Annotated in this window: 92 protein-coding genes, 1 CRISPR repeat array and 1 riboswitch (1 of these 94 running past the window's edge); of the genes, 82 read left to right on the top strand and 10 right to left on the bottom strand. The window is 45.8% G+C overall.

The features are described from left to right. From AC1DE7_RS21595 to AC1DE7_RS21565, 7 genes are all read right to left on the bottom strand, one after another. Positions 1-2,672, bottom strand: the 5' portion of a protein-coding gene (locus AC1DE7_RS21595; RefSeq protein WP_339284507.1) for an efflux RND transporter permease subunit. It extends 553 nt beyond the left edge of the window; the window shows 2,672 of its 3,225 coding nt (coding positions 1-2,672); its start codon is at positions 2,670-2,672; the stop codon falls past the left edge of the window. A 33-nt stretch (positions 2,673-2,705) separates the two neighbouring features. After that, positions 2,706-3,635 (bottom strand): TetR/AcrR family transcriptional regulator, encoded by a 930-nt coding sequence (locus AC1DE7_RS21590; protein WP_164783302.1) that lies wholly within the window; start codon positions 3,633-3,635, stop codon positions 2,706-2,708. Positions 3,636-3,866: 231 nt separating this feature from the next. Beyond that, positions 3,867-3,998 (bottom strand): hypothetical protein, encoded by a 132-nt coding sequence (locus AC1DE7_RS21585; protein WP_280523080.1) that lies wholly within the window; start codon positions 3,996-3,998, stop codon positions 3,867-3,869. A 271-nt stretch (positions 3,999-4,269) separates the two neighbouring features. Further along, the gene (locus AC1DE7_RS21580) at positions 4,270-4,584 is read right to left on the bottom strand and encodes a DMT family transporter (RefSeq protein WP_017691901.1); all 315 of its coding nucleotides are present in this window, start codon (positions 4,582-4,584) and stop codon (positions 4,270-4,272) included. Further along, the gene (locus AC1DE7_RS21575; protein WP_017691902.1) at positions 4,584-4,925 is read right to left on the bottom strand and encodes a DMT family transporter; all 342 of its coding nucleotides are present in this window, start codon (positions 4,923-4,925) and stop codon (positions 4,584-4,586) included. The genes AC1DE7_RS21580 and AC1DE7_RS21575 overlap by 1 nt, the downstream gene beginning before the upstream one ends. Further along, entirely contained in the window at positions 4,922-5,545 is a 624-nt protein-coding gene (locus AC1DE7_RS21570) for a TetR/AcrR family transcriptional regulator (protein ID WP_047840721.1), read from the bottom strand. Before AC1DE7_RS21570 ends, AC1DE7_RS21575 begins: the two co-directional genes overlap by 4 nt. Positions 5,546-5,671: 126 nt before the next feature. After that, on the bottom strand, positions 5,672-7,147 hold the full coding sequence (locus tag AC1DE7_RS21565; RefSeq protein WP_315370810.1) for a phospholipase D family protein: 1,476 nt from the start codon (positions 7,145-7,147) through the stop codon (positions 5,672-5,674). Positions 7,148-7,374: 227 nt separating this feature from the next. Here AC1DE7_RS21565 and AC1DE7_RS21560 point away from each other — a divergent pair, with 227 nt between their 5' ends. From AC1DE7_RS21560 to fni, 9 genes are all read left to right on the top strand, one after another. Beyond that, a complete protein-coding gene (locus AC1DE7_RS21560) occupies positions 7,375-8,358 on the top strand; it encodes a MerR family transcriptional regulator (RefSeq protein ID WP_280530841.1) in 984 nt (327 codons plus the stop codon). A 265-nt stretch (positions 8,359-8,623) separates the two neighbouring features. Then, a complete protein-coding gene (locus AC1DE7_RS21555; RefSeq protein WP_036612615.1) occupies positions 8,624-10,174 on the top strand; it encodes a phytoene desaturase family protein in 1,551 nt (516 codons plus the stop codon). Next, positions 10,171-11,634, top strand: coding sequence for a phytoene desaturase family protein (locus AC1DE7_RS21550; protein WP_315370812.1), 1,464 nt, complete (start codon positions 10,171-10,173; stop codon positions 11,632-11,634). Before AC1DE7_RS21555 ends, AC1DE7_RS21550 begins: the two co-directional genes overlap by 4 nt. Beyond that, positions 11,631-12,503, top strand: a complete 873-nt coding sequence (locus AC1DE7_RS21545; protein WP_127549019.1) for a phytoene/squalene synthase family protein — start codon at positions 11,631-11,633, stop codon at positions 12,501-12,503. Before AC1DE7_RS21550 ends, AC1DE7_RS21545 begins: the two co-directional genes overlap by 4 nt. Then, positions 12,503-13,270, top strand: coding sequence for a carotenoid biosynthesis protein (locus AC1DE7_RS21540; protein WP_127549021.1), 768 nt, complete (start codon positions 12,503-12,505; stop codon positions 13,268-13,270). Before AC1DE7_RS21545 ends, AC1DE7_RS21540 begins: the two co-directional genes overlap by 1 nt. Then, a complete protein-coding gene (locus AC1DE7_RS21535) occupies positions 13,239-14,000 on the top strand; it encodes a lysophospholipid acyltransferase family protein (RefSeq protein ID WP_036612609.1) in 762 nt (253 codons plus the stop codon). The genes AC1DE7_RS21540 and AC1DE7_RS21535 overlap by 32 nt, the downstream gene beginning before the upstream one ends. A gap of 1 nt (position 14,001) precedes the next feature. Continuing rightward, entirely contained in the window at positions 14,002-15,150 is a 1,149-nt protein-coding gene (locus AC1DE7_RS21530) for a glycosyltransferase family 2 protein (RefSeq protein ID WP_076253627.1), read from the top strand. Further along, on the top strand, positions 15,147-16,628 hold the full coding sequence (locus AC1DE7_RS21525) for a phytoene desaturase family protein (RefSeq protein ID WP_076253626.1): 1,482 nt from the start codon (positions 15,147-15,149) through the stop codon (positions 16,626-16,628). Before AC1DE7_RS21530 ends, AC1DE7_RS21525 begins: the two co-directional genes overlap by 4 nt. A gap of 334 nt (positions 16,629-16,962) precedes the next feature. Next, the gene (gene fni / locus AC1DE7_RS21520) at positions 16,963-18,030 is read left to right on the top strand and encodes a type 2 isopentenyl-diphosphate Delta-isomerase (protein WP_127549023.1); all 1,068 of its coding nucleotides are present in this window, start codon (positions 16,963-16,965) and stop codon (positions 18,028-18,030) included. Positions 18,031-18,250: 220 nt separating this feature from the next. Next, positions 18,251-19,497: a CRISPR direct-repeat array (repeat unit 33 nt; unit sequence GTCGCACTCCGTATGGAGTGCGTGGATTGAAAT). 228 nt (positions 19,498-19,725) lie between these two features. On the opposite strand, the gene AC1DE7_RS21515 is transcribed toward fni, so the two are convergent. Continuing rightward, positions 19,726-19,962, bottom strand: coding sequence for a helix-turn-helix domain-containing protein (locus AC1DE7_RS21515; protein ID WP_127549025.1), 237 nt, complete (start codon positions 19,960-19,962; stop codon positions 19,726-19,728). 385 nt (positions 19,963-20,347) lie between these two features. On the opposite strand from AC1DE7_RS21515, the gene AC1DE7_RS21510 reads away from it, so the two are divergent. Together AC1DE7_RS21510 and AC1DE7_RS21505 are read left to right on the top strand one after the other, a co-directional pair. Beyond that, positions 20,348-21,685: a transcriptional regulator gene (locus tag AC1DE7_RS21510; RefSeq protein WP_282320067.1), complete on the top strand. Its 1,338-nt coding sequence runs from the start codon at positions 20,348-20,350 to the stop codon at positions 21,683-21,685. A 291-nt stretch (positions 21,686-21,976) separates the two neighbouring features. Further along, on the top strand, positions 21,977-22,147 hold the full coding sequence (locus AC1DE7_RS21505; protein WP_076209783.1) for an aspartyl-phosphate phosphatase Spo0E family protein: 171 nt from the start codon (positions 21,977-21,979) through the stop codon (positions 22,145-22,147). Positions 22,148-22,229: 82 nt separating this feature from the next. Here AC1DE7_RS21505 and AC1DE7_RS21500 read toward each other — a convergent pair whose 3' ends face one another. Then, positions 22,230-22,664: a hypothetical protein gene (locus AC1DE7_RS21500; protein ID WP_127549027.1), complete on the bottom strand. Its 435-nt coding sequence runs from the start codon at positions 22,662-22,664 to the stop codon at positions 22,230-22,232. 214 nt (positions 22,665-22,878) lie between these two features. Between AC1DE7_RS21500 and AC1DE7_RS21495 the strand changes: the two genes are divergently transcribed. The 69 genes from AC1DE7_RS21495 (at position 22,879) to AC1DE7_RS21155 (ending at position 111,822) form a co-directional block, all read left to right on the top strand. After that, positions 22,879-23,349 (top strand): GNAT family N-acetyltransferase, encoded by a 471-nt coding sequence (locus AC1DE7_RS21495; RefSeq protein ID WP_255319856.1) that lies wholly within the window; start codon positions 22,879-22,881, stop codon positions 23,347-23,349. Between the two features lie 192 nt (positions 23,350-23,541). Next, entirely contained in the window at positions 23,542-24,642 is a 1,101-nt protein-coding gene (gene ychF, locus AC1DE7_RS21490; RefSeq protein ID WP_127549029.1) for a redox-regulated ATPase YchF, read from the top strand. A gap of 639 nt (positions 24,643-25,281) precedes the next feature. Continuing rightward, positions 25,282-26,349, top strand: a complete 1,068-nt coding sequence (prfA, locus tag AC1DE7_RS21485) for a peptide chain release factor 1 (protein WP_017691918.1) — start codon at positions 25,282-25,284, stop codon at positions 26,347-26,349. A gap of 24 nt (positions 26,350-26,373) precedes the next feature. Beyond that, the gene (gene prmC / locus AC1DE7_RS21480; protein ID WP_477535152.1) at positions 26,374-27,258 is read left to right on the top strand and encodes a peptide chain release factor N(5)-glutamine methyltransferase; all 885 of its coding nucleotides are present in this window, start codon (positions 26,374-26,376) and stop codon (positions 27,256-27,258) included. An 85-nt stretch (positions 27,259-27,343) separates the two neighbouring features. Next, complete coding sequence (locus AC1DE7_RS21475; RefSeq protein WP_076254008.1) at positions 27,344-28,564, top strand: FtsW/RodA/SpoVE family cell cycle protein; 1,221 nt, start codon at positions 27,344-27,346, stop codon at positions 28,562-28,564. Between the two features lie 270 nt (positions 28,565-28,834). Further along, positions 28,835-30,055, top strand: coding sequence for an FtsW/RodA/SpoVE family cell cycle protein (locus AC1DE7_RS21470; RefSeq protein WP_036667775.1), 1,221 nt, complete (start codon positions 28,835-28,837; stop codon positions 30,053-30,055). Between the two features lie 924 nt (positions 30,056-30,979). Further along, positions 30,980-31,639, top strand: a complete 660-nt coding sequence (spoIIR, locus tag AC1DE7_RS21465; RefSeq protein ID WP_315370764.1) for a stage II sporulation protein R — start codon at positions 30,980-30,982, stop codon at positions 31,637-31,639. Positions 31,640-31,886: 247 nt separating this feature from the next. Next, positions 31,887-33,059: an L-threonylcarbamoyladenylate synthase gene (locus AC1DE7_RS21460; RefSeq protein ID WP_315370765.1), complete on the top strand. Its 1,173-nt coding sequence runs from the start codon at positions 31,887-31,889 to the stop codon at positions 33,057-33,059. Between the two features lie 175 nt (positions 33,060-33,234). Further along, positions 33,235-33,795: a manganese efflux pump MntP gene (locus AC1DE7_RS21455; protein ID WP_036667772.1), complete on the top strand. Its 561-nt coding sequence runs from the start codon at positions 33,235-33,237 to the stop codon at positions 33,793-33,795. A 58-nt stretch (positions 33,796-33,853) separates the two neighbouring features. Beyond that, the gene (locus AC1DE7_RS21450; RefSeq protein WP_036612575.1) at positions 33,854-34,426 is read left to right on the top strand and encodes a low molecular weight protein arginine phosphatase; all 573 of its coding nucleotides are present in this window, start codon (positions 33,854-33,856) and stop codon (positions 34,424-34,426) included. A 96-nt stretch (positions 34,427-34,522) separates the two neighbouring features. Beyond that, positions 34,523-34,604, top strand: a riboswitch (ZMP/ZTP riboswitch). 141 nt (positions 34,605-34,745) lie between these two features. Further along, positions 34,746-35,339, top strand: coding sequence for a TIGR01440 family protein (locus AC1DE7_RS21445; protein WP_076254013.1), 594 nt, complete (start codon positions 34,746-34,748; stop codon positions 35,337-35,339). Positions 35,340-35,558: 219 nt separating this feature from the next. Continuing rightward, positions 35,559-36,806, top strand: a complete 1,248-nt coding sequence (locus AC1DE7_RS21440; RefSeq protein ID WP_164783303.1) for a serine hydroxymethyltransferase — start codon at positions 35,559-35,561, stop codon at positions 36,804-36,806. Positions 36,807-37,232: 426 nt separating this feature from the next. Then, positions 37,233-37,862, top strand: coding sequence for a uracil phosphoribosyltransferase (upp, locus tag AC1DE7_RS21435; protein ID WP_017691929.1), 630 nt, complete (start codon positions 37,233-37,235; stop codon positions 37,860-37,862). A 38-nt stretch (positions 37,863-37,900) separates the two neighbouring features. Next, positions 37,901-39,058 (top strand): non-hydrolyzing UDP-N-acetylglucosamine 2-epimerase, encoded by a 1,158-nt coding sequence (gene wecB / locus AC1DE7_RS21430; protein WP_036667768.1) that lies wholly within the window; start codon positions 37,901-37,903, stop codon positions 39,056-39,058. A 185-nt stretch (positions 39,059-39,243) separates the two neighbouring features. Then, positions 39,244-39,498 (top strand): AtpZ/AtpI family protein, encoded by a 255-nt coding sequence (locus AC1DE7_RS21425; RefSeq protein ID WP_017691931.1) that lies wholly within the window; start codon positions 39,244-39,246, stop codon positions 39,496-39,498. Continuing rightward, positions 39,491-39,868 carry an ATP synthase subunit I gene (locus tag AC1DE7_RS21420; RefSeq protein ID WP_017691932.1) on the top strand — a complete coding sequence of 126 codons (378 nt, stop codon included), beginning with the start codon at positions 39,491-39,493 and terminating at the stop codon, positions 39,866-39,868. Before AC1DE7_RS21425 ends, AC1DE7_RS21420 begins: the two co-directional genes overlap by 8 nt. A gap of 45 nt (positions 39,869-39,913) precedes the next feature. Beyond that, complete coding sequence (atpB, locus tag AC1DE7_RS21415) at positions 39,914-40,732, top strand: F0F1 ATP synthase subunit A (RefSeq protein ID WP_017691933.1); 819 nt, start codon at positions 39,914-39,916, stop codon at positions 40,730-40,732. 78 nt (positions 40,733-40,810) lie between these two features. Continuing rightward, positions 40,811-41,035 (top strand): F0F1 ATP synthase subunit C, encoded by a 225-nt coding sequence (atpE, locus tag AC1DE7_RS21410; protein ID WP_017691934.1) that lies wholly within the window; start codon positions 40,811-40,813, stop codon positions 41,033-41,035. Between the two features lie 113 nt (positions 41,036-41,148). Continuing rightward, entirely contained in the window at positions 41,149-41,637 is a 489-nt protein-coding gene (atpF, locus tag AC1DE7_RS21405) for a F0F1 ATP synthase subunit B (protein WP_036612568.1), read from the top strand. After that, on the top strand, positions 41,634-42,182 hold the full coding sequence (locus AC1DE7_RS21400; protein ID WP_036612565.1) for a F0F1 ATP synthase subunit delta: 549 nt from the start codon (positions 41,634-41,636) through the stop codon (positions 42,180-42,182). The genes atpF and AC1DE7_RS21400 overlap by 4 nt, the downstream gene beginning before the upstream one ends. A 16-nt stretch (positions 42,183-42,198) precedes the next feature. Then, positions 42,199-43,713 carry a F0F1 ATP synthase subunit alpha gene (atpA, locus tag AC1DE7_RS21395; protein ID WP_047840700.1) on the top strand — a complete coding sequence of 505 codons (1,515 nt, stop codon included), beginning with the start codon at positions 42,199-42,201 and terminating at the stop codon, positions 43,711-43,713. 130 nt (positions 43,714-43,843) lie between these two features. Continuing rightward, on the top strand, positions 43,844-44,716 hold the full coding sequence (atpG, locus tag AC1DE7_RS21390; RefSeq protein WP_036612560.1) for an ATP synthase F1 subunit gamma: 873 nt from the start codon (positions 43,844-43,846) through the stop codon (positions 44,714-44,716). Between the two features lie 95 nt (positions 44,717-44,811). Continuing rightward, entirely contained in the window at positions 44,812-46,215 is a 1,404-nt protein-coding gene (gene atpD / locus AC1DE7_RS21385; protein ID WP_047840699.1) for a F0F1 ATP synthase subunit beta, read from the top strand. Between the two features lie 62 nt (positions 46,216-46,277). Next, entirely contained in the window at positions 46,278-46,682 is a 405-nt protein-coding gene (locus AC1DE7_RS21380) for a F0F1 ATP synthase subunit epsilon (protein ID WP_036612555.1), read from the top strand. A gap of 606 nt (positions 46,683-47,288) precedes the next feature. Next, positions 47,289-47,546: a DUF1146 family protein gene (locus AC1DE7_RS21375; protein WP_017691941.1), complete on the top strand. Its 258-nt coding sequence runs from the start codon at positions 47,289-47,291 to the stop codon at positions 47,544-47,546. Between the two features lie 522 nt (positions 47,547-48,068). After that, positions 48,069-49,415 carry a UDP-N-acetylglucosamine 1-carboxyvinyltransferase gene (gene murA, locus AC1DE7_RS21370; protein WP_017691942.1) on the top strand — a complete coding sequence of 449 codons (1,347 nt, stop codon included), beginning with the start codon at positions 48,069-48,071 and terminating at the stop codon, positions 49,413-49,415. Between the two features lie 467 nt (positions 49,416-49,882). Beyond that, positions 49,883-51,223 carry a stage II sporulation protein D gene (gene spoIID, locus AC1DE7_RS21365; protein WP_405158030.1) on the top strand — a complete coding sequence of 447 codons (1,341 nt, stop codon included), beginning with the start codon at positions 49,883-49,885 and terminating at the stop codon, positions 51,221-51,223. 1,144 nt (positions 51,224-52,367) lie between these two features. Beyond that, positions 52,368-53,108 carry a M23 family metallopeptidase gene (locus AC1DE7_RS21360; protein WP_036667765.1) on the top strand — a complete coding sequence of 247 codons (741 nt, stop codon included), beginning with the start codon at positions 52,368-52,370 and terminating at the stop codon, positions 53,106-53,108. 170 nt (positions 53,109-53,278) lie between these two features. Beyond that, entirely contained in the window at positions 53,279-53,566 is a 288-nt protein-coding gene (spoIIID, locus tag AC1DE7_RS21355; RefSeq protein WP_024632710.1) for a sporulation transcriptional regulator SpoIIID, read from the top strand. Positions 53,567-53,785: 219 nt separating this feature from the next. Continuing rightward, a complete protein-coding gene (gene mreB, locus AC1DE7_RS21350) occupies positions 53,786-54,784 on the top strand; it encodes a rod shape-determining protein (protein ID WP_036612542.1) in 999 nt (332 codons plus the stop codon). A gap of 100 nt (positions 54,785-54,884) precedes the next feature. Then, complete coding sequence (locus AC1DE7_RS21345; protein ID WP_076209801.1) at positions 54,885-55,769, top strand: flagellar hook-basal body protein; 885 nt, start codon at positions 54,885-54,887, stop codon at positions 55,767-55,769. 533 nt (positions 55,770-56,302) lie between these two features. Further along, the gene (locus AC1DE7_RS21340; RefSeq protein WP_076319216.1) at positions 56,303-57,142 is read left to right on the top strand and encodes a flagellar hook-basal body protein; all 840 of its coding nucleotides are present in this window, start codon (positions 56,303-56,305) and stop codon (positions 57,140-57,142) included. A 12-nt stretch (positions 57,143-57,154) separates the two neighbouring features. Further along, complete coding sequence (locus AC1DE7_RS21335; RefSeq protein WP_017691949.1) at positions 57,155-57,379, top strand: DNA-directed RNA polymerase subunit beta; 225 nt, start codon at positions 57,155-57,157, stop codon at positions 57,377-57,379. Positions 57,380-57,866: 487 nt separating this feature from the next. After that, complete coding sequence (gene fabZ / locus AC1DE7_RS21330; RefSeq protein WP_062836974.1) at positions 57,867-58,298, top strand: 3-hydroxyacyl-ACP dehydratase FabZ; 432 nt, start codon at positions 57,867-57,869, stop codon at positions 58,296-58,298. Between the two features lie 111 nt (positions 58,299-58,409). Continuing rightward, positions 58,410-60,131 carry a phospho-sugar mutase gene (locus AC1DE7_RS21325; protein WP_477535127.1) on the top strand — a complete coding sequence of 574 codons (1,722 nt, stop codon included), beginning with the start codon at positions 58,410-58,412 and terminating at the stop codon, positions 60,129-60,131. A 217-nt stretch (positions 60,132-60,348) separates the two neighbouring features. Then, the gene (locus tag AC1DE7_RS21320; RefSeq protein ID WP_339179885.1) at positions 60,349-62,370 is read left to right on the top strand and encodes a DUF5693 family protein; all 2,022 of its coding nucleotides are present in this window, start codon (positions 60,349-60,351) and stop codon (positions 62,368-62,370) included. Next, positions 62,346-63,527 (top strand): polysaccharide pyruvyl transferase CsaB, encoded by a 1,182-nt coding sequence (gene csaB, locus AC1DE7_RS21315; RefSeq protein WP_477535126.1) that lies wholly within the window; start codon positions 62,346-62,348, stop codon positions 63,525-63,527. Before AC1DE7_RS21320 ends, csaB begins: the two co-directional genes overlap by 25 nt. Positions 63,528-63,534: 7 nt before the next feature. Further along, positions 63,535-64,296 (top strand): WecB/TagA/CpsF family glycosyltransferase, encoded by a 762-nt coding sequence (locus AC1DE7_RS21310; RefSeq protein ID WP_477535125.1) that lies wholly within the window; start codon positions 63,535-63,537, stop codon positions 64,294-64,296. A gap of 374 nt (positions 64,297-64,670) precedes the next feature. Beyond that, positions 64,671-65,798 (top strand): glycosyltransferase family 4 protein, encoded by a 1,128-nt coding sequence (locus AC1DE7_RS21305; RefSeq protein WP_036667762.1) that lies wholly within the window; start codon positions 64,671-64,673, stop codon positions 65,796-65,798. A 164-nt stretch (positions 65,799-65,962) separates the two neighbouring features. Then, complete coding sequence (locus AC1DE7_RS21300) at positions 65,963-69,925, top strand: S-layer homology domain-containing protein (RefSeq protein ID WP_477535124.1); 3,963 nt, start codon at positions 65,963-65,965, stop codon at positions 69,923-69,925. 206 nt (positions 69,926-70,131) lie between these two features. Beyond that, a complete protein-coding gene (locus tag AC1DE7_RS21295; RefSeq protein WP_036612519.1) occupies positions 70,132-70,473 on the top strand; it encodes a hypothetical protein in 342 nt (113 codons plus the stop codon). Between the two features lie 518 nt (positions 70,474-70,991). Continuing rightward, complete coding sequence (locus AC1DE7_RS21290; protein ID WP_477535123.1) at positions 70,992-74,534, top strand: S-layer homology domain-containing protein; 3,543 nt, start codon at positions 70,992-70,994, stop codon at positions 74,532-74,534. A 216-nt stretch (positions 74,535-74,750) separates the two neighbouring features. Further along, positions 74,751-77,399 (top strand): hypothetical protein, encoded by a 2,649-nt coding sequence (locus tag AC1DE7_RS21285; RefSeq protein ID WP_477535122.1) that lies wholly within the window; start codon positions 74,751-74,753, stop codon positions 77,397-77,399. 135 nt (positions 77,400-77,534) lie between these two features. Next, a complete protein-coding gene (locus tag AC1DE7_RS21280) occupies positions 77,535-78,125 on the top strand; it encodes a hypothetical protein (protein ID WP_477535121.1) in 591 nt (196 codons plus the stop codon). A 148-nt stretch (positions 78,126-78,273) separates the two neighbouring features. Continuing rightward, the gene (locus AC1DE7_RS21275; RefSeq protein ID WP_017691962.1) at positions 78,274-78,546 is read left to right on the top strand and encodes an alpha/beta-type small acid-soluble spore protein; all 273 of its coding nucleotides are present in this window, start codon (positions 78,274-78,276) and stop codon (positions 78,544-78,546) included. Between the two features lie 255 nt (positions 78,547-78,801). After that, complete coding sequence (gene metK, locus AC1DE7_RS21270; protein WP_036612510.1) at positions 78,802-80,004, top strand: methionine adenosyltransferase; 1,203 nt, start codon at positions 78,802-78,804, stop codon at positions 80,002-80,004. Between the two features lie 209 nt (positions 80,005-80,213). Further along, on the top strand, positions 80,214-83,996 hold the full coding sequence (locus AC1DE7_RS21265) for an S-layer homology domain-containing protein (RefSeq protein ID WP_477535120.1): 3,783 nt from the start codon (positions 80,214-80,216) through the stop codon (positions 83,994-83,996). A gap of 116 nt (positions 83,997-84,112) precedes the next feature. Continuing rightward, positions 84,113-85,339 (top strand): stalk domain-containing protein, encoded by a 1,227-nt coding sequence (locus tag AC1DE7_RS21260; RefSeq protein ID WP_477535119.1) that lies wholly within the window; start codon positions 84,113-84,115, stop codon positions 85,337-85,339. A 231-nt stretch (positions 85,340-85,570) separates the two neighbouring features. Continuing rightward, a complete protein-coding gene (locus AC1DE7_RS21255) occupies positions 85,571-88,294 on the top strand; it encodes a stalk domain-containing protein (RefSeq protein ID WP_477535118.1) in 2,724 nt (907 codons plus the stop codon). A gap of 47 nt (positions 88,295-88,341) precedes the next feature. Further along, on the top strand, positions 88,342-89,502 hold the full coding sequence (locus AC1DE7_RS21250) for a sensor histidine kinase (RefSeq protein ID WP_017691966.1): 1,161 nt from the start codon (positions 88,342-88,344) through the stop codon (positions 89,500-89,502). Between the two features lie 7 nt (positions 89,503-89,509). Continuing rightward, a complete protein-coding gene (locus tag AC1DE7_RS21245; RefSeq protein ID WP_026081439.1) occupies positions 89,510-90,232 on the top strand; it encodes a response regulator transcription factor in 723 nt (240 codons plus the stop codon). Positions 90,233-90,589: 357 nt separating this feature from the next. Then, positions 90,590-90,967 (top strand): hypothetical protein, encoded by a 378-nt coding sequence (locus tag AC1DE7_RS21240; protein WP_036612497.1) that lies wholly within the window; start codon positions 90,590-90,592, stop codon positions 90,965-90,967. Positions 90,968-91,423: 456 nt separating this feature from the next. Then, on the top strand, positions 91,424-93,313 hold the full coding sequence (locus tag AC1DE7_RS21235) for a helicase-related protein (protein ID WP_477535117.1): 1,890 nt from the start codon (positions 91,424-91,426) through the stop codon (positions 93,311-93,313). A 299-nt stretch (positions 93,314-93,612) separates the two neighbouring features. Then, on the top strand, positions 93,613-94,275 hold the full coding sequence (locus AC1DE7_RS21230; protein WP_477535116.1) for a ComF family protein: 663 nt from the start codon (positions 93,613-93,615) through the stop codon (positions 94,273-94,275). 168 nt (positions 94,276-94,443) lie between these two features. Further along, entirely contained in the window at positions 94,444-99,987 is a 5,544-nt protein-coding gene (locus AC1DE7_RS21225) for a fibronectin type III domain-containing protein (RefSeq protein WP_477535115.1), read from the top strand. 149 nt (positions 99,988-100,136) lie between these two features. Further along, positions 100,137-100,544 carry a TIGR03826 family flagellar region protein gene (locus AC1DE7_RS21220; RefSeq protein WP_076328744.1) on the top strand — a complete coding sequence of 136 codons (408 nt, stop codon included), beginning with the start codon at positions 100,137-100,139 and terminating at the stop codon, positions 100,542-100,544. A 172-nt stretch (positions 100,545-100,716) separates the two neighbouring features. Further along, positions 100,717-101,001, top strand: coding sequence for a flagellar biosynthesis anti-sigma factor FlgM (gene flgM, locus AC1DE7_RS21215; protein ID WP_036612484.1), 285 nt, complete (start codon positions 100,717-100,719; stop codon positions 100,999-101,001). Between the two features lie 11 nt (positions 101,002-101,012). Next, positions 101,013-101,516, top strand: coding sequence for a flagellar protein FlgN (locus tag AC1DE7_RS21210; RefSeq protein ID WP_076333996.1), 504 nt, complete (start codon positions 101,013-101,015; stop codon positions 101,514-101,516). Between the two features lie 19 nt (positions 101,517-101,535). Next, complete coding sequence (gene flgK, locus AC1DE7_RS21205) at positions 101,536-103,101, top strand: flagellar hook-associated protein FlgK (protein WP_477535114.1); 1,566 nt, start codon at positions 101,536-101,538, stop codon at positions 103,099-103,101. Positions 103,102-103,125: 24 nt separating this feature from the next. Then, positions 103,126-104,046, top strand: a complete 921-nt coding sequence (gene flgL, locus AC1DE7_RS21200; RefSeq protein ID WP_405158015.1) for a flagellar hook-associated protein FlgL — start codon at positions 103,126-103,128, stop codon at positions 104,044-104,046. Between the two features lie 13 nt (positions 104,047-104,059). Beyond that, positions 104,060-104,629, top strand: a complete 570-nt coding sequence (locus tag AC1DE7_RS21195; protein ID WP_405130894.1) for a DUF6470 family protein — start codon at positions 104,060-104,062, stop codon at positions 104,627-104,629. 88 nt (positions 104,630-104,717) lie between these two features. Beyond that, a complete protein-coding gene (locus AC1DE7_RS21190) occupies positions 104,718-105,164 on the top strand; it encodes a flagellar assembly protein FliW (protein WP_127549077.1) in 447 nt (148 codons plus the stop codon). Position 105,165: 1 nt separating this feature from the next. Next, complete coding sequence (csrA, locus tag AC1DE7_RS21185) at positions 105,166-105,411, top strand: carbon storage regulator CsrA (protein ID WP_477535113.1); 246 nt, start codon at positions 105,166-105,168, stop codon at positions 105,409-105,411. 144 nt (positions 105,412-105,555) lie between these two features. After that, a complete protein-coding gene (locus AC1DE7_RS21180; protein WP_405158013.1) occupies positions 105,556-107,271 on the top strand; it encodes a flagellin N-terminal helical domain-containing protein in 1,716 nt (571 codons plus the stop codon). A 130-nt stretch (positions 107,272-107,401) separates the two neighbouring features. Next, positions 107,402-108,640 (top strand): flagellin lysine-N-methylase, encoded by a 1,239-nt coding sequence (fliB, locus tag AC1DE7_RS21175; protein ID WP_477535112.1) that lies wholly within the window; start codon positions 107,402-107,404, stop codon positions 108,638-108,640. Positions 108,641-108,769: 129 nt separating this feature from the next. Further along, the gene (locus tag AC1DE7_RS21170) at positions 108,770-109,156 is read left to right on the top strand and encodes a flagellar protein FlaG (protein WP_405130891.1); all 387 of its coding nucleotides are present in this window, start codon (positions 108,770-108,772) and stop codon (positions 109,154-109,156) included. A 20-nt stretch (positions 109,157-109,176) separates the two neighbouring features. Further along, positions 109,177-111,063, top strand: coding sequence for a flagellar filament capping protein FliD (gene fliD, locus AC1DE7_RS21165; protein ID WP_477535111.1), 1,887 nt, complete (start codon positions 109,177-109,179; stop codon positions 111,061-111,063). Positions 111,064-111,086: 23 nt separating this feature from the next. After that, positions 111,087-111,488 carry a flagellar export chaperone FliS gene (gene fliS, locus AC1DE7_RS21160; RefSeq protein ID WP_405130889.1) on the top strand — a complete coding sequence of 134 codons (402 nt, stop codon included), beginning with the start codon at positions 111,087-111,089 and terminating at the stop codon, positions 111,486-111,488. Next, positions 111,481-111,822 (top strand): flagellar protein FliT, encoded by a 342-nt coding sequence (locus AC1DE7_RS21155; RefSeq protein ID WP_477535110.1) that lies wholly within the window; start codon positions 111,481-111,483, stop codon positions 111,820-111,822. The genes fliS and AC1DE7_RS21155 overlap by 8 nt, the downstream gene beginning before the upstream one ends. A gap of 172 nt (positions 111,823-111,994) precedes the next feature. Here the strand turns inward: AC1DE7_RS21155 and AC1DE7_RS21150 are convergent, their stop codons facing one another. Further along, positions 111,995-112,348: a hypothetical protein gene (locus tag AC1DE7_RS21150; RefSeq protein ID WP_477535109.1), complete on the bottom strand. Its 354-nt coding sequence runs from the start codon at positions 112,346-112,348 to the stop codon at positions 111,995-111,997. 346 nt (positions 112,349-112,694) lie between these two features. Between AC1DE7_RS21150 and AC1DE7_RS21145 the strand changes: the two genes are divergently transcribed. Further along, positions 112,695-112,892, top strand: coding sequence for a cold shock domain-containing protein (locus AC1DE7_RS21145; RefSeq protein ID WP_024631599.1), 198 nt, complete (start codon positions 112,695-112,697; stop codon positions 112,890-112,892). A gap of 508 nt (positions 112,893-113,400) precedes the next feature. Further along, positions 113,401-115,343, top strand: a 1,943-nt coding sequence (locus tag AC1DE7_RS21140) for an S-layer homology domain-containing protein (RefSeq protein WP_477535108.1), incomplete at its 3' end; no start/stop codon positions are given.

The raw sequence follows: 115,343 nt of genomic DNA, 5'->3' as shown, positions 1-115,343 counted from the left end.
TCAACGCCATCAGGCAGATCCAGCTTGTCGATCTCAGCCTGTAGGTTACTCGAAGCTTTCGTTACATCCGAAGCCAGGATGTTGGCTGTAACTTGTACAACAACTTTACCATCAATTTGCATAATGGAGTTCGGGGACGTACCTTCTTCCACTTTGGCAACATCTTTGATTGGTACTTCAATGCCAAGCGGTGAAGTGACGGTTTCATCCTCAATCTCTTTAATGCTGCTGAATGATTTGTTGTCTGTCTCTACATATACTTTGTACGTTTTGTTATCAATATCGACTTCCGTAAGCACAGGACGTTCCCGTGCCGGGCTCAGCGTCATCGCCAGTTGGCCTGCAGTCAGGCCCAGGGAACTTAATTTCTCCTGATCCGCCACGAGCGTATACTGCCCGTAGGTGTCAGCAAGTGTTGTATCTGCTTTTTCAAAATTATCCTTATCCGCTTCAACCAGTTTCAGAATTTCATCCGATACAGGTTTGAGTTGCTCTACATTATCGCCATAGATGGAGAGACTCAGGCCGCTACCACCCAGACCGCCGGACATGTCGAGCTCATTCCAGGTACCTACGGTAACTTCTTTCTTCAGACCTTCTACAAGCTGTTCCTTCACTTTGGTAAAGTCTTTCGTGTCTTCGTTATATTCAATATAGAATAGAGCCGAGTTGGAACCACCGCCACCCATGCTGCTCAGTGGATTACTTCCGCCGATGGAATATTGCATTTTCTCCAGACCCGGTTGTTCCAGCAACCACTTCTCGGCAACAAGTGCTTCTTTTTCTACATCTTCACGCAAAGCTCCTGTTTGTGGGCTGTACGTAATGGTCACATATTTATCTTGTTGTTCAGGCAAGAAGCTTGCACCGATGAACGGGTACAGGAACAAACTGCCGACCAGCAGGATCACTGCAATACTGACCGTGATGAGTTTGTGTGACAGAGTCCAGTTCAGCAGGCGTTTGTAACCTTCCGCCATTTTGCCTGGTTTTTCTTCGTGATTCTGTTTGTTCTTCAACCCTCCACGGAACAGGGTGTGCGCAAGCATCGGCACAATGGTAATGGCAACGATCAGGGATGCCAGCAAAGCGAATACCATGGTCAGTGCAAATGGCGTGAATAACTCACCGACCATACCGCTTACCAATGCCAGTGGCAGGAATACAGCAATCGTTACGATGGTGGAAGAAAGAATTGGAATGAACATCTCGCGCGTTGCTTCACGAACCAGTTCACGGCCTTTCAGTTTCTCACCTTTGAGTGTTAATCTGCGGTAGATGTTCTCGATAACAACGATGGAGTCATCGACAACCCGTCCGATGGCAACTGTCATCGCACCCAGCGTCATCATGTTCAGAGTAATATCCATCATATTGAGCGCAGTCAATGCCATGAGCAAGGAGAGCGGGATCGAGATAATGGAGATAATGGTTGAACGAATATTACGCAGGAAGAGCAGGATGATCAGGATGGCAAACAAAGCGCCAAAAATGGCTTTGCCCAACATCGTGTTCACCGAGTCCTGAATCGGTTTACCTTGGTCGAGCAGGACAGTCAAATCAGCATTTTTGAACTGCGATTGCAACTCTTCCGCTTTATCTTTGACTGCGTTAACGACATCAACCGTGTTGGCATCGTTGGATTTTACAATGGAAATACCAATCGATTCCTTGCCGTCTGTCCGGGAAATGGATTCCGCTTGACCGATGACTTCGATCTTGGCAATTTCACTTAATTTCACTGTCGGGATACCAGCTGCGTTGGCAGCACCTGAAGGGCTACCTACACCGGCATTACCACCAGCGGCTTGGTCCGTTCCTTGTGAAGCACCTGGAGCGGTACCTTGACCAGCTTCACCAGTTGGTGCTCCAGAGCCTTGTGGGGCTACGTTTGAACCATTGCCTGCGGAAGCACCGGCACCGCCGGGTACAACTGGAATGGTAAGGTTTTTCAGATCATCGATGTCGATGATGTTACCATCTACAACAACGGCTTTCTGGGATTTATCCAGTTCAAACAGTCCAAGGGGCACACGAATGGATGAACCTTGAACGATGCCGTTTACCGTATCTTCCGTTAGGCCCAGCTCGGCCATTTTGGCTTGGTTAAACTTCAATTGAACTTCTTTCACATATTGACCGGACACCTGAACTTGAGCTACACCGTCAATGTCTTCGAGTGCAGGCTGAATATCCGATTCAACCAGTCGTGTCAATTGTTCCAGGTCACCGCCGTCCTTGTCGGACAGGCTCAGAGATACAACCGGGAAAGAGTTAATGCTGAACTTGGAAATGGTCGGCTTCTGCACACTGTCAGGCAGTTGAACTTCATTCAGTGCCTCACGAACGGTTGCAGTTGCGTTGGTCAGATCTGTTCCATAATCAAATTCGAGTGTGATCGATGCTGCGTTCTCCATGGAAGTGGAGGTCACCGTCTTCACGCCATCTACATTGCGTAGTTTTACTTCCAGCGGCTTCGTGACATCCTCAACAATTCCCTCCGGTGCAGCCCCCGGATCAATGGCAGTGACATTCAGAAACGGTACGTTGATGTTCGGAATTGTCTCTTGTTTCATCGTCAATCCGCTGTACAAACCTGCGAAAGAGATGATAATCGTCAGAATCCAAATCGCAAACTTGTTGTTCAGTGAAAAATTAATAATACCTTTCATACGATGGTTTCTTCTCCTCTCTGTTTCTCCTGTTTATGTGTGTGACGAGTCAGCTTGGATGAACCGGCTATACATGGCATCCAGAATATGCTGAAGCTCGGAGTGCAAAGATTGAATGGCAGTTACGTTCTCCAGATTGTGCATCATGCCCAGAATAATGGCACGCCGCGGTGTGAATTCCATCATCTCCTGCCGTAGAATGGCAATGGTCTCAAGTACATCATTCTTTGGTTGCCCAGCAGGCAATTCGGAGGCAGCAATATCCTGCATTTGCTTGATAATATGAATAGGATGCCGCATCACCGTGGAATCCGGATGGGGTTCGGTAATCCATGCAGGCCAGTCCTCCAAAGGAATCAAAGGCAAAGGTCGCTGCTTAAGGAATCCGTGCGCTGCATAATCCATCATTTGCAGTAAATTTGTTGCCATTTTGGTAACAGTAAGGGACGGCATCTCTGTAAACCAGATCTTGACGTAGGAAAGGAATAGCCCCTGTGTCAGCAAAATAAGGTCAATCGTATAAGGTTCAATCTCCGATCCGTACTGCTCCTCCAGCTTATCCTTAAACCAATGTAAGGTACGGACTTCCAGATCTCTTTGCAGCGGATGGCATTGTTCCTTGCGTTGCTGTTCATCATCCATCATCATGCTGCGCATCTGTACTCGCAAAAATTCCTTGAGCTCGGCAACATGGATCAACAGTGTCTCAATTTGCTTGTGCAGACGTTCACGCGAGGTAAGGCTGGTTTCATGCTCAATCTGTGTCATCTCGTCCATGAGCGTGTACATGCAGTACTCCAGAGTACTGGCTTCTAATTCCTCTTTGGATTTGAACATGATGTAGAGGCTGCCTTTGGACATCCCGCATAATTCTGCAATCTCTTGCATGGATGTTGCAGCACTGCCTTTGGATGAGAATAACTTGAGTGCTGTAGTAATGATGAGCTTTTTCTTCTCATTCATCTCATGTATAGGGTTCATTAGAGATACATTCACCTCATCAGGGAACTTGTGAGTTCTTGAATTGACTTTAAGGTCAAAATAAGTATAAACGATCTGGTTAAAGGAATTCAAATGGGAGTAAATTGGAAAATGTATATGGGGAAAAGTGGCTGATCAAAGGGAAGGAGAGACGGCAAGTAACAAGGCGTAGCTTGTATGTACGATATGGATAAGGTATCAAGAACGTTTAAGTTAGTTTCCTCCAGTGAAGGCGTACAAGGCGAGTATAATAATGGCGACTAGAGCGATGAGATAGAAAATGGCCATGCCGATCAGAAGGGTATACCCTGTATAAGAGCCCATGCGTGCCAATAACTTTTTCATGATTTACGACATCCTTTCTTACGTGGCAAAGTATAAAGAGGTTCCCTATTTATATCATTCCCCAAAAAAGACGACTTTCTGATCGAAGTCGTCTTTTTTATATTACAGAATTTAATAGATATCATAATGGAAGCTAAGAATTACACGATAACGGAGATTGCAGAACTGACTTGAAGAAACGAAGTGTTCGCCTTAAAGCTTTCTGTAAGAAAGCTTCTTCGGAAGCGTATGCTATCACCGGAGATATAAAGTGTAACTTCATTTCGTTCCATTATGTGATCAGTTTCAAACCAACGGCTGCCACCAAAATCATCGCGATAAACAGGATACGCTTCGCTTCTTTCCGTTCACCGAACAGGAACATGCCTGTTAACGTACTGCCGACCGTCCCGATTCCCGTCCACACGGCATATGCTGTGCCCATCGGAATGGACGTCATGGCGTAGGACAACAACGAGAAGCTGAACACAAACGACACCAGCATAAGTACGATGTATGGCCATCCTTTTTTGGTGGAAGCACCATTAATACCGATTACGCCGAAAATTTCACATATCCCTGCACCTACAATTGCCATCCAAGCCATTATACTGCACCTCCTTTGGCTTCTTGCTGATCCGTTACCAGCTTCAGTCCAATTACGCCGCAGAGCAGCAACCCGATGAGCAATACTTTGGCCAAGCGGAACGGCTCACCAAACAATACCATTTCCGTAAGGACGGTACCCGCCGTACCAATTCCCGTAAAGACGGCATACACCGTACCCACAGGTAGCCTTTTGGAAGCGGCAATGATCAGTCCAAAGCTGATCACGATGGCAATCCCCGTTAAAGTCCACTCCCAGGCATTCGAGGCATGTTTCAGCCCGCTTACCCAGACAATCTCAATAATTCCGCCGATAAATACATATAACCAGTTGCGATTCATGTTGTTAAATCTCCTTCCGGCACAACGCTGTGCGCCTCGTCGTTCAAATGATGAATGCCATGCCAAAATACAGGCCAGGCTGCTTCCAACCGTCTCTTGTACCGACGGGAACTTCCATAGATAATTTCCACGGTAATACCGTCCAGAAACGTCATGAATGCAATGGCAGCCTGTTCCGCGGGAATGGCCGGAATATCTCCATTACGCATTGCCCTTTGCAGCAAACGAGTCAGTGCACGTTCCATACCATCGATAAACGGATACACTTGATCCATCACTTCGCCATACAGAGAAAGGGGGGGGTAAAAACAATTACGCAACATCAAACGAGCCGAAGCATGGGCATTGTATTCTTGTTCGAACCAGATCAACAAGCCTTTCAGCCTCTGCTCCAATGGCAGATCCGCATGATCACGGAAATATTCCAGTGTGTGCCGTGTTACCTCGTGAAATGCAAAGTCCAGTGTGTGTAAAAACAAGTCATCCTTGCAGCTAAAATGCGCATATATGGACGGTTTTTTAATCCCGACTTCATCAGCAATTGCTCTCAGAGAAGCTCCCTCATAGCCATCTCTGGCAAAATGGAACAGGGCTGCATCCCGAATGGATTGTGCAGTCATTCAATCACCTTCCTAACGGTCGTTAGGTAATTATATTTCCACACTTTACATCACCTGTCAAGATGAAAATATCCGCCTGCACAGTAGAGTACAGGCGGATATAACAGGTATGGATGTGGTTTCTGATCAAAAGGTCGTAAGACCCAGAATCAGTTGCAGCTTATATAGGATACCTTTCAAAAACGTAGTCTTCTCCTGGAACTCATCCAGGTCTAACGTGAACTCGGCATCATTATTATTCCATATGCGCTCAAAATAATTCGCGATATCGAGTGTGAACTTATTGTCTGGAGGTGCAGCAACCCATAGATCATTCTCCAGATTGTAGTCATTCATGTTTCGGGGGGTGAAATTGGTTGAACCCCCTAGGACAATATGATCTCCGGTTGCTTTGGCAAGATAGATCATCTTGGTATGGTATTGCTCCTTGGTGGTGTTATACCAGCGGATCTGTATTTTACCGTCCGATTTATCATGCAATTCAGCGGCGACAGGACGGTTCGGAATCCCGATCTTTTCCTGACCAAAAGCATTTTCATTTGGATCTAGTACAAGCCGGATCTCGGTTCCTCGTTTTGCGGCTTCCAGCAGGGCTTCCAATACTTTCGGAGAGGCCACATAGAACATGCCCATCCATAAGGTGTCACCTTTGCCAGCTTGATTGATCTCATGGAGTACAGCGTCATTCACTTTGCCTTCAGTTAAATAGCGTATTCGCAAATCTCCCGTGTTTGAATTCGAGGAAGGAGCTGTGTAGGCAGGAACCTTGCCTCCGCCTGAGATGTCGAGAACAGCTTGCTCGGACTGAAGAATATCGCCAATGATTGGACCTGTTACTTCAAATGCAATATTCGAGTGGTAGGCACTCGCATCATGGATATTGCCAGAAGAGACAATCGCTGTCTTCTCACTAACAACAACTTTACGATGATTGGCCTTCACATTGAGCAGCTTGAGATAGGAACGCACAGTGACATCCGGACCATCCGTGGCCATCAGGTTTTTGATCCAGCCATCTCCAGATTGGCCAAACCATTGGAAGAAGGTCCGCCAGACCGCAGAGTATACTGGAGTTGAATCACGCAAAGGGTCCACATCCGTGATGACCACATGAATGCCTGCTTGTTTCATTTGTTCCAGCAACGGATTGGGTGCTGAGTTATAGTTGGTATTTACTTCATCTGTAATAAACCAGATGTCCATATCAGGATGTTGATTTTTTTTGGCGACCAGCGCTTCGGTAAATTCGGAACTGACAGGTGGGAAGTTCTGTCCCTTATGTTGATAATTATTGAACAAGAACATATCCACCAGGACAAACTGCTCTGCTTCCTCGACAATCTGCATCATGCGCTGGAATATCTGTTGTTCATGCTGCATCTGTCCGTCGGAGGAAGGATAAGTGAGGTCATGCAGGAACTCGACTTGATCCACACGATACTCCGGACTTTCGTAGGAAATGCCCGCTGGTAATGGTTTGTAGGTCTGATAGAGCATGACGGCGATGAGCCATAGGACTAATAGGACAAGTCCTGTTCGTATGTATGGAAATTTGCCGCGTGAAGACTTGCGGTCTGATGTATGGCGGCGTAATGAGACCAACGGTGGACTCCCCCTTCTGTACTTGCTGACTTCTATTACCACACGGATGATAACGTTGACGCAGGAGAACCCGCTAGCATAACGAATGTAGCATAAAACGCATATGGCAAAATTGGCAGTATGCAATCGACAGGTGTCTGAGCGTTGTGTATAATGAGTGTATTATTTTTGTAGAATGTTAGGGTTTTCATATGCCTGACAAGGACGGGGAACCAATGATATAACCTTTGAAATCTGGACATTTAGGAAAGAAAGTGGGTAATAAGGTGTATTCCATCAAACAAGTCGCTGCCATGCTCGGTATCCCGACGGTGACGCTCCGGGCTTGGGAGAATCGGTATAGTGCGGTCACCCCTGAACGGACGGAATCGGGTTATCGAATGTATACCGAAGAGAATGTTGCGGATCTGCGCTGGTTGAAAGAACAGGTTGAGCTACATCAGACCAATATTTCGGAAGCGGTACGGATGTTGAAAGTAAACAAATTAAATCCGCCCGAGGCTGTGCCCACGCCGATCATGGCTCCGGTGCCTACGATGGAAGAAGCCTACGCACGCATGGCTGATCAGATCTATGACTCGCTCTACAACTTTCAGGGTGAACGTGCCAATGGTTTGATTGATTTTGGGTTCACCATGTATGGGTATGACTCGATGTTCTATCATGTGTTGGTGCCCATTCTGGTCCGGGTTGGAGATGCATGGGAGCAAGGCAGGGCTTCGGTGGCTCAGGAACACTTCATGACACAGCTGATATCACAGCGGTTTTATCAGTTTTTCCATCTGTTCCCGATCTATCCGCATCTGCCCAAAGTTCTGGCGTTGTGTCCGGAGGGGGAGCACCATCAGGTCGGATTGCTGCTGTTCTCTCTCTTTATGCGCAAAAATGGAGCGGAAGTACTGTATCTGGGTGCGAACACGCCAGAAGAAGGTATCTTCCCGATTATCCGGGAGCAGAAGATCAAGTTGGTCTGCCTGTCGATCACAAGTCCAGGGCTTCTTGAACGGTGTGATCAGCTCGTCGAGCGGATTATGAACGAATTCCCGCATATTCGCTTTGTACTTGGAGGTAAAGGCTATGAGCGTGCAGAGCATGCGCGTTATCCGCAATGGATTATGCCGGAGAGTTCTGCGGACTGGCAGTCGTGGATGGAGCGTGAATATCTCTCCGAGCGATCACCCGGTGCGCGGTTCGGACAGGCCAATAATTAAACATAATCTCAAATGATTTGAATAGGTTAGTGTATAAAGGACATCCTTTGACGAAAGTGATCAAAGGGTGTTTTTTGTGTTTATATATGGATTAGTAGAGTGTTTTGACCAACGGGTCATTTTTTGGTTTACAAGGTCGTATAATATTTGTATTATATTTGTATAATGTTTTTGCTAGTTACCGCTTGAAGTGTTCTTGGGCGGTTTAATAATAGGTTAGGGGCTAAAGAACTATAGGAATTCCCTACATAGAAAGGTGAGTGGCATGATACCGAATCAACAACGCAAACGTGCAGCTGTCATTGGTGCAGGTCCAGGTGGACTTGCAGCAGCGATGTTATTGTCCGGTCAGGGGTACGAGGTAGATGTGTATGAGAAACAGCCAGTCATCGGGGGGCGTTCTGCCAGATTGGAACTGGGTGAATATCGATTCGACCGGGGTGCTACATTTTTGATGATGCCACAGCTGATCGAAGAGATGTTCGATGTGGTGGGACGCAAATTATCCGATTATGTGGATATGAAAGAGCTAACTCCGCTGTACGCACTGAACTTTGGTGATAAGGTGTTCACGCCTTCTCGTAATCGGGAAGATACAGCTGCACAGATTAAGGAATTGTTTCCGGGCAATGAAGACAATTACCTTCGGTTCATGCAAGAAGAAGAAGTGAAGTTTGGCAAAGTCATGCCTCTGCTCCGTCGTCCTTTTGGCAAGCTGACTGACTATCTACGCAAGGATGCGGTAACAGCTCTACCTAAGCTTGATGTCCACAATACAGTCTATGGAATCTTGTCCCGCTATTTTACAGACGAGCGTCTGCGCTGGGCATTTACATTTCAATCCAAATACCTTGGCATGTCTGCCTGGGATTGTCCGGGTACCTTTACCATATTATCGTTTATTGAGCATCACTACGGATTGTTCCACCCCATTGGCGGCGTGAATCGGATCTTCCAAGCCATGGCCGATGTCGTGGAAGAATACGGAGGACGCATACATACTTCCACCCCGGTGAAACAGGTCATCGTTCGCAATGGTCGTGCAGAAGGTGTGTTGCTTGAGAACGGTGAACGCATCGAAGCAGACCATGTGGTGGTGAACGCCGACTTTGCACATGCGGTTAACCATCTGTTTGAACCAGGCGTGCTTAAGAAATATACCCCGGAGAAAATGAAACGCAAAAAGTATTCCTGCTCTACAGCAATGCTGTATCTGGGCGTGGATGGTGATGTGGATCTGCCGCATCACTCGATCTATTTTCCCGAGGACTACCGGTTAAACGTTGATGAGATTACAAAGCATAAAATGTTATCAGCCGATCCATCTCTATATATTCATAACCCTTCCAGACTTGATTCGACGCTGGCACCGGAAGGGAAATCCGCTTTGTATGTTCTTATGCCTACGCCTAACCTTACCGCAGACATTGATTGGGAGGCAGAACGGGAGAATGTGCAGGAGGCCATGATGAAACGCATGGAAGGCATTCCTGAGCTGGCAGACATACGCAGCCGTATTGAAGAATGTATGCTGTTCACTCCACTTGATTGGGAGACTGAACTGGATGTGTATCGCGGAGCAACGTTTAATATGGCACACAATCTGGGTCAGATGATGTATCTGCGTCCCCATAACCAGTTTGAAGAGTTGAAAAGTGTATGGCTGGTAGGCGGCGGAACACATCCGGGTAGCGGGTTGCCCACGATTTTCGAATCGGCACGGATCAGTGTCAGACTGATTCAGGAAGAGGACGCACGCACACGTTCCAAGCCATCCTCTTATGTGAAGACGGCAGAAGCCAGAGGGCATTCATGAAGCGGGCCGCTATTGTAGGCGCAGGGATTGGCGGACTCACTTCGGCACTGTTATTGAACCGTCAAGGCTGGGATGTCACCGTGTATGAACGGGGTTCCCGCGTTGGCGGACGCATTGGATATGAGCAGGAAGGCGAGTATCGGATCGATCAGGGGCCAACGATCGTACTGCTGCCGGAGATGTTACTTGGCATAATGGAGGAAGCAGGCGTAGATCGTTCGAAGATTGAGTTACTTCGCTGTGATCCGTTATACAGAGTGCATTACCACAGTGGTCGTGTCATGACCAAGATGACCTCACGTGAAGAACAGACGGCGGAGATTGAACGTTTGTTCCCGGGAGAGAGCCGGGGATTCTCACGATTCATGAAAGATATGGACACGTTGTTTCCGGCAGGCAGGGCAGCGTTTCTGGAAAGGGCTTTTCCGCGCAAAAGGGATTTCTTCACCCCTTCGCTCATGTCACTCATGGGCAGATTGCGTGCACACAAAAGTGTCCGGAAAGCGGTAGGCGATTATTTTGAGCATGAGGAATTGCTTGATGCGTACTCTCTGCAAAGTTTATACATCGGTGGATCACCGTTTGGAACGCCAGGTATCTATTCCCTTTTGCCTTACGCAGAGCATGAATATGGCATCTGGATGGTCAAAGGTGGATATGCAGCATTGCCGGCTATTCTGGAACAGGAACTGATATCACGTGGTGGGCGTGTCGTGCTGAATTCGGAAGTGACCGGACTCAAGATTAAAAATGGTGTGTGTGAAGGTATAGAAACGGCAGCAGGCGCAGAAAATGTGGATGCAGTTATCTACAATGGTGATTTCCCCCATCTATCAGGTTTGCTTGGACAATCACCAGAGGTAGCACGTAAAAGAAAACCGTATCGTCCCTCTTCCGGATGTGTATTGCTCTATGTGGGCGTGGACAAAACCTGGGAAGATGCAACGACGCACCAGTTCTTCCTGCCACCGAGTCTTGAAGGCAGTTTGCAGGAAGTGTTCAATCAGCGACGCATTCCGGCAAAGTCCTCATTTTACGTATTTAATCCGGTCGCATTGGATGAAACTGCAGCGCCTCAAGGACAGAGTGTATTATATTTCCTCATTCCCGTACCAGATGCCGAAGGTGTCGACTGGGATCAGGAGAGTGAAGCATTGGCAGAACGGGTACTGGAAGAAGCGGAGCAACGTGGATTCCCGGGACTTCGTGCAGCGATCAAGTGGAAAAAGGTACGTACACCCGCTGACGCAGAGCGAGACGGGCTCTATGGGGGCGGAAGCTTTGGTATAGCACCTGTATTATTCCAGTCCGGTGTATACCGACCGCAACCCAAACCATTCCCTAATATAAAGGGATTATATGCCGCAGGAGCATCTGTACATCCAGGTGGCGGAGTGCCGATTGTAATGCAGAGTGCACGGATGGCCGTCAATCAACTCATGAAGGAGATGGGAACATGAATGAAGCGATTTTGAGCAGGTGTGAAGAGTTGATGCAAAAGGGTTCTTCCTCTTTTTATCAGGCCTTTAGAGGGCTGCCAAGTCCACGTCGGGAAGCGGTATATGTCATTTATGCCTTCTGCCGCATGATTGATGACAGTGTAGACGAGCCGGAACATTCGCCATATACGATTCACGAGATCCATGATTTGTTTGATCGGCTAGACGATGCGGAAGGACACTTTATCTGGCCAGCACTGAGATGGTTGTTCAGCAGTTTCCCTCATCTGGATAAGGGGCCATTTTTCCGTCAGATGGAAGGGCAGCTCACAGATCTTAAAGTAACGCATTATACAACGATGCAGGAACTGGAGCATTATTGTTATCTGGTGGCCGGAACCGTAGGCGAGATGTTGTTGCCTGTATTGAGAGATGATAACGGCGCAGAAGTAGCGATGAACGGGATTGCTTTGGGTAAAGGGATGCAGATCGTTAATATTATTCGGGATGTTGGTGAAGATCGGGCCAGAGTGCGTCGATATGTTCCGCTGGAAATCATGGAGAAGCATGGTTACACCGAGCAGGACTTTGAAGACGGGGTTGTGGACGAACGTTTTATTGCCATTGTTCATGAATTAAAAGCTGCAGCATTGAACTGGTTCCGTATTGGCATGGATCGTCTGGATACGTACCCAACGGAAAGTGCATTTTCCATCGAGCTGGCAGCAGCCTTTTACTCCACCATTCTACACGCCGTTGAACGCAACGACTATGACGTATATACCAAGCGGGCATATGTTAGCGATGAATTGAAACTGGAGATGCTGGGTGCGATTGTGAAACGTTACCCGATGCTGGCCTATCAAGCCTCCCGAACGGCGGTATCCTGATGATCCAGTGGCTTTACTGGGCGTGGTATGTCATTGGAGCAACCTTGATGCTAACGATCGGTGTGCCTGACGTATTATCTTTTTCAAATGGTTTATTTCTAATCTTCTACGCATTGTATGTGCTGGATCTGATCTATCAAGGGCGTAATCGGACAGGCCTGTCCGACCAGTCAGTCATCTGGCTGAAACCCGGACTCTGGATATCCTCTGTGATTATCTGGCTTGGAGGTATGGGCGTAGAGTGGGTAGGCGTTCATACGCATTGGCCTTTTGGCGAGTATGCCTACTCAGACTTCTTCGGGATTCATCTGTTCAGTGTGCCAGTTACGCTGGGTTTCGCCTGGATCGCAGTGGTGGGTAACTCGGCGCTGTTAAGTGGCGGTGGTTCAACGTGGACTGGCAGACTGCTTCGAGCAGTGAAGACCGGGTTCTGGGCGATTGTTCTTGATCTGGTACTCGACCCTGTTGCGCATGCAAGAGGATTCTGGGAGTGGCAAGCCCCAGGTGGATTCTACGGTGTTCCGTGGTCCAATTACATAAGCTGGTTTATCATGGGTGCATTCTTGTCCCTTTTCCTTCCGGCCATGCCTAATGACCGTAGCTCATTGCTGCGTGCAAAATGGTTGTATCAGCTGTTTATTCTTCTGTTCGGCCTGCTTGCTCTAAAGGAAGGGATTACGGGCAGCTTTATCATCGCCATTGCTGGTGTGCTTCTTGCCGAAGGGAGCTGGCTCTATGATTCGCGCCGTAAAATCAAAACCGTTTAATCGTATTTTTGCCTTATACAATCACTATTATCTGCTACGTCGGCGCTTCCGCTCCTTCACGCTCACAGGGTCACTGGACCCGCAGGTGGACATCAGGGACAACTCCCCGATTGAAGCGACTCGTCCGGTGATCTATTTCATGAATCACAGCTCCTGGTGGGATGGTCTGCTGCTCTATCATGCGGCCAGGCAGACATCGCGGGGTGATCATTATGTGATGATGGAGGAGCAACAGCTTCAGCAATATGCTTTTTTTCGTAAATTGGGTGCGTATTCGATCAATAAGGAGAGTGCGTCCGGTATTCGGACCTCTCTACAGTACACCAGTGAATTATTGGATTCAGGTAAAAGGGTCTGGATTTTTCCCCAAGGAGAAATTCTGCATCAGGAGGCCAGACCGATTCAGTTCCGTCCAGGCATCGGATTGTTACTTCGTCGTTCTCCAAATGCCATTGCTGTACCGGTAACCTTGTGCCATGGGATGGTTCAGCATGATTTACCCGAAATATCGATGCAGGCGGGCCCGGCTGTGATGGAAGACTGGAAGGCGTTGAAGAGTGAAGAGATTGCCGCCAGACTCGGCCATGTGCTGGAACAGCAGTTAGACGATCATAGATCAGAGCTTATACGGATGGGGCAGGGAAGTTTGCCAGATGCGATTCCACTGATTCGTCATGTACGTTCGACAAGTGAAAAATACGATGCGGCACGAAAGCGGGTGAACCGTTAGCATGAATGCATCTGAAATCTTCTGGATTGTGCTTACCTGCATATTGGGCATACAGTTGCTATTCGCTCTATGGAACGTCTCCTGTCTGCCCAAAGTGCGTTCATTCCGAGCAGACCGAATACAACCACCAGACCTGCTGGTCTCGGTGCTGATTCCAGCCAGAAATGAACGACTACATATCGAAGGATGTCTGGAAAGTGTGCTCGCGAGCGATATGTCAGGATTCCGGATGGAAGTATTGGTGCTGGATGATCGCTCCGAAGATGAGACAGCGGCCATGGTACAAGCGATTGCGGATCGGGATGCACGTGTGCGTTTGCTGCATGGCGTTGATCTTCCCGAAGGCTGGATGGGGAAATCCTATGCGTGTCACAGGCTGGTTCAGGAGGCCAAGGGAGAATGGTATATGTTCGTGGATGCGGATGTGCGTCTGGAGCCAAGTGCCATTCGGCAGACTCTTGCGGCAGGGTGTGAGCAGAGCGGGGGGCTGGTAACCGGTTTTCCTTATCAGGTAACAAAGACGTGGATGGAAAAGCTTGTTGTACCCATGATGGTCTTCACCATCATCAGTCATCTGCCCATTTTCATGATACGAAGATCATCCAGTCCGATGTTTGTGGCCGCTACGGGGGCTTTTTTGCTGATTCATCGCTCCAGTTACGAAGCTTCCGGTGGTCATGCTGCCATTCAGGCACATCTGGTGGATGATATGAGTCTCGCCAAAGCAGTCAAGCGTGCAGGTCATCCGGTGATGCTGACCGATGTGCATGATGTAACAAATACCCGTATGTATCAGAACGGGGCAGAAGTATGGAACGGATATAAGAAAAACATGTACGAAGGTATGGGGCGCAAAGACGTGCTGCTGCTTGGCACGATGTTAATGTATACACTGATGTATATTGTGCCTCCACTAGGATTGATTATTGGACTCCTTATGGGCAGTTCGATGTCCATTCTGTATGGATTGTTAGGAACATTATTAGGTATGGCTGTAAAAAGAGTAGCGGATCATGCTGGCGGACAACCCTGGTGGCTTGCCCTTCTGCAACCGGTCAGCATGGCCTGTGTCATTGCCATCGGATTCGCTTCCTGGCAGGCAGGCCGCTCCGGCAAGGGGTATGTATGGAAAGGTAGGCGGTACAGTTGAGAGGTAACGTCATTATAATCGGTGCAGGATTTGGAGGTCTGTCGTGTGCAATACGACTGGCTTCACAAGGTGTGCAGGTGACCATTCTGGAACGGCAGCAACATGTAGGTGGCAAGCTACAGCAGATTGAGCGGGACGGGTATCATTTTGACCGGGGACCGAGCACGATCACGATGCCATCGACCTTTCGTTCAGTCTTCGACCATGCTGGAGTAGCAATGGAAGATTACGTACAATTATATGAGTTAGAACCGCGCACGCGTAATATATTTGCAGATGGCACAGTGGTAGATTTGTCAGGTAATCGCGGGTGGATGAAGGAGCAGATCGCTACGTACAGTCCGGAGGATGCAACTCGTTATGATGCGTTTATGGATGAATCTGCCGCGCTATATGCGGAAGCCAATCGTCATTTTCTGGGTAAGTTGCTGCTGTCTCCTTCTGACAAATACAATCTTCAGATGCTGCGCAGCCTGCTCCGCGTGCGGCCAACGGTGAAGCTGGATAAGTTACTGCGCTCATATTTCCAACATCCGCATACGCTGGCTATGTTCGGACGGTACGCGACCTATGTGGGATCATCGCCGTATCAATCACCTTCGATCTTTGCCATGATGGGGCATGTGGAAGCAGAAGTCGGCATCTACGGGGTCAAAGGTGGAACCTATCAACTGATCGAAGGAATGACCCGGCTGGCACGGGAAAAAGGTGTACAGATCATTACCGGCACAGAGGTCCGACAGATTGTTGTTCGGAATGGCAAATTGGCAGGTGTAGACACGGACCAAGGCTTTCGGGAAGCCGATCAGGTGGTTGCCAATGGAGATGTACTTAGCATAAATCGACTGCTGCTCGCACCGGAACATCGGAAAGAAATGAGCGATGCCCGCATACGGAAGTATGAGCCCTCCATTTCAGGATTTGTGACGCTGGCAGGTGTGAGAAGACAATATGATGCGTTGTTACACCATACGGTCTTTTTCCCGGAACGGTATGAACCGGAGTTTGACCATATTTTCCGTGACCGTAAAATGCCCGCCGATCCCACGATCTACATCTGTTATTCCGGTTATTCGGAAGCGGGCATGGCTCCGGCGGGAGCCAGTAATCTGTTCATTCTGGTCAATGCCCCCTATTTGTCGGATTCATGGAATTGGGAGCAGCAGACGGAACGTTACGGTGCGTTTGTGCTGGAACAATTGGCGGCGCGGGGAATTACCGGGTTGAATGAATCCGATGTGCTGATCCGGTACACACCGCGAGATATCGAACTGGATACCTTGGCGCATCAAGGGTCGATCTACGGCATCTCGTCCAACTCGGTGAAGCAGACCTTTATGCGACCAGGCAACCGAAGCAAAGATGTACAAGGACTCTGGTACGTCGGCGGAACGACACATCCAGGCGGCGGAACCCCGATAGTGACGTTGTCCGGACAGCTTGTTGGTGAGCAATTGGCATCGGAAATCTTGAGATAAGTTTGTTGTGCAGATGATGGAGTGAAAATGTGTTTTGTTGATCCATGTGCGTGTGTATCGTCTCTGCTAATTAACTTTGAAGCTGCTACGGATGATCCGTGCTGTTGAGTAGGTATTAGATAGTGGTGCTCCGGGATTTAAGTGAGACATTTGGTGTCGGGGCATCCTTTCAATAGCCGGTTTGGAACGTTATACTGGATAGAGTTAAACTGCTGAGCTGCAATGCTTATAGGATTAATGTTTTTGTCTTTTGCAAAAGACGTATATACATAGAAGTAAGGAACGGGCAGGTTATCCTGTCGATCCGCACGATTCTCACATAGGAGGTCTCATCATGAATGAACAAGAGCGAGCCGGCGAACGGCTGCTTCCCGAAGTGGCTACGGGAGAACGGAAGCTAGAGCACGTGCGCCTCTGTCTTGAGGAGAATGTGGCAGGAGAAGGGGTAACCAGCGGTATGGAGCGGTTTGCGTTTCGCCATCACCCACTGCCGGAACTGGATTTTGAAGAGGTGCATCTGGAGACTTCGTTTATTGGCAAAAAAGTACGCACACCTTTGCTCATCAGTTCGATGACGGGTGGAAGCAAAACAACGGGCGCCATCAATGAGCGCCTCGCCCGAGTAGCAAACGCCAGAGGCTGGGCGCTCGGCGTAGGTTCGATCCGGGCTGCCGTGGAACAGCCGGAACTGGCGAGTACCTTCGATGTCCGCCGTTGGGCACCAGACATCCCGGTCATTGCCAACCTGGGTGCGGTGCAGCTGAACTATGGTTTCACAACAGCTGACTTCCAGCGTGCTGTAGATATTGCGGGTGCGGACATGCTCGTGCTTCATCTAAACACCTTGCAGGAAGTCTTTCAGCCGGAAGGTAACACCAACTTCAGCGGATTATTTCAGCGGATTGAAAACTTGTGTCGTGAGCTAGACGTACCTGTTGGCGTAAAAGAAGTAGGTTTTGGCATCGATGGCGTGACGGCTCAACGCCTATATGAAGCGGGTGTCGCGTTCATTGATGTAGCCGGAGCAGGGGGCACAAGCTGGGTGCAGGTAGAGAAGTACCGCAACAATAACCCGGTACGCCGGGCAGCAGCTGAAGCTTTTGCCGACTGGGGCATTCCGACAGCGGAGTGTATTCAGGAAGTACGAGCGCTGAATCCTACTGGTGCCCTGATTGGCAGCGGTGGACTGCACACTGGCGTGGATGCGGCCAAAGCCCTCGCGCTCGGTGCGGATCTCGCTGGTTTTGGTCGATCTCTTCTCGAATCCGCAGTAGCTTCCGATGATGCGCTGAATGAGCGGCTGGAACAGGTTGAGTTTGAACTGCGTACTGTGATGTTTGGTATTGGTGCAGGGCAGATTGAAGATCTGAAGCAGACAACACGTCTTGTGGAACGGCGGTAGAGTGAGGGTGGAAATACAGGTGCGAACCCCAAGCTCACATGATTTCCCTGGGGGATTCGCACCTCGAATTTTGTCGAAAACATCGTTTTCGTGACCTTTTGGCAACACTTGTGTTCGTTGAAGGATGTTTTTTATCACAAATGTTTCTATAATTTGGTATAATGATTGAGAATGCGTGATAATTTTTGGATTTGATGACGTTATTACGTGTGGTTTCGCTGTCGCACTCCGTATGGAGTGCGTGGATTGAAATTTGCATCAAACGTTGTGCGTCTGCATTATTTTGTGTCGCACTCCGTATGGAGTGCGTGGATTGAAATCATCCATTAAAGGTCTTCACTAAGCGGTAGGTGGTCGCACTCCGTATGGAGTGCGTGGATTGAAATCTTGATGGTGTTATCGGCAGCAGTATCTTGTACGGTCGCACTCCGTATGGAGTGCGTGGATTGAAATAGGTAACAACGCATATGAGCGTGGAATAAAAGAGTCGCACTCCGTATGGAGTGCGTGGATTGAAATGTCCTGGCTAACACCGGGAACCATACCATTGACAGTCGCACTCCGTATGGAGTGCGTGGATTGAAATGTCCTGGCTAACACCGGGAACCATACCATTGACAGTCGCACTCCGTATGGAGTGCGTGGATTGAAATTACTTCGCGTTCTGGCAATTCCGCCGGGCCCATCGGTCGCACTCCGTATGGAGTGCGTGGATTGAAATCTTTTGAAGTTGTTCACTCACTTTTGTATCCTCCGTCGCACTCCGTATGGAGTGCGTGGATTGAAATTTCCGCAAGTTGAGCCAGAAGGAGAGAAGCGGGAATGTCGCACTCCGTATGGAGTGCGTGGATTGAAATTTAGCGGAATCCCGTACGGATGAGACGGCGTAGTCGCACTCCGTATGGAGTGCGTGGATTGAAATATCTGTCGGCAATCCCAGGCATTTTAAAAGGAAGTAGTCGCACTCCGTATGGAGTGCGTGGATTGAAATTCATGTTGAGTGTAGCTGCTCCCGCGCTTAGCGCTGGTCGCACTCCGTATGGAGTGCGTGGATTGAAATTTGTTGATCTTGGTTTATCTGATCTTGTCACAAGGGTCGCACTCCGTATGGAGTGCGTGGATTGAAATATTCGTAGAACCTCATAAATACTTCCATAGGATTGGTCGCACTCCGTATGGAGTGCGTGGATTGAAATAATGATGTAAAGAAACTATCTGTGTCACCGCCAAGTCGCACTCCGTATGGAGTGCGTGGATTGAAATTTCCATGGGAAAATGTACCTATCAACGTATTGGAGGTCGCACTCCGTATGGAGTGCGTGGATTGAAATTCGACGTACCGCGCGTTATTGATTACCAGGACCTTACGTCGCACTCCGTATGGAGTGCGTGGATTGAAATATTTGTAGGTGAGTCAGAAGCTAACATGCAAACGTCGCACTCCGTATGGAGTGCGTGGATTGAAATATGATGACATCGCCTTTATCGGCTGTTCGTATCGTCGCACTCCGTATGGAGCTCAACTTATCAAATCCTTAAAGCTCCTTATCTATTTTGTGCTTGTTTTAACATAACCAGAATTCAGTAGTAAGCCAAACAAACCGTCCAAAGTAAACATGGACGGTTTGTTTGTGTTTCTCTTTGAAATTGAGAAGGTGAGGGCTCCATTGACAATGCTCAGCCCAGTTTGTTTTTTTACCCCTTGTCATCATCCGGTATGTACTCCAAAACATCTGTAAGAGTGTAATCATTTCCTGTCATTGCCCGTAGAGTGTTCACGATATTATTCAACGTATCTAAATCAAGCCTTTTCGTTTTTCCTTCGCACAGATCATAGATAAGGTTCGGTCTAACTTTTGCTTCCCTGGCCAGTGCATTTTTAGTGACGCTGGCTGCATCTAAAGTGTCGCCCAATCTTATTTTTATAGACATAGCCAATTCCACCTTTCACTTTAATGATAACCTAACGTTAAATATACTGGAGGGTTAGTCCTGGCTGAGCATATCACAGGAAATGCAAGAGAGATGCTAGAGTCAATCGTGGACAGATTGAGTGGTATGGATGCGATGACATTTCTCACGGATGTCTTATTGTGGACTCCCGACCGTGTGGATATGAATTTGATGCTTGATCGCATACTATGACAAGGCTCTCCAGCCCTCTTCCAGGCTATTTTTTACAACATTTTAAGCAAAGCAGATAAATATCTTTATAATAAAAGTAAATTATTTACAAGTAAAATATTGATATTAAATTCAAAAATATAGTATTATTTTATTGACCATTGCTTATTTTTGTTTGGAAGGTGGTGTACCTTTGAAATCAGTAGCCACAATACGTGATCATTTAGCAGACTACTTAAAAACGAACCATATGACACTCAATCAATTCTCTGAGATATCGGGAATTAACTCAGGGACGTTGAGTAGTACGCTGAACGGGCTTCGTCCCATAGGCATGCAGCAATTGGATCGAATTACTGCCGGGATGGGTCTAATAGAGGGTTACTTCTATGAATTATACATACATGAGTGTTTTGTACATACGAGCCCGGATTGGCGAAGACTTGGGCCCTTTTTATACCGTTGTGCCGAACTCGGTAAGGTCGATTATATGAAAGAAGCCGTTAATCTAATTATGGATAATCTTTCCTATGCACGACTTTTGTTCGAGTTGGCTGAACAGTTATATCGTGAAGGGAAGTTGGAAGCGGCCAAGCCCTTGTATGTATGTGTAGCCGAGGGTGAGAAAATGCAACATTCTGAACGGTTGGCTCTAAGTCAGTATCGTTTGTTCACAATCGGACTTTCCAAGGATCAGTTGAGCAATCTTACACTTGCTACGCAGTTTGAGTTTTTTGTAGATCGGCTTGATGAACACTACCAGCTGGATGGATTGAACGATTTGATTAATGTGTATGCTTCGTTACGCCGATGGGATAAGGTGAAGAATCTTGCTGACAAGTTAAAACTAAAAGCAATGATCCATTATGAATTAGGGGTAACATCTGAAGAGCCCGAGGCTAAACCCAAAAAGCAGATTGTTTTCTACGTTTTGTACGCATATTTAGCGCTTGGAGAAGCTTGTTTCTACTATGAAGAATATGAAAAGGCACTTCAATATGTATCTATGTACACCGATTATAGCTGGGTAAATAATCCGAGTGACGAGGAAACCGTTGTTATTCGTCAGTTCGAGGAATGGGCAGAAGGCAACTGTTATCTATATGAATTAATGTCAGGTAAAACAGAGGTTATCCCAAGTTATATGAACTACATCTCGGAGAGAGAAAACGAAATCTTCCCTGCTTTATGTGCAATTGTGAATGCGGCAAATCGGTTTGATATCAACATTGACTCAGTTCTTGAAGCGTATGACTCTTATTTTATCTACCAAGAACAGAGCAGTCGTATTGGAAAAATCAGCGAGCAGTATACGAATGATCAATATGTTACTTTGCTTGTCGGCCTAGGGAGATATTATCTACAACATCAAGATTTTACCAAAGGATATGAGTTTATCCTTAGAGGGTTGGATTTTGCAATTAAAATTAAGAATAAAGAGGGTATTCTCGAATCTTTGTTTGAGGAGTTTCGGTATTGTTCAGTCGAAGAAGTTAAACTGCGTTACAATAAGTTGATTCGGGAGCTTTGAAGATAAAAGAAGATGAAATTGGCAGTATTGATAGTTACATGCAGTATCGCAGTAGGCGTAGTTGTTCCTATAACTCAACCCATCCCCGTTGAAAAAGACCGTCCAGTAATCATGACAACTAATGGCCATGGCATGGGAAGTTAACCAGCGTTTCTGAAATCAATATGAGCTGCTCCCTCAAGTAGAATGGTGAATTGTCTACTTTGAAGGGAGCTTTTTCGTGTTGGAGTTCACTTGATTTCCTACTAATTAGCAGAATGGACTAGAATGTTACAACAGGGAGGGGTGAATATGGATTGTGGTGAGCTCAAGTTGCAGATCGAAGCAGCGAGACAAAAGCTCTATCAACTCAAGGTGGACTATGGAGATCTGCTTCATCCTCATGTTATACAGCAATCTATGGTCCTTGATGATCTAATTAATCAATACAATCAGGTTAAAATAAATAAGCCGATTGAATAATTCAATCGACTTTGGGCGAGAAACTTTGGCGGGTCGCTCGCCCCTATATTTTAACATAAGTCCACAGAGCGAAGTATCGCTATTACATACATTCATCTTTCACGGTGACATTCTCATTGGTTACAGTGACGTAGGAATTGCCGGACAAGTATTCGGTATAACCGCAAACCGTTTTGTTATAGGTTTTTCCGCGGCTGTCCGTAAACGCCAAGGAGACGACCCCCTCCCCGGAAAGTTTCAGCTGCGGGGCGAATTTCACGTTTGCTCCGCTGGGAATATCCTTATTGAATACATAGGTGGAGCCACTCTCATTGTTGTTTAACGAGTTGTCGCCTTGGACTAGGCTAGCCTGAATATTGGTGAGGTCATAGTCGGACTGATTGTAGATCGAGATCCTTAAGTGGCGAAAGGGATCCATTGCATTCAGAAAGCTCATAAAAGCGACTATGGCGATTCCGAGTATGATAGCGGATAAGATAATCATTTTCTTTTTGGAGAATCGGCGACGTGTGTTCAATATGATCCACTCCTTTCCTATGAGGTATAAACGATAAGAAGAGATCAAAAGTTTTGATTAAAATGGATAAATATAAAAATTGAAAACCGTATCATCAGAATAACTTCATGCGCTAAGCGAGAGAACAGGATACAATACGATATAGTAGTGCAAAAAAAAGATTGCACGGAGATCATACATAATTAAGATCACTCTTAATAAGGAGGGGAATAACTTGGAACTTTCTCCAATGAATCAGGAAGATTATGCGAGTTTTCGCATTCGATCGATTAAGGATTTTGCAGAAGAAAAAGTAGAAGCAGGTACCTGGGCGGAGGAAGAGGCACAGCAACTGGCGGAGGAATCTTATGAACGTTATCTGCCAGAAGGCTTGGACACACCCGGAGCGTATCTCTACAATCTGGTGCATCCTGTGGACGGCAATGTAGGGTATATCTGGTTTAACATCACGGATAATCGTCGTGGAAAAGATGCCTTTTTGCTGGATATTGTGGTTGAAGAAGCACACCGCGGTAAGGGATACGGAACAGAGACAATGCAGGCGCTTGAACAGATCGCCTTGAGTCTTGGCGTGGATCGCATTGGTTTGCATGTGTTTGGACATAATGTGCGGGCGAGCAGCCTGTATCGCAAGATGGGATATGAGGTAACGGACCTGACGATGTACAAGGAAATCAGAGGGTAAATCTAAAAACGGATAATCTAGGCCAAACTTAAGATCTGCGCAAAACGAATTATCCGCAGTAACCGGGGATTTCGGGAAGCGTATGGGACTCTAGTCGAATTGGCGAAGTTCCTTGATGCCTTGAGGTTTGTCATATATAATGTATAGGATTATCCATACCGAACAAGTAATCAATGAGGAGTTGTCATATACATGGCTTTGAAAGCAGGAATTGTAGGGCTTCCGAACGTCGGAAAATCTACGTTGTTTAACGCAATTACACAAGCAGGTGCCGAATCGGCAAACTATCCGTTCTGTACAATTGACCCTAACGTGGGGATCGTTGAAGTACCAGATGAGCGTTTGGACAAACTGACAGAACTCGTTGTACCTAAGAAAACAGTACCAACGGCGTTTGAGTTTGTAGATATCGCTGGTCTTGTTCGCGGTGCGAGCAAAGGCGAAGGTCTGGGTAACAAGTTCCTTGCCCACATCCGTGAAGTAGATGCGATTGTACACGTGGTACGTTGCTTTGTAGATGAGAACATTACACACGTCGATGGCAAAATTGACCCGGTAAGCGACATCCAGACAATCAATCTGGAGCTGATCCTGGCCGATATCGAGAGTGTTGAGAAGAAAATCGATCGCTCCAAGAAAAACATGAAGGGCGGCAACAAGACTGCCTCTCAAGAAGTAGAAATATTGGAGAGAGTGAAGGCTGTTCTGTACGATGACAAGCCGGCACGCAGCATGGAACTTACGGATGATGAGCTTCTGATCGTGCGCGATCTGCACTTGCTTACCCTGAAGCCTGTTCTGTACGCAGCCAATGTAGCTGAGGACGAAATCGGCGACGTGGCGAACAATGCTTACGTGCAAAAAGTAAGAGAATTCGCAGCTGCTGAAAACGCAGAAGTGGTGCCGATCAGTGCAAAGGTTGAAGAAGAGATTTCTGAGCTGGAAGGCGAAGATAAACAAATGTTCCTGGAAGAACTCGGTATCGAGGATTCCGGTCTGAACCTGTTGATCAAAGCGGCTTACAAATTGCTCGGTCTGTACACATACTTCACAGCAGGTGTGCAGGAAGTTCGTGCGTGGACAATCCGTAAAGGTACCAAAGCGCCTGGCGCAGCGGGAGTCATTCACACCGACTTCGAACGTGGATTCATCCGTGCAGAAGTTGTTTCTTATGACGATCTGGTTGCAGCGGGTTCCATGAACGGTGCCAAAGAGCGCGGACAACTTCGTCTTGAGGGTAAAGAGTACGTTGTAAATGACGGTGACGTTATGCACTTCCGTTTCAACGTATAGGTTGTTACACCTTTATATGTAGATTTAATAACATGACCCTGCGACCTTCTCGTGAAGTTCGTGGGGTCTTTGACTTAGAGTTTTGCAGATGAGGAACAAGAAAAACCACCGGGATTAGGTTGGTCGCCTTGCAATCCGGTGGTTTTTCATTCGTTTGATTGAAATTCGCCGTGGTCGCCCACCGGCCTTTGTTTAGAGAAGTCACGATGTTAGCGCATCGTGGCTTTTGTTTATTTTACATTTCGGAACAACATCGAACAATAATTTCATTTTGTATTTTGCAGAACTGAAAATTAGTTCATCCGCATGCGGAACAGTTACTATTCAGAACCATAAGAATATGCTATAATTAAGAGTCGTATACCACGTTAAAATTCGCGCTGTAACAGATGAGCTTAAGCGAGTTTCATACAGGGTACGCGATTTCTTGATTTCACTTTAAAAGTAAAGGATTTGATGACGTTGTAGCGATGTTATACGTCGATCATACAGGAATGTGAATACATGCTGCGGTCAGGGGATTCGGTGAGAATCCTGTGCGTTGTGGAATATAGATTATAGATGTTATGAATAATGAAACCGAAATAATTATTAAAAACGATATTTGCATGGACAAAATAATGTGTGAGGTGACTATACATGTTGGATAAATTACAGGCGTTAGCCGACCGTTATGACAAGTTGAGCGAGCTTTTGTGTGACCCGGATGTGGCAAGTGACAACAAAAAGTTGCGGGAATACTCCAAAGAACAATCCGATCTGCAACCGACTTATGAAGCGTACAATGAATACAAACAGGTAAGTCAGGATCTCGAAGCTGCGAAGGAAATGCAGGGTGAGAAACTGGATGATGAGATGCGCGAAATGGTCAAAATGGAAATTGACGAACTGAGCACTCGCCAGAAGGAACTGGACGAATTGATTCGTGTGCTTATGTTGCCAAAAGATCCGAATGACGACAAAAACGTTATTGTTGAGATTCGCGGAGCAGCTGGTGGAGATGAGGCAGCGTTGTTTGCAGCAGATCTGTATCGGATGTACACACGTTATGCAGATGCACAAGGCTGGCGTGTAGAGCTGATGGACGTTAACACAAATGATCTCGGTGGGTTCAAAGAGGTTGTTTTCCTGATCAACGGACGCGGCGCTTATAGCAAAATGAAATACGAAAGCGGCGCACACCGTGTGCAGCGTATTCCAACAACTGAGTCAGGCGGACGTATTCATACGTCAACTTCAACGGTTGCGGTTATGCCTGAAGCCGAAGATTTTGATATTGAAATTCATGACAAAGACATCCGTGTTGATACGTTCTGTTCCAGTGGTGCCGGTGGACAATCGGTTAATACCACGAAATCCGCAGTACGGGTAACGCACGTTCCAACGGGAATCGTGGCGACATGTCAGGATGGAAAATCACAGAACTCCAACAAGGAAAAAGCGTTGCAGGTTCTGCGTACACGTATCTTCGATATGAAACGTATGGAAGAGGAAGCAAAGATCTCTGTTGAGCGGAAGAGCAAAGTGGGAACGGGCGACCGCAGTGAGCGTATTCGTACGTACAACTTCCCGCAAAGCCGTGTGACGGATCACCGTATCGGCCTGACGATGCACAAGCTGGATCAGATCATGAACGGGGAGATTGAAGATATCTTGTCTGCACTGACGATTGCTCAGCAGACCGAGTTGATGGATAGAGGAGAATAATCTGTGACCCGCGCGCAGTTTGTCATGACGCCGGAACAGAGCTGTCGGGAAGCCTTCGTGGAGGCTTCCTCTTTTTTGGAGAAGTGCGGCGTGTACGAGCCGCAAAACAATGCCCGGCTGCTGTTGGAACATGTACTCGGCGTTTATGGCGCCGCGTATTACATGATGCAGCCGGAGCCTTTTCCCAGCGAGCATCGCAGCAGCTGGGAGGACGCCGTCACGCGCAAGGCTGCGGGTGAGCCGGCGCAATACATTATCGGCAACCAGGAATTTTATGGGCTGCCGTTCGAGGTCACGCCGGCCGTGCTGATTCCGCGGCCGGAGACCGAGCTGTTGGTCGAGGCTGTGCTACGCGAAGCCGACCGCGTGTTTCCCGACGGCGCTCCGCTCGCCATCGATATCGGCACGGGCAGTGGCGCCATCGCGGTGACGATGGCTTCACTGCGCCCGCGCTGGCAGGTTGGCGCCGGGGATCTCTCGTCGGCTGCCCTGCAAGTGGCCGCGCGGAACGCGGCCGCGAACGGGGTACAGATCGACTTCCGTGAAGGCGATCTGCTGGCCCCGTTCGCCGAGGCACGGGTGGACATCCTGGTGTCCAACCCGCCATACATCCCGGCGGCTGATATCGCCGGGTTACAGCAAGAGGTGCGCGATCATGAGCCGCGCATGGCATTGGACGGCGGTCCGGACGGGCTTGCACCGTACCGTATCATGCTGGAGCAGTTGGCGCTGTTGCCTGCGCCGCCGCAGATCATTGGTTTTGAGCTAGGCGAAGGGCAGGCTCGCGACATTGCAGCTTTGCTTGAAACGGCGGGACATTGGCCGGAAATTATCATTGTACCGGACCTTGCCGGAATCGAGCGGCATGTCCTGGGTGTTCGTACTTCGGAACAGGTGACGAAAATGTAAGGTTCTGCGGGTTTTCTTTTTGCCGTGAAATCCTCTACAATGAGATATACCGAAGATTTCTGAATGCTTGGGGGAACATAATTACATGCTGCACAAATTTAAAAAGATAGACTATTCTATTGTCTTTATACTCGTTATTCTGATGGGTATCAGTATTTTATCGATTTACAGTACAACGTTTGGTCGTCCAAAGCTGGAGGGACTCCCGAAAAGCGCAGTGATCTTTTATATTTTGGGCTTCGTAGTCTTTTTTGGGATGTCGATGATCAACTATAAATTCATAATCAAAAATTATTTATATATCTATGGCGTGGGGATGCTCCTGCTCATATTCGTTATGTTCTTTGGTAAGGAGTATTATGGTGCAAAAGGTTGGCTGTCCATCTTCGGGGTCAGTTTGCAACCTGCTGAATTGTTCAAGTTATGCCTGATTGTGTTTTTATCGGCCTTTTTGGCCCGAAAGAAGAACCGTCCGCTCTATTTTGGACGTGACGTTATTCCGATTTCGCTCTGTGTTCTGCCGCCGTTACTACTCGTATTGCTTCAAAATGACTTGGGAAATGCATTAAGCTATGTAGTCATTCTTGTGGGCTTACTGTGGATTGGTAACATTAAATTTACGCATGCCCTCATTGGCTTTATGATCGCAGTGGCTGCTTTTATCGGTGGTACACAGGCGTATATTCATTACCATGATGAGATTGTTAAATTTCTGAATGACATTGGACGTTCGCACTGGGCGGATCGTTTTGACCCTTGGCTTGTACCAGAGCTGACCTCAAGAGATGTACTCTGGCAGACGTATAATGCAAAGCTTGCGATTGGTTCTGGTGGGATTACAGGCAAAGGTTATATGGAAGGCACAACGATTCAGTCGAATCGGGTGCCGCTGGCCTATGCTGACTCCATCTTTGTGCAGATTGGGGAAGAATTTGGTTTCATCGGTGCCTCGGTACTGCTTCTCCTGTACTTTATCCTGATTCACAGGCTGGTGCTGATTGCACTGGAGTGTAAGGATCGCGCGGGGCCTTATCTCATTGTTGGGATCATAGCGATGCTGCTTTACCAGATCTTTGTTAATATTGGTCCATTCATTGGTCTGATGCCGTTGACAGGAATTACGCTGCCGTTTATCAGTTCGGGTGGTACCTCCATTATGATCAACATGATCAGCATGGGTCTTGTGATGAGTATTAAGGTCCACACGGAAGAGAATGAGGATATTCTTGGCTCTGCGGAACAACCGAGTATTACGGATCTGGTGAGGAAATTGCTAAGACGCAAGCCATCCCAGCAGGAGCAATAACGTTTCTGAGTCAAACCGTGAAATAGCACGTCAGATTTATGTATATAAGCTAGATAACTATAGAACCCTGGAACAGACCAACCCAAGTTACATTGGGTGGATGTTTTGGGGTTTTTATTGTTTTTACGGCGTAATTCAGGCCGTTGAATAGTTCGTTTTTTAACCTGAAACGACCCTGATTTCCATTTTATTATCCAATTATATACAATGGTAATATTGAGTTCAATTGGAAATCATAGAATGCTAGATTTCAGGGGGATGGACAGAGTCATGTTGAGAATGTTGAAAAAGATGGACGGTGTGATTCTTTTTGTAATGCTGTTGCTCATGATTATTAGTGTATTTGCGATTTATAGCGGAACGCAGACAGATGCCAACCTGGCGAATCATCATGTCAAAACGATGTATTTCTATGTGGCCGGGTTCATTGCGGTGCTTGTGATCGGGCTTGTGAATTACAAGTTATACGTGAAATATGCGTTTTATTTGTATGGCTTGGGAATTATATTGCTGATCCTGGCCAATGTCCTGGGAAGTTCAATCAATAACGCCAACGGTTGGCTGAAGCTGGGCGAAAACTTTTCTTTTCAACCGGCAGAGTTGTTCAAGATGATTCTGATTCTGTTTCTCGCCCATTTGATCGTGAAGAGACAACGAGGCACGCTGAAATTTTGGAGAGATATTGTGCCGATTGGCTGTTGGGCGTTTATTCCGTTTGCCCTTGTTATGGCTCAGAATGATTTGGGGAATGCGCTGGGGTATGTGGTGATTTTGGCTGCGGTATTCTGGATCGGAAATATGAGGCTGAAGCACGCATTGATTGCACTGGCGATTGTGGGAGTGGCGTTCTTTGGTTTTGTCAAAGCCTATACCTTCTACCATGGTGAAGTTTTCACTTTTCTTGAAAAGATAAAACGTGAGCATTGGGCGGAGCGGATTGATCCCTGGCTTGTACCGGAAAAGGCTACCTCAAAGGCTTCCTGGCATACGAAAAATGCAGGTTTAGCCATCGGTTCTGGGGGCATCATCGGCAAAGGTTATTTGCAAGGAACATCCGTTCAGAGTGGACGAGTCCCCTATACGTATTCTGATTCCATTTTTGTTGTGATCGCAGAGGAGTTTGGGTTTGTTGGTGCATCCGTACTGATTCTGTTGTACTTTATCCTGATCCACCGCATGGTGCTGATTGCTCTGGCATGTAGAGATCGCGCGGGACCCGTCATCATTGTAGGTATTATCGGAATGTTGTTGTATCAGGTGTTTGAGAACGTGGGGGCGTTCCTCGGACTGATGCCACTCACAGGTATTACGTTACCGTTCATCAGTTACGGCGGCACCTCTTTGCTTATAAATATGGCTTGCATCGGTGTAGTCATGAGCATTAAGTTGTACGGGCAAGAAGAGGAGGATGAACTTCTGATGGGAGAGCAGCAACCCCGGTTGTCGGAACGTTTATGGAATATGCTCAAGAAAGAAAAAAGTGCTGTGTAACTGTTGAGTCGGTGTAGGTGAAAGGTAAAGCGGTGGGACGTATAACGTGATCGTTTATAGGAATGAAGAGGTTGATTTGCCCTGTAACCAGGTGCGGATCAGCCTTTTTAACATGATGGGTGAGAAAGTGTGAATGAGAGATGAAAGAAGTAATGCATAGGTGTCTTCGAGCCTGCTGTAGGCTGAGGCGAACCTGAAAGAGTTGGAAATAGAGTGTTGAGCATTGTGTGGAGCTTCAGGTGCCAGCTGTTAGGAGTTAAGAGTTAGGTGGTGCTAGGAGCTAACGAACCACACACATCTTATTCGGGGATTTGAAGTGTCCGGAGAAAGCTAATGAATCTGAGACACGTTATATCAACATAAACAGCCTTCTGTAGCATGTTGATCAGATAACTTTGGGGAATAACGTGCCTCATGTTCCTTACAATTTCAAAAGAATGCCTGAAGGGCAAATAAGACGTCCTCGGTTCTTTAGAACATCGACTGGTCACTCGCGAGAGTCATTCGCCTAGGGTCAGCCAGTACAGTCTTCAAGGCTTTTTGGACGCTGACATTTTGTCATCGTATAACTTGCCTGGGTTTAACCACACATTCTAGTAGTACGTGTTCAAAAAGTTGGGTTTTCAGTACCGAGAAGATGGGATGAGGCTAGAAATGGAGTAGTGGAGCGTAGGATAAACTACGTGAGCAATCAAAATGGTTCTTTGGTAAACATACTCCGTAAGGCTCCCGCTTATTTCGGCTGAATTTCATATTCGACGTTGATGATGCAGCTGGGCATTCTTCGTAATCAAAGCGGACTTTTTGAACAACTTCTAGTAGATTTATTGCAAATGCTAGGTTTACTTCCGTCTCTACCGGGCATACTGATAGACATGAGAGAGTTGCAGGTAGCGTGATCAGAGAGCCGAGGGGGAGAACGGAATGAGCAGAAGAATTGTAAAGCAAATTGGACTTATTATTGTATGTCTTATGATGATTATCATGATGTGGGAAGGTCAGAAAACGGATGCAGCTGTGGCGGCCACAGCAATTCCAGAACAATCGATTCGCTTGCGTATTCTAGCAAACTCGGATGCACCGGGAGATCAATTGGTGAAACGCGAGATTCGGGATGCTGTCGTTGCTCAGATGGGCGAGTGGGTAGCCGAACTGGAGAATCCGCAAAGTCTGGATGAAGCGCGCAAGGTTATTCGTGAGCATTTGTCCGAGATTGAGAATAGAGTAGGAGAAGAGTTGGCCAGTCGCGGTTTAAATTATGAGTATCAGGTGGAGCTGGGTTCCGTTCCGTTCCCGACCAAACTATATGGTGGCACTGTGTATCCTGCCGGAGATTATGAAGCGGTTCGGATTACGCTGGGCGAAGGCAAAGGTCAGAACTGGTGGTGTGTGTTGTTCCCGCCGCTGTGCTTCATTGATGCAGGGACTGGGGATGCACTGGAGAAACCTTCAACGGTATCAGCCGCAGCGGCTGAACCAGGAGATGCAGAAGCATCTGTGCAGGGAGACACACCGGAAGCGAGATTCTTTCTGTGGGATATGGCTGTGAAACTGTGGAGTTGGGTAACTGGATTGTTCGCATAACAACGTATTTATACTATGGTAAAGGGCAACTTCGATTCAGGGAGCTGCCCTTTTGATATGAATTAGTGGTGAATTTCCGGGCGAAGTATGAAGGGCATCCGAGTTGGGACAGGTATGTTATAATTACTTATATTGAATATGGATATGAACTAACCTACTTGAAGTTTAGGAATGATGATATATGAGCAGAGAAAACGAACCAGTGCAACACACCTCTGAGATGAGGGATGGTAGAGAAGAACGTGATATGAAAGCTCCGGGAGAGCTGGTCACTGAGATGTGGGATGTACGCGTCTTGGTGAGCGCTGAGAACGATCACGGATTGGGTAATATTGAATTATTGGATGTGAAAAAGGGGAGCGCCGATCAACAGGCGCTCGCCGACTTGCAGGCTGCCGCAGCCTGCATTCGTCTCGGTCAGACGGTGGCCTTTCCGACCGAGACGGTCTATGGCTTGGGTGCTGATGCGCGTAGCACAGCAGCCGTGGAGGCTGTATTTGTCGCCAAAGGCCGACCTTCCGACAATCCACTGATTGTGCATATCGCGCACCGTGACCAGTTGGATACGCTGGTCACGGAAGTGAACGAAACGGCGGAAGCGCTGATGGCGGCCTTCTGGCCGGGACCACTGACGCTGGTGCTGCCGGTTAGGCCGGGTGCGGTGTCCCCGCGTGTCACCGCCGGTCTGGACACGGTGGCCGTGCGCATGCCGGACCATCCGGTGGCCTTGCAGTTAATCGCGGCGGCGGCATGCCCTGTAGCTGCGCCAAGCGCCAACCGCTCCGGGCGGCCAAGCCCGACACTCGCGTCTCATGTGCGCGAGGATCTGGATGGCCGCATCGGCGGCATTGTGGACGGCGGCCCCACCGGGGTGGGCGTCGAGTCCACGGTGGTGCAGGTCGGTGACGACGGTACCGTCACCATCCTGCGCCCTGGCGGCATTACGGCGGAACAACTGTCCGCCGTTGCCGCCCGTGTCGCCACGGACCCCGCGCTACTCGCGGAGGGGGCCGATGGCGTGGGTAGCCCGGCGCCGCGCTCGCCGGGCATGAAGTACACGCACTACGCACCCGCAGGGGCGCTGTGCGTGGTGGAGGGGCCGCCCGCAGCGGTGGCGGCCTGGATTAGCGCCGCCCTCGCAGAGGCGGCGCAGCGCGGAGAGCGCACCGCTGTGCTGGCGTTCGCCGAGCACGCGGAGCAGTACCGCGCCGATGCCGTGTTCTCGCTGGGCGACGCCAGCGAGCTGGAAGAAGCAGCGCGCCGGCTATACGCCGCGCTGCGCAGCTGCGATGAGCAAGGCGCCACATATATTGTGGCTGAAGCCTGCTCACGCGAAGGGCTGGGAGCAGCCGTCATGAATCGGCTGCTCAAGGCTGCGGGGAACCAACTCATACAAGTTGGCAACCAGCGCCCCTTATAACCTCTCCTGATCATACAGTCAGGAGAGTAATCACTCTTTTTCCAAAACAAAATCAAGATTCTATAAAGCCAGCATCTGACCAGAGATCCGTCGCCGTTTGCCTTTCATCGGTCATGTTTAGGTCCTTGTCCGCATATCGTGTACAAGAACCTTTACGTGACTTGGGGGTATGGGGATGTGGGATGTGTCTGTCCATGTAGGGCAGTTGGTAACCATTTTGATCATGGCTATTGCGCTTGGCCTCGATGCGTTCTCACTCGGGATCGGAATTGGCATGAAGGGCATTCGGCTGCGGGATGTATTGCGAATCAGTATTGTAACGGCGCTATTTCATATCATCATGCCGCTCATCGGCATGTATATGGGCAAATACGTCAGTTCCCTGCTCGGTGACATTACGACGTATGCGGCAGGTGGATTGCTTGTTTTGCTGGGTGCTCATATGATTCTGAATGCATTCCGTGAAGGCGATACAAAGCTGGTGGACCACCGTTCCCTGCTCGGCGTTGTTTTGTTCTCCCTCAGCGTAAGTGTGGATTCATTCTCCGTTGGCGTTTCCTTAGGGATGTTTAGCAGTGATCTGATCTTAACCGTACTTGCTTTCGGCGTTTGTGGCGGGGTGATGTCGGTTATGGGGCTGCTATTAGGCCGTCGGGTGAGCCAGAATCTCGGAGATTACGGCGAAGCTATTGGTGGCGCAATCTTGCTTGCGTTTGGACTTTTGTTTATATTTTAGAATAAAACTTGAGATATCATATCATTCGCATCATATGTAAAATGGGGAGGCTAACACAATGAAACATATTTTATTCGTATGTACAGGAAATACGTGCCGCAGCCCCATGGCAGAGGGGCTTTTGCGAAAATTGGCATCGGAGCGTGGCATTCAGGTAGAGGTTCGCTCCGCAGGTGTGGCAGCAACGTCGGGTATGCCGATCTCCCGACACGCTGAAGCGGTTTTGAGAGATCATAACGTTGAAGGTCCACCTCATTCCACACAGCTTAGCTCTAACCTGGTAGGTTGGGCCGATCTGGTTCTTACATTAACACGTAGTCATAAGCAGCATGTCATGCAGGTTTTTCCCGATTCAGTCCACAAAACCTATACATTGAAAGAATATGTGGAGGATGATGAACAGGTATTAAGTGATGTTCAGGAGTTGGACAGCCTGTTTGCAACGCTTGAGATGAAACGTGCCCTTGGCCAAGAGATCCTGGCATCGGAGCGTGAGCGAGCCATTGAGATTAGACAACGAATTCCAAGTTTCGACATCTCCGATCCGTTTGGGGGAAGTCGTGATGATTACAATATAGCTGCAGCTGAGATTCGGACGGCATTGGACCGGCTTTTGGATAAGCTTGGATAACTCTGATCCTGCGAGGCAGGTTATAGAAATAGGACACGTGATGTAAATTAACCGTTGATTTTAGCCGCGGGTTGTTTTATGATGAAGGGGAAAACAGGGATCCGGTGTAACTGGCGACGAAGTGGGCATAACCACGATGGAGCACCGGAACAAACGGCCGGTCGCCTGGGCAAAAGAGCAATTCTGCGTTACCCGCAGACTGCTCTTTTTTTCGTCTTTCATCTGATTATTCGCTATAATAGTACCTGAGATGCCGTGCAAGAATACGAAGGACAACCAAGAGACAGCGGGCATGATTTTATCGGGAGGCGATAATAGGATGACTATAGAGTTAGATTCGGAACAACCCGGATTGCAGGAACAGACCGCGTCTATTCTGCATGAACTGGCGCTTGCCGGACAGCTTGGGCCTGGACAGATCGTTGTGATCGGTACAAGCACAAGTGAAGTCGCAGGCGCTCGGATTGGTACGAGTGGTGCCATTGAAGTGGCGCAGCAGCTTCTTGCGGGTATACGCGAGGTGCAGGAAGAGTTCGGTTTTGACACGGTATTCCAATGTTGTGAGCATCTGAACCGTGCGCTGGTAATGGAACGTTCTGTGCTTACTCGACTTGGATTGACCGAGGTTGGTGCAGTACCCGTGCCCAAGGCCGGAGGTTCAATGGCATCCGCAGCATATCGTTCGCTGACCGATCCATGCCTGGCTGAACATGTGCAGGCCCATGCGGGACTGGACATTGGGGAGACGATGATTGGGATGCATCTCCGGCATGTAGCCGTACCCTATCGTACAGCGCTTCGCTATGTTGGAGATGCTCGTGTAACCACAGCGTTGACCCGTCCGAAGTTGATTGGCGGCGAACGCGCGGTGTATCGTATGGAAGAACAACCAGATTCGACATTTTGTGACTAACATATAAAGCGAGACTAATTGGGTTACACTCCTGACTTTGATTGCATCACCATCTTCCGATCGCTGTTATCCCCAGATTTTTTAATTCCCTATTTAAAAGGGGAAATCCGGTGATAAAGGCGACCACTTCGTTTCTTCAGATTGGTGTTGCACTCGCAGTTTTCGTGTAAACATTAGTTTCACTTTATAACTTCACTTATAACTGGGAGGAATTTAATCATGGAACAATTGCGCAAGAATGACCCGGCAGTACTGGAAGCGATGAATCTTGAACTGAAACGTCAACAGAACAACATCGAACTGATCGCATCCGAGAACATCGTAAGTGAAGCAGTAATCGAAGCAATGGGATCTGTTCTGACCAACAAGTACGCTGAAGGATATCCAGGCAAACGTTACTATGGCGGTTGTGAGCATGTGGACATCGTTGAAGACATCGCGCGTGATCGTGCAAAAGAATTGTTCGGAGCAGAACACGTGAATGTTCAACCTCACTCCGGTGCACAAGCGAACATGGCAGTTTATCTTGCAGCGTTGAAACCTGGTGATACTGTACTTGGTATGAACCTTGCCCATGGTGGACACCTCACACACGGTAGCCCGGTTAACGCATCTGGTTTGCTGTACAACTTTGTAGCATACGGCGTACAGGAAGATACATTCCTGATTGATTATGATGAAGTACGCAAAGCGGCTTTCAAACACCGCCCTCGTCTGATCGTTGCAGGTGCAAGTGCGTATCCGCGTACCATTGATTTTGAAAAGCTGGCTTCCATCGCCAATGATGTAGGCGCTTTGTTCATGGTGGACATGGCTCACATCGCAGGACTGGTTGCTGCGGGTTTGCATCCAAACCCGGTTCCACATGCGCATTTCGTAACAACAACTACACACAAAACGCTGCGTGGACCTCGTGGTGGTATGATTCTGTGCCGCAAAGCGTGGGCAGCAGCGATTGATAAAGCCGTATTCCCTGGTTCCCAAGGTGGACCTCTGATGCACGTGATCGCTTCCAAAGCAGTAGCATTCGGTGAAGCTTTGCAACCATCGTTCAAAACGTATGCTGAGAATGTTGTGAAAAACGCACAGGTTCTGGCTGAAACACTGATCGCTGAAGGACTGAACATCGTATCCGGTGGTACAGATAACCACTTGATGCTGATCGACACACGCAGTGTGAACATCACAGGTAAGGAAGCTGAGCATGTGCTTGATTCCATCGGTATTACCGTGAACAAAAATGCCATTCCATTCGACCCTACAAGCCCGTTTGTAACGAGTGGTATTCGAATTGGTACACCTGCTGCAACTTCCCGTGGCATGAACGAAGAAGCGATGGTAGCCATCGGTAAGATCATTGCTAAAACGCTGAAAAATCCAAAAGATACAGCGAAGCTGGATGAAGCCCGTGCAGAAGTGACTGCACTGACAGACCAATTCCCGCTCTATACAGATCTTAAATACTAAAAAACTTTGCTCATGCTGTTTGTATTTGAGTGTTCTTAATGTACACACGCAGACGGAGCAAACCGAAAGAACCTGAAGAAGCGTAGCGCTCGCCTTTATCCCCAGATTTCAACAATTATAATTGGATCAAAGAAATCTGGGGATAACAGCGATCGGAAGGTCATTCGGTTTGCGGAGCATCATTAGTGTTTACACGTTTTTGAACATACTCAACGACATAACAGCAAGAGCAAAACAGGACCGGATGGATCATTTTCCGGTCCTGTTTTTTATAGGATTCGGTAATCTGTAATGATTGGGTGCCCTTTGATGGTGTAATTCGTTGTTGGTGATGATATAATATACAGGATTTATCGAGCCCATGAATGGTGGCTAGGTATATTTGGAAATGCTGAACATGAAGAACTTACCGGAGGGACAAATTAGATGGGAAAATTAGTAATATGTGATCACCCTTTGATTCAACACAAACTGACGTTTATACGCGACATGCGTACGAATACGAAAGATTTTCGTGAATTGGTGGATGAAGTAGCAACGTTGATGGCTTATGAGATTACAAGAGATGTTGAACTGGAAACGATTGATGTACAGACACCTGTAGCTGCAACACAAGGTAAAGTCATCTCTGGACGTATGCTCGGACTGGTGCCGATTCTGCGCGCAGGACTCGGAATGCTGGATGGCGTTGTGAAATTGTTGCCAGCGGCAAAAGTTGGACATGTGGGTCTGTTCCGTGACCCGGAAACACTGCAACCGGTAGAATACTACACCAAACTGCCTACAGATGTAACAGAGCGTCAATTGATTGTAATTGATCCGATGCTGGCAACGGGTGGTTCGGCAATTGCGGCTATTGACGTGCTCAAAAAACGTGGCTGTACCCAAATCAAAATGATGAACCTGGTTGCAGCACCGGAAGGCGTAAAAGCTGTGCAAGATGCACATCCCGATGTGGACATCTATGTAGCAGCATTGGACGATCGTCTGGATGATCATGGTTATATCGTTCCAGGGCTTGGAGATGCAGGAGACCGTCTATACGGCACTAAATAAGCATATTGCATGCGGAGTAGAAAAGGGGCTTTGCTCGAATGTCCAACAAAATTAAAGTCATGACGATCTTCGGGGTGCGTCCGGAAGCCATCAAGATGGCTCCGCTTATTTTGGAATTGCAGAAACACCCTGAGTCTATTGAATCTATTGTTTGCGTAACTGCGCAGCATCGCCAGATGTTGGATCAGGTACTTGAAGTTTTCGACATTCATCCCGATTATGATCTGGATGTGATGAAGGACCGTCAGACATTGAATGAAATCACAATTCGTGTGCTTGGCGGTCTGGAGCCAGTGTTAGCCGAAGCTAAGCCGGATATTGTACTGGTTCACGGGGATACATTAACTACCTTTGTAGCGAGCTATGCAGCATTCTTGCAACAGATTCAGGTAGGACATGTGGAAGCGGGGCTGCGGACATGGAACAAGCTGTCTCCATATCCGGAAGAGATGAACCGTCAGCTGACGGGAGTACTGGCTGATCTACACTTTGCGCCTACGGATTGGTCTTCTTCCAATCTTGCCAAAGAAAATAAATCGGAGTCTAGTACGTACGTCACAGGCAACACGGTAACAGATGTGTTTCAATATACTGTACGGGAGGACTACACACACCCGGTACTTGATTGGGCCCAAGGCAAACGCCTTGTGCTGATGACAGCTCATCGCCGTGAATCTCAAGGCGAGCCTCACCGCAACATTTTCCAGGCCGTCAAACGGATTGCCGACGAATTCGAAGATATTGCCATCGTGTACCCGGTGCATCCAAGTCCTGCTGTGAAGGAGCCGGCTCACGCGATCTTGGGGAATCATCCCCGTATTCAATTAATTGATCCACTAGACGTGGTGGATTTGCATAACTTTTACCCGCACACTCACTTGATTTTGACCGATTCAGGCGGTTTGCAGGAAGAAGCACCTTCGTTTGGTGTGCCTGTGCTCGTATTGCGCGATACAACAGAACGCCCGGAAGGTATTGAAGCCGGAACGCTGGAATTGGTAGGTACCGAAGAGGAACGTGTGTATGAACGGACCAAAGCTCTGCTTACAGACAAAACCCTGTATGCAAGCATGAGCCAGGCTGCCAATCCATACGGTGATGGACATGCTTCGGAAAGAATTGTCAATGCGATTTTGCATCATTTCGGTGTAAATAGTGAGCGTCCGGAATCATTTCACAGAAAATTCAAAAAATAATACATTTTTTCTGACGGATTTATAAAGGGCAAGCATACAGTTAAACTGTACGGTTTACGCGGGTTTATGGGCTTTGAGGGTCTGTATTCCCGTCGTTTCCCCCTTTAAAACGCTAAAATCATTCAATTGACAAAGGCTCTCATCATTCAGTAAAATTAACTGGGATTGCAAGGGTGGCGTGGAAAATGGCCGATTCGAACAAACCAAATTCATCCCGTAACCATGACGATAATGTATGGAAAGCGATGGGACTCGTGACAGCTTTTGGGATCGAGATTGCCATTCTCGCTGTTGCCGGATATTACGCTGGCTCCTGGTTGGACAAGACCATCGGAGGTAACGGAATATGGATCGCCGTAAGCGTTCTCTTTTTTCTTGCGGCAGGCGGTGTAAGCATCTACTTTATCGCGAAAAAAATCATGGGGGAAAGTGATGAGTGAACTAACCAGATACCGCAGATCGATGACTGTTTTCGTCATGTACTTTCTTATGATTTGTTTTCTCGCAGCGGCCTTTATGCCACGTGTGGAGACAATTGCTTTGGGACTGGCCCTGGGTACAGGAGTTAGCTGGATCAATGCATTTTACCTGGGCTACAAAGTAAGGAAAATGTCTGATGATGCGGCAGAAGGTAACTTGAAGCGTGTCAACTTGGGATTTTTGACAAGAGCGGCATTCGCTGTGCTCGGTATATTCATATCGATGCGCTTTCCGCAGTACTTCAATACATATGCGGTTGCAGGCGGTCTCGTCATTGCACAATATTCCTTATTGATTATAGGGATTGTCTATTCCCGCAGAGCAGAATGATGTTAAGGGCTGCAGCTTTCAAGTCGAGAAAGGGGTGAGAAAAATATGCATGAAGCTCCAATTATTATGCTTGGCGGATTTCGACTGGATCTATCGGTTCTGTTGATGCTGGTAGTTACAGGTGCAATTGTTTTTATTTTTGCTGTACTGGCAACACGGAGATTATCCGTTGAAAATCCCGGCAAGCTGCAAAATTTTATGGAGTGGGCAGTAGAATTCGTCCGCAATCTGATTTCCAGTACAATGGATATGAAGAAAGGTAAACATTTTATCTCTCTCGCTCTTTCCATGATTATGTTCATTTTTGTAGGGAACATGCTCGGCCTTCCGCTCGTGGCTGTATCTGAGGTAACAGATGTTAATCAGGCACAGGTATTCGGTAAGCCGATTGTTACAGCGGTGGAGGCGTTTGAAAAAGCGCATGCCAAGGACCCTGAAGCACACCCACACGTTGAACTGGCCTGGTGGAAATCACCAACAGCCGACTTGTCTGTAACGATGGGACTTGCTCTCGTAGCGTTCCTTGTATCTCATGGACTTGGATTGTTCCGTAACACGAAAGGGTATCTCCAGCATTACTTCAAGCCATTCGCCTTGTTCTTGCCAATCAACTTGATTGAGACGGCATCCAAGCTGTTGACACACGGTATGCGTTTATTCGCGAATATCTTTGCAGGTGAGGTACTGATCGCAACGATCCTGAAACTGACCACATTCAAAGTGTTTGGTGCTATTGCAGCGATTCCGCTACTTATGGTGTGGCAAGGCTTTAGTATCTTTATCGGCGCGATCCAGGCATTTGTGTTTGTTATCTTGATGATGGTGTACATTTCACAGAGCATCGAGACGCATGACGAGCATTAAGTTTCAAGCCCTACGAAGATTTCTTCACCAGGCTGAACAATAAAAAATTCGATTTATCATTTTAAGGAGGATATACAAATGGGAGCAATGGCATTAATCGCAGCAGCAATTGTTGCAGGACTGGGCGCGTTTGGCGCAGGTATTGGTAACGGTATGGTAATCAGCAAAACGGTGGAAGGTATTGCCCGTCAACCGGAAGCAAAATCCACTCTTCAAACAACAATGTTTATCGGTGTAGGTTTGATCGAGGTATTGCCGATCATCGGTGTGGTACTCGCGTTCATGTTCTACGGTATGGCTTAATCAAATTTTAAAGGTTTGGCGGGGAAGGCCATAGCCATCCGCGCCTTCTTTTTAGGTAATGTCCGTTCTAACGGATGACGTTTCAAGGATACCTCCAGGAAGGAGTGAACAGATTGAGTTTCATATGGGAAAATACGCTTCTTGCGATTGTTGCATTTGCAATTTTATATTGGCTGCTTAGCCGTTATGCCTTCGGGCCTTTGTTCTCCATTATGGAAAAACGTCGTGAACTCGTGATGACGCAGATGAATGAGGCTGCACAGACTCGGGAACAGGCCATTGCCTATGTGGAGGAACAAAAACAAGCTCTTGAACAAGCACGCCAAGATGCTTACGACATCATTGAACAGTCCAAACAAACAGGTGGCAAACAAGCTGAATCGATTTTGGCTGATGCAAAAGCTGAAGCTAATCGTCTGAAAGACGATGCAGTACGCGAAATCGAGAGCGAGAAGAACAAAGCAGTCGCAGCACTTCGCAGCGAACTGGGTACAGCTTCCGTTCAGATTGCATCCAAGTTGATCAAAAAAGAAGTTGAGAACGGTCCTGCACAAGAAGAGCTTGTGAACCAATACCTCAATGAGGTAGGAGGCCGACAATGAGCCGCGATACGATAGTTGCCAAGCGTTATGCGAAAGCATTGTTCGAAGTTGCTCTTCAGCAACAGCAGGTGCTTGAGGTTGAACAGGAACTGGTTGCAGTAGTCAGTGCATTGACCGGAGATGCAGATATCGAGAAATTTATCGTATCCCCTAACATTTCTGATGAAGCGAAGCAGAACGTGATTCACTCAAGTCTTGATGGCAAGGTATCCGATTCAGTCCTTCGTACAGTCTTGTTGTTGATTGAGCGCGGACGCGTTGAATTGCTGGGAGACTTGCTGAATGATTATCGGAAGATCCAAGGTGAGTCGCTGGGCATCGCTGATGCGCGTGTCTACTCGACTTATGCGTTGAATGATGAAGAAAAAGAAGCGGTAGCCCGTGAATTCGGTGGCCGTGTGAATAAAAAGATTCGTATCGAGAACATTGTTGATCCGACTCTGCTGGGCGGATTGAAAGTCGCCATTGGCGATACGATCTATGACGGCAGCTTGGCTGGCAAGCTCGAACGTCTTGAGCAGTCTTTTAACAGACGAGTACAGTAGATTGGGGTGAGGACACTTGAGTATCAAACCAGAAGAAATCAGTACATTAATTAAGAGCCAAATCGAACAATACAAGACCGATATCGATGTAGTCGAAGTCGGAACGGTAATCGAGGTTGGTGATGGTATCGCTCGTGTTTACGGACTTGAGAACGTCATGTCCAACGAGTTGGTTGAATTCCCAAGCGGTGTTATGGGACTCGCCATGAACGTCGAAGAAAGCAATGTCGGTGTCGTTATCCTGGGACCTTACTACGATATTCGTGAAGGTGACCAAGTGAAACGTACTGGTCAAATCATGCAAGTGCCTGTAGGCGAAGCATTGATTGGACGCGTTGTGAACCCGCTCGGTATTCCTGTAGATGGCAAAGGGCCAATCGCTACAACGGAATTCCGTCCGGTTGAAGGTAAAGCACCAGGCGTAATGGATCGTAAATCGGTTCATGAGCCGATGCAAACAGGGATCAAAGCCATTGATGCAATGGTTCCAATCGGTCGTGGACAACGTGAGTTGATCATCGGTGACCGTCAAACAGGTAAAACATCCATCGCGATTGATGCGATCCTGAACCAAAAAGGTAGCGGCATGAAGTGTATCTATGTGGCTATTGGTCAGAAACAGTCTACGGTTGCTCAAGTTGTGGAAACTCTTCGTCGTAAAGGCGCAATGGAGTACACAATAGTTGTAACTGCAGCAGCTTCCGATCCATCACCACTCTTGTACATCGCACCGTATTCCGGTTGTTCGATGGGTGAGTACTTCATGTACAAAGGCGAGCACGTTCTGGTTATCTATGATGACTTGACCAAACAAGCCTCTGCATATCGTGAGCTTTCCTTGTTGCTTCGTCGTCCACCGGGCCGTGAGGCTTATCCGGGTGACGTCTTTTACCTGCATTCCCGTTTGCTGGAGCGTGCTGCGAAGCTGAATGATGAACTTGGTGGTGGTTCTTTAACCGCACTGCCGTTTATTGAAACACAAGCTTCCGACGTATCTGCATACATCCCAACGAACGTAATCTCCATCACGGACGGACAAATCTTCCTGGAAGCTGACTTGTTCAATGCTGGACAACGCCCGGCGATCAACGTAGGTATTTCCGTATCCCGTGTCGGTGGTTCTGCTCAGATCAAAGCGATGAAAAAGGTTGCAGGTTCCCTGCGTCTCGACCTCGCTCAATATCGTGAGCTTCAAGCGTTCTCCCAGTTCGGTTCCGATCTGGATAAAGCGACTCAGGCCCGCCTGAATCGTGGTGCGCGTATGATGGAAATCCTGAAGCAAGGTGTTAACCAGCCTCTGCCTGTAGAACAACAGGTTGTCAGCTTGTACACTGCGGTTAAAGGATTCCTGGATGAGATTCCAACAGGTGATGTTACTCGTTTCGAGCGTGAGTTCCTCGCGTTCATGGAGAGCAGCCATCCGGAGATTCTTGCATCCATCCGTGATACTAAAGAATTGACTGCAGACAACGAAAATGCACTGAAAGGTGCAATTGAGAAGTTCAGAAAGAGCTTTGCTGTCTCTGTCTAAATAAATGATTGCAGGTGCGGAGTTGTCTAACCGATTCCGCATGTCTGCATGTAATACTTTGACTCTGTCAAAAAAAGATGATGCTTACGATGTAGTTTTGACTTTGTCAAAACTTTAAGGTGGTGAAATCATGGCAAAAGGCATGCGCGAAATTAAGCGGCAAATTAAAAGCGTACAAAGCACCAAGCAGATCACCAAAGCAATGGAGATGGTAGCTGCTGCAAAACTGCGTAAAGCGCAGGAAAAAGCGGAAGCAGCCCGTCCTTATTCGGAGAAACTGAAAGAAGTTGTAGCTAGTATTGCATCAAGCACGCAAGGTATACAGCATCCGATGCTGGAGAGCCGTCCGGTCAAAAAGACAGCTTACCTGATCATTACATCGGACCGTGGTCTTGCAGGTGGATACAATGCGAACGTTTTGCGTCAGGTTAATCAGACGCTCAAAGAACGCCACAACTCCCAGGATGACTACGAATTGTTCGTCATTGGACGTAAAGGACGCGATTACTTCAGACGTCGTGAAATTGCGATGGCATCCACAACAACGGATCTGTCGGATTCGCCTTCATTTGCAGACATCAAATCCATCGCACACGAGGCTGTTCATGGGTTTGAACTGGCTGAATTTGATGAATTGTACATTTGTTATAACCGCTTTGTGAATGCGTTGACCCAGATTCCTACGGTAGAAAAACTTCTTCCGATGGAAACACCTGAGGTAACTGCTGCGGAAGGACCAACGGCAAGCTACGAATACGAGCCGTCTGCTGAAGCTGTACTTGAGGTCTTGCTTCCGCGTTACGCGGAAACGCTGATCTATGGTGCACTTCTGAACGGTAAGGCAAGTGAGCTCGGCGCGAAAATGACGGCAATGGGTAATGCAACCAAAAATGCATCCAAACTCATTAACGACTTGTCATTGACATACAACCGTGCCCGTCAAGCGGCGATTACGCAGGAGATTACGGAAATTGTGGCAGGTGCCAACGCAGCACAAGGCTAACCGTTTTTTTATTAATGAAGGCTTGCAGAGCAAAGATAAACGAACGGTACATTATTTTTGCAAAAGTAGCAGGCTTGTAGGAGGGGAACGTTAAGATGAACAAAGGACGCGTTGTGAGCATCATGGGTCCGGTTGTTGACGTCGAGTTTGATCGCGGCGGTCTGCCGGAAATCCTCAATGCCATTACGATCACTACAGTAAGTGAGAGCGGCGTTAGTGTAAACCTTACACTCGAAGCTTCGAAACATCTGGGTGACAACCGAGTACGTTGTATTGCGATGTCCTCCACGGATGGACTTGTTCGTGGTATGGAAGCTTTAGATACAGGAGCACCAATCTCTGTACCCGTCGGAGAAGCAACACTGGGTCGTGTATTTAACGTACTCGGCGAAGCGATTGATACTGGCGGTGCCGTAGCTGCTGAGCACAAGAACCCGATTCACCGTTCAGCACCTGCATTTGATGAACTGACTACCCAAGCAGAGATGCTGGAGACAGGAATCAAAGTTATCGACTTGCTCGCTCCTTACGCTAAAGGTGGTAAAATCGGTCTCTTCGGTGGTGCCGGTGTAGGTAAGACGGTAACCATTCAGGAATTGATCAACAACATCGCACAAGAGCACGGCGGTATCTCCGTATTTGCGGGTGTTGGTGAGCGTACACGTGAAGGTAATGACTTGTATCACGAGATGAGTGATTCCGGCGTTATCAACAAAACAGCAATGGTTTTCGGACAAATGAACGAGCCTCCAGGCGCACGTCTTCGTGTAGCCCTCACAGGTCTGACGATGGCGGAATACTTCCGTGATGAAGAAGGCCGTGACGTGTTGCTCTTTATCGATAATATCTTCCGTTTCACCCAAGCGGGTTCAGAAGTATCTGCCTTGCTTGGACGTATGCCTTCCGCGGTAGGTTACCAACCTACGCTGGCAACAGAAATGGGTCAACTGCAAGAACGTATCACATCAACGAAAAAAGGTTCTGTAACATCCATCCAGGCCATCTACGTGCCTGCGGATGACTACACTGACCCGGCTCCTGCAACGACGTTTGCCCACTTGGATGCAACGACGAACTTGGAGCGTAAAATTTCCGAGATGGGTATCTACCCTGCGGTAGATCCACTGGCTTCCAGCTCCCGGATCTTGTCCCCTGAAGTTGTAGGTGAAGAACACTACAGCGTAGCTCAAGGCGTTAAACGTATCTTGGCACGTTACAATGAATTGCAAGATATCATTGCAATCCTGGGTATGGACGAGTTGAGTGAAGAAGATAGAGCGCTTGTATACCGTGCTCGTAAAATCCAACGTTTCTTGTCCCAGCCTTTCCACGTTGCTGAAGCATTTAACGGTATTCCGGGTAAATACGTTCCAGTTAAAGAAACGGTGCGCAGCTTTAAAGAGATTCTCGAAGGTAAGTATGATGATCTTCCGGAAGCAGCTTTCCTCTTTGTTGGTACAATTGAAGAGGCAGTGGAGAAAGCCAAAACACTGGTTTAGTCTGAATCCAGGATTGTCCTTATGAAGCGGGCTATCCTTCGGATATTTCAGGAGGGATGGAATTGAGCACCTTTTTGTTGGAAATCGTAACACCCGAGCGTTTGGTCTATTCAGAACAGGTGAATAGCATTACGGCTCGTGGTATTGAAGGGGAACTGGGCATTCTGCCAGGTCATATTCCTATGGTTACACCTTTGCAGATTGCACCAATCTATATCCATAACGGAAAAGAAAATAAACGAGTTGCTATCGGTGGCGGGTTTATCGAAGTTCGTAAAGATAAGGTTGTTGTACTCGCAGAGAGTGCTGAATTCCCGGAAAGCATTGATGTGGATCGTGCGCGTGCGGCGAAAGAGCGGGCAGAACGTCGGCTTGCAAGCCAAAGCAATCAGGACCACTTTGATCACCGTCGTGCAGAGATTGCGCTGCAAAAAGCGGTTAACCGGATTAATGTGTTCGGCAAATAAACGATTCTTTGAAGCCTGGCGGCTTAGTCTGCCGGGCTTTTTTGAGTTTGTTTAATAGAATTGTTTTATCGAATATATCAAAAGGGCTGACCACAAATCCATCCTATCCCTTCAGTAAACAGAAGTATTTTAAGCAAAATATTCACCGATTATGATTATTTGAATAGAATGTAGGACTAAAGTAGTGGGCGCATTTACCACTAAGAGAACCATTTTTTTCATGAGTAAATTTAAATTATTTCCGAGGAAATGACAGAATCGATATCGAAATAGCGCTCTTTTATGTCGTTTTAGTCACAAAATCCCGGCATTTTAAAATTAAAATATTTTAGAAGTGGAAATCAATGTAATTGACAATGTATGATGAAAGAGCCTATATTCCATAGAGTCAGCAGAAGCAGGAAGCTGCGTAGTAGATTCCATAGTCATGCACAGCCGCATTGTTGCTGCTCGGTGATTGGGCATCAGGAGATTCCTGCCTGGCAGGAGTAAATCTGACAGTACGCTCAGTATGTTGTGCTTAAGACATTCCAGTATACTAACAAGTTATGGGTGCCGGGCATATGATATGCTGATCGCTGCAACAAATGTGGAGGTAAAGAATATATGGATACTGATCTGACGAATCAGGTGAACCAAGCGTTAAGCACCAATGGCTTGGTCTCAATCATCGTCTCCCTGTTATGTATTGCGTTGTCTTGGTGGGCTTTGACAAATCTCAAACTGGATTTAATCATCAGGCAACCACGAGGTGCTCAGGGAAGACTGTTGCATTTGTTGCTCGCCATCATTTTGGGGCATGCCGTTGCTGGCTTTGTCATTGACTACTTGTCCTGGACTCAAATGTTGCGTAATTTGTTTTAATGTTGAGATGGTTGGTTAATCATCTGTTAGGTTCTTCAAGCTGCTCATTGTCGAATAACATCGATTAATTGTGTTAACAATTAGAGTATGAGTTGTCGGTAAAGAAATTAAGAAAAAAATGTGACGTAAAATTGGATGAATTTGAGATGTTTTATGTAAAAATGCTTGTATCGTACAATTCAACAATGTTATGATGGAAGTTAGGGAATTCACAATTGTTCACTTATTTTGTAGTTATAAACGGGATATCCGGTTCATGCCGGCTAATAACCATCCCACTCTGTCTGTTCTGATGCTCTGCTGGCTTGTAAGACACTGATTTTTACATGCTGAATAGCAAGATGCACGGCACATGGTATCATTGATATGGATTATAAAAACCAATTCTTTTCTGAACAGACATCTGTGGCAATATGCCAGAATATGTCGAAATTCCACACACAGCAACAGTCCTTTCTAGCATAGTGGGGCTTACGTATTCCGGAATGAAGAAAAGGGAATAAAAGCGCGGAGGGAACCATGATGAGCAAATTTATCGTCCGCGGTGGCAAAAGGTTGACCGGAAGTGTCAAAGTTAGCGGCGCTAAAAATTCTGTTCTTCCGATCATCGCTGCCTCTCTCTTAGGGGAAGAAGGACAAAGCGTTATTATTGACGCGCCTCCTCTAGACGATGTGATGACGATTAACAAGGTGTTGGAATCGCTGGGAGCGGGAGTTACATACCGGGACGAAGTGATTACCGTAAATGCGGAGAAACTTACTTCCTGTGAAGCCCCGTATGAATGGGTAAGTAAAATGCGGGCGTCTTTCCTGGTCATGGGGCCTTTGTTGACTCGTATGGGTCATACAAGAATCTCACTTCCTGGTGGATGTGCCATCGGTACACGGCCTATTGATCAGCATTTGAAAGGTTTTGAAGCCATGGGCGCAGAGATCAGCTTGGGCCAAGGTTATATCGAAGCTCGTAGCCAAGGTCGGTTGCGTGGCGCGAAAATTTATCTGGATGTGGCTTCCGTAGGTGCCACTCAAAATATTATGATGGCTGCAACATTGGCCGAAGGTGTAACTGTTCTGGAGAACGCGGCAAAAGAACCTGAGATTGTGGATCTTGCCAACTTCCTGAATGGGATGGGTGCCATCGTACGTGGTGCTGGTACTGGAGTGATCCGCATTGAAGGTGTGGAGAAACTGACAGGTGTTACACACACCGTTATTCCGGATCGGGTAGAAGCTGGTACGTATATGGCTGCTGCTGCAATTTCGGGTGGTGACGTGTACATTGAAGGTGCAATCTCTGATCATTTAGGCTCCGTTATCGCGAAGCTTGAAGAGATGGGTGTTACAATCCAACCGGATGAGAATGGCGTGCGTGTAATCGCAGATCGCCCTCTTAAGGCTGTGGATGTGAAAACATTACCATACCCAGGATTCCCGACAGATATGCAATCCCAGATGATGGCACTTTTGCTTGCATCTGAAGGAACAAGTGTCGTGACAGAGACTGTTTTTGAAAACCGATTCATGCATGTGGATGAATTCCAATTGATGAATGCGGAGATCAAAGTTGAAGGACGTTCGTCCATCGTCACAGGTAATGCCAAACTGAAGGGTGCCAAAGTAACGGCTACCGATCTGCGTGCGGGTGCCGCACTCATTATTGCAGGTCTTGTTGCTGAAGGTACAACGGAAGTGGGCGGTGTTCATCACATCGACCGTGGCTATGTACATCTCGCTGAGAAGCTTAATGGACTTGGCGCTGACATCTATCGGATCTCGGTTGATGAGCCTAAGCTGGAAGCAACCAAAGCACCTAGTGAAAAAGTGGAGAAAGAAGTACCGATGTTTAAGGTGCAACCAACTTTGGCTTAACACTGGATTGAATAGAAAAAATATGGTCCCTCTATTATAAGTCACACAGTTGTGTGGATTATGAATGCGATGGAACGTGATTGTCAAAAATGATAAAGCTAAGCCATCTGGCTTGGCTTTTTTTGTGTTTACTTTTAAGAAGACAACGAGATATTTGATACCTGATTCTATTAATAGCTGGTCCTAACTTGTATAGCATAACATCGTATTCTGTATCGATTCTGAACCAAATGAAAGAGCATACTTTATATGGGTGTCGGATCCAGCTAAACACCGGTATACAGCGACAGGTCAACGTTTCTAAGATGTAGATAGCAAAAGAAAACAAGAAATTGAACAGAACGAAAAGGGCCTCGTTTCTCTCAAATCAGGTTCTATCAGATCAAGCCAGCTCATAACCTAAACTATGGATTTGAACAACACGACCGGCACATGACCGGCCATAGATAACGGAGGGTTATATTCGAATGAAAGAAGCTCGTGTACAGGTAAAGGTACCCCTTGTCCCTCGTCCAGGTATGCAAGAGCCGGAGGGAAATATCGTTTCTGGAGTGGAAAAAGACAAGCCTGCCCCATTGAACCTGAGGACTGTTCCATCACAGCCTGCAAGATTATCCAATCCAGGACGGGTGTCGGCAGATGAACTGAACCGACAGACAACCGAGCATATTCATATACCTGTTATTGAGCTGGACCAGTTCCGCCGAGTGAAGCGTCGCCGAATGCGGACATTTGGACGAAAACCCCGATGGGGACGTAATACGACGCGATGGCAACCTGCTGCCGCTGTATCTGCCTTATTGGCAATGGCGTTACTGATTCCGGTAATTCTGGTATGGCCGCGGACAAGTGAATCACCAAAGCCGATCCCTGCTCCAACAGATTCAAGCAGTACAAGAACCCCAGCTCCTGCGCCAGCCGTTCCTGTTACGTACCCTGAACCTAAAGTGCGCGTATACCTGTCTGCAACGGGCACAACGATGAATCTGCCATTGGAAGACTATGTTACCGGGGTTGTGGCAGCTGAGATGCCAGCGGAATTCAGACTGGAGGCGTTAAAGGCGCAGGCAATAGCTGCTCGTACATTTATCGTGCGTAGGTTAGCTGCGAGTGATACAAGCGGTGTTCCATCAGGTGCGGCGGATGTGACGGATACGGTCAGCCATCAGGTGTTTATTCCGCCAGATCAGGTGGAATCGGATTGGACGCGTCTAGGGAAGGCGAAGGAATGGGAGAAGCTGCAACAGGCTGTGCGCGAAAGTCGAGATACGGTGATGACATATCAGGGCAAGGCAATCACCGCATCCTTTTTTTCCACAAGTAATGGGTATACCGAGAATGCTGAGGATGTATGGGGGAACGCCGTGCCGTATCTGCAAAGTGTAGACAGTCCGTGGGACAAAAACCTGGCACCAGGATTCAAGCAGACCGTCACCATGAAGCGTAATGATATTCTGCAGAAGTTAAACTTGGATGCTATTCCGGTTACCGCACAGAAGGGTGGATCGTGGATGGAAGTATTGTCTACAACCAAAGGACATCGGATTAAGGAAATGCAGATCGCAGGTGAGACATTCAGCGGACCCGAGGTTCGTAAACTGCTTGGATTAAGATCCAGCCAGTTCAGTTGGAAGACCACAGGTGACGAAATCCAGATTACAACGTACGGTTACGGTCATGGGGTTGGCATGAGCCAATGGGGAGCAAACGGCATGGCGCAGGAGGGACACACGGCCACCCAAATTCTCAAACACTACTATACCGGCATTTCATTCGGACAGGCATCCAAGATGCTTGCATCGAAGTAGGAGAGATGAACACGGATGGATAAAGCGAAATAATTCGAATGAGTAGGAGTATGTGCGAATGTATGCAAATGTATGTGAATGAGAGCAGTTTTGGTTTGGAACTCATCAGACTCTCCGTATATCATTGCGTGCTAACGAATCTGAGAGATCTTATTGGGCGTTATCACAACGAATGGAAATTCTAACGAATCTCAGACACGTTATATCACGATATACCACCGAACTGATCCAATAATAGCGCCCTAAAGAGTAATTAGTGTGTCTACGGTTCGTTAGAATTCCTAAGCCGCGATTTCCCCGCCAATAAGGCCGTCTGAGTTCGTTAGAAATATTTTATAATCTAATCATTAACAAAATGGAGGATACTGCCATTCACTACATGCTCATTCGCAATAAGCAAGCCGAACCAGAACCAGAACGTTGAAATTAAGTTTCCAAGCCCTAAGGTTAAAAAATTGATTTATGTTCCCTGTCTACTAAGCAACTTCTAACTATACTGTAACCATTCATGATTTAGCTTCTTTCAAATCAAGATGTTAGATGGAACATTCAGTATTGGCGCGCTTTGTCTATCTCTAATCTCACATCTCACTTTCAAAGAACCTGGGCGGTTTAAATCTGCATTATCCAGTCACATCCTATATCCTTTCTCTCACCGATAAATGCACCTCATAGAAGGATTGGCCTCTACAGGCAATCCGGACCAGTCTACCAACACCCATTCCGGAGCTTTCGAGATTCGGCTATATATGCGGAGAGTGCTAGCCGTATGGGGAGCGCAGGGGACAGAAAAGACCTGTAGAAACAAAGTGTCCGCCTTTACTATCGGATTTCACCATTCCGGAGCTTTCGAGATTCGGCTATATATGAGGAGAGTGCTAGCGTATGGGGAGCGCAGGGGACAGAAAAGACCTGTAGAAACGAAGTGTCCGCCTTTACTATCGGATTTCACCTTTGAAGAAGGTGATAGAAGAAATCTGGTAGTAACCAGCGGTCGAAAGGTTTTCTGGCCCCGAAGCGGCGCACGCACTAACCACTCACCCTTCACATATATAGCACTCTCTGAAACCTCCGTGAAAATAATTAGAGTCGCGCGTGTATAAAAGAGTTGCACCCGGTAACACTTGTTACTGAGGTGATTAACATGAATGAACAAAACAAAAAAACAAACCAAGAAGAAACTCCTAAAACAACTCAAGGAGTACCGGCTAGTCAGCCCTCTTCATGGAAAAGAGCAATGTCCAAACGCTGGGTCTTCCCGGCAGCCTACATCGCAGCAGCAGGCATTATACTAACCTTAGTGTGGGTCTATCAGGGCACAGGCGACAAAACGCTAAACTCGGACCCTGCTAGCGGGGTAGTAGAAACAGGCGCATCGGCGGGTACAGAAGGAACAGCAGTAGGTGGAGAAGAAGAAAGTGTGGAAGTTGTTGCAAAGTCGGAGAATTTTGTATGGCCGGTAGCGGTACCGTCCGAAATTTCGGTAGTGAAACCTTTCTATGATAGCGAAGCTTCAACCGAGGAACATGAAGCGGCAATGGTGCAGTACAATGATACATTCATCCCGAACACGGGTGTGGATCTGGCACGTGGGGATAACAAAACGTTTGAAGTCAAAGCAGCACTCGCCGGTAAAGTTACCCGGGTTGAGCAAAATCCGCTCACAGGTCAAGTTGTGGAAATCACACATAGCGATAACCTGAAGACGGTGTACCAAAGCTTGGCAGACGTCAAAGTGAAACAGGACGACGAAGTGAAACAGGGAGATGCGATTGCATCCGCTGGCGTCAATGAATTGGGTAAAACGCTTGGCAACCATCTTCACTTTGAAGTGTACGAAGACGGACAGCCGGTTAACCCTCAAGGATATCTTCCGGAAAAATAAATGAATTTTACCGCAGCAACATGACGGGCAGGGGGTTAAACCTCTGCTCTTTTTGTGCTTTTCAGAAAATAATGGGACCTTCGAAGCTTGTCACACCTCTAAACCGCGAATATATAGGCATGCTCCTCATATAATGTACCAAACTATCCACACAGTAGGGAGGCGGGAGCGTGCACGATTACATCAAGGAACGGACCATCAAAATTGGTCGCTGCATTGTTGAGACGAGGAATACGGTCCGTACCATAGCCAAAGAATTCGGCGTGTCAAAGAGTACTGTGCATAAGGATCTGACGGAGCGTCTGCCGGAAATCAACCCTGATCTTGCTGACCAGGTGAAACACATTTTGGAGTATCACAAGTCTATCCGCCATTTGCGGGGCGGTGAAGCGACCAAAATTAAATACAAAAAAACGAGTGGCAAGAAACGTGAGGTGTTGGCTTCCGCCAAATCGTAAGCATCTTCACAAAGACGTAGGCCAAAAAGCTCACACATGCATTGAATCCCTCCCCTGAAGTATGATATGTTAAATGCTGGTACAGGATCGAATTATGACATCTTATCAGCCCGATTTTTACATATATATGTTGCACTTTGTCGAACGAGCGGTGACGTGATAAGGGACTCTTTTTCACAGGATACGCTGACCAAATAATATCACTTTGGGGGCTCTTTTATGTTTAGCAAGGATATCGGTATTGATCTTGGCACGGCCAACGTGCTTATTCACGTGAAAGGAAGTGGGGTTGTCCTCGATGAACCTTCCGTCGTGACCATTGAAAGAGATACGAAGCGTGTCCTTGCTGTTGGGGAAGAAGCGCGTCGTATGGTGGGGCGTACTCCAGGTAACATTGTTGCCATTAGACCGCTGCGTGACGGCGTTATTGCGGATTTCGAGATTACAGAAGCGATGCTCAGACATTTCATTAATCGTGTGGGTGCAAGAAGCTGGTACAGCCACCCTCGAATTTTGATCTGTGCACCAACGAACATTACTTCCGTGGAGCAGAAGGCCATCCGTGAGGCGGCAGAACGCAGTGGTGCCAAAGAAGTGTTTCTAGAAGAAGAGCCGAAAGCGGCAGCGATCGGTGCGGGAATGGATATTTTTCAGCCGAGCGGCAATATGGTCGTGGATATCGGCGGCGGTACGACTGACGTTGCAGTCCTTTCTATGGGCGACGTGGTCACCGCCTCTTCTATTAAAGTCGCAGGGGACAAGTTCGACGAAGCCATTATCAAGTTTATCAAAGCCAAGTACAAGCTCATGATCGGTGAACGGACCGCTGAAGACATCAAAATTGCGATTGGTACCGTACATCCGGGTGGACATCAAACAGAGATGGACATTCGCGGACGCGATATGGTATCCGGCCTTCCTGTTACCGTAACGATATCGGGAAATGAAGTACAGGAAGCACTTTGGGATTCCGTGCAATCCATCATCGTGGCAGCCAAATCGGTATTGGAACGTACACCGCCTGAATTGTCAGCGGACATTATCGACCGTGGTGTTGTATTGACTGGCGGAGGTGCATTGCTGAACGGACTGGACGAGCTTTTGTCCAATGAATTGCATGTACCGGTATGGGTGGCGGAAGATCCAATGCACTGTGTCGTGAAGGGGACAGGCATAATGCTTAATAATTTGGATCAGGTGGTTAAGAAAAAGTTCTAATCTGCCGATATAAATAGCAAAGGTTCGCCATGCTCGGAAAGCAGAACGGACAAGCAGCCAACCTGTGACAGGTCAAGCGCTTGAGGAGAGGGGTTAATTCATGTTAAGAGGTCTGTACACCGCTACTGCGGGAATGATTACGCAACAACGCCGCCATGACACAGCAACACAGAATATCGTAAATATGAACACCACGGGATATAAACAGGTGAACAGCGTAAGCCGTTCCTTCCCGGAAATGCTCATTACTTTGGTGGGCGGAGATGCAAATCTTCCAACAAAGCGGCTGGGCAAGCTGAACACGGGGGTGTTCGCGGAAGAGAGTTTGTCCATGAATTTGCAGGGGACCATTATGGAGACTGGGCAGAAAAATGATTTTTCCATTTCATCCAATATGACTGTCAATGATCCGCAGACTGGACAACCTGTCCCGTTTGACGCATCAGGCAAATTTGTACGGGCCGACGGCACGGTGACTTACCAGCCTCAGGCGTATTTTACAGTTCAGGATGCAGAAGGTAACACCGGATACACACGCGATGGTCACTTCGAGATCACTGGAACGGGACAATTGCTGAGTTCAACAGGTTCACAAGTGTTGGATAATAATGGACAACCTGTAGTGTTGACAGGTTCTGTGGAGCAATTTAAAGTGGATGAGCAAGGCCGTTTGGTAGATGCAGCAACGGGTGCACCAACAGGGGTTACTCTTGGCATTAGTGTCATTGACCAGCCGAATCAACTGGTTCGTCAAGGTAATGGCAATTTCAGTCTCAGCGATGCAAACGGGGCAACGTCCCGGATGATGGCTGCCGGTGATAATGTGCAGATCCGTCAGGGTTACCTGGAAGGTTCCAATGTTGATGCCTCACAGGCAACGGTTGATATGAACGCTGCATTCCGTGCGTATGAAGCGAACCAGAAGGTCGTACAATTCTACGACCGCAGTCTTGATAAAGCCGTCAATGAAGTCGGGCGTGTATAACGCCGACGTTTAAATATAACCGCGCAGCGGAGAGCCAAACGCCCTTTGCGTAGCAAAGCAGAGAGGCTCACGCGAAGCGCAAGAGCCTAGACGTAGCCGAGCCTATGCGAGGAATGCGTAGCAATACCTGAGCGCAGCGACGGTCTCGACAGCCCTTTGCGAAGCAAAGCAAGGAAGAGACCCCGCGGAGCGCAAGAGCCTAGACGCAGCCGAGCCTATGCGAGGAATGCGTGGCAGTACCTGAGCGCAGCGACGGTCTCGACAGTCCTTTGCGGAGCAAAGCAAGGAAGAGACCCCGCGGAGCTACACGCCGCATAAAGAGCGTGCCCGACTATGATTCAGCCATGTGAAACGATGGCGGGAATCATAGTCGGGCAGTCGCGGCGAACACACACCACCGTCACTTAGCAAGATCGTACCCCACTTACCTAATCCGCCTGTTTCGGGAGTCCAGAGGGCAGCGCCATCTGGGGCCCTCCCTACTAGGGAGGGTTTGGGAGGGTGGACAGGACACAAGGGAGGGTATACCACCAATGAATAATTCCATGATTAGTGCCAAGGTTTCCATGACTGCCATACAGCAACGTCTGGATGTCATTTCCGATAATATTGCCAACGTGAATACGGCAGGCTATAAGAGCAAACAAGCGGCCTTCGAGGATGTGCTAACCCGGGTTCAACAACAACCGGACAAGTACAAACTGGATGGGCGTTCCACACCGATGGGATATAACCTCGGTTTTGGTGCTCGTTTGGCAGATGTAACGAAGGATATGTCTCAAGGCCCCTTGAACGAGACTGGTCTTCCGACCGATCTGGCCATTGAAGGAAATGCGATGTTTGCAGTTGAAGCGAATGGGGAGAAAATGTGGACACGTCAGGGTGCATTTCATTTTGTACCTGATACAAGACCTAAGCCTACTCCGAATTCACCTGATATGATGGTGATGGTCAATGGCGAAGGCCACTTTGCCCTGGATCGTCAAGGCAATCGTATTACGGCACCGAATAATAGCAAAGTTGCTTTTGATGAAAATGGCAACCTGTTAATCCGACGCGGTAATGCGGCAAACGCAACCATTGGAGCACAGCTGCAAGTGGTAGACATTGAACGTCCTGAGGGGCTGGTGCAGTTTGCGGATAACCTGTTTGGTCTGGATGCGGGATTAACCGAAGATGATGTATTTGGCGCTAATGCAGCTACACGTCAAGCAGCGGCCTTGATCCGACCAGGATTTCTGGAGCAATCCAACGTTGATCTGACACAGGAGATGTCTTTGCTTATGCAAGGACAGCGGACATATCAGCTGGCGGCAAAGGCGCTAACTTCAAGTGATTCCATGTTGGGTCTTGCCAACAATATGAGAGCGTAAAAGGTGAATGTGATGACAGAAACACAGCAGCAGAACAGTAAGCCGGAGAAAAAGGAAGTCAAGAAGAAGAAGAGTGGATGGCGCATCGCAAGATGGTTCCTGGTTCCGGTCCTGCTTGTTCTTGCCCTCGCTGGCGGAATGGTAGCTGGATATGTGGTACTGGGCAAACAGGATATCGGTTCCGTATGGCAATGGAGTACATGGGAACATGTATATAATCTGGTATTCGCTCCATAATGTAACGAGTTAAGCGAAAACTCCTGCGCAGGCAGGAGTTTTCTTTTTGACGTTGAAAACAGTATAATGATGGATGACGTTTGACGTCACAAAAGAGGCCTCCCCTGCGAAAGACATTCGTCATCGCGAAGAGAGACCCCTTATCTTAACCTTCACTACTGCAGTCATGAAGGATATAACTAGTGTTAACCGAAAATATGCTTTCCATACAAAATTTAAAATTAAAAACCTTTTATATGAGCTTCGACTTGATCATAATCAGGTTTTCCATGTCCGCACTAAAGTCAGTGAAGGGAACGGAATCGTTCGAAAGAAGCGAAGCGCTCGCCTTTGTTTCCTAATGTTATCCATCTGAAAAATAGTTCAGAAACATTAGGAAACAACAGCGATCGAAAGAACGATCCGTAACCGTAACGGTCACCTATGCGCACATGAAAAATCCATGATGAAGAACGCTCATATAAACATCCTGAGAGGAGATTACACTGTGCTCGATATCAAACAGATTCAAGAAATTATCCCGCATCGTCCGCCGTTCCTGTTGGTGGACAGAATTTTGGAGATGGAAGATGGCAAACGTGCGGTTGGTTTGAAAAATGTAACGATTAATGAACCATTCTTTATCGGTCATTTCCCTGAGTATCCGGTAATGCCGGGTGTTTTGATCACCGAAGCATTGGCTCAGGTTGGTGCAGCGGCTATGTTGAACCTGGAAGCTAACAAAGGAAAAATCGGATTTTTGGCGGGACTGGACAACTTCCGATTCCGTGGACAAGTTGTGCCCGGAGATACGTTGATTCTGGAAGTGGAGATTACACGTCTGAAGGGTTCTATCGGTAAAGGTAAAGCAACTGCCCGAGTGAACGACAAAGTGGTCGCTGAAGGCGAGATTATGTTTGCACTGTCAGACCCAAGCTGATTACATACGTGAGCATTGACATCATGCAGGAACGTAGACGGACCGAATGATGCAAGATGTTGAAGTAACTCAGCACACCTGAATTTATATAGACGGAAGGGGTTTATCGGAATGGAACAGTTAAGCACAGCAGCAGCAGAGACGTTGCAGCAATGGTTGGAGGATGCTTCGATTGATGAAGCAACGAAACAGGAGCTTCGTGACTTGCAGGATCAGCCGAAAGAGCTGGAGGAACGTTTTTACAGAAACCTGGAGTTTGGTACAGGTGGATTGCGCGGAGTCATTGGTGCCGGAAGCAACCGGATGAACCGCTACACCGTAGGTCGGGCAACGCAAGGATTTGCGCGTTATTTGCTTGAGCAGCATGGTGACCAAGAAGGCAAACCTTCTGTTGTCATTGCTCATGATTCCCGTCATTTCTCACCTGAATTCACACTGGATGCTGCGCTTGTACTGGCTGGAAACGGCATTGTAGCCAAGCTGTTCCCATCCCTGCGTTCAACTCCTGAGCTGTCATTCGCAGTGCGTCATCAGAAGGCAACTGGAGGGATCGTTGTAACAGCGAGCCATAACCCACCGGAATATAACGGCTACAAAGTATACAATCATGAGGGCGGTCAATTGGTACCGGATGAAGCTGAAAAAGTCATTCAGTACATCCAGGAAGTGCCTTCCCTTGCTGACGTGAAAAAGCTGACGCAAGAAGAAGCAGAAGCTCAAGGGCTCCTGATCTGGTTGGGTGAAGACCAAGATCAAGCGTTTGTGGATACCGTAGCAAGCCGCAGTCTGAGCCACGAGCTGATCCAATCCGGCATAGGCCGTGACTTTAAAATCGTTTACACACCGCTGCACGGAACGGGCAACATCCCTGTACGTCGAGTGTTAGAGCAGATCGGATTCGAGCAAGTGCACATTGTGGCTGAACAAGAACAACCAGATGCTGAGTTCTCTACTGTGAAATCCCCTAACCCGGAAGAACGCGAAGCGTTTACGCTTGCAATGAAGCTGGGAGAATCCGTGGGTGCTGACATTCTGATCGGAACAGATCCGGATGCAGACCGTATGGGTGCTGTCGTGAAAGACAATGATGGCAAATATTTCGTCTTGTCCGGTAACCAGTCTGGTGCCATTATGGTACATTACCTGCTCAGTCGCCTGCAAGAGACGGGTACATTGCCAAGCAACGGTGCGGTTGTCAAAACAATCGTAACAAGTGAGATGGGTGCTGTTATTGCTGAACATTACGGTGCAGAAGTGATGAACACACTGACGGGCTTCAAATATATTGGTGAAAAAATGAACCAGTTCGAAGCAACAGGCAGTCATACATTCTTGTTCGGATATGAAGAGAGTTATGGCTACCTTTCCGGTAACTATGCCCGTGACAAGGATGCTGTCCTTGCCTCGATGCTGATTGCTGAAGCAGCTGCGTATTATAAGAGCCAAGGCAAGACGTTGTATGATGTCTTGCAAGAGCTGTACAACCAATTCGGATATTTCCTGGAGAAGCTGGAGTCCCGTACGCTGAAAGGCAAAGACGGCGTGGCTCAGATTCAAGCCAAAATGACGGACTGGCGTTCCAATCCGCCACAAGAAGTAGCGGGAATTGCTGTACAAGATGTACTGGACTACTCCCTTGGTCTGGACGGTCTTCCGAAGGCGGACGTACTGAAGTTCATTTTGGCAGACGGTTCATGGTTCTGCTTGCGCCCTTCAGGAACAGAACCGAAGATCAAAGTATACTTCGCCGTGCGTGGAGAGAATTTGGAAGATGCGGAAAGCTGGATCGAGCGTCTGGTGACTACAGTGATGTCGCGTGTAGACGCACAATAATACGAATGCAACAATGAGCAAGAACATGAGAAGGCCTCTCCGCACCGTAAGGTTGGTTGGCGGAGGGGTTTTTCTTTGAAATAATATTACAGATGGATCTGGCATATAAGAGGGCTTGTTGACACAAGCTGTTTGTAACCTATTGTATGAATGTTAAATGAACGAATTACTTGAGCTGAACGTGCATTTGGTTCCAACACTTGAGGAGGTACATGTAGTGCGTCAAAAATGGCTTTATTGGAATAACGCTTCTCGGAAGTGGTTGTGGCTCGTCGTTATCATCGGTCTGGTCGCGTCCATCCCTGTAATCAGTGATCGGGTGCAGACAGAATCTTCTGCCAAAAAGGTGGAGCTTGTCTTCAACTATCGAGGTCTGCTGGATATTTCCGCCTATCAGGCACATCCGCAAGATTTCATGAATGAACAATTGACTCGTCTAAAAGACGCAGGCGTAACAACGATGGCTGTGTTCGAAAGTACATTGGACGAGCTGAGAAAGACACGCCGACTAATGGTATATAACGGCCAGGATCTCGCGAACCTGACCAAAGATGTGATCCCTTCTAATGCAAATTACACGTATGTGTTATTTACATCGGAGGAAAACGCACAGACGTATACCCCTATTATTGAACAAACGTTCGCTGATCGGCAGATTCCGGTAGTACCATGGGAATATGAAGGTCGTAGCGGCTTAATATTGCAGACTCCTCCGGAGAATGCCAACATGCAGCCTTTGCAGCCCGATCCGGTTGCCGTGAAGATGCTACGTGATAAAGGGTTCTACATTTTGCCGCGGATCTCGGACAGTGTGCCATACAGCCAGGAATCGATGGAGCGCTTGCTTACCTTCTTCGAAGAGAATGGCGTAAAGCGCATCTTGTTTGATGGTGATGCTGTGAAAGGGTACAATGATAATGCAGAGATGAAAAGTCTCGACCAATTTGCACAGTTGCTGAACAAGCACAATATTGGTCTTGCAGCCATTGAGAACTTGAAGAAACCGCAGTCTGGATTCCAGACCCTTGCATATAAAACGGATTACAACGTTACGCGTCTGTACTCGCTTAGTGATGGAGATGCCAATCTGGACGTAGACACGATTGCTGACCGTTTTGTTCTCGCAACCAAGGATCGCAATATTCGTATGCTCTATATGAATGCATCGCCAAGCCGGAATACAGCAAAGGCTATGATTACAGATCCAATTGAGAATCTGATCAATAGTCTGGGTGAGCCGGGTCATGCGGTAGAACGCATGGCGAAGCATGGATTCGAGTTAGGACAAGCTGAAGCATTTACAGTTAAGGATTCTTCGATTCAGCGTTATGCCAAGCTGGTTGCTCTTGTTGGTGCAATTGCCATGATTGCACTTATGGTTTCTTATTTTATCCCACTACTGACTTTGATCGCATTTGTGGTCGCTTTGGTGGGCAGTGCAGGATTGTTCCTTTTGAAACCAACGCTGCTGGAGCAAGGAATTGCCTTGCTTGTGGCAATCGCCGCGCCGACCATAGCGATGGTGCTGGCCGTTCGTACAGTGAACTATCAGCAACAGCGTCAACCCGACGCATCTGCGGGTCGTCGTTTGAAACAGACATTAGTTTTATATGTAAGAACTTCGATTCTGTCATTCCTGGCGGTACCTTTTGTCATCGCATTGCTTAACAGTATTACGTACAGTCTGGTGATTAACCAGTTCCGCGGCGTGAGTCTGTTGCACTTTGCACCGATGGCACTGGTAGCGATCTATATTGTGTTTTACCGGGGGGCGGGTTCGTTCTCCATTAAACAAATTAAAAATATCCTTCGTACACCGATTACCGTTGTGATGGTTGTACTGGGACTTGTTGCTGCCGTTGTTGGATATTACTATTTGAGTCGTACAGGCAACTCGGGTTCGGTAACACCATTCGAGATGTTCCTTCGTGTTGTGTTGGAAGATACGTTCGGTGTGCGACCGAGATTCAAAGAATTTATGCTGGGACACCCGCTGTTTATCGTTGGCGTGTTCGCCGCTTTAAAATATCGTAAAGTCATCTTTGTGCTCATTATTGCAGCGATTGGACAGTTGTCCATGGTGGATACGTTCGCGCATATCCATACGCCGGCTGTATTGTCACTCATTCGTGGAGTGATGGGATTGGGACTTGGCTTAATCTTCGGTATCATTGCTGTGGGTGTGTGGCAAGTAGCGGAAGGATGTTGGAAAAAATGGTCACCACTTCTCAAAAGTTAGTCATCTCGGGGTATTACGGATTCCGCAATAGCGGAGACGAAGCGGTGCTAAAGTCGATTTTGACAGCGCTGGAAGAGGAAAGCCAAAGGTCGAGCATAACGATTGAACCTATTGTTCTCTCGGGTGATCCCGAGTCGACAACCGCCATGTACGGTGTGCGCTCCGTGCATCGTATGAAATTGAAGGAAGTCCGTGAAGCACTCAAAGAGAGCGACGGGTTAATCAGTGGCGGAGGAAGTCTATTGCAGGATGCAACTGGACTGAAATCCATTCCTTATTATCTGGGTGTAATCAAGCTGGCCCAGTGGCTGAAAAAACCAACGTTTATCTATGCACAGGGGATTGGCCCTGTGAATCGTAAAATTTTCAATCCGATGATCAAATCGGTCTTTAAGGCCTGCACCTATGTATCCGTTCGGGATGAACAATCTGCAGACTACCTGCGTGGGCTCGGGTTACAGTGGAATCAGATCCATGTTGTACCCGACCCTGTAATGGGTTTGCCATTACCTGAAACAAAAGTTGAGAGGAGCGCAGGTGCTGTCTCTGCAAATGCTACTACTCAAGCTAATCGAGTGGAACCTTCAACTGGAGGACATACCAAGCTTCCTGTGATCGGCGTATCGGTACGTTTCTGGGAGTCAGACCGGAAGGAACTTACGGCTATTGCCGCCGGATTAAAAAAGCTGTGCTCCAAAAGAGCGGTGCACTTGCGTTTTCTGCCATTTCATTTGCCAGTGGATGAACAGGCATCACGTTTCCTTATGGAAATGCTCGGTGATGTGACCAGCAAAGGCAGCAAGATTAGCATCACAGAAGATCTGACCGACCCTCAGCTTATGCTGGAGGAAGTCAGCAAGTGTGATCTCGTCATCGGTATGCGTCTGCACAGTCTGATCTATGCAGCTTCGCAATATGTGCCTCCGGTGGGTATCTCGTATGATCCGAAAATTGATCAATTCCTGCTTCGTCTGGACAGTGAACCAGCAGGAAATACGGATACACTCGATGGAGATAAACTCGCCAAGACTGTTGTTGGACTGCTGGATCAACGTTCACAGTGGTTGAAGGAACATGAAGAAGGCATCACCCAACTGAAGCAGGAAGCCAGAGTGCCTGCACAGCAGATTATTAACTATTTAGGCCGCAAAGGATGAGATAAAGATGAGTCAGACCGGATCAATACCTACCGTTTCGATCTACGGCATTCCTTTTTCCAAACTGACGATGAAAGAAACGGTAAAGGTTCTCCAGGAAGCTGTGCTGTCCAAGCAGACACCATATCAGGTCATTACAGCCAACCCCATTATGGTTATGGCCGCATTAGAAAATCCCGCAATCATGGAAGTCATGCAAGCTGCGGAATTGATTGTTCCTGATGGAACAGGTGTCGTATGGGCTGCAAACTATTGTGGAGATCCTGTAGCTGAGCGAGTGCCGGGTTTTGAGCTTTTACATGAATTGCTGCGTGTTGGAGAAAACTATCGATGGGGCGTATATCTGCTTGGTTCCACCCCTGAGGTGATTCAAGAAACGGCAGTTCGGTTACAACAGCAATATCCGGCGATTCGAATTGTGGGTTATCGCGACGGTTATTTTGGTCCGGCTGAGGATGAACAGGTCATCGCTTCCATTCGGGAAGCGGCACCTGATCTGTTGTTTGTAGCACGTGGGGCGGACACACAAGAACCGTGGATTCACAAGCACAAAGATGCACTGCAGGTTCCCGTAACCATGGGCGTTGGCGGAAGCTTTGATGTGATTTCGGGTAAAACCAAACGTGCGCCTGTCCTGTTCCAAAAGTTAAGACTGGAGTGGTTTTATCGCTTATTGCGTGAACCAAGCCGGGCTGGACGGATGCTTGCGCTTCCGAAATTCGCTGTTAAGGTGATGCGTGACAAAGAAAACGTGACGAAAGTCCGTTAAAAACAGGTAATTGCGAGATAAATGCGTGTTTTTGCTAGAAATTGAGGATGGCTTTTCGGGTGTGATGAGCGTATAATTCATTCCGGATTACATGTGTGCCACTCCATGAAAACAGAAGCGTTACATTTGGCACTACGATTGCAAGGCAACCTGTCGATCGCCGTTATCCCCAGATTTCCTTTTATCCTTTTCCAAAGGATGAAATCCGGTGATAAATGCGAACGTTACACTTCTCTAGTTTTCCTTGCACTCTCCGTTATCGTGTAACAAAATTTTTCATCAAAAGTGACTAACAAATAATTTTTTATATATAAAAAGAGATCAGGGGATTTATAATTTCGTACAGGTATTATAATTGGGGGTCGAATGTTCAAATGGTAGCGATCTTTATCATTGGATTTATCGTGTCAATGGGACTGGCTCTTGCCCTGACACCACTTGTCAAAAAGTTCGCAGTCCGCATTGGCGCAATGGATACGCCGAATGCACGTAAAGTACACACACGGATCATGCCTCGTCTTGGTGGTCTGGGGATATTCCTGGCCTTTATTATTACAGTTGCTGCATTGCTTCCGTTTGTATCGGCATGGTTCACGACTCGGGATATGAGTTTTGTCAGCGCGTTTCTGATTGGTGGAACAATTATTGTACTGATCGGCGCACTCGATGATCGGTTTGAACTATCGGCCAAAGTGAAGCTGCTTGGTCAGATCGTTGCTGCTTCTGTCGTTGTATTTGGATTTAATATCCGGGTAGATTTCGTTAACATTCCTTTTCAGGATTCCTATTCTTCACTCGAAGCTTGGGTATCCATACCGCTGACGATTTTCTGGATCGTTGGTGTAACCAATGCGATTAACCTGATTGATGGTCTGGATGGTCTGGCAGCCGGTGTATCTGGTATTGCAATTGGTACCATTGCCGTGATGTCCTTCCTGATGGGTAACATGATGATTGCCTTGATGTGTCTTGTATTGCTGGGTAGTATTATCGGATTCCTATTCTTCAACTTCCACCCGGCCAAGATCTTCATGGGGGATACCGGATCACTATTCCTTGGTTTCTCTCTGGCGATGCTGTCCATGCTGGGATTCAAACAAATTGCTATCGTGTCCTTTATTACACCGCTGATCATTATCGGTGTGCCGCTCTCGGATACCTTCTTCGCGATTATCCGTCGTGCGGTACAACGGAAACCGATTTTCGCACCGGATAAAGGTCACCTGCATCACTGCTTGCGTGAACTTGGTTTCAGTCACCGTCAGACGGTACTGATCATATACGGAATTGCCGCGTTCTTCGGAGTTCTGGCGATTATCCAATCTTCCGCTGCTATGTTCGAAGCGAACTGGGTAACGTTTGTGGTCATCTGTATCATGATGTTCTTCCTCCAGGTGGGAGCAGAAGTCATCGGGCTTGTTAGCAAAACGAGAAGACCGGTTATCAACTTCCTGATGCGCATGCGCGTCAAGCTGAATCCGGAGACCCGTTCGAAATCATAAATAGATAAATGTAATGGTTATAGCTATTCTTGAATATTATTCCAGACCCAACCTTATCCCTTGTGGATAAGGTTTTTTGTTTATTTTGAGATTTTTACTAAATAATTGGAACCTTTTGCCGATATATAAAGGTAACTGACTTAAAAGAGGAGAGATGATATTTAATGCAACAAAAGAAACGGCCGTTGGTCTGGATGATGTTGGTCACCATGGTGTTCTCATTGTTCCCACAAGGTCTATTCGGTGGTTCCGTTGCTTCGGCAGCTGACGCATTTTCCACATACTTCACGCCCTCGGATCAAACAATTCGAGAAAGTTCCAGACTCTCACTTGTTTTTGATTCTACTCAAGGTAAGGATAACTCCAATTTCCTAACCCGTGATAAGGTATACAAGAGCCCTACCTCAGCGCTGACAATTACAGGTACATTCGCCATGGTGAGTGGGACAAGTCTGAAGGTAAAAGTTGAACAGTTGAAATTAGTCGAACAAGGAACCCTTAAGACATGGACTCCGGACGAGACCCGTACAGTAACAACAGCTATTACGGATAGTGGAAGTAATCGATTTACAGCAAATGATGTTGCACTGTTTTCAGGATTTAACAAGATCACGTTTATCGGAACACAAGGTAACAGCTCTGTAGAAAGCTCCGATAGTTTCTATGTGATGTATGATCCGGCTCCTTATATTGAGAACTTTGTATTATATACAGATCGAACTGTTCCAGGCGGTGGTGTAAGCTACAACTTGAATGAGGGAACAGAGACGGTAGTGGATACAGAGCGTGTTGATTTCCAAGGTACGGTTAAAAACGCAACGCAGGTTTCGCTCTCGGTTAATGGTGCAGAACCTATTGATCCACCAGTTACTTCAGATGGCAGCTTCTTCGCATCACAAATTAAGTTGTTGCCGGGGGAAAACATTCTGAAGTTTAAAATTGAAGGTCAGCCTAACGGTATTGAAACAGAACGTATCGTGTATTATTTTGATAAAACAAAGCCATTTGTAGATCTTAAGGTAAAGATTGGAACTGAAACTAAATCCGTACTGAGCAGGGACGAAAAGTCAACATTTACGGATCCAAATCAAACCACAGCAACATTGTCTGGACAAGTATTGATTCCTTATGTTGAAGGCAGTGGTAAATTCGCTGATGAAGGTGTAGTAACAGTTCAAGGACAACCCTACACCGTTAATATTGGTGCTAATGATGAGAAGTTGATTACAGGTCCTGACGGAAGATCTGTAAGATATCGTATGGTATCATTTACTTCTAATGATGTATACAACCTGACTGCAGGTAAGAATCAATCGCTTACTGTAAGGGTGGCTCAAGGCGCATTCAGTGCAGAATATACAACCAGCTATTTATACTCGCCTGGTTCACAAGACATCACGAACCTGTACTACCTGCCTAACTTCAAACCAGGATCTACAATTACGTCCAAAGTACCGCTTAACGGCGCGACACTACAAGAGGATAAACTGTATATTCTCGTAGAATCGAGTAGCTCACTTGATAAGATACCAAGGCCTGTTCTTAAAGGAGCTTATCTGCCATCAGGGCTTAAGACGGTGGATATGACAGAAGTTACGGATGTCTCAGGATTAACTGATAAACAACAAGTGTATGAAATTAATGGTCTTGCAAGTGGTAAGCAGCAACTTCGCTTCTCCTTCAGTGATACTCCAGAGCCTGAGCTGTCTAAATTCGTTGAAGTTACCTATGCAACGATCAGTTCGATCTATGTTGGAAGCTTGCAAACAGGAGAAACTTATGAGTTCGACTCCTCTGCAGGGAAGCAATACGTGAGTGTAGAGGGAGAATTGCTTGGCTTCAAAGATCTGACTGCATTGAAAGCAGAGATGATTGTGAATGGTCAATTGACTGCAACGACTGCCACAGGACTGGTGACGGGGGATACTTTAGATGTTGAGCATCCAACGCCTATTCCAGTAATCGAGTTTCCCAAAACTCAAAAATTCAAATTCAGCTTACCGATCAAGCGGAATGGTCCAATATACTATGGAGAAAATACGATTGAACTTCGTGCCGTAGTTGATGATGGGGGCGGAAGGCCCAAAACAATTACAACCTTGCTGAAAATCAATGTGATCGATACTTATCATTCAACCATATCTACATTTATGCCAACACGTATTCCAACAAGCAGAGAGTCTTTTGATAATTCGGTAATTGGCAATTACACACAAGAGAAGCTAAGCAGAATTTTTGCGGTGACTCCTGATTTTATCTTTAAAGATGAAAAATATGTAACGAGTGAAAAAGAGTTTGACTTGGTATTCAGAGGTGCTGGGGCCCAGAATGTAAATCTGAGCTTTGGATCAAAAGTCATTTTCAGCAGCCAAACATTGAATAGTGATAATGTGCTTCAGAGTAAAGATACTGGCAATACGGCTGATTATACAGGGTCAGACTTTGCGGGTAATCAAGATGCATTTATTGGCCGGATTCGCGGCTTGAAATTTGATGCGCCTGGAACACAAGTATATACACTTGAGTTAATTAACAGCACAGGGGCTCGTTCTACTCAAAGAATCGAGATCGTGCGTGAGCCTGCATCTTATCGGATATTAGCTCCACAGCCTACAGTGGGTGATCAGATCGTTGTTAATAAAAACTTTGTCCGCTTCGATATTGAAGCAGAAGGCGCAACTCAAGTGAAGATTGGTAAAGACATCGCTGAGAAACGTACAGACTTAAACAATCGTTTTGTGCTTGATTATGTAGATCTTAAGGCGGATAAAGAGAATAAAGTGAAGATTGAAATTACCCGTCCAGGCGGGAAAATTAATGATACGATCTCTATTTACTATACAAGTGCAGTAACGACAAATTCGGAGTATATGGCTCCGAAGGTTGCCAATAAATATACGGCGTTTAATAAAAACTTGCAGTTGTCTTTCCCGAAAGGAACTGTGTTACAATCTCAAAACTCAATCGGTGTAACAAAGTTTTATCCAAATAACAAACTGTTGTTTGGTATTGCGGAACCGAAAAAAGGGATTGTAGAGAAGATCAATGATTATGGTTATGACACCGAGATTGGTGGAGAGAATAAGCCGAAAATTGAAATACCGCTTGCTGTCTCAGGGAATTTCGCATCTTCATTGGACACAGGTGACTTTACCTTAATCTCAGATATTTACTGGATTAATGGTGGAGTCGGTGAACTGGGTAGCAAAAGTGATAGCAGCTATAAACCAGGTACGGATGGTCTCACTCCTTACAGTATGGAAGGGATCTTCTCTACATTCGCTTCTGAGCGTATTCTCACACCGTCTAGTCGAGGATCATTAATTTTGAACTATGATCCGTCTATTGTGGATGATGTTGGTGCTACAATTACGGTATTCCGTCTTTCCGATAAAACCAAAACAGGGACATGGGTTCCAATTGGCGGCAAGGTGGATACGAAGAAACATACCATTACAGTCCCATTCGATGAATTTGGATATTACAAAGTAATGAAACAGAGCAAAAGCTATGCGGACATTACTAATCACCCTTGGGCAAGAAACTACCTTAATGCCATGTATGCCAAAGGTCTGATGAAGCCATTGAAGAGTAATTCGTTTGGTGCAGATGATCGTATAACTCGTGGTGAGTTCGCAACGTTGCTGGTAAAAGGCATGAATATTCCAATTACAACGCCAACACAGCAGACCTTCAGTGATGTAGGAAAAGGTACGGGAGCGGAGATTTGGAACTATGAAGCTATTGAAACTGCAGCACGTGTAGGTATCATTACGGGACGCAGTGACGGCTTCTTCCAGCCGCAGTTACCAATATCAAGAGAAGATGCGGCGGTAATGATTGCCCGCGCCATGAATGCTAAACTGTCTGCTAATGACGACAAACTGTCGCAAGCATTAGGTAAGTCATTTTTGGATTCTGGTTCAATCGAATATTATGCACGACCAGCTATACAAGCCGTAACCAAAGCCAAAATTATGGATGGAAGTCCGGTTACAGTAGCTGGATCTAAGAAAGCACAATTCCAATTCAATCCAAAAGGCAATATGACTCGTGCTGAAGCTGCTAAAATTGCTGTAGAGCTGCTTAAGAAAAGTACAGGTCTATTCCCTAAAACCTTGAGTTAATTCATTTGATACATGGAATCAATTTAGGAAGGACCTGTCCCTTACTCTAAAGGGGCAGGTCCTTTTCATGGCTGTCAATGAATTGACATAGAGTACTTTTATAATAGAAGAAACAGAACTTTTACCAATAACTATTTTTGTAATTTGCTAGAGTTTAAGATACAATAACGGTAAATACACAATGATCTAGAGGGTGAAGTTAGCTAATGAAACCGATTTATTCGAAAGCCCAGCTGGGCTACATGAAGGCAAAGACACAGTTTGAGAAGCAGGCAGTCATTCTGGAGAAAAAGTTGGAAGATACACGCAAGACTCAGGAGATCTCTCAGGAAGTTATGGAAGGGCTTGTACAGTCCACTGGCTTCCATGATGCGTATAACAATCTGGTTCTGGCTGAGAATGAGTTGATTGAATGGTCTCACACGACGATGAAGCATGAGAAAACGTACCGTGAGAACAGACAACCAATTGACGATATGTATCTGAGATTGAACAGTGATCCAAATATGCGTGCTCAAATTATTGAACTCGCGATGAAGATTAAATAACTTATATTTCCAGAACTGCAGGAAAAGCATCCCAATAGGGGTGCTTTTTTATTTTATTTTTTGTGAATTTTGTCGCTTCATAGGTTGAAGTTGCGGGTATAAATAAACGTTGGTAGCACAGACAAACCATAGATCACCATTCCAGATTCACTGCTGTATCAATGGTTTGAAAAGGTTTTGAATGGCTTCAATACCCGCACTGTACCTATACATAAAAAAAATCAAAACTTTTTTTGTGCAATCCGCAACTTTTTGAAATCTACTGCGTTTAAAGTGTAGAGTCGAAAACATTGGGCCTGTTACCAAGAATGACCTCGTGAAGAATCTTGTCTATTTTTTAGAAAAAATTGCTTTACGGCAAGAGAGACCCATTGTATAATACGTAAGGTAGGATTAGGAAACTACTCTATTTACGTGTGATTCTGCTTTATAAACTAGTTTACAAGTTTCTGTGATATGCTCACAGACATCATTTATATTAACTTGCTCACAACTCTGGAAAGGGGGTGCAACAATATATGAGGAATACGAGCGACCCTATTAAAAAAGAAAATTCAAATGTTATGAACGCCCAAGGAGGAGAAAAAAAGGTTATGAAGAAAATTTTATCCGTAGCATTGTCTACAGCAATGGCATTCTCAATGTTTGCATCTGTAGCATTCGGTGACACAGCAGTTTCCCCGCAACAACAGTTTGATGCATTGAAAGCAAAAGGTATCTTCAACGGTTATCCGGATGGTACAGCAGGTCTTGACAAAGACATGACTCGCGCTGAGTTTGCAAAAGTTATCACTAAATTGCTGGGTCTGAAAGAGATCACTGGAACTCTTTCTTACACTGACAAAAACTACACAGCTAAAAACTGGGCTGTACCTTACATCGAAGCAGTAACTGCTGCTGGTATCATGGAAGGTAAAAACGTTGAGAAGAAAATCTTCGACTTCAACGGTAAAGTGACTGTGTCCGAGATGGCTACAATCCTGACTCGTGCATTGGATCTTGAAATCCCAGCTGAAACAAACAACACTGCTCCAGCTTGGGCTAAAGGTTATGTTCAAGCAGCAATCAACGCTGGTTTGGTTGATGCAAACACTAACTTCACAGCTAACGCTTCCCGTGAATTGCTTGTAGGCGCTGCTTACGCAATTGACGAAGCACAAAGCTTGAAAGTATCTTCTTACACAGTAACTGAAGGTGGAAAAGTTGTTGAATTCAAAATCAGCGACGGCGAAACTGTAAAAGTTACTTTGGATAAAGCTCTTGAAGCTAACAAAGAAACTGAAGTGAAATTTACTTACAAAGAAAAATCTTTCACTGAAAAAGTTACTTATGTTGTAGAAGCTGCAACTAAAGTACAATCCGCTTCTTCTGTTAACTTGAAAGAAGTTGACGTTGCTTTTGACGGTAAAGTAGACAAAGCTACTGCAACTGACAAAGCTAACTACACTGTAGATTCCAACGCAAAAGGAATCAAATCCATCACTTTGTTGGCTGACGGTAAAACAGCTCGCCTGTTGTTGAACGAATCCAGCAAATTCACGCAAGGCACTACTTACAAAGTAGCTGTTAAAAACGTGAAATCTTCTACAGGTACTGTATTGCCACAAGGTGAAGTTTCCTTCACATCTGCTGACAATGTACTGCCTACAGTAACAGAAGTTAAAGCTCTGGGAACTAAAGTTATCAAAGTAACTTTCTCTGAGCCAGTTGTAGCTCCATCAAGCAGCAACTTCCAATTGGATGATAAAGCTTTTGTTGGATCTGTAACTCCAGGTGCTAACCAACGTGAAGTAATTCTGCGTGACTACACAGGAACAATTTCTGAAGGTGCTCACAAATTGACAACTTCCATGATTGAAGACTTCGCTGGTCTGAAATCTTTGGCAGCAACTACTGATTTCACTGTAGCAGCTGATACTGAAGGTCCTAAAGTGACTGAAATTTCCGCTACTTTGGAAAAAGTAACTGTAACTTTCGATGAAGAGATCGATCCAGCTTCTGTAACTAACGACAGCTTCTACTGGAAATCTGGTTCTTCTAATAAAACAGGTACAGTAACTCAAATTGCTTCCAATGTATATGAAGTTCAATTTACTCAAGCTAACCGTCTGCCAGGATATGAGTCCACTTTGTTCGTAGAAGTGAAAGACTATTCCGGTAACGTTAACGCTGTGAAAGAACACAAAATCAACGCTACAGTTGACTTGGTTCGTCCACAAGTAGTTGAAACAACATTTGGAAACCGTACTAATGAATTGACAGTACGTTTTGACAAAGCTGTAGATGCTGCAGACAAAAAATACTTCACTGTTAAAAAAGGTAACGATGTTATCCCAGTAAGCAGTGTATCGGCATTGGATAATTCCAATAAAGTATTCCAAGTTAAGTTCTTCGGCACACTTGCAACTGGAACTTACAATTTGAAAGTTGCAGATGTTCAAGACATGACAGCATTGAAAAATACTTTGGTAGAGTACAATGGTACATTTGTAGCTAATGATACTGCTAACCCAGAAATCACTTCTACAGACTACAATGAAGCAGCTCGCAAAGTAACATTGAACTTTGGAAGAGAAATGGATCTTTCCACTCTTAACCTGAAATCTAATTACTACGTTACTTTTGCTAAAGCTGGAAACAATGTTCAAAACATTGCTCTGCCAAGTGAAGCTACTGTGAGCGTGGTTAATGGTGGTAAATCCGTAGTTATCCTGTTCCCTGAGAATATCGATGGAACAAAAGTTACTTTCGGACCAACTGGATCTGTATCCGGTGTATGGGCTACTGGTTTGAAATCTAAAACTGGTCAAGCGGTTGCTATTGCTGCAAAAGGATTGAGTGAAGCATCTGTAAACCAATTGAAATGGACTGGCGCAGTACAAAAAGATGCTAGAACATTCGAACTGACTTTTAATAACGTAATTGCTAATGCAAGCGCTGGTGACTTCCAAATCAATGGAGCATACCCTACTTCAGTTTCTATTGATGAAAAGGTTGTTACATTGAAGGTCGATAAAGATCTTACTGGTGCTGACATTGTGATTTTTGCTAACAATTCTATCGAAACTTACTCTAATGGTAAATTGAATCTGTCTTCTAGCATCTCGATGCCAGTTAACAATGCAGTGGCACCAAGAGTAGAAAAAGTAACTACTAGAGGTGTTAATCAACAATTTGAAGTACAATTCACTTCAAATTTGAGCGCAATTGACGTAAATCAAATTGCCAATGACTTTATTGTTAGAGATCTTTCTCTGACTAACCCATCTACTAAACAGTTGACTCCTGGAAACAACGGCTTTACAGCGTCGTACGATCCTGCAAAACCAAATGTTGTAACTTTTGAAATCACTAACGAAAATGCTAAGAAAAAACCAGTTTCTGTAGAAGTTGCTTCATACGCTAAGTACTTGACGGCGTTTAACTCCACTACAGTAATTGCTAAATCTGATGCATTCACAGTTGCACCTCCAACAGGGGATAGTGCAGCAGTTAAAGTAACTTCCACTAAAGTTACTGCAGGAAAAGCAGCTGTTCCAGCTACTGCAGAAGCAAGCGGAGTTAAACTGACCTCAACAAGAAGCACTGTAAGTAATGGTTATGCAGTTGCTCTTACTGTGGATAATACTCTTCCTACAGGTGCTAATGATCCAAAAGTTATAATCAGCCCTGATGGAAAAACAATCACTGTGAACACAGCTGCTACTTCAGAAGATATCGTTAATGAAATTAAACTTTCTAATCTTCCGTTCAGTGCTGAGCTTGGTACAGCTGCTCCAGTAGTAACTGGTCCATTCAATTTTGCAGGCGCTACAGCAGCGACTAACAACAGTTTGCTTGTAACACTGAACGAAAATGTTGAAGCAATTAAATCTGTTAAAATTGGTAACACAACTTACCCAGCAAGTGCTGTAACTTTCACAGCTGGAACTTCAACATTCACTGTTAATGTTGGTACAGAGAACGTTGCAGGCTCGCCATTGGAAGTCGTTGCAACAGTAGGTACTGGAACAAATGCTACTGATATTACTCTTCAAGTAGCTATTGGTAATACTATTTAATAAAGTTCATTTCAATAAGAGCTGCATCAAGATATTACTCTTGATGCAGCTCTTTAATTTTTATTTGTACACATTTTCCCGAAAACAGATGCTTAATCAATTAGTTTTTGATAATCTGTTAAACTCATGAATATGATTTCCAACAAGATCGTAACTTTCTGTCCCTCTCAAACGTTTATACTATAAAGCAACAAGCAACTTATGGGAGGTTTGGAAGTGGATCATAAAAAGGTCATAACGACTTTGATAACTAGTATGTTATTCATCAGTTCAAGTGGAGGTTTAGTAGCTGCAGCAAGTACACCAGCTAACTCAGGTAAACCTGCTACAAATAACAGCGCAACAACAAAGAAGCAACAGACAACAACCACGAACAAAGTCGTACATACACTGGCTAAGGTACCTGCGGTCAAAGTAACTGCACGGAGTACCGTTAAGTTAACAGACGTCAATATCTTGTCGCAAGACGACGGGAATACGGTGACGTATACACTGACGTATAAAAATAATGACAGCACACCGATGATGATGCTCGATTATTGGAGCAAAGTGAAAACAAAAGGTGGAACAAGCTTCTCTCCAAAGCTGATCGCCAAGGATCAAGAGAAGAAGACGGTATCACCGGGTTCCACGGTGGATCTCACATATGTTATGAAGGTTGGACGTGAGGTGAAATTAAGTGATCTGAACTTCCTGATTGTAAAGTGGGATTTCAGTAAACCAAATTATGAAAGCACGTTGGGGAAATTCAATGTTCCTGCTTCATATAGCATCACTACACCTGTAGGCAAAACGAAGACGGTTCGTTTGAGTGATTCAGCCGTCAAGGTTAAAGTCTCTGGTATTAAAGTGTATCCAGGGGAGAATAAGAAACAATACGTCAAAGTTGGCGTGAACCTAAATAATATCAGTTACAAGCTATTGGATAGTCCAAATATCAAGTGGATTCTACGTACACCAGGTGGTACGAATTATCCGTTGACCCCGGATAAGGATAGTACAGGTGTCAGTATTCAGGCACAGGCCAACAAAACGTTAAATTTAATGGCTTCATTGCCTACAGCATTGAAACTGGAAAAGTCCGAATTACTTCTTGTGGAAGAACAAGGTGAAGAGAAGACTGCTCTGCCAGTGGCTGCATTACAGCTTCCTGAAGCTAGCCAAACCAATGTAAACGTAGTAGCAAATCAACCGAATATTATCTCAATTGATGGACAACCTGTATCGACTCTTTTGGAATCTGCTCGTGTCCGTGGTGAGGATGAAGAGTTCGATCTAACGATGCAGTGGGTCATTAAGAACCAAGGGAAAAAAGAAGTTAAGGTTCCCAAATACGCATTAGAGATCCGTACAGAAGATGGTACTTCCTATCCGATCGAGACGAAAGCGCTAGATGATCTGAAGTTGAAGCCAGGTGCGACTAAAACGATCAAGCTGATCACTACGATTCAAGGGGATGGGGATACCAGCAAGATCAAATTATATGCGATGACACCTACAACCAAAGATGAGAGCAAAGAAGGGGAAACATCTGGCGGAGGCACGAGTGGCTTTGAGTTCTCCTATCCGGTTGGCATCTATGCTATTCCTGAATCCGTAACAAGTGGAGATGGACTTACAACAGAAACGGTAATTAAGAATAGTAAAGGTACATTCGGTGTATCTGTTGGCTCCTTACAACGGCTTCCATGGACAGACAGTGATATTATTGCTGCCAAGGTCACCATCCGTAATGCATCGGCCAAAACAGTTCAATTGCCAGAACTGGAAGCGATGTTCACAATCGATTCTGCACGTATTGATGGAGATACGAAGCTGATTCGTGCAGAAGGCGGCAAGTTACTAGGTTCTGGTATGGTCACCGAAGCTTATCTCCTGACGAAGATTCCATCTGAACTCAATATGAGCCGTCTGGAATTAACTTTGCAGGAGAAAGTAAGTGAAGAAGAAAAGAACGATTGGATTACTCTTAGTACGTCCGGTTTAATTCAGCCCCTCTCTTATGTAGGCGAAGGGAAAACTTATACTCAAGGAACTGCAGATAAAGAAACAGAGCTGGGCATACGCAGAACATATGTATATCCGGGATCTTCGTCCGATATTGTATACACCGAATTCGAGATGACGAATAAGTCGCTGCGTCAGAGTGGCCTTGCGAAGTTGGTAGGATACTATAAAACAGCAGATGGTCAATATTACAAAGCAACAGCCAAGCAGGCAAACCGTGTACCGGGACCAGGTCAGAAGAGTATCGTTACGTTCTGGGCCAAAGTGCCGAAGAGTGTGAAAACATTATCTGATATGCGTCTGATTGTAGGTGAAGGGGTTGCTGACAACAAATTTGTCACCGGTGAAGGTGATGCAACGGCTTACGTTAACGCCATGTCATTCGAGGTGCAACCGAAATCATTATCTGTTCTATCATCTCTGAATGATATCGACTTGTATCCGTTCAAATTCTCGGGCAGCAATATTAAAGCTTACCTTACAGGTGGAACGGCAGTACAGATTGAGATGATCTACTCCTTAACACAGGAGGAAGCTGTGGATAGTGGAGAGTATGGACACAAGCTGATTCTGTCTCTAACCGATGGGTCAGGTAAAGTGTTTGATAAAGAGATCACACCAGGAACTGATCTGAAAACAGGCATTAACCAGACGCTGAACTGGAGTATTGATGATACGGTATTTGATAAAATACGTGGTGGCTCATATCGCGTAGCCTTGTATGATGTTTTCGAAGGTCAACGAATTCGTCTTGCAGAACAAGGCTATAGTTACGATGTATCCAAACTGCCTAAAGAAGAACCGATCATCCCGGAGTTCCCGGAAGAGGGTTCTGATAATCCCAATAATAATCGGTAATTTGTACGAAAATTAAGATATTTTAAAGCTAAGACCTCGCTTCCACATCTACGGAAGCGAGGTTTTGCTTGTCGCATGTCTATTTTTTCTCTATAGTTAAAGTTAATAGATTACCAGAGGAGGAAAATGATTCACATGAAACCTTATATGAAAGTATCCCTCGCTGCGCTCGCCATTGGTGTTGGCGTCTGGGTTGGGTCGGTATACAGCAATACAGCCATCGGTGCAGGTACAAGCCAGCCAGGAACAGCAGATGATCCGGTTGTAACAAAGAGTTATGTAGATCAGCAGATCCAACAGGCTTTGGGCGGTAAGATCCCGACTGGAGGAGGAAGTACCAATACGGGAACAGACAGCAATGCAGGAAATGGTAACAACACCGGCTCTACAGGAACCGGGAACTCCGGTACAGGTGGAGACACATCCCTTCCTCCACTGGTCTCGGGCGCTTCTGAAGCCGTTGAGATCGTAACGGTGAAGCCGGGTCAACAGCTGATCGGAAAGTCCGGCGCGGAGTTCATTGTACGTAGCGGCAAGGCTGTGATCGTCAGTGAAGGTACGAATGGTGTAGCTGATCTGACAGACGGGATTGATCTGACGAATGGACAGGCAGCGCCGACCAATCACCTGCTTTCTTTTCCAAGGGATGGACGGGGAATTACGGTATTGGAAGGAAACAAATATAGCCTAACCGTAATGGTTCGTGGTGGATATACTCTGAAATAGTTTTTGTAGCTGTTAAAGGAATTATTCATTAGTCTTACTTTTCATTTGCTCAGATTACCCATTTCTAACAAACATTAATACGGCTAGCCAGCCTTGTTCCTGCTCACTCTATAACTGTTGACAATCAATTAATGGAGGTGCAGGAATCATGGCTAGAAGCAATCGTAAAGTGGTACCCGAAAGTCGTCAAATGCTGGATCAGATGAAGTATGAGATTGCTGCAGAGTTTGGTCTCAATGTAGGTTATGGTGGCAGAGGTTTAGCTGGTGCGGATACAGAATTTGGATCTGAACTGGGTGAAGTAAGTGATCACTCCTATGGGCAATACAAAGGGTGGGGACATCTGACTTCCCGCGAGAATGGATCGGTTGGTGGAGAGATCACCAAAAGGCTAATTCGCCAGGCAGAACAGCACTTATAGGGCATTTTCCTTACCCCATTTCGTTTGACACGTCTTGACAAATACGTTAAGATGGCACTTGAGGTATGCAACCTTTTCCACTAGGGAAAGGTTGATTTTCGTTTGAGGCAATTACCTGAAAAATCCTTATCTTCGGTACTGCGGACTCTGCGTCCTTATTCCATTTTGGAAAGCTTCGAGGGTACAGTGAACGAATCGCTGTCATGTTTTGTTCGGGCAATCGCCATACTACTAGTTATGGGAGGTTGAAACTTCATGTCTGTTAAAGGCCGGCATCTATTTACATCGGAGTCTGTAACCGAAGGACATCCGGATAAAATCTGCGATCAGATCTCAGACGCCGTATTGGACGCGTTTCTTGCAAACGACCCCAATGCTCGCGTAGCTTGCGAAGTTTCCGTAGCCACAGGCTTAGTGCTTGTCATCGGTGAAATCAGTTCAGCTTCTGAATACGTGGACATTCCGTCCATCGTTCGTAATACAATTAAGGATATTGGCTACACACGTGCCAAGTTCGGTTTTGATTATAACACTTGTGCAGTTCTGACTTCTCTGAATGAGCAGTCCGCTGATATTGCCCAAGGCGTTAACGCAGCGCTTGAGAACCGTGACCCGGAACAAGTTGCTCGTGAAACAGAAAACATTGGTGCAGGTGACCAAGGTTTGATGTTCGGTTTTGCAACGAACGAAACACCTGAACTCATGCCTTTGCCAATCGCTCTGTCCCACCGTATCGCGCGTCGTCTGGCGGAAGTGCGTAAGAACGGTACATTGGAATATCTTCGTCCGGATGGTAAAACGCAAGTAACGATCGAATACGACGGTGATAAACCGGTACGTGTGGATACAATCGTCGTGTCTACTCAGCATGCTGAAGAGACTACGCTGGAGCAGATCCAAAAAGATATCAAAGAACATGTAATCTTGCCTGTTGTTCCAGCTGGATTGCTGGATGAGCAGACTAAATATTTCATCAACCCAACAGGACGCTTCGTTATTGGCGGACCTCAGGGAGATGCAGGCCTTACTGGACGTAAAATCATCGTAGATACCTATGGCGGTTATGCACGTCACGGCGGTGGTGCGTTCTCTGGTAAAGATCCAACAAAAGTAGACCGCTCCGCAGCATATGCGGCACGTTACGTAGCGAAAAACCTTGTAGCTGCAGGTCTTGCAGACAAAGTTGAAATCCAGCTCGCCTACGCGATTGGTGTAGCCAACCCGGTATCGATCAACGTGGATACATACGGAACTGGCAAAGTCAGCGAAGAGAAATTGGTTGAGCTTGTGCGTAACAACTTTGATCTTCGTCCGGCTGGCATCATTCGTATGCTGGATCTGCGTCGCCCAATCTACAAACAAACCGCTGCTTACGGTCACTTCGGCCGTACAGACCTGGATGTACCTTGGGAGCAAGTGGACAAAGTAGACCTTTTGAAAACTCAAGCAGGTCTGTAAGTTAGATTCAAAAGTAATGAAGCCCTTGATTCCGTTAAAGGAATTAAGGGCTTTTTTGTGCTTCCATCGATTTCACTGCTTGTCATGGACAAAGAAAAAATTATGGAATAAATCCCCAAATAACTAAATGAAATCCCTTCTCTAACCGAAATACATAATGAGGTCTGTGCATCAGACAGGAGAAGAAATGCAGATAAGGGGGAAGATCAGTGGAATTGAAGAGAATTGCAAGAAAAGGCATGCTTGGAATCTTAATTGTTATGCTGACCGCTCAAGGTTGGCTTACGGGTTGGAGTGGAGTCGAACAGGGAGCATATGCTGCACACGTATTAAGTGCAAATGGAATAACGAATACTGTTCCTGCCGTGAAAGGAACGAATGTGGATAGTTCAATACCATTCGTTATTGATTTTGATAAACCTGTTCAGAAGGCACCAGGTACACAAAGTTCAATCTTGATTAAGCGTTTGGATGACAATACAACGATGGGTTCGGTGCTGGTATCCAGTGACCAAGTCGTGATTGATCCCACACCACCGATTACAGATCCTACGACACCGGATGCGGGAGACAGTACGCCTGTACCAGCTATTGGCCTACGAGTGACGATTACACTGGGCAAGACTCTACCGGGAGCAACATACTACGTAGAGATAGATAATAAATCATTTGTTTACGCGGACAACACTGCATTTCCGGGACTGACTAACAAAGAGTGGACCTTCAGTACTCTGGGGCTAGGCTCAACTTCCCTTGTGAGTAGAGTTCCTGATAACGCAGCAATGGTATCCCTTTCAACTAAGGTAGTAATGACGTTCGATAAGCCGGTAACCCCAGGTAGAGGGAATCTCATTATTTATCAGGGAAGAGTTGGTGGTACAGTATTTGAGCAGATTCCAGTAAACGCAGGAGCACCTCGAATTACAGGTTTTGGAACCAATACGATTACGATCGTTCCCACGAATAACTGGAATAACAACACTACATATTACATCGTAATGCCAGAAGGTTATTTGCGGGATAGCAATGAGAATGATATCAGTGCAATTAGTGGAAATGTTTGGGGATTTAATATCATATCCGATCCGACGTCTCTCATGGTATCTACTGTATCTCCCGCAAACGGTACTACCAATGCACCATTAACGGGAAATTTAACAGTTACGTTCAACAAAGAACTTGATCCGAATTACATTCAGAATGTAACGCTCAAAAAATCAAATGGAGCAACCGTTGCATCCAAGACAGCCATTAATAGTTCAAACAATAGACAATTGCTGATTACACCTGCGAGCGCATTGGATAGCAACACAAATTATGTGGTAGACATTCCAGCCAATACGCTTCGTGATAAAGCAGGAAATACATTTACAGGTCTTAATGGGTCTACATCATGGGCCTTTAAAACATTAAGTGCAGATACAACTGCACCTGTGTTGAAAAATGCTAAGATGCATAGCAATAACACCATTCGCCTGACGTATGATGAGTGGCTGTACAGCACTAATTCGCTGAGTAGTACTTATGCTGTAACTGTAAATGGTGAAAAGAGGAATGTCAGCTCCACTTATATCTCAGGTGACAGTGTATATGTTGTCTTGGATACGGGTGTAGCGGTAGGACAGGTTGTGCGGATCGCATATGCACCCGGTACTACAGGTAATCGTCTTACAGATCAGTCTTCCAATGCTGCGGCTGCTTTTGGCACAAGAGATGTGGAGAACGGTTTAGATTCTGTTATGTCCAAGCCGCGAGAAGGTAACGTGTATTACAGTACAATGACGTTGTACTATCCTGAGACGGTATATATCACTTCAAGTGATGCAGCAAGACAATTCAGTGTAACTGCGGATCAGTCGGCTGTAGGCATCAATAGCATATCAATCAATGGCAGCTCTGTGGTTACATTGAATCTTAGTCGGTCGATTACGGATGGTGAAGTCGTTCGGGTTGCATACACGCCAGGTTCATGGCCTGTAAAAGATACACGTGGACAGGCTCTTGCTGGGTTCAGCGGCTTCTATGTCCGCAATTCAATTGATACCAAACCACCTGAGTTTAAGAGTGCTGAGGTGAGTGGTAACAAGTTATGGATGCGTTACAATGAACCACTGAACACGACGAATAAACCGCTCAACAGCCAATATTCTGTTCTGGTCGATGGTAAGCCAGTCTTCGTTAATGATTCCGAGATCGAAAATGATCTGGTTACGTTAACGCTGGCTTCAGCGGTGAAGGATACACAAAATATATCTCTATCATATGTACCTGGAGCATTGCGATTAACGGATCTGAACAATAACCCAGCAGGATATCTCAATCTGACTCCAGTAACGTACACATATGGAAATGGCAAAATCCTGTCGGCTACGCTTCAGGGAGACACGGTTCAGATTAATTTCCGTGATTCAATACAGTCCCAGGCTGCACTAACAGCATCTCAGTTCAGTGTAGTGATTGGTAATTCAACCACAACTGTATTGTCTGCTTCAGCTTCTGGCTCTGTGGTGACGTTGAAAGTGGATACTTCAGCAGTAACATCGACAGCTACTCAGACGGGAACGGTGAGTTATGTACCTGGGGCAGTGCCGTTACGGGATGCGTCGAATGTCACGATAACAGCATTTGGTCCACTTACGTTACAACAGACGAATAATAGTTCGAACAATAATCAGTCGGGAAACCGTCCTTCCTGGTTGTCGGAATTGGATGCAACGAGCTATGGTCAGTCTTTACTTGTGATGAATAATACTACGGCTTCTGCTGTATCTGCGATGTCCCACTATAATCGGCCGACTCGTCAATTCAACGTGGATGCAACCAAGTTGATTCAGTCCTTTGAATACGCTGGAGCAAACGGGAAATTGACTCAGCCGGTGGTATTTGAGATTCCGGACAGTGAATCGGCTGCGTATGTTGGATTCCCATTAAATGCACTGACTCAGATTGCTGCAAGTTATCGCACAGGCACTATTGGTGTGAAGTATGGCGATCTTCTCTGGACGGTGCCGCTGTCTAATTTAGATATGGCGGCTATGAGTCGGAGTGTAGGAACGTCAAACACAAGTACAACGACAGGAGCAACGGTTCCATCCTTATACGTTCAGTTAGAGACGGTACCTGTCTCTTCATCGGGGACGATGGAAGACTTGATTGCAGGTGCAGGAGCGCAGAAGCTTGGCAACTATACGGACGTATATTTGTATGCCGGTAATGGAACAAGCGATCAACGTGTAGATCAGAATGTCAAAAGCCAACTGGCCATGCAATTGGCTGCCAATACCCCGAGTGTAACATCTGGATTTACGTATATTGATCCAGTTACGTTTAGGTTATCCAATGTACCTAGTTCCTTTAAAAATACGACAGGTGGTGTAGTTGTTCAAGGACAGCTGAATGGCAATCAGTCGGTAGTCCCTGTTAACAACATCGTTAGTTATCCGGATACGGCGTCACACTGGGCTAGTGAGGTCATTAAGGAGCTCTCTGCCAAATGGATAATTAACACACCGGGTGGTTCCTTCTACCGACCGAATGAGAACATTACACGTGCGGAATTTGCTGAATTGGTCGCTAGAGGTCTAGGACTGAATGGAGAACCTACTGCAGCAAGTCGTTTCCAGGACGTTCGTAGCGGTAGTGTGACAAGTGCCTATATCGGTGCTGCTGCTGAAGCGGGAATCATTACGGGAAATACCGATGGTACCTTTAAGCCGGATCGCCCTATTACGCGTGAGCAGATGGCACTTATGATGGTACGTGCTATGAACTACGGTGGGAAAACAGTCTCTCTTCAATCTTCGGCTGCTACCACTCTATCCAAGTTCAAGGACAGCAACAAAATCCAGTCCAAGGATTCTGTTGCCAAAGCGGTGCAGGAGGGAATCATTCAAGGCATGACAGCCAGAACATTTGAACCTCAGGGAAATGCAACTCGTGCACAGGCAGCAGTCATGTTGAAACGTGTCCTGGATAAGTTAGGATATCTGTAATAGTAATTAGCTCTTTATCTTAGTGAAGCGAAATCGATCAGGGGAATAAGTTCAACTGGTTGGTTTCGCTTCTTTATATTATAAAGTCATAAATTTCATGGATAGAGGGTGTAAATTTGCTTAAAAAAATGCTAGTTTTTGTCCTCGTTCTGGGGTTAATATCTATACCATCACTGGCGTATGCTCAAGATAATAAAGAATCCATACAACTGTACGTAAATGAAAAGCCAACAAATATTAAACTGATGACAAAATCAGGAACGGTGTATGTTCCGTTTCGAGAGTTTATTCAACTAATGGGGTACCAAGCGGATTACTCAGTGGTAGATCGAGAGATCTCAGTTAAGATCGGGAAATCAAAATTTATCTTTCTACCGGACGATGGTTACATTAGTGGATCGGGAGATTACTACGAATTACAAAGGCCAGGTATTCAGATTGATGGAAAATTCTTTTTACCTATCCGTTATGCCGCCTGGTTAACCAAGCATGCGGTTAAGTATGATAAAAAGTCGAATACGGCGTGGATGGTGCAGTATGGGTATGGTCAAGAGAAAGAGATACTTGATTTGATAACAACATATGATAGAGCTTTCACTGTAGAACTACTAGCTTCAGATCATATGCAGAGATCTTATTTGACGGATAGTAAGATAGCACCCCAAGTGAGCGAAATCCCTGATCGAATCTACAATGTCGATATCACAAGCATTACATATGAATCTGCGAACCAGGCATTATTGTACGTTACTTATATTCATAATAATCAGGTAATGGACGACCAGCATGAGATCGTATTCAGAATTAAGAAAGAAAATAATATGTGGAAAATACTTCAGGATCGATATCTTTCCAGTAATACTACGCTTCCAGAAGATATCGATAAATCTGTACATACGATAAAAGAGAATTTTAATGAGAAGCAACAAAATGTCCTATCTGACCTCAGGCAATATTATAGAGCGTTTAATCAGAAAGACTTTGATTTAACGTATAAATACACTTCGCCATTTGATATTGAACGAATGAACGCAAATGCAGTTGATGAATGGAGAACATGGGAGCACATTACAAGAGCTTCCTTTGAGTATGGAGACACTACGTATCATATGTCTAATGAACGAGTCGTGTTTCTTGGGGAGAACCAAGCTGTTGTTCATGCAACCTTGGAATGGAGCTACATCTCAGAGAACATAGAGCAGAACCATTCTATATATGAGGCGCTGATCTACCTCGATTACGCCAATGGGCACTGGAATTATAGTTATGATCATGACATTAGTGAGAACGAAGAGGACCCCAATCGAATGTTACCCGAAATTCATTTCCCAGAGTTAAATTGAAAATATAACGAATATCAGTATACAGATAAATTCCCATGTATGAGTAGCTAATTGCATACATGGGTTTCTTTTTGCCAAGAATCCCCTCAAAGTTAGCTGGGGGCGTAACTTTTTTCACAAAAAGTAGTCTATTAATAGAAGAGTATACTAGAGATCTCGCTATCGGCTGCCTACTTGGCAGTGTTCGTGATGTCTAAGATTGATATACAAGATGGGAGAGACGTTTCAGACATGCTGGGGAAACATGAGAGACAGCTGGAAGACGTTAAGGGCAGTAAGGTGAAGAAATGGGCGATTGTGACGCTGGCGGGTGTGATCTGGATTGCACCGGTGATGAGCGCAGGCGGGCAGATGTGGTCAGGCACTTCGTGGCAATCGGTGGCCGCTGCAGCATCTACGAATACAAGCAAGTTGAGTGAAGAAATTCTGACTTCGGGTGCGAAGCTCATGAAATACAGATATACAACAACACGTTCCGGTTCCAAGGTCAACGTACTGGCGGATGTAGTCCAGGTGGATCTGCAGAACCCGTATGTGAAGCTGGATGTAATGACAGGCAAGGGCGGTAATCTGAACAGTAAACAGAGCACAGGTGCCATGGCCAAGGAAAATGGTGCAGTAGCTGCTGTAAATGGCGATTACTTCAATGTATCCGGGGAACTCTCGCCAATTGGTGGACAGGTCTCCGATGGCGTGCTGGTCTCCACACCTTCTGAGCTGTCAGGCATGTATGCCCTGACGGTGACCAAGGATGGCAAACCGATGATCGACGAGTATTCCTTTGACGGAACTGTGAAGGCACAGGATGGTTCAACTTTTGCTTTGCGTGGGATAAATAAAGAGGATTATACGGTAGAGTCGGGCGCGGTGAAATATAGTCATGCCAACTCGATGTATATTTATACACCGGCATGGACCTCCTCCAAACGTCCAAATGATCCTTCCACAACGCCGACAGAGGTTCTCGTGCAGAACGGAGTAATTACCCAAATCTCGGATAAAAAAGCGTTAAACATGACGGTACCGAAGGATGGGTACATTTTGCGTGCGCATGGAACAGCGGCGACTTGGATCATGAGCCATTTATCTGTTGGACAAACCTTGGATGCGGATTACAAGTTAAAAGCCAAAACAACCGGACAATCGGTTGATCCGAGTAATCTGGAGATGATGATTGGCGGTCATACGATTCTTGTGAACGGTGGAAAGGCAGCATCCTTCTCCCGTGATATCGCATCTTCCGGCATTGGTGGCATTCGTGCCAGAACGGCAGTAGGATACTCCCAGGATGGTCGGTATGTCTATATCATCGCAGCGGAGAAAAACAGTAACAGCAGCGGGATGTCGCTGACGGAACTGCAATCCTTTATGACCAGTGTGGGTGTCTGGAAAGGCATGAACCTGGATGGAGGCGGCTCCACAACCATGGTAACACGTCCGTTGGGTGAGCAAACCGCCGGTCTGACGTTCAACACAGAGTATGGCACCGAGCAACGTCAGGTTGTAAACACGCTGGGTGTGTTCTCTACGGCTCCTGTAGGTAAACTGAAGGGCTTTGCCGTGAGTGGCAGCCAAACGTTGCTGGTGGGGCAAGAGGGCAAGTACACAGCCAAAGGATATGACACCTACTACAACCCGATCGCAACAGGCGATATCAGCATGTCCTGGAAGTCCAGCAACAACAGCATCGTGAGTGTCAGCAACGGTACAATCAAAGGCGTGAAGCCAGGTACAGCAACACTGACGGCAACGAGCAATGGAGCTTCATCCTCCATTAAAGTATCGGTACTGGGTGGAAGTGAACTGGCTTCCCTGACAGCAGGATCAGGTCTCGGTTCGCTCCAAGCAGGCACAACGATGTCCATTCCTGTAACGGCAACAACGAAGAGCGGACAAAGTGTGACGGTTCCGGCAGACTCGCTGACATGGGAATTTATCGGATTCAAAGGTAAAGTTACTGCTGATCAATTAACCGTATCTTCCGTCAATTCCGGTGCACAAGTGGGATATGCGATTGGTCGTTATGATGGTTACAGCACAGTCGTTGTACTCTCGGCTTCTGCAAGTGAAACGATCTGGGAGAACTTCGAAAACGTGAATTATCCGATTAACTTCACGACGAATGCAGCGGGTGTAACTGGTACGGCAACCGTTACAGCAGGAACTGGTGAAAAAGCCGGCTCCAATGTACTGCAACTCGGTTATGATATGACTGCTGGAACAGGCAAAATGTACGCTTATGCACAACTGAATGGCTCTACCGGTAGAGAGGTATCTGCTGCAGCTACATCGATGTCGATGGATGTTATGGGAGATAAAAGCCTGAACTGGTTACGTGCCGAATTCACGGATGCCAATGGCAAAACGGTATATGCTGATCTCGCCAAGGCAATTGACTGGAACGGGTGGAAGAAGCTGAGTGTGGACCTGAACGGACTGAACATCGCCTATCCGGCGAAGCTGAAGCGGGTCTATGTGGTGAACGTGGAAGAAGGTCAGGATGAGCGTGCGAAATCAGGTACGGTTGCTTTTGACAATATCGCATTCACGATGCCTTCCAAGTCCAGTGAAGTCGGATTGCCTACGGGTACAGCTTCGCTTGTGCTTGGACAGAAATCAATGACGGTGAACGGAACGAAAAAAGTGATTGATGCAGCACCGGTCCTGAAAAATGGTACAACGTATGTGCCAATCAAACATGTTTTGGACGCTTTTGGTGGTCAGGCAAGCTGGGATAGCAAAAATCAGCGGATCACGGTATTACGTGGTGGCAAGCTGATTGATTTGGTTGTAGGGCAGAAAGAATTCATTCTGAATGGTAAAAGACAGAGCGCAACTGTTGCACCATACGTAACGGGTGGTAGGACTTTAGTCCCACTCAGACTCGTTTCCGAGCAACTTGGTCTGACTGTAAAATGGGAACAGAAAACGAAGACCGTTACCATCTCATCGTGATATGGTATGATATATACCGGAAACGATAGAAATGGAGTCGAACAAACGTGGATTTACAAGCCGATGCCATAGACCGCGTCATTAAAAACGCCATACAAGTCATGGAAAACAGCAAATATCAAATGTTCGAAATTATGGACGCAACTCGTGATGAGCTGAAAACACTCAACGAGGAGTTGAAGTCGGTACTGAAGGAGACGGCGGAAACGATCGAGAAAGTAGATCAATTGGAGCTGAACTACCGCCGTTCCCGGATCCGGCTGACTGAGGTTAGCCGCGACTTTGTCCGTTATTCCGAACATGATATCAAGCAGGCGTACGAGAAAGCAACACAGCTGCAGCTGGATCTGATGATTTATCGTGAGAAGGAAATGTATCTGAAGGCTCGTCGGGATGATCTGCAGAAGCGTGCCAAAAATGTGGAAGCTTCTGTGGAGCGTGCCGAGACCATCGGTTCGCAGATGGGTGTTGTACTCGAGTACCTGTCAGGTGAACTGGGTCAAGTGACCCGGATCATTGAAAATGCCAAAAATCGACAAATGATTGGTTTGAAAATAATTTTGGCCCAGGAAGAAGAGCGGAAACGTATTGCTCGTGAGATTCATGACGGGCCTGCGCAGATGCTCGCCAATCTAGTGCTTAGGACGGAAATTGTAGAAAGAATGCTCATTAAGCAGGATTTTAAGATGGTCCAGGCCGAAATAGTAGATTTGAAAGGCCAGGTTCGTTCCAGTCTTGAAGAAATGAGAAAAGTTATTTTCAATCTGCGTCCTATGGCACTGGATGATCTGGGACTGATTCCAACGCTTCGGAAGTATGTGCAGGATTTTGAGGTAAAAACGAAAATCCGGTCGCTTTTTGAAACAAGAGGTAAGGAACATCGTTTATCTTCAGCCATGGAGGCTGCAATCTACCGCCTCGTGCAGGAAGGTCTGTCGAATGCTGCAAAGCATGCTTATCCCACTTATGTTGTAGTGGAAATTACATACCAGGCTCAGCTCGTCAAAATTGTCGTTCAGGACAATGGGCTTGGGTTCAAACCGGAGCTTCTTGCCAAGAAAAGCAAGGATCATACCCACTTCGGTCTGATTGGGATGAGAGAACGGGTTGAACTGTTAGAAGGAAGAATAGAGATTGAATCCGGAGAAAATCAAGGAACCAAAATAGTGATTCATATCCCGACAAACGTGGATAAGGGAAAGGAGTAGCAGGATGATGGAAAACCGTGATACTGGTAAAGCATCGATTAAAGTTCTTTTGGCTGATGATCATCAGCTGTTCCGTGAGGGACTGAAACGCATTTTAAATATGGAGGACGACATTGAGGTCATCGGTGAATGCGGCGATGGTATTCAAGTGCTCGAATTCTGCAATCAGGATAAACCTGATATCGTATTGATGGATATCAACATGCCAATCGAAAATGGGGTTGAAGCAACGGAGAAATTGCGTGAGCTGTTCCCTGATGTAAAAGTGATTATCTTGTCCATTCATGATGATGAAAGTTATGTATTCGAGACGCTTCGTAAAGGGGCTAACGGATACTTGCTGAAGGATATGGAGGCAGAGTCTCTGATCAATGCGATTCGTTCCGTGCATGAAGGACATGCGTTCATACATCCGAAAGTAACAGGCAAACTGATCATGCAGTTGCGTCGTATGACGTATCTTAATGAAACAGGGGCAATGAGTGAAGGAGCTTCGAAGGAAGCAGGTGTTAAATTTGTCGCTGGCGACAATAACCCGCTCACACGACGTGAGGCTGAAGTGCTTCGCTTGATGGCAGAAGGTAAGAGCAACAAAATGATTGGTGAATTCCTGTTCATCAGTGAAAAAACAGTAAAAAACCATGTCAGCAGCATTCTGCAGAAGATGGAAGTGGACGACCGTACTCAAGCTGTTATCAATTCGATCAAATATGGTTGGGTTACGCTCTAATACCTTATGTTTTTTGTAAAGCAGTGTTCTTATGGTAAGTCAGTCCATTGGTTGATTCAACCTAGACGAAGTATAGATTGGTGTTCACTCGCGCCCTTTCCAGAATGTTGGATTGGTCTGCGGGTTAATGGACTTTATCACTGCAAATGAGCAAAGTGTAAGGCTGTGCAGAACATATGTTCAAGCTTAGGCGTGAATGAATGACCTGGCCTGTCTTTCTTCGTCCGGTGTCGATCAGCGTGGAATATGAGTGATAGGAAATGCAAGTGTAACCCTTCAGGAAGTACAGCATATACTTGTTGTATACAGGGATGTTCGCCATGGGTGAGCATGACCTTCCGAGGAGGTGCAGTTGCCATGGTTGCTCATCTGACTATGATTCTGCTCATATACTTCCTGGCGGCAATGGCCGTTCATGCCATGCACCAGCGCCATCTTTCCCGTCCGGAATCTGAAGGTTTCGAGCAGATTCTGCTCATCCCTTCCAATCAGGCAGGGCGGATCGAAGGCATTGTAAGAGAACTTTGCCGGGAATTGTTATACCGTGGTAAGAGCTTCAGATTAACCGTTGTTGCTGATCGTACAGAAGCGGAAACGATTACGATTATTGAAAAGCTTATGCAAAGGCAAGGCATGGAGACATCTTATCTGCCTGCTGTCCCTGCTGATATTGAACGGGTAGCACAGACCGATCACACGTTTCGCCTGATTGATTTGCGTGAGTCAGAGCAATAAATCATCATGTGAACGGAAATGGGATTAACATTTCGCAGATCTACAGTGAAAAGATTACAGCAGAAGCTGTAGTCTTTTTTTGTAATTGTAGCCAAGTCTGCTTTTAAATTAAAAATGGGTTTTTATGCAATCTATGGTTATTGTCTGGGTTTTGACGAGTTCATGAGTATTAATATAAACTTTTCGAAGTCAGAACTCTTAATTTAAAAGTATAGACGATTCAGATTGGAAAAAGTTTCGCAATTTTATAGAAAGATTCTGGTTATTAGCAGAATTGGTGTGATGGATCATGTTGTGTGACTAACCTTGTGATGTAAAGATTCAATTGGTATAGTGATAAGTAGATTGATCATACGAAGATGGAATATGGACATGAAGCACATGCTCCGGCGAACAGCCGGGTTGGCATGTGCTTTTTTTGCGTTCAGAAGAAAGTACGATGGGGGAGGAGATTAAATGAAGGTTGCTTTGTATGTGTGCCGTGTAGGGGAAGGGTGGAGCATGGTGTTATCACTCGATATTCGAGTGGATGTGGCTTGGTGGCTAGAGGGAGGAAGTGGGCGACATGTGCTGCGCTGGTTGCTGTTAGACAAGGCGTTACCGTTAAGTCAGGCATCCTGGTTGGTTGAACATTTTGGGATGGAGCGAGGTATGGATCAGTGGGGCCAGCGCGAATGGCAGAGTTATCTTGCACGGAAGCTGGATGTGTATGAACTGGCCTCGGGGGAAACAGAGGCCAGAAAAGGTATAGCGGGCAAAGCGGGGAGTGTCGCTGCGCGTGGTGCGTTGGTAGGCGGGATGCCAGAGCCGTATCCCGCCGTGCAGTGGGCTCAGCTGGAGCGGGACGCGGCCCTGCTGGCTGAGCGGATCAGCGGCCGCCAATTACTGGCGGCCGAGGCGGAGGCGTTGCTGGCGGATACCGCCCAGCCGCCAAGGGAGTGGCGCGCGGCTACGCAGCTCGCGCGCTTGCACGGGCGGCTGAGCATCACAGCCGCCCTCGAAGGGCCTGCCACGCGCCGTCGGCACGCGTGGCTTGGACGCGCGCGGAGCGCGCCCCGCTGCCACCGTTGTGGCAGCGAAGCCAGGCAGCGCGTGCCCTGCGCTGCCTGCGGCCTGGCGGCGTGCGCCTACTGCGAGGCTTGCCTCGCGCTGGGGCGCAGCCGTGCTTGTGCGCTGCTGCTACGCAGTGCAGCGCAAGGGGCCGTGCCACGACGCGGCGAAGCACCGCGTGGCACGGCCTTGGCCCCCACCGGCGGCGGGCTCGCCCGGTGGGGGCTTAGCGTAGCGCAGAGCGCGGCAGCAGCCGCGGCGCTAGCGTTTTTGGCCCGGCCACCCGCAGGGGATGGGCCGGGGCGGTTCTTGCTGTGGGCCGTGACCGGGGCCGGCAAGACGGAGATGATTTTCCCCCTGCTCCAACATACATTGGACCGCGGTGGACGAGCACTGGTCGCTACGCCGCGCAGGGATGTGGTGCTGGAGCTAGCCCCGCGTCTGGCCAAAGCTTTTCCGGACACCTCACTCGCTACCCTTTACGGAGGCAGTGAGGAACGCTGGAAAGATGCTCAGCTCACGCTTGCGACCACACATCAACTGATGCGTTTTTATCAGGGGTTTGATCTTGTTATCATCGACGAATTGGATGCGTTCCCTTATCACAACGATCCCATGCTCGCTCACGCGGCGGCATCCTCATGTAAACCGGACGGGAATTTCGTCTATCTGTCTGCTACACCGCCTGCTCGGCTCCAGAGGGAAGCGGAACAGGGGAAACTAACCCATGCCAAAGTTCCAGTACGTTTCCACCGCCATCCTTTGCCCGTGCCAAGATTGATCAAAATGGTTACCGTTGCTGAATGTATTAAGAAACGAAATTTTCCTTCTGCCTTGAGGACTAACATCCAAATTTCATTGAAGCGTGACGCCCAGGTATTTGTCTTTGTGACACGCATTGCCCAGATTGAGGCGTTTGTGAATCTAATGCGTCGTACTTTTCCCGGAATCCATATCGAAGGAACTTCATCTCAGGATCCTGACCGCGCTACCAAAGTTACTGCTTTTCGTGAACGTACCATTCGTCTGCTCGTAACGACAACAATTCTGGAGCGTGGCGTGACCATTCCGCGCAGTGATGTTTTTATATTGGATGCAGACAATGGTCTCTTTGATGAAGCGTCACTGGTCCAGATGGCGGGAAGAGCAGGGCGTTCCATGGATGACCCGGCGGGTAGAGTGGTTTTTGCATCATCTCGTCGGACGCGCTCACAGGTGAAGGCCGTTGCACAGATTCGGAAAATGAACACCATCGCTCGTCGCAAAGGCTACCTGCATCCACCATCCAAGACATAATTGTCATCTGCCCAGTTCGTATCCACATATCACAATACATTCCCGAGACTGGAGGTATGCCCCCTATGTTCAACTGGCTCAGCAACATAACCGATCACGCGCAACACCTGACCCAGCGTCTCCATCACCTGCTCGCCCCACCGGGAGCGACTTGTCTGACATGTGGCACTCGAGCGATTCTGTCTTCAACTTATCCAGGCATATGCCCACGTTGTGTGAAGCAAATTCCATGGATCCGTTCCATCCGTTGCCTGCGTTGTGGTCGGGGTGTTGGGTGCCCGGACTGTGCTCGTCCACACATGCAAAACCGTTCTTTTATCGCCAACCGCAGCGCCGTACAGTACAACGCTCTTATGAGAGAATGGATTGGAATGTACAAATTTCGAGGCCATGAAAGATACGCGCCGCTCCTAACCGCGCTGTTGATTCAAGCCTTTCAAGCGATGAGAGAGGAGCAGAATTCTGCTTTGGCCAAAGAACCCCCAGCTCACGTGGCTCATATCGCCACGCCTGCTCAAAAAATGAAGCCGCAATGGCGGCCTGACGCGGTCACCTATGTCCCGGTGAGCAGCGAGCGTCTGGCCGAGCGTGGCTTCAATCAGGCGGAGCGGCTGGCTGCTGGGCTCGCCACCGCCTGCCGCCTACCCATCGTGGATCTGTTGCAGCGCCAGATCAACACCACTAAACAAAGCTTCAAATCACGCGGTGAGCGTATTGAAACGATGAAGAACGCCTTTTCCATCAACCCGGATGGCACGAAGTTAATTGAAGAGTTATACAAGGGATCTCATCTGCCAACACATATGGGCATAGCGCATGCCAAACCCATACAGTTACTGCTGATTGATGATATCTATACAACAGGCAGCACCTTGGACGCTTGTGGCCGGGTTATTCTTAATGCTGGCTTCCACATGGAGATTCCGGTCGAGATTTACACGCTGACACTGGCAAGATCCTAGACAGGAAAATATGTTCCTTTATTAATCATTGGTACGTTAATGCGTGTCTCCATTCCATTTATTCCGTTTGAAATATAGTTGTTTGATGAAATTATAAATGAAATCGTAATAAGAAATTTTTTACATGTAAAAAAGAGGAATTGGTTTTCTCGCGCAGAATAGATAGTTTTGCCGTTCACCACAGGTGACAGCATAGGGAGTGGCACTACATATCTGTTGAAGGGGAGAACAAAAGTGGTCGCAGGAAAAAGAAAAAATGAATTTTACTTATGGACCGTCCGTCTACTAGTATTCATGCTGGTATTCGGACAGTTTGGCGTGTACGGGGGGAACCGGGCAGATGCCGCAACGAGTAATAGAATTATTGCATCCAGTAATGATTATCGTTTTGTATTATCAGAACAGAATGGAAATCTGATGGTGAATCAGAAACCGGTTGATTTGGGTTGGGTCAGATCATACAGCTTTTCAGCAACAGGATATTCCTTCTCAAGAAGTCAGTCTATTAGAGGAACTGTTGAAGATATGACCAACGTTACCTTTGGTAAATATACTTCTACCTATACTGGGCAAGTAACTAACGCATTTATCGTTGACTTTTCCGAGGTTTGGGAATATTACAGTACCATGGAATATAGACAGTCGGGCAAGGATGTAGGTGTTTGGGACATTTCCAGAGTTGATGAGTTTGGGATGGAAACACCCAGATATGTACAAAGTTATGAAGCCTCTCAACTTAGTTTGGTGATTAGTGCAGATACAGGTGCTGTGGTAGATTTTGTATCCAACCTTAATCCATATTACACACGAAAGGCAGAATCATTCAGCTTTGTTAAGGAGTCGGGAACAAAGGAGCCAATTACTACGGTTCCTGCTATTCCAACTGGTCTGGTAGCCACTGTGAATGATGCGACGATCAACCTTAACTGGTCAGCTGCACAACAAGCAGTTCAGTATGAGATTGAAGAAAATGGAGTAACTAAAGGTCCATTTTATGGTCTGAACTATACAAGTGGCCCTTATAAAAATAATACGAACTATACTTACAGAGTACGTGGTATTAATCAAAGAGGTACAGGTGAGTGGAGTGATCCATTCTCTCTGAGAACTTTACTTGAAAAACCGATCTTAACCGTAAAAGGCGAAGAGGGAAAGAATACATTGAATTGGAAATTCGTTGAATTTGCAGATCGATATCAATTGCGAATTGACGGAGGAGAACCTATTGAATTGGGCAATGTGAACTCATATGAGCATGACGATTTGGAGGCCAATTCAACACATACCTATGTGCTGAAAGCATTCTCAACTGACAATGAGAGTTCATGGAGTAAACCACTAAGTCAATTAACAGTACCTAACCGTGCAGATGGTTTGAAAATTACAGATGCTACATTGAATAAATTGTCTGTATCCTGGACTGCTGTTAAGGGGGCCACAGGATATGATCTGGAGATCAATGGGGCAGTTGTTGCGGTAACAGGAACCACATACAACAAGACTGGACTTGCAGCCAATACAGAATATACCTTCAGAATCAGATCCAAAAATTCAGGTGGGGCAGGAAGTTGGAGTGATCCAGTAACGGGCACCACTCAATTGAGCACACCTGTAGTTCAGTCTAATGCCACGGCAGAGGAAGTTGTACTTGTATGGGCTCCAATTGAAGGTGCAACTTCGTATGAGATTGAAGCAGATGGAGTTGTTTCTTCAGGTTTAGAAGATCCAATCTTTAACCACACCAATCTGACATCAGGCACAGCGCATAAATATCGTGTGCGGGCAATCAATGAGACAAATACAAGTGCTTGGACACCAGTAGTAACGCAAAATACCTTGCCTGGCTCTGTCGGTGGATTGAATGTGAGTGCAGTCACCAATGCAGCCATTACGGTAAAATGGAATGTGGTTACCGGTGCTACAGGCTACGATCTGGAAATTGACGGCACTCCGATTTCTTTGACAGCTACAAGTTATACGAAGAGTGGACTCGTTGGAAACACGGAACACACTTTCCGTATTCGTTCAAAGAACGTTGCAGGTGCAGGAGCCTGGAGCGAAATAGTAACAGGTCGTACGCAATTTAATCTTCCTGTATTGAAGGCATCCTCTGAAGAAACAGAAATCACATTGACGTGGACATCCATACCAGATGCTACTGCATATGAAGTTGAAGCAGATGGTGTAATTGTTGCGAATGTAAGTGAATCAAACTACACACACGAAAATATATTACCAGGTACTTCTCATAAATATCGTGTTCGTGTAGCTACTGACAATAACACAAGTGCTTGGACAGCTGTCCTGACACAGAGTACATTGCCTGCAATAGTATCAGGTCTCAATATAGCATCCACAACGAATGCTGCAATTTCCTTGAAATGGAGTGCAGTGACCGGTAGCTCTGGATATGACTTGGAGATTGATGGAGTGGTAGTTCCAGTTACTGGTTTAACATATACGAAGAGTGGTCTTGCAGCGAATACGAACCATACGTTCCGTATCCGTTCCAAAAATATGGCAGGTGTGGGTGTGTGGAGTGACGTGGTAAGTGGTACGACTCAACTCAATACGCCTGTTCTGAAGGCATCTTCCCAAGAAGATGCAATTACTGTAACTTGGGCAGATGTTACTGATGCAACCAAATATGAAGTGGAGGCAGATGGTATTGTTGTAGCAACGGTTACGGCGCCAGTCTATACACATGAGAGTTTGACTCCAGGAACAACGCATAAGTACCGTGTAAGAGCCCTGACGGAGCTCAACGTTAGCCCTTGGACTGCACTTCTCACTCAGAATACTTTACCGGGTTCAGTCACAGGGTTGAGTGTAACCTCTGCAACCAATGTCGCTATCGCGCTTAAGTGGAATGCCGTAACTGGAGCAACGGGTTATGACTTGGAGATTGATGGCACGGTAGTAGCTGTAAGTGGATTAACATACAACAAGACAGGTCTTGCAGCCAATACGAATCATACGTTCCGCGTTCGCTCTAAAAATACGGCAGGTGCCGGAGTATGGAGTGATATCATTGATGGTACGACATTGTTGAATACCCCTATTTTAAAAGCTTCCTCGGAAGAGACTGCTATTACAGTAACATGGGCAGATGTATCAGATGCGATCAAGTATGAGATTGAAGCAGATGGCTCAATTGTTGCAACAGTTAATGAGCCGAAGTATGTACATTCAAGTCTTCAGCCAGGAACAGCGCATAAGTATCGTGTACGAGCACTGACAGATACAAACAACGGGGCTTGGACTGCTGTCTTAAATCAAAATACACTACCAGGTTCAGTTACTGGACTGGGTATTACCTCTGTAACGAATACAACAATGGCTTTGAAATGGAATGCTGTAACCGGAGCAACAGGTTATGAGCTTGAAATTGATGGCACGGTAGTAGCTGCTACTGGATTAACCTACAACAAGACCGGACTTGCGGCTAATACGGATCATACGTTCCGCGTTCGCTCCAAAAATGCGGCAGGTGCCGGAGCATGGAGTGATGAGGTAAGTGGTACAACGTTATTGAATACCCCTGTTCTAAAAGCTTCCTCGGAAGAGACTGCGATTACATTGACATGGGCTGATGTAGCAGATGCAACCAAGTATGAGATTGAAGCAGATGGAGTCGTTACTGGTACAATTAGCGAACCGAAATATGTGCACACTAGTTTGCTTCCAGGAACGGCGCATAAATATCGTGTACGTGCACTGACGGACTCTAATACAGGTGCCTGGACTGCGGTGCTGACGCAAAATACGATACCTGCTTCAGTTACTGGTTTAAGTATTAGCTCTGTTACCAATGTAGCCATTGCCTTAAAATGGACGGCAGTAACGGGAGCAACAGGATACGATCTTGAGATCGATGGTACAGTTGTACCAGTAACGGGAGTAGCTTATACGAAGAGTGGACTTGTGACAAATACGGATCACACGTTCCGTATTCGTTCTAAAAATACAGCAGGTGCAAGTATATGGAGTGAGATTGTAGATGGCACAACTTTACTTAACACACCTGTGCTGAAGGCTTCCTCTGAGGAACAAGCGGTCACCTTGACATGGCCTGAAGTTAAAGATGCAACCAAATATGAGATTGAAGCGGACGGAGTCTTAGTGGGTACTGTTAAGTTGCCTACTTATACTCACAATAATCTGATAGCTGGAACAGCACATAAATACCGCGTACGCGCTCTGACCGAAACCAATGTTGGAGCTTGGACTGCGGTCTTGACACAAAATACGTTGCCTGGTTCTGTGACCGGGCTAACGGTAACAAGTGTAACGAACACAGCTGTTGCTCTGAAGTGGAACGCAGTCTCAGGAGCGACGGGATATGACCTTGAAATTGATGGCACGGTGGTACCTGTTAGTGGAGTGGTTTACACCAAAACGGGACTTATCGCCAATACGGATCATACATTCCGTATTCGTTCCAAAAATACTGCTGGAGCTGGAGCTTGGGGAGATGTAACAGATGTTACAACCCAGTTAAACACACCTGCTCTGAAAGCAACATCAGAGGAAACAGCTATTACTTTGAATTGGCTTGATATTAAAGATGCAACTAAATATGAAATTGAGGCAGATGGAACAATTGTTTCTACAGTAACCGATCCCTCATATGTTCATAGTAATTTGCTTGCAGGAACATCGCACACCTATCGTGTGCGTGCATTAACGGATAAGAACAGTAGCGCTTGGTCTACGGTCTTGACTCAAAACACTTTCCCGGGCATTGTGACCGGATTGAGTATGAATTCTGCAACAACAGTAGCCATTGCTATGAAGTGGAATGCAGTTACGGGAGCAACAGGATATGATCTGGAAATTGACGGTAAAATAGTCGCTGTAACCGCTTTGGCTTATACCAAAACAGCACTTCTAGCCAATACAGAGCATACCTTCCGCATTCGTGCCAAAAATGCTGCTGGCATTGGTAGCTGGAGTGAGATTGTAACCGCCTCGACCCAATTAAATGTACCAACAACGCTGAAAGCTGTACCTGAAGAAACCGCAGTTACGCTGACATGGAATGAAGTTGTTGGTGCAACAAAATATGAGATTGAGGCAGATGGCATAGTGGTTGCTACTGTAAGTGATCTCTTGTATGTCCATAATGGAGTACTTGGTGGAACCATTCATAAATATCGTATTCGTGCCCTGACCGACACTAATGTGAGTGCATGGACAGCAATATTGTCCCAAACTACGTTACCTGCCAGTGTCTCAGGTTTGAGTATTAACTCAGCAACCACAGCGGCTATTGCGCTGAGATGGAGTGCTGTAACTGGAGCTACCGGGTATGATCTGGAGATTGATGGTACGGTGGTTGCCGTGAGTGGAGTAGCTTATACGAAGAGCGGACTTGCACCAAATACGGAGCATACCTTCCGCATTCGTGCCAAAAATGCTTCTGGTGCGGGAGCTTGGAGTGAGATTACAGCGGGAATGACTCAATTAACTACACCTGTGCTGAAGGGAACTTCGGACAAAACAAACGTTTTTCTGACTTGGGACTCGGTTGGGGGAGCTTCGTCTTACGAAATTGAAGCCGATGGGCAAATTGTGGCGACTGTCAGTGATACAACGTTTATTCATTCTGACCTGTTACCGTCCAGTTTGCATAAATATCGCATTCGGGCATTCAATGATCAGAACACAAGCATATGGTCTTCTGTACTAAGTATTAGAACATTGAATTAGTAATGTATAAGGGGGAAAGGGTTTGCATATATGTGCATCCTGTTCCCCTTTTTTGCTTTGTAAATAGACTATGGCTTCATCAGAGAAAATAAGGTAATGTATAATTATTATCTATTCGGAAATGGAAGTTTGAGAGGGGCGTTTTAGCGATGAATCTAGGTAATTGTCCTCGCTGTGGTAAATTATATGCGTTGAATTTTCGAGATGTATGCTCGAATTGTATTAAGGAAATGGAACAGGAATATCAGATCTGTGTAGATTATTTGCGCGAAAATAAAGGCACCAATATTCAGGAACTATCTGATGCAACAGAAGTTTCTATCAAAACCATTACCAAGTTCATCCGTGAGGGACGGATTTCCATCGAAAATGCCCCGAATATGATGTATCCTTGTGAAGTATGCGGAACATTGATTCGTGAAGGTCATATGTGTGACTCTTGTCGTCATCGCTTGACGAAAGACTTAGCTAGTGCAGCTCGTGATGTAGGTCAGAAGGATAACGGCAATATAGGCGGACGAACCTACAATGCTGTCGACAAACTACGCGATTCATAGGAATGAGGTCTTAAATACGAATATTGCTATAACAAATGTTTTGAAACGTACCGATAAACTTATTAAAGATTATCGGTTTTTTTATTTTCCCAATCATTTCGATAACATAAAGATAAGGTAAGAAAAACGTATATCAATGTAAAATTCTAACGTGGAAGGAAGTGTAGTTCATATGAAAATCAATGAACCGAGTAGAATTGGAGCAATCAATTCATATCAAAGGAACGTTGAATCCAATCAGCAGGCTGATGCCAAGAAGAGCCGCCGTAAGGACGAAGTATCCATTTCTCCGGAGGCGATGAAGATGCTTGAGGAACAAAGTCGTACACAGGATGCAGGACGCTTACAGCGGATACAGGAACTGAAGGAACAGGTGAGTTCGGGAACGTATCAGGTAGACAGCAGCAAGCTTGCTGACAAGCTGTTGCCGTATTTTAAGTCTTTTGATAAGGAATAGGTGATCACGTAATGGCAGCACTGGACAGATTAATTGCAGTTTTGCAGCAAATGGAACAAAGTCACCGCGATATGCTGGCACTCAGCGAGGTCAAGAGACAGGTCATTGTCAAAAACGATGTGGATGAACTCATTGCCGTTCTGAACAAAGAATCCCGTTTCATGAAACAACAAGAGCCATTGGAGATTGAACGGCAGAGCGCAGTTCACGAATTGCTTCAGGAGCGGGGCATCAAGTCCATGTTGAACCTGAACATTACGGAGATCTCGAAGCTGATTTTTGATCCGGCTGACAAACAGCGATTGCTTGAAGTCCAGAAGAAGCTGGCGGGAACACTGCAGGAGTTAAAGGAAATCAATCAACTGAATCAAAAGCTGATCGAGCAATCGTTGATGTTTATTGATCTTTCAATGGATATCTTTGCTTCTCGGCCAGAACAGGATGCCACATATCAGCATCCTGCTGATAAGAACGGTAATCCAGGGCGAATCGGTCTGTTTGACACGCGTGCCTGATTAATTAGGGGGAAACCAGGTGACATCTACATTTCATTCAATCGAAACGGCTAAACGCAGTTTGTTCACACAGACGACAGCTCTTAGCACAACAGGTCATAACGTAGCCAATGCCAACACAGAAGGGTACTCACGCCAAAAGGTAAACATGCAGGCATCCATTCCAATGGAGCCGTTTGCATTTCTGCATAGCACAACACCAGGACAGCTCGGTACAGGGGTAGAGTTCGACTCTATTACCCGTGTGCGCGAGAAATTTCTGGATGACCAATATCGTAATGAAAACACCAACTTCGGGAGTTGGTCCATTCAACGAGACACGCTTGAGAAACTTGAAGCTATTGTGAACGAGCCTTCCAACACCGGATTTCGGACGGTTATGGATAACTTCTACAAATCATGGTCAGATCTGAGTAAGAATCCTGAGGATGTTACAGCACGTCGTATTGTCAAGGAAACAACACTGGCTCTTACGGATGCGATGAATCAGATTAGCCGCCAATTGGGTGCGCTTAGCGAAGATCTGAATAGCAATATTGCTGTGAAAAGTAATGAGATTCAGGGCTACCTTGGTAACATTGCAAACCTCAATAGTGCCATTGTAAAAGTCGAGTCTCTTGGCGACAATGCCAACGATTTACGTGACCAACGTGATCTGATGACAGATAAACTGTCCAAAATCATGAATATTTCCGTTACAGATTCTCCACAAGGTTATCAGATTCAGATGAATGGAGAAGCTCTTGTTACAGGTGGAGCTGTAACGACGGAGGTAACTTCGGACTATCTGAACACGGCTTATACTGCAGGAACACTCACCAATGGTGAGGTTCACGGGATGATTAAGTCCAGAGACACCTTGGTGAGTGATTATCAGAAGCAAATGGATGAACTCGCCAACACGCTAGCTAACGGGGATATCAAAATTACGATTCCTGCAGGTTCTGTTTTGCCTGAGAATAATCCTTGGGGCCTCACAGGTGCCGATCGTCAACTAAAGGAAGATTTTCCAGTTACTGTGAAAGGTCTGAATGGGCTCCATCAACTTGGTTACAGCTTAGATGGCACCTCGGCTTCCGGTATTCCATTTTTCACAGTGGCAGGAACCGACCCGGCTAATCCGGTATCCACCGGCATAACAGCTGGTAATATTTCCTTGAATGCCGAGATTTTGGCCGATCCGAACAAAATAGCTTCATCTTTGCGCACTACGACGGATGCTTCTGGAACGGAAACGGTGGTTAAAGGGAATAACACCCTTGCTATACTCATTGCCAATCTAAAGGATACATCGATTAAATCTACGGATGGCCTGCGAAACGCCACAATTGGTGCACAGTTCAGTGCAATTGTAGGACAGCTTGGGGTTCAATCTCAGGAAGCTGCTCGTCAGACATCTAATACTGAGTTTCTTGTCCAGCAAGTAGAGACTCGTCGTCAATCTGTGAGCGGCGTATCTTTGGATGAAGAGATGTCCAATATGATCAAGTTCCAACATGCATACAACGCATCTGCTCGATTTATGACCACTTATGATGAATTGCTTGATAAATTAATTAATTCTACTGGAACAGTAGGCAGATAATAGAAAGGAGTGACATAACAAACTATGAGAATAACGAATAATATGCTCAGTTCACAGCTGCTTTTGAACCTGAACCGAAATGCACAGCAGATGAATAATACGCAGACTCAGATGGCTTCAGGAATGAAAATTAACAAGCCTTCTGATGATCCGGTGGGTATTACTTACTCTTTACGTTATCGTGCGGAACTCGCATCTAATGAACAGTATCAAAAGAATGTGGATAGTGCGACATCTTGGCTAGATTTTAATGATACAGTTATGGATCAAGCAGGGAGTATCGTGCAGCGTTTGCGTGAGTTGACCGTACAAGCATCCACTGGCACGAACCCTCAATCTGCTCTAGATAGCGTCAAAGAAGAAGTTAATCAGTTAAAAGAACAGCTTATTGATGTAGCGAATAGTAAGCTGAATGGTAAATATGTATTTAATGGTGAAACATATGACATTAAGCCTTACGATTTTACCAAGGATGCGAATGGATCTTCCGATACAACAGATGCAGCTTCTGTCATTACCGATACAGGTAAAATCAATTTCATTGTTGGGGAAAGTGTGCAACTACCCATTAATGTAACGGGTAATGAAGCATTTGGGAATGAAGATGAAGATGACAATCTATTTGTAGTTTTGAATAACATTATTCAAGCATTATCAGATGGAGATCAGAAGGAATTATCTAATCAACTGGGTACCATTGACAGTAGAATGGATAAAATGCTGGCTATCCGCTCTGAGATTGGAGCCAAAACGAATCGTATCGAATTAATGATGGGCCGTCTCGATGATCTGGGTGTGAACTTAACGGATCTTCAGGCGAAGGTTGAGGATGCAGATTATGCAGAGCTAATCATGAAATCTAAAATACAGGAAAACATATATAACGCTTCACTATCAGCAGGTTCGAAGATTATATCACCGTCTCTTGTGGACTTTCTGAGATAAAAGGAGGAGTGGTATGAATACTCTTCCTGTTGTTCAGATTAGAACGACACCATCTCTATTAAGCATAGATGCTGATCTTGGGCAATTCTCATTGCGTCAGCCTAAGGCGGATGTGCAGCTTCACACAAGACCTGCTAAGTTAACAGTTCAAAGTCATGCTCCAGAGCTGAATGTTGATCAATCTAAAGCATTCGCAGCTTACAATGGTGGAAATATGATTGATATGAATGCTCGGATTTATTCGGGTATTCAGCAGATTTTCTTACAAAACATTGCTAATCGTGTTCAACAAGGAGATCAATTAGCAGAGATTCATAAACCAGGTAATACGATTGCTAATATTATTGGTGAGGATTGGCAGGGGACTTCTTTTCCAGAGATGCGAGGACCGGCATCTATCGACAACGTAGATGTTCGTGTCAATGTTCGTGCTCCGGAACTTAATTACACACCAGCCGTTTCAGAGCTGAATGTTAGGGTCAATCGACCTGAAATCGAGTATCAGCGAGGTAAACTCGACATCTATGTGAAGCAGTATGCATCAATACAGTATACGCCACCAGCTATTGATGTTGGAATGTAACAACTATAAAGTAGAGCTGTAGACAGTCTTGAAGCAGACATCTACAGCTCTTTTTGCGTAAAATCTTTGTTTGGGAGGCTTCGTTATTATGAAAATTCAGACAAGTATGTGGGGCGAGATCGAAGTGCAAGATGAGGTTATTTATTCCTTTTCCAAGGGGCTGCCTGGATTCGATGATGAGCACAAATTTGCATTAATTCCGTGGGAGGATACTCCCTTTGTATATTTACAATCTCTTCAGGAGCAAGAGCTTTCCTTCCTGCTTGTTAATCCATTCCTCTTCTCTCCTGGATATAGCTTTGAATTACCCGAGGCAGATCGAGATGAGCTTGAGATTCGTGACCAGGTTGAAGTGTATTCTATGGTCACGATTCATACACAGGTGAGCCGATCTACGATGAATCTATTGGCTCCAGTTGTGTTGAACCCAGAGAACCGAACAGGTAAGCAAGTCGTACTACATCAATCTGGGTATGAGACGCGTTGTCTGATCTGGCCAGAAGAACAGTTGAATTCCGCTAAAGGAGGTGTGTGAGATGCTCGTATTGTCGCGAAAAAAAGGCGAGTCTATCATCATCCAGGATCAGATCGAAGTTACGGTGCTAGCTGTAGAAGGAGATACGGTGAGAATCGGAATCTCTGCACCCAAACATATTGATATCTATCGTCAGGAGATATATGCGTCCATTCAGGAAACTAACCGGGAGTCAGCTACGCCTCTTGCCGCCAATGTTGAAGCATTTATGGAACGCCTGCGTAACTCGGAATTGAAAAAAGATTAAAAATATTCCATTTTGCTATAAACAGTTGCACACCTCTCGTCGATATATAATTTAGACGCTGCTTCGGCAGGGCGGCCGACCTTAATGTCGCAGCGTTTACCACAAGGATGTGGAACTAACTTATTTTCAGGGAGGAAATTTCTAATGATTATCAACCACAATATCGCGGCGTTGAATACACACCGCCAACTGAGCACTAACACTGCTAACACGAACAAAAACATCGAAAAATTGTCTTCAGGCCTTCGTATCAACCGTGCTGGTGACGATGCTGCAGGTTTGGCAATTTCCGAAAAAATGCGCGGACAAATCCGTGGTTTGGACCAAGCTACTCGTAACGCTCAAGATGGTATCTCTTTGATCCAAACAGCTGAGGGTGCATTGAACGAAACTCACTCCATTCTGCAACGTATGCGTGAGCTGGCAGTTCAATCTTCCAACGATACAAACACAACTCCAGACCGTCAAGAACTGCAAAAAGAAATGAACCAACTGACTTCCGAGATCAACCGGATCGGTAACACTACGGAGTTCAATACGAAGAAATTGTTGAACGGTGACTTGTCTGATAAATTCATGACAAAAGCAGCGGTAACTACTCCGGGTACAACAGTTGATGTGACTAAAGCAACTACCCAAACAGTTAAAGTTGGCGCAGAGCCAATCGCATGGTCAAACGATGCTTCCAAAGTGGCATTTGACGTTAAGTTTACTGGTAAAGCAGCAAACGATTTTGATTGGGCAGCAGTAAATGAAGGATCAGCAGCAGGTAAGAATGAGATTAAGATCACAAGAGATGCCGATGGCTTTAAGCTTTCATTTGATGGTATCGATAAAACGGGTACTCCTTTGAATTTGAAAATTGATGCTCAAGCATTAGCTTACGATGCTGCTAAGGATACTTACTCCTTTGACAATGAGGGCATCTCTTTCTCCTTTAAAGGATCTGACGCTAAAAATTGGGCCGTAGGTGAATCTGTAACTATGGACTTGAAAAAAGCTAACGGCGCTAGTGGTAATTTAACTACAGCTGTGGTTAACACAATTCCAACCGCACAGGATTGGGCGACAAATACTAATGCAGGCGTTACTCCGGCGGCACTGTCTAACTTTAAGATCGATGCAGCTGACGATCAACTTCTTGCTAATGTCTCCCAAGTGAAAGTGAGTCTTGCAGGTACTGATCTGACTGTTGATTTATTGGACAAAGACGGTAATTCCGTATCTTCCACTAAGTTCTCTGGAGTCGGTGCTACATTCAATTACGATGCTAATGGCATTAAGTTTGACCTAGCTAAAGGTACTGCAACTGCTTTGGAAGGTACATTTAAATTAGAGACAGCATCGTCTAAAGTGGAAGTAGTGGGTCCAGATATCTCAGCTGCAGAGTATGAGGATCGTTCTGCATCATTCCAAATCGGTGCAAATGAAAAGCAATCTCTTTCTCTTGGTGTTAACGATATGCGTGCTGCTGCATTGGGTATCACTGGTTCGGGTGCTGGCTTCTCATCAGCAACTAATGTAACAAACGGAACAAACAACACAAATGCAGAGAAAGCTCTTGATCTGACAAGCAACGCAAATGCTGCGAATGCAATTACAATTGTTGACAAAGCGATTGCTTCTGTATCCAGCGAACGTTCTAAACTGGGTGCTGTACAAAACCGTTTGGAGCACACAATCAACAACTTGGGAACATCTTCTGAGAACTTGACTGCAGCGGAATCCCGTATCCGTGACGTAGACATGGCAAAAGAAATGATGTCCCAAACGAAAAACAACATCTTGGCTCAAGCAGCTCAAGCGATGTTGGCACAAGCAAACCAACAACCACAAGGCGTTCTGCAATTGCTTCGTTAATTTTAAATTATTTCTGGAGGGATTGGTTATCCAATTCCTTCGGAATCTTTTACATTTGCAAGTTGAAATAGATATCTTCCATGCGAGGGTATCTATTTTTATTTACAAAAGGTGAATGAGAGGTAGACTCATGACAACAAAAAATCGAACCATTCTAGTTCCCGAGTATATGCAGCAATTTGCTTGTATAGGCTCAGCCTGTGAAGATTCCTGCTGTGTTGGATGGAGAGTTGACATTGATCAACAGACGTATAAGAAGTATGCCAAATCTCGCAATATTGAATTAAGACCTTTATTTGATAAAAACGTTTCTAGACAACGATCAGAGCCTACTGAACATAGATATGGCAAAATTAAAATGGATGAACAAGGAAGATGTGGATTCCTATCTGAGGAAAACCTGTGTAAGGTTCAGCTTACATTAGGTGAAGACTTCTTATCCAATGTGTGCAGTACGTATCCTAGAAGTATAAACAGCATCAATGGTGTAATAGAGAAGTCTACGACCTTATCTTGTCCAGAAGCGGCGAGACTTACGTTGTTGAATCCAGCAGGCATTCAGTTCAATGAGATTGAAGAAAGCGAAGACAACAAAGTCTGGATTACCAAGCAGATTGTTACCGATAATCCGAGTGCCAAAAATAAATTAACCAAGTATTTCTGGGACTTGAGGATTTTTACGATTCAAGTGTTGCAAAGCCGTGATTACACGATATCAGAACGATTGATTGTATTAGGGCTGTTCTACCAGAAGATACAATCTCAGATCGACGATGGGAACATGGAAGAAGTTCTTGATACCATCACAACGTATTCAAGGATGATTGAAGATCCTGCTACTAAAGAGTCATTGGCAAATATTCCTGTAAATCAAACAGTACAGATGAAAATATGTAAGGAGCTTATGGATTTCCGTTTTGGACATGGAATGCATAAATCTCGTTATATGGAATGTGTAGTGGAAGCGCTGAACGGGATTATGTATACTGAGGACTCCCCAGAGGAAGAGATTGCAGAGAGATATAAGGCGGCAAGTGAAAATTACTATACTCCCTACATGGATGAGCATGAATATATCCTCGAAAACTACCTTGTAAACCATGTTTTCAAAAATCTATTCCCATTTGGACGAAGCCGGGTATATGACGATTACGTTATGATGGTCGTTCATTTCTCTATGATTAAGCTGCATTTGATTGGTATGGCTGGTTTCCATAAGGGCTTAAATGAGGAACTTGTTATAAAACTTATTCAGTCATTCGCTAAAACGATCGAACACAACTCCACATATCTCAATAATGTTCTTGAGCTATTAGAAGATAATGGATTCACCTCAATGGCATATATGTCGATTTTGATCAAAAATTAAATATTCCGTTCATAAAAGACCTCGGCATTGTCCGAGGTCTTTTTATACATATTTTTTATAAAGCTCTAATGAGAAACGTGATGATAACCGATATAAAAAGTAAATATGTAGCCGGAGGTAGTGGTAAAGATGAATGTACAGTTCTCATTATCCGCTAATACGTCATCATCTGTCAGTCAACAAGGGGATATATCTTCAGCATCTGAAACGCAACGAGGAGACTTGAATTCAAGCTTAAATAAAGGTTTGAGTTTGAGTCAGTTGGAGAAGCAAGGAGCTCCTCTATCTGCTGGTCAGGAACACTTGATTAGAACGATTGAGAATGCCGTGAAATCCCTGCAAGGCCCACAAACGACATTGGATATTAGTATTCACGAGAAAACACATGAAATTATGGTAAAGGTACTTAATAGAGATACAGGGGAGTTGATCCGCGAGATTCCTCCTGAGAAAACATTGGATTTGGTTGCTAAAATGATGGAACTTGCCGGAATTTTAGTTGACGAGAAGGTATAATATGGATCTGGAGGTGCACAATGGTTACACGCGTTAACGGCTTTTCAGGTATGGATATTGATAGTATGGTCAAGAGCATGATGGCTACCAAGAATCTCAGAATGGACAGATTGAATCAGGATAAACAGGTTCTTCAATGGCAACGTGAGAGCTATCGCGAGGTAAGTAGCAAGTTGTATGATTTTCGTATCAATAAACTAACAGATAAATATGGTGCCCCGTCAGCGCTTAATGCTAATAAGTCGATAGTGTCTGGCAATACAACTGCGGTTAAAGCTGAAGCTAGAGCAAGTGCGACGATGGCTGATATGAAAGTCAGTGTTGAGAAATTGGCAGTAGCAAAGACGCTTGAAACGCCAGGTTTAGGCCAAGGAATTGGTGCTGGTACCTCCTTAGCTACTCTGGATGGCGTTGATCTCTCCAGCTTGAGTGCTACAGAGAGGGCAGAGTATATTGAAAAAAAATTCGATATCACCATTAATGGTGTGCCTTTTAAAGATAAATTCAACGGTACCACTTCGATTGCATCCATGATCTCTGTTATTAACGCTGATGCAGCAGCCGATGTTGTTGCGAGTTATGATGAGGCTACTGGTAAACTGTCATTTGCTTCGAAATCGGGTGGAGCGGATGGAAAAGTAGTTATCGAGACTCCGTCAGGTAGTAACTCAATTATTGCTTTGTTTTCCAAAAAAACAAAAATAGAAACAAATGGTGCAGGAACAGGTGTTACACAAGACAAGACGCTTGCTGACTTGAAAACGTTACTTGATGGCAAGGCTCCCGAACCAGGCGCAGCGGCGAAGACTTATAGTTTCAGTATTAATGGTGAGAAGTTTGAATTCAAAGATACAGCATCCATTCAGAGCATAGTAGATGAAATTACCAATAATGCAAAAGCTGGAGTAACCGCTAGTTTTGATGATAAAGGCAAACTTAGTTTTGAAGCTAAAAATGGAATTGAAGAAATTAAGCTAGGTGGTAAGTCTTATGAATTCTTGGCTTTATTTAAGGGAGCAGAGCCTTTTATAGAAGACTCTAAATCTTTGGAATCACTTAAAGATTCGAGTGGGAATGATATACCGGGCAGTAATGCTGTGGTCAAGGTGAATGGCCAATCTATTAACAATATTAGAACGAATACCTTCACTATTAATGGTGTGCAATTGACAATGCTAGAGGAGACAGAGGCTAATAACCCTGTCATTATCAAAAACCAAACTGATCCAGACAAGGCGCTTGAAACGATCAAAGGTTTCATTGATGATTACAATAAACTTATTGAATCACTGAACTCAACGATTAGAGAAACCAGATATAAGGATTTTAGACCACTCACAGACGAAAATAAAAAAGAAATGAAAGAATCTGAGATTCTGGCTTGGACAGAAAAAGCTCAAAGTGGAATGCTGAAAAATAATGATATCATCAAGTCCGTGCTGTCAGATATGCGAAGTGTAATCACAGGAGCACTTGGGCCTCTCAGTGCGATGGGGATCACTACGGGAACGTATTCAGAGAATGGTAAACTCATTATAAAAGATGAGGCAAAGCTCAGAAGTATGATTAGTACCAATCCACAGGCCGTGATTGATGTATTCCAAGGGCCGGTATCTTCGCCAAACGACGGGTTATTCGATAAATTATCAGATAAGGCTACTACGGCAATTCAACGGATATCTGATCGTTCAGGTACGAACCGTTTTACAACAGATCTCACAAGCACATTCAGTGCGGAAAATCCAATGGGCAGGCAACTGAAAGAGTATAATAGCAGAATTGATACGATGCAGCGCAATATTACAGCTACTGAAAATCGTTATTATAAGCAGTTTGCTGCGATGGAAAAAGCAATGACACAGTTGCAGTCACAGTCGTCCAGTCTTCTATCTCAATTGGGTAATTAATTTTAATATAAAGGGTGAGACTTTTGATCACTTCTCCATATGATAAATATCGTCAATCCTCTGTCCAAACCTCTAATCCGGCGCAGTTAGTCATCATGTTATATGACGGAGCTATTCGTTTTGCCAAGACGGCAATTGCTGCAATGCAACAACAGGATATTGAAAAGGTTAATCTCAATCTGGGGAAAGCTCAAACCATTGTTAGTGAATTAATGAGTACATTGAATCAGGATTATGATATTTCGAAAAATTTATATTCTCTGTATGAGTACACGAATTACTTGCTTGTTGAAGCCAACATTCATCGAGATGAAACGAAGGCCGAAGAAGCTGTAGGTTATCTATCCGAACTCCGTGAGACCTGGATTCAAGCTTCCAAGATTGCGATCAGCCAGGAAGGTCAACCTGTGAATTCCAATGTATAGATCAGAATGTATTAGTCAATTGGAGAGTACGACTAATTACATTTTGGTTAATCTATATGATATGAGTTACGAGCAACTTGAATCCTTCACAGAAGTACGACAAGAGATTGTGGATCAATTGATTGAACACTTTTCTCAAGAACAGGCTAGTGAACATGAGAAAGCCATCATTAATAGCCTATTGGAAAAAGATCAGGAGATTCTTGCTCGAATGAACACGCTTCGACTGGAAGCACAGGATTGGTTGCATAAGCGTGGACAGGCGAAAGTGCAAAGAAACGCGTATGAAGCGGGATATACACCAGATAGTTTTTTAATGGATAGAAAAAAATAAGAATTCTACAAAAAAACCTTTATGCACGAACTTTGACTAAGGTAAGCATTCCACGAGTCAAAGGTGTGAAATAAGGTTTTTTTGTATTATTTGTCGTTATTCAGGAGAGGAATATTCAACCAAACAAAAAGAACATTTGCCTCTAAGGAAGGAAATGTTCTTTCATGATTTTCTATTGAACTATTCTTACATGTACTCTCTCGATGTGGTTGCCACTGGCATCTACCACATTAACTTCACCATGGTCTTCCCAAGGCATAATTTGAAAATTATGTTTATATGCTGTGAGCATCCCATTACGACTAACACCAAAATAGTCTTGATTATCCGGAGCAATGTAATAAGTATAATTACGGCCATAAGTCGGATTATAACCTAACTGATAAGATTCTCCGACCTTTAATGTGATGGTGTACTCGATGGCTTTAGTAGCCGCTGATGTAACAGTTGATTCAGCAGCACTCGCTACTCCTGCGCTTACTGAGAATAGTAGAACCATTGATGTAGCCAATAAAAGTTTTTTCATAGTGTCATCTCCTTTTTATACTACCTATAGTACATCATAATTAAATTAAATTCAATATTTTTCCTTTTATATTAAAATAAAACTAAAAATAAAACATTTACTATATCCAATTATATTTTTAGGCCGCTAATACTGTTAAATTAGACTAAACAGTAAACTGTTAAACCTGATATATTCAAGATATCCCACCTCTCAACACAATCCCCAATTAATCTACAAAAAATTCCAAGAAAACATTTACTTTTCCAATTGACAATGGATAACTTTGGATGGTATTATCTGAATTGTGGGCAGAGGTTAAGGCCGAAAGCTTCACTTCATTTGATGACGAAGGGAATGTTAGTGCATGCAAGGTAAAGTAAAATGGTTCAACGCAGAAAAAGGTTACGGTTTCATTGAGACTGAAGACGGCGGCGACGTATTCGTACATTTCTCCGCAATTCAATCCGAAGGATTCAAAACTTTGGAAGAAGGTCAATCCGTAGAATTCGACATCGTCGAAGGCGCGCGTGGACCGCAAGCAGCTAACGTAATCAAATTATAATCATCCGGACAATCCGACCTACATATATGGTTAGATGGTTACCAGATTGAATTATCGCTAGCATCAGACTCCGGTACTTTCCGGGGTCTTTTTTTGTTTTATTATAAATTTAATTAAGTCTAGCTTCAATTTTACATAAAGCTATCATTGTTCCTATAAATGAATGTTCTAAAAAATACGATTTTAGAGCTGTTTGATAATTAAAGCGGTAAAATTTTTAATGATGCATAAGAGCGAAAGTATGTGGATAAACGATGATAAGAGATTGATTATTCAACATAGTAATAGTGTAAAAAACGAGTTTTTCTGGAGGGAGATTCCAATCTTCTTCCTGAACTATCATTGAAGAGTAAATAAATAGTAGAATACTTCGTCCAGTATATGGTATATTGTTACTACCTTACTAGATAATTAGACCCATACATCTAAGTTGTTAGAATTATTACAATCGTCTAACAGAGCATTAACAATTATCTGAGATTAATACATAAGACTTTAGGAGGACAACATGAGCAAAAAGAAAAAACTTCGTGGAGCATTTGTTAGCGCATTGAGCTTAAGTATGGCACTGTCATCAATGGGTGCTGTATCTGCACAGTCTGTAAATGATGTTAAAGGACACTGGGCGGAACAACAAATTGATAGCTGGATTGCAAATGGAAGTCTGAAGGGCTACCAGGATGGTTCGGTTAAACCTAATAGCGCAATTACACGTGCCGAGTTCATCGTATTGGTGAATCGGTTGTTTGAATTTTCTGAAACAGCATCTGCTGATTTTAAAGATTTGTCACCATCCAACTGGGCATATAATGACGTAGCTAAAGCGCTCAAAGCTGGTTATGTTAAAGGGTATTCCGACAATACCTTCCAACCTTCTTCCAATGTTAGCCGTCAGGAAGCAGCGAGTATGATATCTAGTGTTCTTGGTTTGGACCCAAGTAACTCTGAAGGAATCAAACAATTCAAAGATGCAGGTAAAATTCCTGCTTGGAGTCAGGGGAGTATTGCAGCAGTAATTGAGAAGGGGATCATGAAAGGATACCCAGATGGCACGTTCCAGGCTCAAAAGCAGCTGACTCGCGCTGAAGCGATTGTCCTGATTGATTCTGCTCTAAACAACCGGACGGTAGCAAAAGAAACTTTAAGCATTGATACACCAGGAACATATGGAAGCGCACAAGAAACCAAAGTTGTGAACGGTGATGTAATTATTAATGTGGCTGGCGTGACTCTTGAAAACTATGAAATTAAAGGTGATTTACTGCTTGCTTCAGGTATTGGCAGCGGAGACGTAACCATTAAAAATGTAAAAGTCCACGGTACTACCAATGTAGAGGGTGGCGGTGAGAACTCTATTCATTTTGTAGATTCAGTACTTGTCAACGTTCTAGTAAATAAAAAGGATGGTACCGTTCGTTTGGTCGCAGAAGGCACAACAACAGCTCAAAAAGTGATTGTACAATCTTCTGCCAAAGTGGAAGAGAATGAACTAAAAGGTGAGGGATTTACTGATATTGAATTGGCAAAAGAACTGCCATCTAATGCGAAAGTTCAGTTAAATGGTAAATTTGATGATGTTGATGTATTCAGCGCATCCGTGACTGTACAATTGCAGCGTGGATCAATTCAGGACGTGAAAGTGGATGCTACGGCTGCCAATAACACAATCCAAATTAGTGCTGGTGCGCAAGTTGTGAATCTTGTATTAAACGCAATTTCAAAAATATTAGGTGCATCTAATATTACAACGGTAACACTGAATTCCGGTTCCCAGAATTCCGCATTTGATGTAAGACCAAGCAATGTTCAAGGTGACCAAAAAGGTAGCATTGTTGTTAACACGCCATCAACTACGGTTACTGCTCCAAGCGGAGAATCTTCTTCAGGTGGATCTTCTTCAGGTGGATCTTCGAGTGGAGGATCAAGTGGTGGCTCGACAGGTGGGGGAGCAATAAATCAAGAAAAACCAACGGGCCTGTCCCCTAAAGGAGTCACTGAAGCAGGTAATGATGGAAAAATTACTGGAGTTACTGCGGCGATGGAATATCGCTTGAAAGGAACGACTAACTGGGCATCCGTGAGCGGAACAGAAATCACAGGACTGGTAGCAGGAACGTATGAAGTACGTTATGCAGCGAAAGCAGGGTTTAATGCTGGAGCAGTAACGGAAGTGGTGGTAGTAGCAGATCAGGCAGCGCCAACAGGGCTGAGTTTCACAGCGGTAACGGCAACAGGAAATGACGGTACAATTACAGGCGTTACAGACGCGATGGAATATCGCTTGAAAGACTCTAATAATGCCTGGACAGCAGTGACAGGAACTGAAATCACGGAATTGGTTGCAGGAACCTATGAAGTACGTTATGCGGCTAAAACAGGTCACAATGCAGGAAGCGTGGAGGAAGTAACAGTGGCAGCTTATGTGGCACCTGATACTACAGTAACTAAGAT

This window comes from Paenibacillus sp. 10L310, assembly GCF_056395745.1.
The sequence above is the reverse complement of the archived record's forward strand: the minus strand, read 5'-3'. Positions and strand labels throughout refer to the sequence as shown.

Excerpts from the sequence above, each read along its gene's own strand:
- ychF (WP_127549029.1), top strand. The coding sequence starts at position 23,542 with ATGGCTTTGAAAGCAGGAATTGTAGGGCTTCCGAACGTCGGAAAATCT.
- AC1DE7_RS21295 (WP_036612519.1), top strand. The coding sequence starts at position 70,132 with ATGAAACCGATTTATTCGAAAGCCCAGCTGGGCTACATGAAGGCAAAG.
- AC1DE7_RS21445 (WP_076254013.1), top strand. The coding sequence starts at position 34,746 with ATGACTATAGAGTTAGATTCGGAACAACCCGGATTGCAGGAACAGACC.
- AC1DE7_RS21220 (WP_076328744.1), top strand. The coding sequence starts at position 100,137 with ATGAATCTAGGTAATTGTCCTCGCTGTGGTAAATTATATGCGTTGAAT.
- AC1DE7_RS21515 (WP_127549025.1), bottom strand. The coding sequence starts at position 19,962 with ATGTCTATAAAAATAAGATTGGGCGACACTTTAGATGCAGCCAGCGTC.
- AC1DE7_RS21240 (WP_036612497.1), top strand. The coding sequence starts at position 90,590 with ATGGTTGCTCATCTGACTATGATTCTGCTCATATACTTCCTGGCGGCA.
- AC1DE7_RS21570 (WP_047840721.1), bottom strand. The coding sequence starts at position 5,545 with ATGACTGCACAATCCATTCGGGATGCAGCCCTGTTCCATTTTGCCAGA.
- AC1DE7_RS21550 (WP_315370812.1), top strand. The coding sequence starts at position 10,171 with ATGAAGCGGGCCGCTATTGTAGGCGCAGGGATTGGCGGACTCACTTCG.
- AC1DE7_RS21275 (WP_017691962.1), top strand. The coding sequence starts at position 78,274 with ATGGCTAGAAGCAATCGTAAAGTGGTACCCGAAAGTCGTCAAATGCTG.
- AC1DE7_RS21230 (WP_477535116.1), top strand. The coding sequence starts at position 93,613 with ATGCAAAACCGTTCTTTTATCGCCAACCGCAGCGCCGTACAGTACAAC.
- prmC (WP_477535152.1), top strand. The coding sequence starts at position 26,374 with ATGACGCCGGAACAGAGCTGTCGGGAAGCCTTCGTGGAGGCTTCCTCT.
- AC1DE7_RS21425 (WP_017691931.1), top strand. The coding sequence starts at position 39,244 with ATGGCCGATTCGAACAAACCAAATTCATCCCGTAACCATGACGATAAT.
- AC1DE7_RS21590 (WP_164783302.1), bottom strand. The coding sequence starts at position 3,635 with ATGAATGAGAAGAAAAAGCTCATCATTACTACAGCACTCAAGTTATTC.
- AC1DE7_RS21235 (WP_477535117.1), top strand. The coding sequence starts at position 91,424 with ATGAAGGTTGCTTTGTATGTGTGCCGTGTAGGGGAAGGGTGGAGCATG.
- AC1DE7_RS21155 (WP_477535110.1), top strand. The coding sequence starts at position 111,481 with ATGTATAGATCAGAATGTATTAGTCAATTGGAGAGTACGACTAATTAC.
- AC1DE7_RS21360 (WP_036667765.1), top strand. The coding sequence starts at position 52,368 with ATGAATGAACAAAACAAAAAAACAAACCAAGAAGAAACTCCTAAAACA.
- AC1DE7_RS21305 (WP_036667762.1), top strand. The coding sequence starts at position 64,671 with ATGGTAGCGATCTTTATCATTGGATTTATCGTGTCAATGGGACTGGCT.
- mreB (WP_036612542.1), top strand. The coding sequence starts at position 53,786 with ATGTTTAGCAAGGATATCGGTATTGATCTTGGCACGGCCAACGTGCTT.
- AC1DE7_RS21450 (WP_036612575.1), top strand. The coding sequence starts at position 33,854 with ATGAAACATATTTTATTCGTATGTACAGGAAATACGTGCCGCAGCCCC.
- AC1DE7_RS21345 (WP_076209801.1), top strand. The coding sequence starts at position 54,885 with ATGTTAAGAGGTCTGTACACCGCTACTGCGGGAATGATTACGCAACAA.
- atpD (WP_047840699.1), top strand. The coding sequence starts at position 44,812 with ATGAACAAAGGACGCGTTGTGAGCATCATGGGTCCGGTTGTTGACGTC.
- AC1DE7_RS21535 (WP_036612609.1), top strand. The coding sequence starts at position 13,239 with ATGATTCGCGCCGTAAAATCAAAACCGTTTAATCGTATTTTTGCCTTA.
- AC1DE7_RS21580 (WP_017691901.1), bottom strand. The coding sequence starts at position 4,584 with ATGGCTTGGATGGCAATTGTAGGTGCAGGGATATGTGAAATTTTCGGC.
- csaB (WP_477535126.1), top strand. The coding sequence starts at position 62,346 with ATGGTCACCACTTCTCAAAAGTTAGTCATCTCGGGGTATTACGGATTC.
- AC1DE7_RS21300 (WP_477535124.1), top strand. The coding sequence starts at position 65,963 with ATGCAACAAAAGAAACGGCCGTTGGTCTGGATGATGTTGGTCACCATG.
- AC1DE7_RS21170 (WP_405130891.1), top strand. The coding sequence starts at position 108,770 with ATGAATGTACAGTTCTCATTATCCGCTAATACGTCATCATCTGTCAGT.
- wecB (WP_036667768.1), top strand. The coding sequence starts at position 37,901 with ATGTCCAACAAAATTAAAGTCATGACGATCTTCGGGGTGCGTCCGGAA.
- csrA (WP_477535113.1), top strand. The coding sequence starts at position 105,166 with ATGCTCGTATTGTCGCGAAAAAAAGGCGAGTCTATCATCATCCAGGAT.
- AC1DE7_RS21340 (WP_076319216.1), top strand. The coding sequence starts at position 56,303 with ATGAATAATTCCATGATTAGTGCCAAGGTTTCCATGACTGCCATACAG.
- atpB (WP_017691933.1), top strand. The coding sequence starts at position 39,914 with ATGCATGAAGCTCCAATTATTATGCTTGGCGGATTTCGACTGGATCTA.
- AC1DE7_RS21325 (WP_477535127.1), top strand. The coding sequence starts at position 58,410 with ATGGAACAGTTAAGCACAGCAGCAGCAGAGACGTTGCAGCAATGGTTG.
- fni (WP_127549023.1), top strand. The coding sequence starts at position 16,963 with ATGAATGAACAAGAGCGAGCCGGCGAACGGCTGCTTCCCGAAGTGGCT.
- AC1DE7_RS21455 (WP_036667772.1), top strand. The coding sequence starts at position 33,235 with ATGTGGGATGTGTCTGTCCATGTAGGGCAGTTGGTAACCATTTTGATC.
- AC1DE7_RS21150 (WP_477535109.1), bottom strand. The coding sequence starts at position 112,348 with ATGAAAAAACTTTTATTGGCTACATCAATGGTTCTACTATTCTCAGTA.
- AC1DE7_RS21540 (WP_127549021.1), top strand. The coding sequence starts at position 12,503 with ATGATCCAGTGGCTTTACTGGGCGTGGTATGTCATTGGAGCAACCTTG.
- fliB (WP_477535112.1), top strand. The coding sequence starts at position 107,402 with ATGACAACAAAAAATCGAACCATTCTAGTTCCCGAGTATATGCAGCAA.
- AC1DE7_RS21505 (WP_076209783.1), top strand. The coding sequence starts at position 21,977 with ATGGATTGTGGTGAGCTCAAGTTGCAGATCGAAGCAGCGAGACAAAAG.
- atpE (WP_017691934.1), top strand. The coding sequence starts at position 40,811 with ATGGGAGCAATGGCATTAATCGCAGCAGCAATTGTTGCAGGACTGGGC.
- spoIID (WP_405158030.1), top strand. The coding sequence starts at position 49,883 with ATGAAAGAAGCTCGTGTACAGGTAAAGGTACCCCTTGTCCCTCGTCCA.
- upp (WP_017691929.1), top strand. The coding sequence starts at position 37,233 with ATGGGAAAATTAGTAATATGTGATCACCCTTTGATTCAACACAAACTG.
- AC1DE7_RS21195 (WP_405130894.1), top strand. The coding sequence starts at position 104,060 with ATGAATACTCTTCCTGTTGTTCAGATTAGAACGACACCATCTCTATTA.
- AC1DE7_RS21335 (WP_017691949.1), top strand. The coding sequence starts at position 57,155 with ATGACAGAAACACAGCAGCAGAACAGTAAGCCGGAGAAAAAGGAAGTC.
- prfA (WP_017691918.1), top strand. The coding sequence starts at position 25,282 with ATGTTGGATAAATTACAGGCGTTAGCCGACCGTTATGACAAGTTGAGC.
- AC1DE7_RS21245 (WP_026081439.1), top strand. The coding sequence starts at position 89,510 with ATGGAAAACCGTGATACTGGTAAAGCATCGATTAAAGTTCTTTTGGCT.
- AC1DE7_RS21575 (WP_017691902.1), bottom strand. The coding sequence starts at position 4,925 with ATGAATCGCAACTGGTTATATGTATTTATCGGCGGAATTATTGAGATT.
- AC1DE7_RS21555 (WP_036612615.1), top strand. The coding sequence starts at position 8,624 with ATGATACCGAATCAACAACGCAAACGTGCAGCTGTCATTGGTGCAGGT.
- flgM (WP_036612484.1), top strand. The coding sequence starts at position 100,717 with ATGAAAATCAATGAACCGAGTAGAATTGGAGCAATCAATTCATATCAA.
- AC1DE7_RS21440 (WP_164783303.1), top strand. The coding sequence starts at position 35,559 with ATGGAACAATTGCGCAAGAATGACCCGGCAGTACTGGAAGCGATGAAT.
- AC1DE7_RS21460 (WP_315370765.1), top strand. The coding sequence starts at position 31,887 with ATGAAAGCTCCGGGAGAGCTGGTCACTGAGATGTGGGATGTACGCGTC.
- AC1DE7_RS21545 (WP_127549019.1), top strand. The coding sequence starts at position 11,631 with ATGAATGAAGCGATTTTGAGCAGGTGTGAAGAGTTGATGCAAAAGGGT.
- AC1DE7_RS21280 (WP_477535121.1), top strand. The coding sequence starts at position 77,535 with ATGAAACCTTATATGAAAGTATCCCTCGCTGCGCTCGCCATTGGTGTT.
- AC1DE7_RS21290 (WP_477535123.1), top strand. The coding sequence starts at position 70,992 with ATGAGGAATACGAGCGACCCTATTAAAAAAGAAAATTCAAATGTTATG.
- fliD (WP_477535111.1), top strand. The coding sequence starts at position 109,177 with ATGGTTACACGCGTTAACGGCTTTTCAGGTATGGATATTGATAGTATG.
- atpG (WP_036612560.1), top strand. The coding sequence starts at position 43,844 with ATGGCAAAAGGCATGCGCGAAATTAAGCGGCAAATTAAAAGCGTACAA.
- AC1DE7_RS21530 (WP_076253627.1), top strand. The coding sequence starts at position 14,002 with ATGAATGCATCTGAAATCTTCTGGATTGTGCTTACCTGCATATTGGGC.
- AC1DE7_RS21420 (WP_017691932.1), top strand. The coding sequence starts at position 39,491 with ATGAGTGAACTAACCAGATACCGCAGATCGATGACTGTTTTCGTCATG.
- AC1DE7_RS21310 (WP_477535125.1), top strand. The coding sequence starts at position 63,535 with ATGAGTCAGACCGGATCAATACCTACCGTTTCGATCTACGGCATTCCT.
- murA (WP_017691942.1), top strand. The coding sequence starts at position 48,069 with ATGAGCAAATTTATCGTCCGCGGTGGCAAAAGGTTGACCGGAAGTGTC.
- AC1DE7_RS21475 (WP_076254008.1), top strand. The coding sequence starts at position 27,344 with ATGCTGCACAAATTTAAAAAGATAGACTATTCTATTGTCTTTATACTC.
- spoIIR (WP_315370764.1), top strand. The coding sequence starts at position 30,980 with ATGAGCAGAAGAATTGTAAAGCAAATTGGACTTATTATTGTATGTCTT.
- metK (WP_036612510.1), top strand. The coding sequence starts at position 78,802 with ATGTCTGTTAAAGGCCGGCATCTATTTACATCGGAGTCTGTAACCGAA.
- flgL (WP_405158015.1), top strand. The coding sequence starts at position 103,126 with ATGAGAATAACGAATAATATGCTCAGTTCACAGCTGCTTTTGAACCTG.
- AC1DE7_RS21375 (WP_017691941.1), top strand. The coding sequence starts at position 47,289 with ATGGATACTGATCTGACGAATCAGGTGAACCAAGCGTTAAGCACCAAT.
- AC1DE7_RS21180 (WP_405158013.1), top strand. The coding sequence starts at position 105,556 with ATGATTATCAACCACAATATCGCGGCGTTGAATACACACCGCCAACTG.
- AC1DE7_RS21470 (WP_036667775.1), top strand. The coding sequence starts at position 28,835 with ATGTTGAGAATGTTGAAAAAGATGGACGGTGTGATTCTTTTTGTAATG.
- AC1DE7_RS21255 (WP_477535118.1), top strand. The coding sequence starts at position 85,571 with ATGCTGGGGAAACATGAGAGACAGCTGGAAGACGTTAAGGGCAGTAAG.
- AC1DE7_RS21145 (WP_024631599.1), top strand. The coding sequence starts at position 112,695 with ATGCAAGGTAAAGTAAAATGGTTCAACGCAGAAAAAGGTTACGGTTTC.
- AC1DE7_RS21190 (WP_127549077.1), top strand. The coding sequence starts at position 104,718 with ATGAAAATTCAGACAAGTATGTGGGGCGAGATCGAAGTGCAAGATGAG.
- AC1DE7_RS21585 (WP_280523080.1), bottom strand. The coding sequence starts at position 3,998 with ATGAAAAAGTTATTGGCACGCATGGGCTCTTATACAGGGTATACCCTT.
- AC1DE7_RS21400 (WP_036612565.1), top strand. The coding sequence starts at position 41,634 with ATGAGCCGCGATACGATAGTTGCCAAGCGTTATGCGAAAGCATTGTTC.
- AC1DE7_RS21210 (WP_076333996.1), top strand. The coding sequence starts at position 101,013 with ATGGCAGCACTGGACAGATTAATTGCAGTTTTGCAGCAAATGGAACAA.